This window comes from Rossellomorea sp. NRS-1567 (assembly GCF_050467885.1).
Classification (GTDB): domain Bacteria; phylum Bacillota; class Bacilli; order Bacillales; family Bacillaceae_B; genus Rossellomorea; species Rossellomorea aquimaris_C.
In genome coordinates this window covers 55,850-171,192 of record NZ_JBITPL010000024.1, presented here as the reverse complement: position 1 = coordinate 171,192, position 115,343 = coordinate 55,850, and the positions used below count along the sequence as shown (strand labels likewise).

The 115,343-nt window shown below is 44.0% G+C and carries 107 protein-coding genes, 1 pseudogene, 2 riboswitches and 2 other annotated features (2 of these 112 running past the window's edge); of the genes and pseudogenes, 74 read left to right on the top strand and 34 right to left on the bottom strand.

What is annotated here, in order from left to right:
* The 7 genes from gntK to ACIFOD_RS17230 form a co-directional block, all read left to right on the top strand.
* Positions 1 to 737, top strand: partial view of a gluconokinase gene (gene gntK, locus ACIFOD_RS17260; protein ID WP_430315766.1) — the end only. 775 nt of this gene lie to the left of the window's left edge; the window shows 737 of its 1,512 coding nt (coding positions 776-1,512); its start codon lies beyond the left edge, outside the window; its stop codon occupies positions 735 to 737.
* 142 nt (positions 738 to 879) lie between these two features.
* Positions 880 to 1,599 carry a YebC/PmpR family DNA-binding transcriptional regulator gene (locus ACIFOD_RS17255; protein WP_430315649.1) on the top strand — a complete coding sequence of 240 codons (720 nt, stop codon included), beginning with the start codon at positions 880 to 882 and terminating at the stop codon, positions 1,597 to 1,599.
* A gap of 188 nt (positions 1,600 to 1,787) precedes the next feature.
* Positions 1,788 to 3,059, top strand: a complete 1,272-nt coding sequence (locus ACIFOD_RS17250) for an ATP-grasp domain-containing protein (protein WP_430315648.1) — start codon at positions 1,788 to 1,790, stop codon at positions 3,057 to 3,059.
* A 43-nt stretch (positions 3,060 to 3,102) separates the two neighbouring features.
* Positions 3,103 to 5,067: a hypothetical protein gene (locus ACIFOD_RS17245; protein ID WP_430315647.1), complete on the top strand. Its 1,965-nt coding sequence runs from the start codon at positions 3,103 to 3,105 to the stop codon at positions 5,065 to 5,067.
* A gap of 112 nt (positions 5,068 to 5,179) precedes the next feature.
* Positions 5,180 to 5,374, top strand: coding sequence for a hypothetical protein (locus ACIFOD_RS17240; RefSeq protein ID WP_397553026.1), 195 nt, complete (start codon positions 5,180 to 5,182; stop codon positions 5,372 to 5,374).
* A gap of 15 nt (positions 5,375 to 5,389) precedes the next feature.
* Entirely contained in the window at positions 5,390 to 5,539 is a 150-nt protein-coding gene (locus ACIFOD_RS17235; protein ID WP_397553025.1) for a hypothetical protein, read from the top strand.
* Positions 5,508 to 5,732 carry a hypothetical protein gene (locus tag ACIFOD_RS17230; RefSeq protein ID WP_430315646.1) on the top strand — a complete coding sequence of 75 codons (225 nt, stop codon included), beginning with the start codon at positions 5,508 to 5,510 and terminating at the stop codon, positions 5,730 to 5,732. Before ACIFOD_RS17235 ends, ACIFOD_RS17230 begins: the two co-directional genes overlap by 32 nt.
* Positions 5,733 to 5,813: 81 nt before the next feature.
* Here ACIFOD_RS17230 and ACIFOD_RS17225 read toward each other — a convergent pair.
* Positions 5,814 to 7,345, bottom strand: a pseudogene (locus ACIFOD_RS17225) (BCCT family transporter).
* 210 nt (positions 7,346 to 7,555) lie between these two features.
* A riboswitch (cyclic di-GMP riboswitch) is annotated at positions 7,556 to 7,639 on the top strand.
* A 90-nt stretch (positions 7,640 to 7,729) separates the two neighbouring features.
* On the opposite strand from ACIFOD_RS17225, the gene ACIFOD_RS17220 reads away from it, so the two are divergent.
* The gene (locus tag ACIFOD_RS17220; RefSeq protein WP_430315645.1) at positions 7,730 to 8,383 is read left to right on the top strand and encodes an NAD-dependent epimerase/dehydratase family protein; all 654 of its coding nucleotides are present in this window, start codon (positions 7,730 to 7,732) and stop codon (positions 8,381 to 8,383) included.
* 54 nt (positions 8,384 to 8,437) lie between these two features.
* Here the strand turns inward: ACIFOD_RS17220 and ACIFOD_RS17215 are convergent, their stop codons facing one another.
* Positions 8,438 to 9,292: a TetR/AcrR family transcriptional regulator gene (locus ACIFOD_RS17215; protein ID WP_430315644.1), complete on the bottom strand. Its 855-nt coding sequence runs from the start codon at positions 9,290 to 9,292 to the stop codon at positions 8,438 to 8,440.
* A gap of 164 nt (positions 9,293 to 9,456) precedes the next feature.
* Here ACIFOD_RS17215 and ACIFOD_RS17210 point away from each other — a divergent pair, with 164 nt between their 5' ends.
* From ACIFOD_RS17210 to ACIFOD_RS17170, 9 genes are all read left to right on the top strand, one after another.
* Positions 9,457 to 12,609 (top strand): efflux RND transporter permease subunit, encoded by a 3,153-nt coding sequence (locus ACIFOD_RS17210; protein WP_430315643.1) that lies wholly within the window; start codon positions 9,457 to 9,459, stop codon positions 12,607 to 12,609.
* A 145-nt stretch (positions 12,610 to 12,754) separates the two neighbouring features.
* Positions 12,755 to 13,780: a LacI family DNA-binding transcriptional regulator gene (locus ACIFOD_RS17205; protein ID WP_430315642.1), complete on the top strand. Its 1,026-nt coding sequence runs from the start codon at positions 12,755 to 12,757 to the stop codon at positions 13,778 to 13,780.
* Positions 13,781 to 13,883: 103 nt separating this feature from the next.
* Positions 13,884 to 15,197 (top strand): ABC transporter substrate-binding protein, encoded by a 1,314-nt coding sequence (locus tag ACIFOD_RS17200; RefSeq protein WP_430315641.1) that lies wholly within the window; start codon positions 13,884 to 13,886, stop codon positions 15,195 to 15,197.
* 73 nt (positions 15,198 to 15,270) lie between these two features.
* Positions 15,271 to 16,170 (top strand): carbohydrate ABC transporter permease, encoded by a 900-nt coding sequence (locus tag ACIFOD_RS17195; protein ID WP_430315640.1) that lies wholly within the window; start codon positions 15,271 to 15,273, stop codon positions 16,168 to 16,170.
* A 144-nt stretch (positions 16,171 to 16,314) separates the two neighbouring features.
* Positions 16,315 to 17,091, top strand: coding sequence for a carbohydrate ABC transporter permease (locus ACIFOD_RS17190; RefSeq protein ID WP_258549591.1), 777 nt, complete (start codon positions 16,315 to 16,317; stop codon positions 17,089 to 17,091).
* A gap of 15 nt (positions 17,092 to 17,106) precedes the next feature.
* Positions 17,107 to 18,474, top strand: coding sequence for a GH1 family beta-glucosidase (locus tag ACIFOD_RS17185; RefSeq protein WP_430315639.1), 1,368 nt, complete (start codon positions 17,107 to 17,109; stop codon positions 18,472 to 18,474).
* Positions 18,471 to 19,814, top strand: coding sequence for a glycoside hydrolase family 30 protein (locus tag ACIFOD_RS17180; RefSeq protein ID WP_430315638.1), 1,344 nt, complete (start codon positions 18,471 to 18,473; stop codon positions 19,812 to 19,814). Before ACIFOD_RS17185 ends, ACIFOD_RS17180 begins: the two co-directional genes overlap by 4 nt.
* A 119-nt stretch (positions 19,815 to 19,933) precedes the next feature.
* Positions 19,934 to 21,250 carry an oligosaccharide flippase family protein gene (locus ACIFOD_RS17175; protein WP_430315637.1) on the top strand — a complete coding sequence of 439 codons (1,317 nt, stop codon included), beginning with the start codon at positions 19,934 to 19,936 and terminating at the stop codon, positions 21,248 to 21,250.
* Positions 21,251 to 21,385: 135 nt separating this feature from the next.
* On the top strand, positions 21,386 to 23,272 hold the full coding sequence (locus tag ACIFOD_RS17170; protein WP_430315636.1) for a cation:proton antiporter: 1,887 nt from the start codon (positions 21,386 to 21,388) through the stop codon (positions 23,270 to 23,272).
* 22 nt (positions 23,273 to 23,294) lie between these two features.
* Here the strand turns inward: ACIFOD_RS17170 and ACIFOD_RS17165 are convergent, their stop codons facing one another.
* Both ACIFOD_RS17165 and ACIFOD_RS17160 read right to left on the bottom strand, forming a co-directional pair.
* Entirely contained in the window at positions 23,295 to 23,429 is a 135-nt protein-coding gene (locus tag ACIFOD_RS17165) for a hypothetical protein (protein WP_430315635.1), read from the bottom strand.
* Between the two features lie 87 nt (positions 23,430 to 23,516).
* A complete protein-coding gene (locus ACIFOD_RS17160; RefSeq protein ID WP_430315634.1) occupies positions 23,517 to 24,239 on the bottom strand; it encodes a TspO/MBR family protein in 723 nt (240 codons plus the stop codon).
* Between the two features lie 175 nt (positions 24,240 to 24,414).
* Between ACIFOD_RS17160 and ACIFOD_RS17155 the strand changes: the two genes are divergently transcribed.
* From ACIFOD_RS17155 to ACIFOD_RS17105, 11 genes are all read left to right on the top strand, one after another.
* The gene (locus ACIFOD_RS17155; RefSeq protein WP_430315633.1) at positions 24,415 to 26,202 is read left to right on the top strand and encodes a M3 family oligoendopeptidase; all 1,788 of its coding nucleotides are present in this window, start codon (positions 24,415 to 24,417) and stop codon (positions 26,200 to 26,202) included.
* Positions 26,203 to 26,529: 327 nt separating this feature from the next.
* On the top strand, positions 26,530 to 26,874 hold the full coding sequence (locus tag ACIFOD_RS17150; protein WP_148967341.1) for a flagellar basal body rod protein: 345 nt from the start codon (positions 26,530 to 26,532) through the stop codon (positions 26,872 to 26,874).
* A gap of 15 nt (positions 26,875 to 26,889) precedes the next feature.
* Positions 26,890 to 27,543 carry a PspA/IM30 family protein gene (locus tag ACIFOD_RS17145; protein ID WP_397553009.1) on the top strand — a complete coding sequence of 218 codons (654 nt, stop codon included), beginning with the start codon at positions 26,890 to 26,892 and terminating at the stop codon, positions 27,541 to 27,543.
* Between the two features lie 209 nt (positions 27,544 to 27,752).
* Positions 27,753 to 28,484: a cell wall-active antibiotics response protein LiaF gene (liaF, locus tag ACIFOD_RS17140; protein WP_430315632.1), complete on the top strand. Its 732-nt coding sequence runs from the start codon at positions 27,753 to 27,755 to the stop codon at positions 28,482 to 28,484.
* On the top strand, positions 28,481 to 29,530 hold the full coding sequence (locus ACIFOD_RS17135; RefSeq protein WP_430315631.1) for a sensor histidine kinase: 1,050 nt from the start codon (positions 28,481 to 28,483) through the stop codon (positions 29,528 to 29,530). The genes liaF and ACIFOD_RS17135 overlap by 4 nt, the downstream gene beginning before the upstream one ends.
* Entirely contained in the window at positions 29,523 to 30,155 is a 633-nt protein-coding gene (locus ACIFOD_RS17130; protein WP_044339171.1) for a response regulator transcription factor, read from the top strand. Before ACIFOD_RS17135 ends, ACIFOD_RS17130 begins: the two co-directional genes overlap by 8 nt.
* 644 nt (positions 30,156 to 30,799) lie before the next feature.
* Positions 30,800 to 31,729, top strand: coding sequence for a hypothetical protein (locus ACIFOD_RS17125; protein WP_430315630.1), 930 nt, complete (start codon positions 30,800 to 30,802; stop codon positions 31,727 to 31,729).
* Positions 31,730 to 31,812: 83 nt separating this feature from the next.
* Entirely contained in the window at positions 31,813 to 32,457 is a 645-nt protein-coding gene (locus ACIFOD_RS17120) for a DUF4129 domain-containing protein (RefSeq protein WP_430315629.1), read from the top strand.
* Positions 32,458 to 32,480: 23 nt separating this feature from the next.
* Entirely contained in the window at positions 32,481 to 33,611 is a 1,131-nt protein-coding gene (locus tag ACIFOD_RS17115) for a DUF4350 domain-containing protein (protein WP_430315628.1), read from the top strand.
* Positions 33,608 to 34,537, top strand: coding sequence for an AAA family ATPase (locus tag ACIFOD_RS17110; protein ID WP_430315627.1), 930 nt, complete (start codon positions 33,608 to 33,610; stop codon positions 34,535 to 34,537). The genes ACIFOD_RS17115 and ACIFOD_RS17110 overlap by 4 nt, the downstream gene beginning before the upstream one ends.
* A complete protein-coding gene (locus ACIFOD_RS17105; protein WP_430315626.1) occupies positions 34,488 to 35,846 on the top strand; it encodes a DUF58 domain-containing protein in 1,359 nt (452 codons plus the stop codon). Before ACIFOD_RS17110 ends, ACIFOD_RS17105 begins: the two co-directional genes overlap by 50 nt.
* On the opposite strand, the gene ACIFOD_RS17100 is transcribed toward ACIFOD_RS17105, so the two are convergent.
* Positions 35,838 to 36,797, bottom strand: a complete 960-nt coding sequence (locus ACIFOD_RS17100) for a stage II sporulation protein M (RefSeq protein ID WP_397553001.1) — start codon at positions 36,795 to 36,797, stop codon at positions 35,838 to 35,840. The two genes, ACIFOD_RS17105 and ACIFOD_RS17100, sit on opposite strands and share 9 nt — an antisense overlap.
* Positions 36,798 to 36,901: 104 nt before the next feature.
* On the opposite strand from ACIFOD_RS17100, the gene ACIFOD_RS17095 reads away from it, so the two are divergent.
* Both ACIFOD_RS17095 and ACIFOD_RS17090 read left to right on the top strand, forming a co-directional pair.
* Positions 36,902 to 37,705, top strand: coding sequence for an RDD family protein (locus tag ACIFOD_RS17095; protein ID WP_430315625.1), 804 nt, complete (start codon positions 36,902 to 36,904; stop codon positions 37,703 to 37,705).
* A gap of 304 nt (positions 37,706 to 38,009) precedes the next feature.
* A complete protein-coding gene (locus ACIFOD_RS17090) occupies positions 38,010 to 39,971 on the top strand; it encodes a phospholipase D-like domain-containing protein (RefSeq protein WP_430315624.1) in 1,962 nt (653 codons plus the stop codon).
* An 89-nt stretch (positions 39,972 to 40,060) separates the two neighbouring features.
* Here ACIFOD_RS17090 and ACIFOD_RS17085 read toward each other — a convergent pair whose 3' ends face one another.
* Positions 40,061 to 40,348 (bottom strand): hypothetical protein, encoded by a 288-nt coding sequence (locus tag ACIFOD_RS17085; RefSeq protein ID WP_397552998.1) that lies wholly within the window; start codon positions 40,346 to 40,348, stop codon positions 40,061 to 40,063.
* Between the two features lie 179 nt (positions 40,349 to 40,527).
* Positions 40,528 to 41,328, bottom strand: a complete 801-nt coding sequence (locus ACIFOD_RS17080; RefSeq protein WP_430315623.1) for a VLRF1 family aeRF1-type release factor — start codon at positions 41,326 to 41,328, stop codon at positions 40,528 to 40,530.
* A 132-nt stretch (positions 41,329 to 41,460) separates the two neighbouring features.
* Here ACIFOD_RS17080 and ACIFOD_RS17075 point away from each other — a divergent pair, with 132 nt between their 5' ends.
* From ACIFOD_RS17075 to ACIFOD_RS17065, 3 genes are all read left to right on the top strand, one after another.
* Positions 41,461 to 41,877: a GNAT family N-acetyltransferase gene (locus ACIFOD_RS17075; protein ID WP_430315622.1), complete on the top strand. Its 417-nt coding sequence runs from the start codon at positions 41,461 to 41,463 to the stop codon at positions 41,875 to 41,877.
* Positions 41,878 to 42,041: 164 nt separating this feature from the next.
* Entirely contained in the window at positions 42,042 to 42,275 is a 234-nt protein-coding gene (locus ACIFOD_RS17070; protein ID WP_428975254.1) for a hypothetical protein, read from the top strand.
* Positions 42,269 to 42,391 carry a hypothetical protein gene (locus tag ACIFOD_RS17065; protein WP_262371836.1) on the top strand — a complete coding sequence of 41 codons (123 nt, stop codon included), beginning with the start codon at positions 42,269 to 42,271 and terminating at the stop codon, positions 42,389 to 42,391. Before ACIFOD_RS17070 ends, ACIFOD_RS17065 begins: the two co-directional genes overlap by 7 nt.
* Before the next feature lie 123 nt (positions 42,392 to 42,514).
* Here the strand turns inward: ACIFOD_RS17065 and aldA are convergent, their stop codons facing one another.
* Together aldA and ACIFOD_RS17055 are read right to left on the bottom strand one after the other, a co-directional pair.
* Positions 42,515 to 43,963 carry an aldehyde dehydrogenase gene (gene aldA, locus ACIFOD_RS17060; protein ID WP_430315621.1) on the bottom strand — a complete coding sequence of 483 codons (1,449 nt, stop codon included), beginning with the start codon at positions 43,961 to 43,963 and terminating at the stop codon, positions 42,515 to 42,517.
* Positions 43,964 to 44,234: 271 nt separating this feature from the next.
* The gene (locus ACIFOD_RS17055; protein WP_430315620.1) at positions 44,235 to 45,257 is read right to left on the bottom strand and encodes an NADP-dependent oxidoreductase; all 1,023 of its coding nucleotides are present in this window, start codon (positions 45,255 to 45,257) and stop codon (positions 44,235 to 44,237) included.
* Positions 45,258 to 45,368: 111 nt separating this feature from the next.
* On the opposite strand from ACIFOD_RS17055, the gene ACIFOD_RS17050 reads away from it, so the two are divergent.
* Positions 45,369 to 46,301: a phosphotransferase gene (locus ACIFOD_RS17050; protein ID WP_430315619.1), complete on the top strand. Its 933-nt coding sequence runs from the start codon at positions 45,369 to 45,371 to the stop codon at positions 46,299 to 46,301.
* Positions 46,302 to 46,326: 25 nt separating this feature from the next.
* On the opposite strand, the gene ACIFOD_RS17045 is transcribed toward ACIFOD_RS17050, so the two are convergent.
* Positions 46,327 to 46,830 carry a peroxiredoxin family protein gene (locus tag ACIFOD_RS17045; protein ID WP_430315618.1) on the bottom strand — a complete coding sequence of 168 codons (504 nt, stop codon included), beginning with the start codon at positions 46,828 to 46,830 and terminating at the stop codon, positions 46,327 to 46,329.
* 170 nt (positions 46,831 to 47,000) lie between these two features.
* Between ACIFOD_RS17045 and ACIFOD_RS17040 the strand changes: the two genes are divergently transcribed.
* Together ACIFOD_RS17040 and ACIFOD_RS17035 are read left to right on the top strand one after the other, a co-directional pair.
* A complete protein-coding gene (locus ACIFOD_RS17040) occupies positions 47,001 to 47,303 on the top strand; it encodes a phospholipase (RefSeq protein ID WP_430315617.1) in 303 nt (100 codons plus the stop codon).
* Positions 47,304 to 47,595: 292 nt separating this feature from the next.
* Positions 47,596 to 48,180, top strand: coding sequence for a 5-formyltetrahydrofolate cyclo-ligase (locus ACIFOD_RS17035; protein ID WP_430315616.1), 585 nt, complete (start codon positions 47,596 to 47,598; stop codon positions 48,178 to 48,180).
* Between the two features lie 159 nt (positions 48,181 to 48,339).
* Here the strand turns inward: ACIFOD_RS17035 and ACIFOD_RS17030 are convergent, their stop codons facing one another.
* From ACIFOD_RS17030 to ACIFOD_RS17020, 3 genes are all read right to left on the bottom strand, one after another.
* On the bottom strand, positions 48,340 to 48,897 hold the full coding sequence (locus ACIFOD_RS17030; protein ID WP_397552987.1) for a beta-class carbonic anhydrase: 558 nt from the start codon (positions 48,895 to 48,897) through the stop codon (positions 48,340 to 48,342).
* A 29-nt stretch (positions 48,898 to 48,926) separates the two neighbouring features.
* On the bottom strand, positions 48,927 to 49,424 hold the full coding sequence (locus ACIFOD_RS17025; RefSeq protein ID WP_430315615.1) for a hypothetical protein: 498 nt from the start codon (positions 49,422 to 49,424) through the stop codon (positions 48,927 to 48,929).
* Between the two features lie 122 nt (positions 49,425 to 49,546).
* Positions 49,547 to 50,197 carry a cobalamin B12-binding domain-containing protein gene (locus tag ACIFOD_RS17020; RefSeq protein WP_430315614.1) on the bottom strand — a complete coding sequence of 217 codons (651 nt, stop codon included), beginning with the start codon at positions 50,195 to 50,197 and terminating at the stop codon, positions 49,547 to 49,549.
* Between the two features lie 341 nt (positions 50,198 to 50,538).
* Here ACIFOD_RS17020 and queF point away from each other — a divergent pair, with 341 nt between their 5' ends.
* From queF to ACIFOD_RS16980, 8 genes are all read left to right on the top strand, one after another.
* Positions 50,539 to 51,036, top strand: a complete 498-nt coding sequence (gene queF / locus ACIFOD_RS17015) for a preQ(1) synthase (RefSeq protein WP_397552984.1) — start codon at positions 50,539 to 50,541, stop codon at positions 51,034 to 51,036.
* Between the two features lie 258 nt (positions 51,037 to 51,294).
* Positions 51,295 to 52,143 carry a YitT family protein gene (locus ACIFOD_RS17010; protein ID WP_430315613.1) on the top strand — a complete coding sequence of 283 codons (849 nt, stop codon included), beginning with the start codon at positions 51,295 to 51,297 and terminating at the stop codon, positions 52,141 to 52,143.
* A gap of 865 nt (positions 52,144 to 53,008) precedes the next feature.
* Positions 53,009 to 54,646, top strand: a complete 1,638-nt coding sequence (locus tag ACIFOD_RS17005; RefSeq protein WP_430315612.1) for a DUF2339 domain-containing protein — start codon at positions 53,009 to 53,011, stop codon at positions 54,644 to 54,646.
* Between the two features lie 79 nt (positions 54,647 to 54,725).
* Positions 54,726 to 54,839 carry an RAxF-45 family protein gene (locus ACIFOD_RS17000; RefSeq protein WP_430315611.1) on the top strand — a complete coding sequence of 38 codons (114 nt, stop codon included), beginning with the start codon at positions 54,726 to 54,728 and terminating at the stop codon, positions 54,837 to 54,839.
* Positions 54,840 to 55,066: 227 nt separating this feature from the next.
* The gene (gene abc-f, locus ACIFOD_RS16995; RefSeq protein WP_430315610.1) at positions 55,067 to 56,944 is read left to right on the top strand and encodes a ribosomal protection-like ABC-F family protein; all 1,878 of its coding nucleotides are present in this window, start codon (positions 55,067 to 55,069) and stop codon (positions 56,942 to 56,944) included.
* Positions 56,945 to 57,032: 88 nt separating this feature from the next.
* Positions 57,033 to 58,013: an NAD(P)/FAD-dependent oxidoreductase gene (locus ACIFOD_RS16990; RefSeq protein ID WP_430315609.1), complete on the top strand. Its 981-nt coding sequence runs from the start codon at positions 57,033 to 57,035 to the stop codon at positions 58,011 to 58,013.
* Between the two features lie 87 nt (positions 58,014 to 58,100).
* Positions 58,101 to 58,616, top strand: a complete 516-nt coding sequence (locus tag ACIFOD_RS16985) for an N-acetyltransferase family protein (protein ID WP_430315608.1) — start codon at positions 58,101 to 58,103, stop codon at positions 58,614 to 58,616.
* Positions 58,617 to 58,718: 102 nt separating this feature from the next.
* Positions 58,719 to 59,798, top strand: coding sequence for a nitric oxide synthase oxygenase (locus ACIFOD_RS16980; protein ID WP_430315607.1), 1,080 nt, complete (start codon positions 58,719 to 58,721; stop codon positions 59,796 to 59,798).
* A 39-nt stretch (positions 59,799 to 59,837) separates the two neighbouring features.
* Here the strand turns inward: ACIFOD_RS16980 and ACIFOD_RS16975 are convergent, their stop codons facing one another.
* The 8 genes from ACIFOD_RS16975 to ACIFOD_RS16940 all read right to left on the bottom strand — a co-directional run bounded on the left by ACIFOD_RS16975 (position 59,838) and on the right by ACIFOD_RS16940 (position 68,498).
* Complete coding sequence (locus tag ACIFOD_RS16975; protein ID WP_430315606.1) at positions 59,838 to 60,065, bottom strand: hypothetical protein; 228 nt, start codon at positions 60,063 to 60,065, stop codon at positions 59,838 to 59,840.
* Positions 60,066 to 60,153: 88 nt separating this feature from the next.
* Positions 60,154 to 60,783: a class F sortase gene (locus ACIFOD_RS16970; protein ID WP_430315605.1), complete on the bottom strand. Its 630-nt coding sequence runs from the start codon at positions 60,781 to 60,783 to the stop codon at positions 60,154 to 60,156.
* Between the two features lie 83 nt (positions 60,784 to 60,866).
* The gene (locus ACIFOD_RS16965; RefSeq protein ID WP_430315604.1) at positions 60,867 to 62,219 is read right to left on the bottom strand and encodes a copper amine oxidase; all 1,353 of its coding nucleotides are present in this window, start codon (positions 62,217 to 62,219) and stop codon (positions 60,867 to 60,869) included.
* Between the two features lie 358 nt (positions 62,220 to 62,577).
* Positions 62,578 to 63,294: an anti-sigma factor gene (locus ACIFOD_RS16960; RefSeq protein WP_430315603.1), complete on the bottom strand. Its 717-nt coding sequence runs from the start codon at positions 63,292 to 63,294 to the stop codon at positions 62,578 to 62,580.
* On the bottom strand, positions 63,291 to 63,854 hold the full coding sequence (locus ACIFOD_RS16955; protein WP_430315602.1) for an RNA polymerase sigma factor: 564 nt from the start codon (positions 63,852 to 63,854) through the stop codon (positions 63,291 to 63,293). The genes ACIFOD_RS16960 and ACIFOD_RS16955 overlap by 4 nt, the downstream gene beginning before the upstream one ends.
* Before the next feature lie 188 nt (positions 63,855 to 64,042).
* Entirely contained in the window at positions 64,043 to 65,047 is a 1,005-nt protein-coding gene (mreBH, locus tag ACIFOD_RS16950) for a rod-share determining protein MreBH (protein WP_034761217.1), read from the bottom strand.
* Positions 65,048 to 65,839: 792 nt separating this feature from the next.
* Positions 65,840 to 67,498 carry a methyl-accepting chemotaxis protein gene (locus ACIFOD_RS16945; RefSeq protein WP_430315601.1) on the bottom strand — a complete coding sequence of 553 codons (1,659 nt, stop codon included), beginning with the start codon at positions 67,496 to 67,498 and terminating at the stop codon, positions 65,840 to 65,842.
* 22 nt (positions 67,499 to 67,520) lie between these two features.
* Positions 67,521 to 68,498, bottom strand: a complete 978-nt coding sequence (locus ACIFOD_RS16940) for a BMP family ABC transporter substrate-binding protein (RefSeq protein ID WP_430315600.1) — start codon at positions 68,496 to 68,498, stop codon at positions 67,521 to 67,523.
* A 298-nt stretch (positions 68,499 to 68,796) separates the two neighbouring features.
* Between ACIFOD_RS16940 and ACIFOD_RS16935 the strand changes: the two genes are divergently transcribed.
* Positions 68,797 to 68,925, top strand: a complete 129-nt coding sequence (locus ACIFOD_RS16935) for a hypothetical protein (RefSeq protein WP_430315599.1) — start codon at positions 68,797 to 68,799, stop codon at positions 68,923 to 68,925.
* A 222-nt stretch (positions 68,926 to 69,147) separates the two neighbouring features.
* On the opposite strand, the gene ACIFOD_RS16930 is transcribed toward ACIFOD_RS16935, so the two are convergent.
* The 4 genes from ACIFOD_RS16930 to ACIFOD_RS16915 form a co-directional block, all read right to left on the bottom strand.
* Positions 69,148 to 69,633: an acyl-CoA thioesterase gene (locus ACIFOD_RS16930; RefSeq protein ID WP_430315598.1), complete on the bottom strand. Its 486-nt coding sequence runs from the start codon at positions 69,631 to 69,633 to the stop codon at positions 69,148 to 69,150.
* Between the two features lie 110 nt (positions 69,634 to 69,743).
* A complete protein-coding gene (locus ACIFOD_RS16925; RefSeq protein ID WP_430315597.1) occupies positions 69,744 to 70,937 on the bottom strand; it encodes a NupC/NupG family nucleoside CNT transporter in 1,194 nt (397 codons plus the stop codon).
* 139 nt (positions 70,938 to 71,076) lie between these two features.
* Positions 71,077 to 71,178, bottom strand: a riboswitch (purine riboswitch).
* Between the two features lie 196 nt (positions 71,179 to 71,374).
* A complete protein-coding gene (locus tag ACIFOD_RS16920) occupies positions 71,375 to 71,503 on the bottom strand; it encodes a YflJ family protein (RefSeq protein ID WP_082386245.1) in 129 nt (42 codons plus the stop codon).
* 298 nt (positions 71,504 to 71,801) lie between these two features.
* Entirely contained in the window at positions 71,802 to 73,091 is a 1,290-nt protein-coding gene (locus ACIFOD_RS16915) for an MDR family MFS transporter (RefSeq protein WP_430315596.1), read from the bottom strand.
* Between the two features lie 188 nt (positions 73,092 to 73,279).
* Here ACIFOD_RS16915 and ACIFOD_RS16910 point away from each other — a divergent pair, with 188 nt between their 5' ends.
* Positions 73,280 to 73,861, top strand: a complete 582-nt coding sequence (locus ACIFOD_RS16910) for a DUF6944 family repetitive protein (protein WP_430315595.1) — start codon at positions 73,280 to 73,282, stop codon at positions 73,859 to 73,861.
* Positions 73,862 to 74,184: 323 nt separating this feature from the next.
* Here the strand turns inward: ACIFOD_RS16910 and ACIFOD_RS16905 are convergent, their stop codons facing one another.
* Positions 74,185 to 75,417 carry an aminopeptidase gene (locus ACIFOD_RS16905; RefSeq protein WP_430315594.1) on the bottom strand — a complete coding sequence of 411 codons (1,233 nt, stop codon included), beginning with the start codon at positions 75,415 to 75,417 and terminating at the stop codon, positions 74,185 to 74,187.
* Between the two features lie 237 nt (positions 75,418 to 75,654).
* On the opposite strand from ACIFOD_RS16905, the gene ACIFOD_RS16900 reads away from it, so the two are divergent.
* Positions 75,655 to 76,047 carry a hypothetical protein gene (locus ACIFOD_RS16900; protein WP_397540917.1) on the top strand — a complete coding sequence of 131 codons (393 nt, stop codon included), beginning with the start codon at positions 75,655 to 75,657 and terminating at the stop codon, positions 76,045 to 76,047.
* A gap of 167 nt (positions 76,048 to 76,214) precedes the next feature.
* Here the strand turns inward: ACIFOD_RS16900 and ACIFOD_RS16895 are convergent, their stop codons facing one another.
* On the bottom strand, positions 76,215 to 76,673 hold the full coding sequence (locus ACIFOD_RS16895; RefSeq protein ID WP_428975286.1) for an RrF2 family transcriptional regulator: 459 nt from the start codon (positions 76,671 to 76,673) through the stop codon (positions 76,215 to 76,217).
* A 161-nt stretch (positions 76,674 to 76,834) separates the two neighbouring features.
* Between ACIFOD_RS16895 and hmpA the strand changes: the two genes are divergently transcribed.
* Positions 76,835 to 78,049: an NO-inducible flavohemoprotein gene (gene hmpA / locus ACIFOD_RS16890; RefSeq protein ID WP_430315593.1), complete on the top strand. Its 1,215-nt coding sequence runs from the start codon at positions 76,835 to 76,837 to the stop codon at positions 78,047 to 78,049.
* Between the two features lie 160 nt (positions 78,050 to 78,209).
* Here the strand turns inward: hmpA and ACIFOD_RS16885 are convergent, their stop codons facing one another.
* On the bottom strand, positions 78,210 to 78,380 hold the full coding sequence (locus ACIFOD_RS16885; RefSeq protein WP_397552959.1) for a hypothetical protein: 171 nt from the start codon (positions 78,378 to 78,380) through the stop codon (positions 78,210 to 78,212).
* A gap of 201 nt (positions 78,381 to 78,581) precedes the next feature.
* Here ACIFOD_RS16885 and ACIFOD_RS16880 point away from each other — a divergent pair, with 201 nt between their 5' ends.
* Positions 78,582 to 78,959 (top strand): DnaJ family domain-containing protein, encoded by a 378-nt coding sequence (locus tag ACIFOD_RS16880; RefSeq protein WP_397552958.1) that lies wholly within the window; start codon positions 78,582 to 78,584, stop codon positions 78,957 to 78,959.
* Positions 78,960 to 78,997: 38 nt separating this feature from the next.
* On the opposite strand, the gene ACIFOD_RS16875 is transcribed toward ACIFOD_RS16880, so the two are convergent.
* Both ACIFOD_RS16875 and ACIFOD_RS16870 read right to left on the bottom strand, forming a co-directional pair.
* Positions 78,998 to 79,183: a histidine kinase gene (locus ACIFOD_RS16875; protein WP_113968678.1), complete on the bottom strand. Its 186-nt coding sequence runs from the start codon at positions 79,181 to 79,183 to the stop codon at positions 78,998 to 79,000.
* A 48-nt stretch (positions 79,184 to 79,231) separates the two neighbouring features.
* Complete coding sequence (locus ACIFOD_RS16870) at positions 79,232 to 80,713, bottom strand: methyl-accepting chemotaxis protein (RefSeq protein WP_397552957.1); 1,482 nt, start codon at positions 80,711 to 80,713, stop codon at positions 79,232 to 79,234.
* A gap of 177 nt (positions 80,714 to 80,890) precedes the next feature.
* Here ACIFOD_RS16870 and motA point away from each other — a divergent pair, with 177 nt between their 5' ends.
* The 10 genes from motA (at position 80,891) to ACIFOD_RS16820 (ending at position 93,845) form a co-directional block, all read left to right on the top strand.
* Positions 80,891 to 81,682, top strand: a complete 792-nt coding sequence (gene motA / locus ACIFOD_RS16865; RefSeq protein ID WP_113968680.1) for a flagellar motor stator protein MotA — start codon at positions 80,891 to 80,893, stop codon at positions 81,680 to 81,682.
* On the top strand, positions 81,669 to 82,460 hold the full coding sequence (motB, locus tag ACIFOD_RS16860) for a flagellar motor protein MotB (protein WP_397552956.1): 792 nt from the start codon (positions 81,669 to 81,671) through the stop codon (positions 82,458 to 82,460). Before motA ends, motB begins: the two co-directional genes overlap by 14 nt.
* Positions 82,461 to 82,819: 359 nt before the next feature.
* Positions 82,820 to 84,211 carry an alanine/glycine:cation symporter family protein gene (locus tag ACIFOD_RS16855; RefSeq protein ID WP_113968682.1) on the top strand — a complete coding sequence of 464 codons (1,392 nt, stop codon included), beginning with the start codon at positions 82,820 to 82,822 and terminating at the stop codon, positions 84,209 to 84,211.
* 172 nt (positions 84,212 to 84,383) lie between these two features.
* Positions 84,384 to 85,478: a carbohydrate kinase gene (locus ACIFOD_RS16850; protein ID WP_430315592.1), complete on the top strand. Its 1,095-nt coding sequence runs from the start codon at positions 84,384 to 84,386 to the stop codon at positions 85,476 to 85,478.
* A gap of 18 nt (positions 85,479 to 85,496) precedes the next feature.
* Positions 85,497 to 86,432, top strand: coding sequence for a pseudouridine-5'-phosphate glycosidase (locus ACIFOD_RS16845; protein WP_430315591.1), 936 nt, complete (start codon positions 85,497 to 85,499; stop codon positions 86,430 to 86,432).
* 133 nt (positions 86,433 to 86,565) lie between these two features.
* Positions 86,566 to 89,007, top strand: a complete 2,442-nt coding sequence (locus tag ACIFOD_RS16840; RefSeq protein ID WP_430315590.1) for a PAS domain S-box protein — start codon at positions 86,566 to 86,568, stop codon at positions 89,005 to 89,007.
* A 283-nt stretch (positions 89,008 to 89,290) separates the two neighbouring features.
* Entirely contained in the window at positions 89,291 to 90,607 is a 1,317-nt protein-coding gene (locus ACIFOD_RS16835) for an FAD-dependent oxidoreductase (protein WP_430315589.1), read from the top strand.
* Positions 90,604 to 91,593, top strand: coding sequence for a class I SAM-dependent methyltransferase (locus ACIFOD_RS16830; protein ID WP_430315588.1), 990 nt, complete (start codon positions 90,604 to 90,606; stop codon positions 91,591 to 91,593). Before ACIFOD_RS16835 ends, ACIFOD_RS16830 begins: the two co-directional genes overlap by 4 nt.
* 348 nt (positions 91,594 to 91,941) lie before the next feature.
* Positions 91,942 to 93,246 carry a lysine N(6)-hydroxylase/L-ornithine N(5)-oxygenase family protein gene (locus tag ACIFOD_RS16825; protein WP_430315587.1) on the top strand — a complete coding sequence of 435 codons (1,305 nt, stop codon included), beginning with the start codon at positions 91,942 to 91,944 and terminating at the stop codon, positions 93,244 to 93,246.
* A gap of 83 nt (positions 93,247 to 93,329) precedes the next feature.
* On the top strand, positions 93,330 to 93,845 hold the full coding sequence (locus ACIFOD_RS16820; RefSeq protein ID WP_113968689.1) for a type 1 glutamine amidotransferase domain-containing protein: 516 nt from the start codon (positions 93,330 to 93,332) through the stop codon (positions 93,843 to 93,845).
* Between the two features lie 82 nt (positions 93,846 to 93,927).
* On the opposite strand, the gene ACIFOD_RS16815 is transcribed toward ACIFOD_RS16820, so the two are convergent.
* Positions 93,928 to 94,149: a DUF1128 domain-containing protein gene (locus ACIFOD_RS16815; protein WP_044338940.1), complete on the bottom strand. Its 222-nt coding sequence runs from the start codon at positions 94,147 to 94,149 to the stop codon at positions 93,928 to 93,930.
* Positions 94,150 to 94,397: 248 nt separating this feature from the next.
* Between ACIFOD_RS16815 and ACIFOD_RS16810 the strand changes: the two genes are divergently transcribed.
* From ACIFOD_RS16810 to ACIFOD_RS16750, 13 genes are all read left to right on the top strand, one after another.
* Positions 94,398 to 94,817 carry a hypothetical protein gene (locus ACIFOD_RS16810; protein WP_430315586.1) on the top strand — a complete coding sequence of 140 codons (420 nt, stop codon included), beginning with the start codon at positions 94,398 to 94,400 and terminating at the stop codon, positions 94,815 to 94,817.
* 17 nt (positions 94,818 to 94,834) lie between these two features.
* The gene (locus ACIFOD_RS16805) at positions 94,835 to 95,677 is read left to right on the top strand and encodes a YihY/virulence factor BrkB family protein (protein ID WP_430315585.1); all 843 of its coding nucleotides are present in this window, start codon (positions 94,835 to 94,837) and stop codon (positions 95,675 to 95,677) included.
* 118 nt (positions 95,678 to 95,795) lie between these two features.
* Positions 95,796 to 97,535 (top strand): LytS/YhcK type 5TM receptor domain-containing protein, encoded by a 1,740-nt coding sequence (locus ACIFOD_RS16800; protein ID WP_430315584.1) that lies wholly within the window; start codon positions 95,796 to 95,798, stop codon positions 97,533 to 97,535.
* A complete protein-coding gene (locus ACIFOD_RS16795; RefSeq protein WP_430315583.1) occupies positions 97,532 to 98,254 on the top strand; it encodes a LytR/AlgR family response regulator transcription factor in 723 nt (240 codons plus the stop codon). The genes ACIFOD_RS16800 and ACIFOD_RS16795 overlap by 4 nt, the downstream gene beginning before the upstream one ends.
* A gap of 247 nt (positions 98,255 to 98,501) precedes the next feature.
* Complete coding sequence (locus ACIFOD_RS16790) at positions 98,502 to 99,950, top strand: carbon starvation CstA family protein (protein WP_430315582.1); 1,449 nt, start codon at positions 98,502 to 98,504, stop codon at positions 99,948 to 99,950.
* 349 nt (positions 99,951 to 100,299) lie between these two features.
* Positions 100,300 to 100,500 (top strand): hypothetical protein, encoded by a 201-nt coding sequence (locus tag ACIFOD_RS16785; RefSeq protein WP_113968695.1) that lies wholly within the window; start codon positions 100,300 to 100,302, stop codon positions 100,498 to 100,500.
* 503 nt (positions 100,501 to 101,003) lie between these two features.
* Positions 101,004 to 101,555, top strand: a complete 552-nt coding sequence (locus tag ACIFOD_RS16780) for a sigma-70 family RNA polymerase sigma factor (protein WP_430315581.1) — start codon at positions 101,004 to 101,006, stop codon at positions 101,553 to 101,555.
* A complete protein-coding gene (locus ACIFOD_RS16775) occupies positions 101,548 to 102,186 on the top strand; it encodes a hypothetical protein (RefSeq protein ID WP_430315580.1) in 639 nt (212 codons plus the stop codon). Before ACIFOD_RS16780 ends, ACIFOD_RS16775 begins: the two co-directional genes overlap by 8 nt.
* A 51-nt stretch (positions 102,187 to 102,237) precedes the next feature.
* Positions 102,238 to 102,488: a binding site (T-box leader), on the top strand.
* A 62-nt stretch (positions 102,489 to 102,550) separates the two neighbouring features.
* Positions 102,551 to 103,774, top strand: a complete 1,224-nt coding sequence (locus tag ACIFOD_RS16770; RefSeq protein WP_430315579.1) for an MFS transporter — start codon at positions 102,551 to 102,553, stop codon at positions 103,772 to 103,774.
* A gap of 24 nt (positions 103,775 to 103,798) precedes the next feature.
* Positions 103,799 to 104,824 carry a hypothetical protein gene (locus ACIFOD_RS16765; protein WP_430315578.1) on the top strand — a complete coding sequence of 342 codons (1,026 nt, stop codon included), beginning with the start codon at positions 103,799 to 103,801 and terminating at the stop codon, positions 104,822 to 104,824.
* Positions 104,825 to 104,870: 46 nt separating this feature from the next.
* Positions 104,871 to 105,076 (top strand) — a binding site (T-box leader).
* Positions 105,077 to 105,258: 182 nt separating this feature from the next.
* On the top strand, positions 105,259 to 106,689 hold the full coding sequence (gene proS / locus ACIFOD_RS16760) for a proline--tRNA ligase (RefSeq protein ID WP_430315577.1): 1,431 nt from the start codon (positions 105,259 to 105,261) through the stop codon (positions 106,687 to 106,689).
* A 95-nt stretch (positions 106,690 to 106,784) separates the two neighbouring features.
* Complete coding sequence (locus tag ACIFOD_RS16755) at positions 106,785 to 106,958, top strand: hypothetical protein (protein WP_187443194.1); 174 nt, start codon at positions 106,785 to 106,787, stop codon at positions 106,956 to 106,958.
* 117 nt (positions 106,959 to 107,075) lie between these two features.
* On the top strand, positions 107,076 to 107,636 hold the full coding sequence (locus ACIFOD_RS16750) for a GNAT family N-acetyltransferase (protein WP_430315576.1): 561 nt from the start codon (positions 107,076 to 107,078) through the stop codon (positions 107,634 to 107,636).
* Between the two features lie 39 nt (positions 107,637 to 107,675).
* Here ACIFOD_RS16750 and ACIFOD_RS16745 read toward each other — a convergent pair whose 3' ends face one another.
* Positions 107,676 to 109,355: a hypothetical protein gene (locus tag ACIFOD_RS16745; RefSeq protein ID WP_430315575.1), complete on the bottom strand. Its 1,680-nt coding sequence runs from the start codon at positions 109,353 to 109,355 to the stop codon at positions 107,676 to 107,678.
* Positions 109,356 to 109,536: 181 nt separating this feature from the next.
* Between ACIFOD_RS16745 and ACIFOD_RS16740 the strand changes: the two genes are divergently transcribed.
* Both ACIFOD_RS16740 and ACIFOD_RS16735 read left to right on the top strand, forming a co-directional pair.
* Positions 109,537 to 110,559 (top strand): LacI family DNA-binding transcriptional regulator, encoded by a 1,023-nt coding sequence (locus ACIFOD_RS16740; RefSeq protein ID WP_430315574.1) that lies wholly within the window; start codon positions 109,537 to 109,539, stop codon positions 110,557 to 110,559.
* A gap of 159 nt (positions 110,560 to 110,718) precedes the next feature.
* Positions 110,719 to 113,679 (top strand): carbohydrate binding domain-containing protein, encoded by a 2,961-nt coding sequence (locus ACIFOD_RS16735; protein ID WP_430315573.1) that lies wholly within the window; start codon positions 110,719 to 110,721, stop codon positions 113,677 to 113,679.
* 376 nt (positions 113,680 to 114,055) lie between these two features.
* Here ACIFOD_RS16735 and ACIFOD_RS16730 read toward each other — a convergent pair whose 3' ends face one another.
* On the bottom strand, positions 114,056 to 114,859 hold the full coding sequence (locus ACIFOD_RS16730) for an endonuclease/exonuclease/phosphatase family protein (RefSeq protein WP_430315572.1): 804 nt from the start codon (positions 114,857 to 114,859) through the stop codon (positions 114,056 to 114,058).
* 3 nt (positions 114,860 to 114,862) lie between these two features.
* A protein-coding gene (locus ACIFOD_RS16725; protein WP_430315571.1) for a PTS transporter subunit IIBC crosses the window boundary here: on the bottom strand, positions 114,863 to 115,343 show its end. Its footprint extends 1,154 nt past the window's final position; the window shows 481 of its 1,635 coding nt (coding positions 1,155-1,635); its start codon lies off the right edge, out of view; the stop codon is at positions 114,863 to 114,865.

Sequence of the window (115,343 nt, the reverse complement as noted above, 5' to 3'; positions counted from 1 at the left end):
CGATACGTGCTGTAACGGACCGTCCGGTAACCGATCCGAAAGGCCGCATTTTCTGTTATGCCTTGACGGATAATCATTGGGTGATTGGCGGGCCTGTCAATAACGGTGGCATGATCTTTCGTTGGGTGCGGGACGAACTGGCTTCTGCAGAGGTTGAAGTGGCGAGCCGGTTAGGAAAAGATCCTTACGAAGTACTTACGGATATTGCATCTAAAGTAGAACCGGGCTCGGAAGGATTGCTCTTCCATCCATATATGGCAGGCGAACGGGCCCCTCTTTGGAACGCGAAAGCCCGTGGTTCATTCTTTGGACTCGGCATGCATCACAAAAAAGAGCATATGATCCGTGCGGTGTTAGAAGGAATTGTCATGAATTTATACAGCGTTCTTCTGGCGCTGGAAGAATTAATCGGAACACCGAAAAGGGTCCAGGCAACGGGTGGATTTGCTCGCTCGGAAATTTGGCGTCAAATGCTCGCTGATGTATTTGATCAGGAAGTGGAAGTGCCGGAAAGCTTCGAAAGCTCATGTCTTGGAGCGGTTGTCCTTGGGATGTACGGTAACGGGATGATTGAATCACTGGAAGAAGTGAGTGAAATGGTCGGTTCTGTACATTCCCATCAACCAGATCCGAAAGCAACGGAAGCTTATACGAAGCTGATGCCTATCTTTATTCGCGTTCCACGTTTGTTGGAAGAGGAATATGAAGCGATAAGTGCATACCAGGAAGGAAGCTGACTCATCTGAGTCGGCTTTCTTTAGGTAAGAGTGGCAAGGAATCTACTTAGCCAAAAATAGTTGTTTTCATGTATAATAGAAACGAAAATACCTTTTAAGATTGGAAGTATCTATAGATAAATGTGAAAGAGAGTGAAACAATATGGGACGTAAATGGAATAATATTAAAGAAAAGAAAGCGTCTAAGGATGCGAATACGAGTCGTATTTATGCGAAGTTCGGACGCGAGATCTATGTTGCGGCAAAGCAAGGCGAGCCGGATCCAGAACTGAACCAAACGCTGAAATTTGTTCTTGAGCGTGCGAAAACATACAGTGTTCCGAAACACATCGTCGACCGTGCCATTGAAAAGGCAAAGGGTGGTTCAGAAGAAAACTATGACGAACTTCGCTATGAAGGCTTCGGACCGAATGGGTCCATGGTCATTGTTGATGCCCTGACGAACAATGTAAACCGAACTGCATCCGAAGTGCGTGCTGCTTTCGGCAAAAATGGCGGTAATATGGGTGTGAGTGGATCTGTTGCGTATATGTTCGATGCCACAGCCGTTATCGGTATTGAAGGGAAATCAGAAGAAGAAGTAATGGAGATCCTGATGGAAGCGGATGTGGACGCACGTGATATTATCGAAGAAGATGATTCTGTGATCGTTTACGCTGAACCAGATCAATTCCATGCGGTTCAAGAAGCGTTTAAAGGTGCCGGTATCACTGAGTTTACAGTAGCGGAACTGACAATGCTTGCACAGAATGATGTCGAACTTCCAGAAGACGGTCAAGCTCAATTCGAAAAAATGATTGATGCGATTGAAGATTTGGAAGATGTTCAGCAAGTATATCATAATGTTGATTTAGGTGAATGATAGAATGAAAGACCTCTGATGCTGAGCGCATCAGGGGTTTTTTTATTCGAGCATCTCCGCTGATTATGTCGCTTTACCACTTTATTTGTCGAATAGATTGAAAATTCAGCAAAATACTTCATTCTCCCTATCTGCTTTGTTATGCTAAAGAGGAATCTGAATAAATACGTGACAAGGGAGAGGAAAATATGGGACTAGATCAACTTGAATTACAGCAGGCAGAACAGAATGTGGATCGAAAGGAAAAAACCAAACCCTATCTAACAGCATTGATCGGTTGGAGTCTGCCGGCAATCGAAGCGTGTACGAAGCTAAATAGGCCGTTCGTCGTAGTTGGCCCGCCTGATTTTGAGGGCTATGCAGAAAAACATGATATTGCCTTTATCGGCTGGGACTTCGATCGGTTAAATGAAGGTTCAGATCATCTTTATAAGCAGCTGAAGGCAATGGGTGCAGAAGTGGCTGTTCCTTTGTATGAAGAGTGTGTGGAGTGGTCCGGGGCATTAAACTCCCGTTTCCGTAACGAACCGCGCGTCTTCAACCGTTCTCTTCTATTAAGAGATAAAGGGATGATGAAGCGTAAAGCGCAAATTGCCGGAATCAAAGTAGGTGTATTTGAAGAAGCACGGGATAAGGAAGATGTAAGACGCTTCTTGAAACGTGTGAATGAAGCCCTTCTGAAAGTCGAAGGAGATAAGAACGACCCCATTCACGTAAAACCTCTTGATAAAGCAGGGTCTGTCGGACACCGTGCCATTGAGAATCCGGAAGATATCGATGCTCTCACCGAGTCGGAGTTTCCCCTTCTGATGGAAAGTCATTTAGACGGACAGGAATTCTCGTGTGAAGCGTTTATTCATAATGGAAAGATCCAATTTTTAAATATAACGGAGTATGTGCGATTAGGCTACTCTAATTTCGTACCGGCATCTCCAACCCTTGAAGAAAAGCGTCCGGTCATCCGTGAGGCGATTCAACAGCTCATTGATGCGTTTGAGATTGAATACGGTGTTATTCATCCGGAATATTTCATTACGTCCGATGGTACTCTTCATTTCGGTGAAGTCGCAGCCAGAGTCCCTGGCGGACATATCTTTGATTTGATAGAACGGGCTTATGGATTTAATGCATATCAAGCGCAAATCCTTTGTAGTGATCCCAATACAACAGAAGAAGAGCTTAGAGAGTTTTTCCCTTCTACAGGTGAAAAGGCAAAAGCCCATGCAGGTTGTTTAATGGTCCATCCGCATGTTAATTATGTGGAGAAACTGGAGGTGCCCGATGAACTGGAGAACCATGCCTATTTTGAAAAACATGATATGTTCAGTCCGGCTCAAGGGAAAGTAGCTCAGCGAATCGGCTTCGGTAATCATTACGGAACGATCTTCTTCTATGGGGAAGACAGTGAAATCATGAGGGGTCTATTAAAGGAATACGAACAGTTTAACTTCTATATCTAATTCTCTCATCCACTGGTATTTTGATCGATAAAGGAGTTTTGAAATGGCATTTGAATTAACGTCTAAGCTGGAAGATCGATTTCTGCAAGCGCTTAATGATCTGGAGAGCGCAGCTTCATTTGCGAAATCAATGTATCAAACTGACGTCTATCAGGAAGCGCAAAGATTGTTGGATACGGATGAAGGATTGGAGATTCTATATCGAAGCGCAAGTCGCTTTGAAATGGCCGGGGTCTTCCAGGACGGTCCATGGGAAAAGGCGTCCAAGCTCCAACCACCACTTGTGGCCGGGTCACTTCAAGCGAAGGGGCTTCCTTCGATCATTGAAATTCTCAGTGAGTTAAGAATGCTATCCATTGCAGAAGGTCAATATGAACATCCCGATGTTTCGACTGAAATGGCTGAGGATTTCCTCAATGAAGTAATGGTTCTGAATCTGAACCTGCTTTTCCCTGAAGCGACAGAAGCAGCACGGATTGAAGGTGGAGAGCAGAGTGAAAGAGCAACGGAGTTATTTCGATTTCTATCCGATAAGCTTTCCTATCAAGCACTTACGACTACACTGATTAAAGAAATTGAACGGTTGACCGCACAACGTCCAATCATGGTGAAGCGGACAGTGTCGATGATTGAAACAGCGAAAAAGATGCTTCATTCAGACTTAAGCGTAGCGGAACGACTTGTTTTGGAAAAGTACGTGTCTGCTATCGAAGGTCCGTCCCTCTTAAGCAAGAGCATTTCCCAGCCGGGCGAATACCGTAAGAAGCTTATGGATTTGTCTAAGGAAGAACTGGAGAAGGAGGCTGTTGCCTTTGCGGGGTCCATGCGTGAAACGGGGCTTGTTGCTCCCCAGCATGCGATTTTACTAAGATTCCTAAGCAGAAAGGTTCAAGAGCTTGTTCCGGCTGCCCTTCAGTTAAATGACAAAGGAAAGGCAAACTTGGATGAACATAAGGAACTCGTCTTTCAGCTCATAAAAGTGGCCATCTATCCAGCAACAAAGCAATCGGTTTATGGACTCGCTCTTATGCTTGAACGGGGTGTATTATCATCATCTCCAGTATCACCGGGATTGAAAAGGCTGATTGAGCTTGATATTCGACCGGAAGTACGGAAGACGCTCCTTAATTCGTGTAAAACAGGAGACGGAATTACAGCGAATTCTGTCCTTCTTGCCGGTGTCATCAATGTCCTCGGTCAACCTATCGGAATTGGCCAAGGCTTAAATCCGACCTGTCAAACAGCGCGGGGTATCAGCCTTTGGGCACAGCATGCTCCGGGGTACTTACTCGAACTGATTCCAAGGGCAGCGAGGGACGGAGATATCGATATTATGTTTGAAGGTACACCGGTCCATTCGAAAGAATTAAGTGGAGGGCTGGCGCCTGAGCTTCATCAAGAGCTTGATCCTGTGTCACTTGTTCTCGTTCCTCATCTTGACCGTATTTACAGTGAGATGATGAGGCGTGTATCGCTTAGAGGGGAAGATGGACACCGCTGGGTGAATCCGGAATTTTATGGAGATTGGGTTCAAAAAGGGTTTAGCACTGTCATTGATTCATTAACAGGCCTCATTTCTGACTATCCGGGATTCGTTCGCCTGTTCTATGCCACTCACCACCCGGAATACAATGATGACTACGGGTTGATCTATCCGAATCCGGTCGGGATCTTCATCACAAATGTTCATGGAAAGCTTCTTGGTTTCCATGCCGTTTCGATTCTGAGAATCACCCAAGATCCCAAGGGAGAATATCGGATCTATTTCTATAATCCGAATAACGACGGCTCCCAGAACTGGGGTCAGGGTATCGAACCTTCTGTCATGGAAAATGGGGAACTGGAAGGAGAATGCTCTCTTCCGTTTCACGAGTTTGTTTCCAGGCTTTACGCTTTCCACTACAACCCTTATGAACAGGGGGATGCTTTTGCTGTGGAAAATGAGATTGTCGATGAAATCAAAGATCTTGCCCGGGATAGCTGGGGAAGGGATTATACGTGGGTTTGAAGATGAATCGGGGCGTTAAGCAGCATAAGTTGCTTAACGCTTTTTTTTGTTCCACATGAAATGTGGATGATTTTTTTTATCAGTAGCCATACTAAATATTGGAGGTGGAATAATGAGAGATCATAAGAAACCTGAAGATCTACGTATGGATACACCGCTTAATCCTGAGTTTACACTGAACAATGAGGTTCGCAACCCCAGTCAAGTGTATGTTCCTGGAGAGTCAGTAGAGGAACATCATGCAATAGAAGAAGGGAACGGGTTCATTGCCGAAAAAGAAATCGGACAAGCAAACGAAAATAGTTAAGAGGTGAAGAATAGGATGAATAAAGAGTTTCAGGTGGCCAACCTATCAGAAGATACGTTGAATCAAGTGCAGAATATGGAGAGTGAACTTCGTCAGCAAACGAACGAGGATATTATTCTAATCGCTTATAAGAATGGTGGTGAAACAATTGAAGGAAGAAGATAAAGTGAATAAAGACCTGCCGGATTTCAAACAGTTAAACGACCGAGTCATAGCAGAGGAACCGAAAGGACCGTTTCTCGCCATCAAAACAAATATGGATACGGCAGGAGTCAAGGATAATCCATATGCGTCTGAAAATGCAGACCCTGAACAAGATGAGAAATTACAGCAATTTTTTGAGGATGAAGAGTTGTAGGAAGTAATCCATCGTGTTTGAAGTGTGAATCGTTAGTAAAATAAGAAGCGCCAATCATAAAGTGGATTGGCGCTTTTAATATTATTTTGTTTGACGTGACTGTTCGATCAACAACTCTTTTGATACTTTTGGTGCGAGCCATAGCATTGGTAATAAAAGAAGTGAGACGGGAACAGCGGTTACTACGATAAAGTTCTGGAGTGCTGTAACACTCCCATCACCTATATAAAGAAGGATTGCTGCGATGAAGCCCATCAAAATTGCCCAGAATACACGTAAGGAAACCTTGGGATCTCCTTCTCCGGAAACGGCCATCGCAATTGTATAGGACATTGAATCTCCTGTTGTGATGACAAAAATGATCGTTAGCAATAGAAATAGTGGTGAAATAATCCCTGCGACTGGCAGTTGGTTTGTGATGGCGATCATTGCAGCAGGCATACCTCCACTCATTAATTCCTGTGAGACACTCCCTGGATTTTGCAATTCATAGAATATACCTGAGCCACCTACAACGGTAAACCAGAAGGTGGTGACAATGGGAGCGATGATCGCAATGGCCAGAATAATTTGACGGATTGTTCTGCCGCGTGAAATACGGCTTACAAGAATAGCCATCATAGGTCCATACCCAATGAACCATCCCCAGAAAAACACGGTCCAGCTCCCCAACCAACTTGTATCCGACCGGAATGTACTGATCTGAATAAAGTGATCCACATAGTACCCGAATGAGGAGACGAAGGAATCGATAATGAATCCTCCGGGACCGAATAGTAAGACGAATAGAATCAATCCGAAGGCCAAGCGTACATTAAAATTACTCAGGATTTGTATACCTTTATGAATTCCTGTCGCAGCTGACACGGTGGAGACAATCACTAAACAGATAATGATGGCAAGCTGCGTGGAGAACTGGTCAGTATGCCGAAAAGAGTAGACAGACCGTAACTAGCCTGTAAACCGAGGAATCCAATCGGTCCGATTGTACCAGCCGCTACAGCAATAATGGCAAATGCATCAATGAACGTTCCAAGGATGCTCGTTTTAAGCTTTTCGCCGAATATGGGATATAGCAGAGTTCGCGGTTTCAGTGGCATCCCTCTATGGTAATGGCCGTACATCATAACGACGGCACTCAAAGTTCCTAAGATTGCCCAAGCGAGAAAGCCCCAGTGCATATAACTTTGTGCCAAGGCAGGCATGATTGCTTCCTGGGTTTTAGCAGTGATTCCTTCATGCATTGGAGGAACCGTCATAAAGTGATACATTGGCTCAGCAGCTGCCCAGAACACGCCGCCCCCTGCAAGTAAGGTTGCCATTATGATCGATAACCATTTATACGTTCCAATCTCCGGTTTTTCCATAAACCCTAACCGTACATTCCCATATTTAGAGAATGCAATGTAAAGTGCCACAAGAAAATGCAGTAGCATTAACACCTGCCAGAAAGCACCAAAGTATTTCGAAGACCAGGCGAAGCCTCCATTCACAAATGCGGTTACGCTGTCTAGACTTAGAAAAGCTGCGATAACGAAAGCGATTAATAATCCTCCACTGATGGCAAATACGGGCCAATCAATTTTGGATGTGTAATGATTTTTAGTAGACATATAAGACAAATGCTCCTTTATTTTTTTCCTATGAAAAAACACAAGCTCCTACTATCTCACAGGTAGAAAAGAGTTGTAAAGAAAAAGAATGAAATTGAGCATAGACAATTTATGTTAGGGTTTCACATATAAAGGTAAGTTATCCTTTTTCGGAAATTTCATCTTTTCAATAAAGGAAAAAACTCTATACTTAAAAGGAAGAATAAAACAAACTGAAAAAGGCAAACTTGTTGAAAGACAAGGAAACAAAGTGATGGGCCTGCCACTCTTTGGAATGGTCGCCAAGCTGCCAGCCGCATCCGACAGGTATTTCTGTTCACCACTACAAAGGCTGGAATAGGTTATTGAAATAAACATGTCACTAAAAAGAGAGAGGGAATGCAGATGACAAAGGTTGCCCTAGTTGCAGGATCCACAGGTTTGGTTGGTTCACACCTGATTGAAATACTGATCAAGAGTCCCGAGTATAAAAAAGTGATTTCGTTCGTGAGAAGAAGCAGCGGGGTGAAGCATGAGAAGTTGGATGAACGAATCATCCCATTCGATCAGATGAAGCTCCTGCCACACGAGGAAATCGATGATGTATTTTGTTGTCTTGGAACGACCATCAAGAAAGCGCAGACGAAGGAAGCGTTTAGAGAGGTAGATTACGAGTACCCCGTTCAACTAGGAAGGCTCGGTAAAGACCATGGAGCCAAACAATATATGGTCATATCAGCTATTGGGGCGAGTTCCGCTTCACCGTTCTTTTATAGTAAGGTGAAAGGGGAGCTCGAGGAAGACTTAATAGCCCTGTATTATCCCGCCCTGCACATTTTCAGGCCATCCCTTCTTTTAGGGGAAAGAGATGAATTCCGCCTTGGGGAAAAAGCGGGAGAACTCTTCTCCAGAGCCATCCGCCCGGTAATGGTAGGCAGGCTGAAAAAATACAGAAGCATTTCGGGACGTCAGGTGGCTTATGGAATGTACCGTGCCGCCAATTGCCCTGACGGTGAAAAAGTAACCTTCCATGAATCGGATCAAATTCAGCAGCTGTAGAATAACATCAGCAAAACAAAAGACCCGCACTTGAACTAAGCGGGTCTTTCGCGGTCAGAATGCATAAAAATGTCTCAAGGCATTCACGAGATGCTTCAGTGACAGGTCCTCTTCAAGATTCACAATCATTCCTTTGATGACGACCGGCCGGGTTCCATCCTTTTGAATTTCCTCTTGAATGACTTCCAACGAAATTTTGGTGTTTTCGTCCTCTGCTACTTCACGTGCATCCTCGATCATATGAACAAGTGTAGACTCATTGATCCTGTTAGATAAAGTGAAATCCTTTACCAGATCCTCCACTTTTTCAAAGGAAAGGACAGGCTGATCCCCGCTTTTTAGTAGACCTTCCACCAAATCATCCGTACGTTTCAAAATGAATCGGGATAAATAGGCAAAATCCAATTCGATTTTATCAAGCATCACCAATTCTAAATAAGAATGGAAAAAACCTTGAATCATCATGGTGATATCCCAGAAGTAGGGCTCGATTTTCTTTCCGTATATCCCATATAATCTTCTTTTATAATAGCGATGGGTGTCCATTTTCATCTCACTGAGGAGATCATGGATTTCATCGTTAAACGGCATGGCATTCTCTCTGATCTGCATGATGATGAACTCTTTATGTTTACAGATTTCAATAAACTGACACTCTAATTGCTTTTGGAATTTTTCATAAGGAGGCAAATCCTCGTCTTCAATCTCATTTACTTTAGCCGTGATCATTTTAAAATAGTAATTCATGATGGCTAACAGAAGGGCTTCCTTTGATTTGAAATACAAATAGAATGCACCTTTTGATATCTCACACTCGTTCACGATTTCTTGCACCGAGGTGGCGTTAAATCCTTTTGTGGCAAACAGCTTGATCGATGTTTCAATAATTAATTTCTCTTTTTCCTTCATGCTTTCCTCTCCTTGATAAACTCCTTACCTTCATTATGACCGATTGGTCACAAAAAATAAACCTTTTCTTTTATAAGTATATTGACTTATGACTGTACGGTCAGTTATATTAGATTGTGTTATGACTAGTCGGTCAGAAAAATGATAGAAGGGACGAATAAAGAGTGAATAGTATTATTAATTTCGTACTCAAGAATAAGTTTGCCGTATGGTTAATGACCATCATCGTCATTATTGCAGGCTTATATTCAGGATTTAATATGAAACTCGAAACCTTACCAAACATTAATACCCCGATTGTAAGTGTTACGACGGTGTATCCGGGAGCCACTCCTGAAGATGTAGCCGAAAAGGTTTCTGAACCAATCGAAAAACGTTTGAAGAATTTAAATGGGGTAAATGTTGTCAGCTCCACGTCTTATCAAAATGCTTCAGCCGTTCAGATAGAATACAAGTTTTCGAAAGATATGGACGAAGCAAAGACTGAAGTGGAAGATGCTCTTTCGGATCTCCCTTTTCCAGAAGGGGTGAATGAGCCGGAGGTATCAAGATTAAGCTTTAACGCTTTCCCGATCATCGCACTCAGTGTAGCAAATGAGGACCAATCTCTTGCTCAATTAACTTCGACTGTAGAAGAAACAATCGTACCACAGTTAGAAGGAGTGGATGGGGTAGCATCTGTTCAAGTTTCAGGTCAACAAGTTCAAGAAGCACAAGTCGTTTTTGATCAGGAAAAGCTTGTTCAATACGGCTTAACCGAAGAAACGGTCCAGAATATGATCAAAGGTTCTAATGTGACAGCACCATTAGGACTTTACACGTTTAAAGACAGTCAAAAATCTGTGATGGTTGATGGAAATATTACAACGATCGAAGATTTGAAAGAGATGAAGATTCCTGTGATGCCTTCAGCTGGGTCCATGGAAGCTCCACAAGGGCAAACGCAAACACCCGGGGGACAAACTCCTCAAGCTCAGCCTGAGCCTGCCGGTGAAGCACCTGCCGGGATGAAAATCCCGACCGTACAACTATCAGACATTGCTGATATCCAGCTAAAAGGGAAAGCCGAATCGATTTCAAGAACCAATGGGAAGGAATCCATCGGACTTCAAGTCGTGAAAACAGCAGATGCCAATACGGTAGACGTAGTAAACGCGGTAAAAGAAGAAGTGAAAGCTTTTGAAAAAGACCTGGATGGGGTTGAAATCATCTCTACCTTTGACCAAGGCGAACCGATTGAGGAATCAGTCAGTACCATGCTGAATAAGGCATTATTTGGTGCCATATTTGCGGTCATCATCATCCTGCTATTCTTACGGGATATTAAATCGACGCTAATCTCCGTCGTATCGATTCCCCTATCGCTATTAATCGCGATTTTACTTTTAAAACAGATGGATATCACGTTAAATATCATGACGCTTGGGGCCATGACTGTAGCCATTGGACGGGTCATTGATGACTCCATCGTAGTAGTGGAGAACATCTACCGACGGATGTCCCTTAAAGGTGAGATGTTGAAAGGGAAAGAATTGATCCGGGAAGCAACGAAGGAAATGTTCGTTCCAATCGCGTCTTCCACGATTGTAACGATCGCTGTGTTCCTTCCATTAGGATTGGTTCAAGGAATGATCGGGGAATTATTCCTTCCATTCGCATTGACCATCGTGTTTGCCCTATTGGCTTCACTTCTTGTGGCAGTAACGATTGTTCCGATGCTTGCTCACTCGATGTTTAAAAAAGGTGTCGGGAAGAAGCATGTGGAAAAGCAAAGCCGCTTAGCGCAGTGGTACAAGGGCGTATTAAATTGGACGCTGAACCATAAAATCATCACGTCCATCCTGGCTGTCGCGATGCTGGTTGGAAGCTTGTTCCTGGTTCCGCTGATAGGAGTAAGTTTCCTTCCATCAGATGAAGAAAAGATGATCATGGCAACGTATAAACCGGAACCTGGTCAAACAGAAGAAGATGTAAATACAATCGCTCAAGATGCAGAAGAGTATTTCCAAGAACGTATTGGGGCTGAGACGATTCAGTACTCGGTTGGTGGAGAGAATCCAATGAGTCCGGGAAGCTCAAACAACGCAATATTCTATGTTCAATATAGCGAAGATACAGAGAATTTTTCTGAAGAAAAAGAACAAGTCATTAAAGAACTGCAAGAAACAACAGATAAAGGGGAATGGGCTTCACAAGACTTCTCCGCAAGTGCCGGCAGCAATGAAATTGTCGTGTACGTGTACGGTGAAACCCTGAAGGAAATCGAACCTGTCGTAAGCGATATTCAAGCTATGATGGAAGATAAAAAAGATTTCAAAAAAGTAGGATCAAGTATCTCTGAATCGTACGATGAGTATTCGTTCATCGCAGATCAGGAAAAACTGAGTGAATTTGGCCTGACAGCGGGTCAAATCGCCATGGAACTTGGTCAGACACGTCAGCGTCCAGTCCTCACCACCATCGAAAAGGATGGAGAAGAGGTAAATGTCTATTTAGACGTTGAGAAAGAAGAGTACGAAAGCATCAACGACTTGACGGATAAAACGATTCAATCACCACTTGGGATGGAAGTTCCGATTAAAGACGTCGTTGAAGTTCAAGAAGGTAAGACATCTGATACCGTTTCCAGAAGGGACGGAAAAGTATTTGCTCAAGTGAGCGGAGAATTAAAATCGGATGATGTATCAAAAGCTTCGCAAGACATTCAAAAAGAAATCGAAGAGCTTGATTTGCCAGCGGGTATCAACGTAGACATGGGTGGAGTAACAGAAGACATCCAGGAATCCTTCACACAGTTAGGATTAGCGATGCTCGCAGCCATTGCCATTGTGTACTTGATCCTCGTGGTCACGTTCGGCGGAGGTCTTGCGCCGTTTGCGATTCTGTTCTCGCTGCCATTTACGATCATCGGAGCATTGGTTGGACTATTGATCGCAGGTGAAACGATCAGTATTTCTTCCATGATTGGTGCCCTCATGCTGATTGGTATCGTTGTAACCAACGCGATCGTCCTGATTGACCGGGTAATTCATAAAGAAAACGAAGGTCTATCAACAAGGGAAGCGTTACTCGAAGCCGGTGCCACCCGACTTCGTCCGATCCTTATGACAGCCATTGCGACAATCGGGGCCCTGTTCCCGCTGGCATTAGGTCTTGAAGGAAGCGGATTGATCTCGAAAGGTCTGGGTGTGACCGTAATTGGAGGGCTTACTAGTTCGACGCTATTAACACTTGTCGTTGTGCCGATCGTGTATGAAATCCTGATGAAAATGAAAGGAAAGATTGGTCGACGTAAGCGAAAGGTAGTAAAAGGGTAAATTGATGAAAGCAGTCCTATTGTAGGGCTGCTTTTTTCTTTGAGATGCCCCATATATAAATTTTCTGAAAAATAGTATTGATTCCATTTAAAGTCTGGACTATAATAACATTAACGAAAGCGCTTTCGATGAAGAGGAGACAACAATGGTTACAATCTATGACTTAGCAAAACGCACTGGGTTTTCCAGTACGACAGTTTCTAAAGCTCTTAACAATTACACAGATGTGAGTCAAAAAACGAAGCAAAAAATCCTCGATGCCGCAGCAGAAATGGGTTATTTACCAAATGCCCACGCTCAGTCCTTATCGACAAAAAAATCCTGGACGATCGGTGTAATGTTCGCTGAGGACAATGAGGTCGGGATGAAGCATCCTTTCTTCAGCGCCCTTATTGAAAGTTTTCGAAAGCATGTGGAACGGGAAGGGTATGATTTAATCTTTGCTTCTCGTAATCTGCGAAATCGGGATACTAGTTATTTAGAGCATTTTATGTACCGTGCAGTGGATGGGATCGTCGTGATATGTTCAGACCCTCATGACCCGCAGGTTCAAGACATGATTAACAATCATTTGCCGATTGTCGTGATTGATATGAGCAATCAGAACTGCAGCGTCGTCTATTCCGATAATATTGAGGGGGGAAGGCTTGCAGTAAACTATCTTCATACATTGGGCCATACAAGAATCGCTCATATTTCAGGAGATCCAAAGGTCGATGCAGGAGCACAAAGGATTAAAGGGTTTTCTAAGGCCATGAATGATTTAAACCTTCCGATTTATCAAGAATACCTTGTGAATGGTGGATTGTTTTCCATTGAAGAAGGTAGAGCGGCGATGGAATCTCTTCTCTCACTTGACGTATTGCCGACTGCTGTCTTTGTAGCAGGTGACCATATGGCCATTGGAGCGATGGAAGCCATAAAAGAAAAGGGATTAAAAATACCGGAAGATATCTCAGTCATCGGGTATGATGACATTGAAATGTCGGCGTATGTTACACCGAAACTTACCACAGTCAGACAAGACACGGATAGAATCGGTGCTCGTGCAGGACAATTACTAATTAAACAAATGATCCAAAAAAAGAAGCTCATAACAACGGAAATCATTCCAGTAGAACTAATCATTAGAGAATCATGCACATCTATAAAAAAAGAAAAAAAGAATTAATTTTTATTTTTTAGTAATTCCGAAACCGGTTTCGGGATTTTTAAAAGAAATGAATCGAAACCGCTTTCGAAACTATATTGAAAAAGGACAAAGGGGGATAATGATGAAAAAGTTTTTAGGGATATTTATGACGTTTGTACTGCTGGCAGGGGTGTTGTCAGCTTGCTCCGGAGATTCCAAGTCATCGGGCAGTTCAAAAGATAAAGATGTAGATTTAAAGGTTTGGTCATTCACGGATGAGTTAAAGAAACCGATCACGAAGTTTGAAGAGAAAAATGGTGTGAAAGTGGAATTGACGATTGTCCCGATTGCCGATTACCCGACGAAATTAAAGCCTGTATTAGAAAGTGGAGTAGGGGCACCTGATGTATTCACTGGTGAAATCGCGTTCCTAAAGCAATGGGTGGACGCAGGTTACTGGGAAAACTTATCGGAAAAACCATACAATGTAGATGAAATAAAAGATAAATACGTACCTTACGTATTCGACTTGGGCAAAGATAAAGATGGAAATGTAAGGGCTTTATCATGGCAGACGACTCCTGGCGGGATCTTCTACAGAAGAAGCATCGCGAAAGAAGTGCTTGGTACAGATGATCCAACCGAGGTAGGAAACATGATGAACTCAATGGACAATGTCTTCAAAGTGGCTGAAAAGATGAAGGAAAAAGGCTACAGCATGTTCCCGGATGAGGGCTCTATCCGCTGGTTCTCGCAAGGAGATAATCCACAACCATGGGTGAACGACAAGAATGAGCTTCAGTTGACTGATGAAAAGATCGAATACATGGAATCTGCAAAAAAACTTCGTGAGAACAACTATACAGCTCTTGCAGCTGAGTGGTCTCCATCATGGTTCGAAGCGATGGATAAGCCGATTAAAATGAAAGAAAACGGCAAAGAGAAAGAAACACAAGTATTCTCCTATGTTCTTCCTACTTGGGGACTTCACAGCGTCCTGAAAACGAATGTAAAGGAAACTGGCGGTGACTGGGCCGTGACAAGTGGACCAAGCCCGTACTTCTGGGGTGGAACATGGTTAGGTGTCTACGAAAAGTCAGAGAACAAAGAACTTGCTTATGACTTTGTAAAAATGATGACCCAGGAAGATGAGTTCCTGACGGATTGGGCAAAAGAAACGGGAGATGTTCTATCTTATCTGCCAGTAACAAACAAAATTAAGGATGACTTCAGCGAAGAATTCCTTGGCGGTCAAAACAACTATCAATTCTTCCTTGAGCAGGCGAAAGAAATCGAGCCTGGTATCGTAACGAAATACGATCAACAGATTGATACGTTCTACGGAAATGCCGTTCAACAGTATGTGGACGGAAAGAAATCCAAGGACGATGCTATTAAAGAGTTCTATAAAAAAGTGCAAAACGCATATCCCGACATAAAAGTACCAAAAAATTAACAAGAAAAAAATTCAGGGCAGGTGGCATGGAACCGTGCCACCTGTCAAATCTATCAACTAGGGGGGCTGGGGAATGAAGAAAGTAGATCGATTTGGTTATCTGTTTATCGCCCCGTTTTGGATCATCTTTTTAATATTTAGCATTTATCCTGTTGCGCTTACATTCTACTACAGCTTTACAAACTATTCAGGAAGCGGGACAGCGGAAGTCATCGGTCTTGCCAACTATACCCGTTTACTCACGGACAGTTATTTTGTGGAAGCATTTATTAACACGTGGAAAATATGGGGAATCAATTTTGTCCTGCAAATCGGGCTTGCCCTTGTACTCGCATTAATCTTCTCTGATATGAGAATGAAGTTGAGAGGTTTGGCATTTTTCAGATCGATCTTTTATTTACCTAATTTAATCACGATTAGTTCGGTCGCTCTGCTGTTCGGTATTCTACTGGACTGGCAGCATGGATCATTAAATATGATTCTATTAAATATAGGTCTTATATCAGAACCGATTAATTGGCTGAACGAGCCTGCGACTGCACAGCTGTCTGTATCCCTGATCCTTACCTGGATGTGGTTCGGTCATTCGTTCATTGTCGTCATGGCGGGGGTATCCGGAATATCGAAGGACTACTATGAGGCTGCACTGATCGACGGAGCAAACAGGTGGCAGACCTTCACGAAAATCACCATTCCTTTATTAAAACCGATTTTACTTTATATCATGATCACGTCCCTGATCGGCGGCCTTCAGCTGTTTGATCTACCGATGCTTCTGACAGACGGAATCGGTTCTCCGGATGGATCACTGAATACCATGGTGTTGTATCTGTACAATCAGGCATTCAAGTTTAATAACTATGGTTACGCATCAGCTGTCGCATATGGATTGTTCGTCATTACCTTGATCTTCTCTGCGATTGTCTTCAAAGGGATGTATGGAAATGAACGCAAACAAGCAAGGAAGGTGTAAAGCATGTTGGGAAAAACAGCCGTTGAAAAAAATGTATCGACTCCAAAGGTAGAAAAACAAAAGCCAGAACTTTTGCCGCACGAGTCCAAACTAAAGACCAGAATTACCATTGTGAAAAGCATTATCTATACCCTTCTTGTATTGATGGCAATCGTTTGCTTCATCCCATTCCTTATGATGCTTGTCAATGCCACAAGATCAAATGAAGCGATCCTTTCTGGATTCACGTTGATCCCCGGCAGTTCTATCGTCGAAAACTATACCACGATGATGGAATACGTAAACATTTGGTCAGGGTTCAAGAATAGTCTGATCATCTCTGTTCTTACGACTTTATTATCAGGATATTTCTCAGCATTGACTGCCTATGGATTTGCATTTTATACATTCAGGGGAAAGAATTTCTTATTCGTCTTCATGCTTGTGATGATGATGGTTCCCGGACAATTGGGGCTTATCGGATTTTATGAATTGAGTAAGAACCTGGGGATACTGGATTCCTTCATTCCACTGATCGTTCCGGCCATAGCAAGTCCGTTTGTCGTCTTCTTCTTAAGACAATACATCCAGACGACGCTTCATCCAAGTTTAATTGAAGCAGCCCGCATCGATGGGGCGAGTGAGTTCAAGATTTTCCATACCGTGGCGATTCCGATCATGATGCCGGCTGTTGCAACGATGTCAATTTTCACATTTATTGGATCTTGGAATAATTACATTATGCCTTTGGTCATCTTGTTCTCACCTGAAAAATACACCTTACCAGTGCTAATGGGATTCTTGAAAGGATCTCAAGTGGCACAAAATTTAGGATCAATGTATTTAGGTATCGCGATTTCAGTCGTTCCTATCATGATTGCGTTCCTATTCCTATCTAAATATATCGTCAACAGCATCTCAGCAGGATCAATCAAAGAATAAAGGGGAGAAAGATATATGCATTTTGATAAAACATTTACCTTTGGAACCGCCACATCATCGTATCAAATTGAAGGAGCACATCAGGAAGGGGGAAGAACACCATCCATTTGGGATATGTTCTGTGACATTCCGGGAAAAGTGTATAAGCAACATAACGGGGATATCGCGTGTGACCACTATCACCGATTTGAGGAAGATATTCAACATATCAAACGCCTTGGAGTGGATACGTATCGCTTCTCCATTGCCTGGCCGAGAATTTACCCTGAGAAAGGTAAATATAATCAAGAGGGCATGGACTTTTATAAGAAGCTTGCGAGAAGACTTCAAGAAGAAGGCATCAAGCCGGCGGTTACGCTATATCATTGGGATCTGCCAATGTGGGCACATGAAGAAGGTGGATGGGTCAATCGTGAATCCGTACAATGGTTCCTGGAATATGCCAGAGCATGTTTCACGGAGCTAGATTCGGTAGTCGATTCTTGGATCACTCATAATGAGCCATGGTGTGCGGGCTTCCTTGGCTACCATCAAGGGGTGCATGCTCCGGGTCATACCAATATGGATGAAGCGGTCAAAGCTGTTCATCACATGCTGTTATCTCACGGGAAAGCGGTAGAAATGCTGAAGAAAGAATTCCAATCCCAAACCGACATCGGCATCACGTTGAATCTATCACCGGTTTATCCAAATACGGATTCAGTGAACGATGCGTTAGCTGCCAATAATGCGGACGGTTATTCAAATCGCTGGTTCCTTGACCCTGTATTTAAAGGCGAATATCCGAAAGACATGATGAACTTATTCTCGAAATATGTCCATTCCTATGACTTTATCAAAGAAGGGGATATGGGACTGATTTCAACGGAATGTGATTTCTTCGGGATCAACTACTACAGCCGTGGGATCGTGGAGTTCAGTGCAGCCAATGACTTCATGCACAAAGGAGCCTACTCCGATTATGAGAAAACAGGGATGGGTTGGGATATTGCGCCGAATGAATTCAAAGACCTCATCCGCCGCCTGAGACAAGAATATACGGATCTGCCAATCTATATCACGGAAAATGGAGCGGCCTATGACGATGTATTGGAAAATGGGAGAGTACATGATCAGGAACGTGTGAATTATTTGAACCTTCACCTTCAGGCAGTTTCTGACCTTAATGAGGAAGGCATGAACATCCAGGGGTATTATTTATGGTCTCTGATGGATAACTTCGAGTGGAGCTTCGGATATGATAAGCGATTCGGCATTCTTTATGTGGATTTCGATACACAGGAGCGGATTTGGAAAGACAGCGCCTTCCGTTATGCTGAAATCATCCGGGAGCATAAAGGGAAGCATGGCCTTCACACAAATGCGGAGGAAGTTGCACAATGAAGGCAAAGCAAGTAAAGGTGATTTTGACAGCCAAAGAAACAGGAGATCGGTTCTCTGTAAAAGAACCGGTTTCCTTTTCTTCTGATCTTGCTCCAACTGCTACTCATATCCAGCTTGATCCGGAGCGGAAATATCAAGAACTGATTGGATTTGGAGGCGCGTTTACCGAAGCGGCAGCTCACAGCATGTCCCTCATCAGCCCGGAAAAGCGGGAAGAAATCATTCACCGGTATTTTGATCCGATTGAAGGTTTGGGCTATCGGTTAGGCAGAACCCATATCAATAGCTGTGATTTTTCGTTAGGGAACTACACGTATGTGGAGGACGGCGATGCGTCGTTAGAAAGCTTTTCCATCGAACGCGAGAAAAAGCTCGTGATTCCTCTTATTCAAGAAGCCATGAATGTGGCGGATGAAGAGCTTTCCATCGTAGCTTCACCCTGGAGTCCGCCTTCATGGATGAAGACGAACGGAGAAATGAACAATGGCGGGAAACTTTTATCAGAGTATGAATCTGTCTGGGCTGATTATTACTCAAAGTACATAGAAGCGATGGAAGAAGAGGGGATCCGAATCTGGGGCATCACGATTCAGAATGAACCGGAAGCAAAGCAAGTGTGGGATTCCTGTCTGTATTCAGGAGCGGAAGAACGAGACTTCATTAAAAATCATCTAGGTCCGTCCCTGGAGAAAAATGGGCATGATGATGTGAAAGTCATCATATGGGACCATAATCGTGATGTGATTTATGAGCGTGCCCATGCCGTTTTATCTGATCCTGAAGCAGCTAAGTACGTATGGGGAACAGGTTTGCACTGGTACGTGTCGGAGGAGTTTGAAAATCTCTCTAAAGTACATCATGCTTATCCTGATAAGCATCTGATTTTTACAGAAGGGTGCATGGAAGGCGGAGTCCAAGTAGGTTCATGGGATACAGGTGAGCGTTACGGCAGGAATATCATCGGTGACTTGAACAATTATCTTGAAGCCTGGATCGATTGGAACCTGGTATTGAATGAAGAAGGCGGACCTAATCACGTAGGGAATTATTGCGATGCCCCGGTGATCGTAGATACAGGGAAGGACGAGGTTCACTATAATAGCTCTTATTATTATATTGGCCATTTTAGTAAGTATATCAAGCCTGGAGCAAGACGTATTTGGAGCGATGTTTCAAATACAACCATTATAGCTACCGCCTTTGAAAATAAGGATGGGGAGATTGTGGTGGTTGCCATGAATCAAAATGACCATGATGAAGAGATTTCGTTATGCTGTGGCGATGGAAGTTTCACCACGACTCTTCCTTTGCATTCAATAACGACATTTATGATTAGTTAGTTGAAAAGCAGTCCTGTAGAGGGCTGCTTTTATGCGTTGAAGATAGACACACCCTTCACATATTCCCCGGACAACCATCATAGAATAGACCATCTAAAACAAAGGCAGGGTACAAACATATGAGTTTGTTTTTAAGAGGTACATTGGTGCTGGTGGTGACGGCTTTTTTAGGTGAGTGTTTGGAGTTTGTAATCAATATGATTTTGGCTCGGGAGCTTGGAGAGGCTGGTCTTGGCACGTATATGTCGATTCTGCCGACTGTGTTTCTGATTGTCATTTTATCAAGTATGGAGCTGCCGATCAGTCTTTCCAAGTTCTTTGCCGAACGGGAAGAAAAGTATCATCGGGGCATGCTTCATTATGCTTTTCGATTTGCGGTCATCACGACGTGCATTCTCTTAGTTCTCATGGTCCTTATATATGCATGGACTCCTTTATTTGAAGGTTACCACCCAGGGATTCGCTGGCTCATTTTGATTGTCATTCCCATTGTGGCGTTTACTTCGATCACCAGGGGCTATTTTATGGGGATCCAGCAGATGGGCAAAATTGCCGTCGCAAATTTTCTGCGTAAAGGAATTCAGCTATTTTTACTGGTTTCGATCTATAATTTTCTGTCTTTTGGTATCAATACGTCCATCTTTATAGCACTTGGGACGCTGATTGCCAGTGAAGTGGTCGTCTTTGTATATTTAATTCATGCTTACGTACTCGAGATTAGGGGTAATAGAAAGAATAGCCATTCTACATTATCAACAATTGAAATGAGAAAGTCAGTATTATCTGTATCGGTTCCAACGACCGTGCTGCGGATATTCCACGCTCTCACCCATGCCGTTCAGCCATTTTTGATCAAATGGGCGTTAGTTCTTTCAGGTATGGGAGCGCTGGAAGCGAATGAGCATTTCGGGATGCTGGCTGGAATTGCCCTTACCATCGGCTTTTTCCCATCATTTATTGCCTTTTCGATGTTGATCGTGTTAATTCCGACTGTATCGGAAAAAGTGTCATCAAAGGACTTTAATGGAATCCTGACCCATCTTAAGCAGGTCATGTGGATTACATTAGGATATGGAATTCCTGTTGTATTCGTATACTATTTGCTTGGGGACTATATTACAGAAACGTTCTTTCATTCTGTGGCATCGGCTTATTATTTGAAGCTGCTCTGGCCGTATTTTCTTTTTCATTTCCTGGTGTTTCCACTCCAAGCCTTTTTGATCGGACTGGGATTGGTGAAGGATGCTCTCCTTCATACCATATGGTCGAGTGTATTTTCTTTTACACTGATATACTTGCTCGGATCCCGTTTTGGAATGGAAGGAGTCATTCTTGGCATGAACGCGGGAGCCGTTCTGATCACCATGCTTCATTATTTTACGATCTGCAGAGAATTGGAAACGACTCTTTGGTTAAAATCAGCAATTAAACTGTAAACTAAACAAAAACACAATGTGCCCTTTTAAACCCTTTTGTTTTGCACAAAGAGGGTCCAATCTTTTATTCTGATAACACGTACATACTATCTACTGTTATGATGGCTGATTTCATAACCTTCAAAGGAGAAAGCTATGATCGATTCTATTTTATTTAACATCATGTTAGTCGGAGTGCTCGGGATCGCTTCCCAATGGATTGCCTGGAGATTCAGGCTTCCTGCCATCGTCGTCATGTCAATTGTTGGATTGCTGGTGGGGCCAATATTTGGACTCATTAATCCAAAGGACGATTTTGGGGAGGTCTTCAAACCCATTATATCAATGGCCGTTGCCATCATCCTTTTTGAAGGAAGCTTAAATCTTAATTTTCGAGAGGTAAAGGGATTAGGCAAGCCATTATTTAGAATAGTCACCATCGGAGCCATTCTCGCCTGGATATTAGGTTCTCTCGGGGCTCATTATGTGGCCGGGTTATCCTGGGCTGTTTCCTTTGTGATAGGTGGATTATTTATCGTAACCGGCCCAACCGTCATTCTACCGCTGCTCAGACAGGCGAAGTTGAAACCAAGACCTGCAGCGATCCTGAAATGGGAAGGGATAGTCGTTGATCCATTCGGTGCCCTGCTTGCCGTTTTTGCTTTTGAAATCATTAATTTCTTTATAAGCGATGAAGTCACGGGATTAGCTTTATTACTCTTCTTTGCAGCTTCCTTATTTGCCGTGGTATTTGGATGGGCACTGGGGAAATTCACAGGCTTCATTTTTGAAAATGGACATGTACCGGAGTTCTTGAAATCACCTGTTGTTTTTGCGCTGGTTCTTGCCTGCTTCACAGTTTCAGATCAGATCACACATGAAACAGGACTGTTAGCCGTCACGGCAATGGGGATGACGCTTGCGAATATGCATATTTCATCCATTGACGATATGCGTCACTTCAAAGAAAACATTTCGGTACTGCTCATTTCAACCATTTTCGTGATGCTGACGGCTTCGTTAACCGTAGATACGCTATTACGAATCTTTAACTGGAACATCGTCGCGTTTGTGCTTCTTATGTTATTCATTGTCCGACCATTATCGATTTGGTTGTCTACGATAGGGACGGACCTCTCTAATAAGGAGAAATTGCTTGTCGGGTGGATTGCCCCAAGGGGAATTGTCGCGCTGACCGTCTCAAGTTATTTTGCTTCAGTACTATTAGAGAAAGGCTTTGAGGATGCAGCTATACTGACGTCCCTGACTTTTGCACTCGTTTTCTCTACAGTATGTGCACATGGCTTCTCCATTAAATGGCTGGCGAAAAAATTGGACCTTGCCATTGATGAAAGACCGGGAGTTATGATTGTGGGAGGAAGTAAATTCAGTACTGAATTTGCCAAAACCCTTCAAGACCTGAAGATTCCGGTCTTAATTTCGGATTCATCATGGCAGCGATTGTTTTCAGTCAGAAAAGCAGGGATTCCATTCTACCGTGGTGAAATCTTATCCGAACAAACGGAATACTATCTGGATATGACGCCGTATGAATACATGATTGCGGCTACGGAGCTTGATTCTTACAACGCTCTTGTCTGTACGACATTTGTTCCGGAGATCGGCCGTAATAACCTATTCCAACTGAGTTTGCGCAGCCAGCGGGACGATGATCTGGAAGATATGGTTCATACGATTGGCGGAAGGATCCTCTTCCAAAACCACGTGACGTGGGAAGAGCTGAATAAACGTGTCGAACGGGGAGACGTATTCAGAAAAACGAATATTACTGAAAAGTACACCTTTGAATCTTATCTGCAGGAGCGGGATGAAAACACATTATTGATGTTTGCCCTTAAACCTGCAGGCAGAATCGAGTTCTTTACGGAAGGTGCTTCACCTAAAATTGAGCAGGGAGATGTCATTGTCAGTCTCACTCAGCCCTGTAAGGAAAAGAATAAGATTCAGGAGAAGCTTACGGTTCAACGTGAAAAAGAAATCATAAAAGCTCAAAATGAAACGAATCAAGAAAGCGCCGACTAAGTCGACGCTTTCTTTTTTGAGGTTACTTCTTTCCGCTATATTGTTCTCCCAGTAACTGTTTCACTTGATTATACGTCAGCCCTGAATGCTGATTGAGTCGTTTGACTTCATCAATATCCGTTCCGGAACGAGTGACGTTTCTCTTCTGCTGGTTCATACAACACACCCCCTATCCCTTAATGTAAGTCATCGGAAGGATTCCTATACAAAAAAAGAAGGCCCGAGGGACGGACCTTCGTGTACATTATGATTGGCGTGTGCGCTTGTAGACCAGGTCAAAGATGAGGATGATAACGGCGAGGGCGAAGGCAGTATAGGCATAGGTTGAGTGTTCTGCCATGTTCTTTATTCCGATACCAACAAAAGCCCAAACAAACACAAGTGGATAGAGCATGTCATGCTGCCCGATGCGGAACCAGAAAGCAAGGGTCGTTGCGATAATCAGTCCGAGATAAGCCCAAACCAATTCAGAAATGCCAAACCCGCCCCAGCCAATATCCGTTAAGTAATACGTGATATTCACAATCGTGGCAACCGAAATCCAACCTAAGTATATCGAAAAAGGGGCTGTATCCAGGAGGGACGGACCTGTACTCTTCACCCGTCTATAAAGGGCAATAAGAGTTAAAAGAAGTCCAATCATGATAAATACCGAAACGAGAAAGTAATTGTAGTGCCAAACGAATATCCATGCTGAATTCAATAAGCAGCTCAGGATGAATAGTCCGCTTGTTTCCTGATAAAGGGGAAGGTCTCTTCTGTCTTTAGGGAACTGGCGGATGATCCAAATCGCGAGCAGCAGATAAATCAGGCTCCAGATGGAAAAGACATAACCCGCCGGAGTAATCATGATATCGAGCCTGTCACTGATTTCCCCCGTGGATTGATTATTCAAAGGCAAAGTAACAGCCAGCGTATTCATCACAATCACTAAAGCGAAGGCTAACATATTCAAGATCAGTTTCATAGAGTGTACCCCCTGTAAGTAGTGGTGTTATATACTATTCCACTCTTATCAGAATAAAAACCAAATGAAGAGAGTTAGGCAAAAAGGATTAGTGAAAGTTCAGGAAGGATTTAAGGGATTTATCGAGAATTAGAAATAGGATAGGGACAATGAGAAAATCTATTAGGGGGACATTATGGACCGTACAAATCATACATATTCGGATGTTTGGGATTTAGATGTTTTTTTCCAAGGAGGAAGTGAATCACCGGAATTCAGAAAGCACCTCGATACGTTAGAAAAAAAGAAAAACGACTTCGCAGAAAATGCACTCGCTTTTCATCCGCCTCAATCGGCTAGTGATGCTGACCTGGTGTGGAACCTGATTGAAGAAGCCAAAGAAGTGATGCTGTATTTGCGTCAGGCAGGTGCCTTTGTGAGCTGTCTCGAAGCTCAAAATATGCATGACCGAAAAGCAGATTCTCTCCGCGCGGAAGTCACAAGCTTGAGTGCGGACTTTTCTTCTACTTTTACAAAGTTTCAGCAGCAGCTTTCAGATTGTAGAGAAGAGGTCTGGAATGAGCTGCTTCAACATGATCAACTGAGTGAAATCACCTTCGTCCTCAATGAGTGGAGACAAAAAGCGAAAGATAAGCTATCCAGCACTGAAGAGTCACTGATCCAGGCGTTAGCCGTCGATGGCTATCACGGCTGGGGACAGATGTATGACACGATCGTGGGGGCCATGGAGATTGAACATGATGGAAAAAAACTATCGGTTGGTCAGGCAAATAACCTGCTCTCCAGTCCAGACGCCAATACGCGCAAAGAGGTTTTTGAAAAATTAGAGAATGCCTGGGAACAAAATGAGGAACTCTTTGCAAGGACCCTTAATCACCTGGGCGGATTTCGCTTAAATGTCTATAAGAAGCGTGGCTGGGACGAATTGATGAAGGAACCCCTCGAATATAATCGTATGAAGCAAGAAACGCTGGATGCCATGTGGGGAGCTATTTCAAAGCACAAGCAGCCATTCGTTCAGTACCTGGAAAGAAAAGCGAAACTAATCGGGAAAGACCGACTCGATTGGTATGACCTTGACGCACCCGTGGCAGAGTCGACGAGTACCATGTCATATGACGATGGGGCAAAATTCATTCTGAAACAGTTCTCCCGATTTGGGGAAGAGATGGCCCAGTTTGCTGAAAAAGCTTTCGAGAACCAATGGATCGAAGCAGAGGACCGGTCAGGAAAACGTCCGGGTGGATTCTGCACATCCTTCCCGTTAAGTGATCAATCCCGTATCTTTATGACGTATTCCGGCTCTATGTCGAATGTCTCCACCCTTGCACACGAGTTAGGGCATGCGTTTCATTCCTATGCGTTAAAACCGATGCATACATTGAATCGGAACTATGCCATGAACGTTGCCGAGACCGCATCGACTTTTGCCGAAATGATCGTCGCCGATGCTGCCGTAAAAGAAGCGGAAACGAAGGCAGAAAAGATTGCCTTAGTGGAAGATAAACTGCAGAGAAGTGTCGCGTTCTTCATGAACATCCATGCCCGTTTCTTATTCGAGACACGCTTCTATGAAGAACGTAAGAAGGGGATTGTATCTGCTGATAAACTCAACGAACTGATGGTGGACGCCCAGAAGGAAGCATTCTCAGACTCCATTGGAGAGGTTCACCCGCGCTTCTGGGCATCAAAGCTTCATTTCTATATTACAGGAGTGCCGTTCTATAACTTCCCGTACACCTTTGGATACTTGTTCTCACTTAGTATTTACGCCAAAGCCCTGGAGTCGGATGAAAGCTATGAGGATAAATACATGGCATTACTGCGTGACACAGCGGTCATGAATGTCGAGGAGCTTGCGATGAAGCACCTCGGTGAAGACATCACCAAAGAAGCCTTCTGGGAAAAAGGTATCAAGCTATGCATGGCGGATGTGGAAGAATTTCTTGAGTTAACAGAATAATGTTTTGTAGGGTCCGTTCCATTTTGGGGACGGACCTTATTTTTGTAGTGGAACGACTGTTATGGGTTTATCAACGGTTATTCAGATTTATCGACCTTTTAAAAAATTTATCAACCGTTCTTTCATTTTATCAACCGTATTTTCACTATATCGACCGTTCTACAAAAAAGGACAAATTTCGCAACTCCTCCCCAAAAACACCAAATAACGACAGGTCCTACCACCCCTAAGCCTCAAGTCTGATACGAAAATAAAGCTCTGGCTCGTTATGGGAAACCCGGAAAATAGATAGGATAGAGACATGAAGAAGAAAGGAGGCAACAACAAATGAAGAAATTCGGATTGCTTTTAGCCGGAGGGATTGCAGCCATTGTCCTGCTTGCCAATTTAGGACCGATTGTCGGGCTCGCCATCTCTTTAGTGATCATGTATTACAGCTTTAAAGGGTTTGTGAAAACAGATTCCACAATGAAGAAGATCTTATGGGCACTGATCGGTCTTGCGGCATTCAGTGCATCGATATCCAACTTCCCGGCGATCATCGGATTGGTTGCTCTATACGTTCTGTATGTGATCTACAAGAACTGGAAAAAAGAAGAAGTCATTATAGAAGAAAAATCATCGGATCCATTCACTAATTTTGAAAGAGAATGGTCTCAATTAAAAAACTAAAGGAGAGATTACACTATGACAAACATATTTCAACGAATTAAAAATACAGTCATGTCCGACCTGCACGAAGCATTAGATAAAAAGGAAAAGAAAAATCCAATAGCCGTGTTGAATCATTATTTAAGACAGTGTGAGCAGGAAGTAGAAAAAGTAAGTAAGCTGGTAGAAAGACAATATCTATTAAAAGAAGAGTTCCAAAAAGAGTATCAGCAGGCTTCTGCATTAGCTGACAAACGAAAATACCAGGCTGAGGTTGCATCGAAGGCAAATGAAGAAGGCCTGTATGAATTTGCCCTGCAGGAACAAAAATACTACGAAGAGCGCGCTGTGCGCATCCAGGAATCCAAGCTGAAAGCAACGAAAGAGCTTGAAGAGCTTGAAAGAAAATATGAAGAGATGAAGCACAAGCTGAAGGATATGTACATCAAGCGGATGGAGCTGATGGGAAGGGAGAATATCGCCCGTGCCCATAACAAGGTGAATTCTGTGCTTGAATCTTCTTCCGGTTATAACAGCCAGGCGTTCTCTAAATTCGATGAAATTGAAACATACTTAGATCATTTAGAGCATGGTGTGAACTCCTCTTATTATCGAAATACGATCGACGCAAAGATCGCCAAATTAGAAAAAGAAGTGAAAAAAGAGGAAACGGAAGCCATTCCTTCATAAAACATGGTATTCTAATCTATGAAAACGAATAGTAACGATAAAAAAGGGGGAGCCCAACCGGGTTCACCCCATTTTATCATCATATATATGTCAGGGTGAGGGGATTTACAATCCGGATTTGGGGTTTATGACCCGGAATGAGGATATATGAACCTCTTGTCGAAAAATCTTCATTCCAAAAAATACATAACCAGAAAGGAGGAACCCCCTTGTTCAATCGTTTACGTTCAGACGGGATCAGCTGGATCATTTTAATCGGAACCCTTTTAATACTGTTGGAAGTATCATTCTACGATGGGGGGGTTCTCGTCTTTCTCTCGATTGCGGCCTTCTGTATCTATATTGGAAGAAAGAAGCTTCCGAGTACTCTTGGAAAGCTCCTGCTGTGGTTCGGGATCATCAGCTTAGCCATCAATATCTTTAATACCGTAGCGTTTAAATTTTTATTGTTTGCCATTCTTCTATTTATCATCGTCCGTTTTGCTGATTCCAAGAAACATCCTAAATACATCACTCCGACGATTAAAGAAACGTTCACCCAAACCAATGAGCCACTCGTAATGAAAAGGTCCGCTCTTCAAAACGAATGGTTCGGGCCGAAACGGACTCCCGAAGACGTATATGAATGGAATGATATCAACATTCAGGGTGTGATCGGAGACTCGGTCATCGATATTGGAAATACGGTGCTTCCTAAAGGGGCGTCCGTCGTTTCGATTCGAAACATTTTAGGCAATATTGAAATCTTGATTCCGTACGATGTGGAAGTGAGTGTCCATCACTCGGTACTTGCCGGTTCGATTGAAATTTTTGAAGAAGTGGAGCCGAAAGCGATCAATCAGTCCCTTTATTATCAAACACCTGGATATGATACGTCTGTCCAGCGGGTGAAGATTGTCACCTCTATGTGGATTGGGGATTTAGAGGTGAAGAGAATATGAGCACAGTCAGTAAGCAGATTGTTGCAGGCATTCTCTTTTCCCTTGGGATGGTGGTCTTTTTATCCCTGTCCTATTTTTATTTGTATCCCTTGGAGGATTGGTCCCTATTATGGGAAGTAGAGATTATGGATATACCGGGAGCAGGGTTTATCCTCGTTGTAAGTATCCTTATCGGGATTGTGTTTGGCATCCGGACAGGGTTGAAGGATAAACGGCAGCTGAGGGAGATAGAAGATGCCCTTATGAATGTGCAACAGGGCCGATCGATCACACTCCCTGAAACGGCAACCTCGGAAGTGCAGCAGGTTTGGAAAAAGGTCGATGCGTTAGGAAAACATTTAACGGATCAAGCGCGATATTCCCAGAAGCTTGCCAATGAAAAGGCGGAAGAGCAGGAAAAGAGAATCCAGGAAATCGTTTCGCAGGAGCGGAACCGTTTGGCGAGAGAATTACATGACTCCGTCAGTCAGCAGCTATTTGCAGCATCGATGCTGATGTCAGCCATTACGGAAACACCATCACCTGGTCGAACGCCTCATGAAGGAAAGCAGCTGGGCATGGTGGAGCAGATGATTCATCAGTCTCAGCTTGAAATGAGGGCCCTCCTCCTTCATCTTCGCCCCGTTGCGTTAAAAGGAAAGAATCTTCAAGAAGGAATGAAGGAGCTGTTGGTCGAATTAGCTCAGAAGGTCCCCCTTGATATCGAGTGGAAAATAGAAGACATGAGCCTTGATAAAGGAATCGAAGATCATCTCTTCAGAATACTGCAGGAGTCGGTTTCAAACACCCTGCGACATGCGAAGGCGAATTCCTTGGATATTCGATTGATCAAAAGGGAATCGATCATTATTTTACGGGTAGTGGATGATGGTCAGGGCTTTGATGTGAACGAATCGAAGGTGACAAGCTCCTATGGGCTTCAGAATATGAGGGAGCGGGCCATTGAAATCGGTGGTACGTTTAAAATCATCAGTGTACCGAATAAGGGAACACGCTTGGAAGTGAAGGTTCCCGTTGTGGAGAATGAAGGTGAAAAAAATGATTAAAGTGGTATTTGTAGATGATCATGAAATGGTAAGGATCGGGGTTTCTTCTTATCTATCGGCTCAGGCGGATATTGATGTCGTCGGGGAAGCGTCGGATGGGAAAGAAGGCGTCCAGCTTGCCCTGGAGCTCCGGCCTGATATCATTCTCATGGATCTTGTGATGAAAGAAATGGATGGTATTCAGGCAACAAAGGAGATCATTCAAGAGTGGCCGGAAGCAAAGATCATCATCGTCACCAGCTTCCTGGATGATGATAAGGTGTATCCAGCCCTGGAAGCCGGCGCGGTCAGTTATATGCTGAAAACGTCGAAAGCGAGTGAGATTGCCGAAGCGGTACGTAAGACGTATAACGGCCAATCGATTCTCGAACCGGAAGTCACAGGGAAAATGATGACACGCATGAGACAGAAGACCGTTTCTCATCCCCATGAAGAGCTCACCAACCGCGAACTGGAAATCCTTCTCCTGATGACACAAGGGAAAACGAACCAGGAAATTGCCGATGAATTATTCATCGCCCTGAAAACAGTGAAAACCCACGTGAGCAATATCCTCTCCAAGCTCGGAGTCCAGGACCGGACCCAGGCTGTGATCTATGCTTTTAAACATGACTTAGCTAAATAAAAAAGGCTCTTTTCGCAAAGAATGTTGTTTTCAAACATAGAATCTGCCAGGACTCTGTCAACCTTTTTGTGCAGGATCTTATTTATGCCAATAAACAATTGAAAGAAACAGTATTTCTATATACAAGCTAAAATCGACTGTACACTTTGAAAAATGTTGTATTCTAAACGTGTATGATATTTATATTAGTCTATAGTAAGAAACTCACACTTAGAAAGTTGATTGGAGCGGAAGGTGCTCGACTCCTGCGGGAATAGCGGGAAAGTTGAGACCCCGCAGGGCAAAGCCCGAGGAGGCTCAACTCACGCCCCGCGGAAAGCGAGCACCTGGAGCGGAAATCAACCACTACTCGCTTTTTTAAAAGCAACAAAGTTTACGAAAAGAGCCATAAAAATGAGAAAGTGACCCAAAAAGAAAACTTTTTGGGTCACTTTTTCGTATAGAAAGAAGAAAGCAAACGGATCTCCTTCCCCAAAATGGCAAGCATGAGAATCCAAGCATGAAATATACATCTAATAAGGATTGGTGCATTTTGGTAACAAGAAAGAAAAAAATACAAATCTATCATCATCGGGAGGAGGAATAATGGTAGAATAAGCGATATATTGTCAAATATTGAAAAATAACCGGTAGGGGGATACGACGTGAACACAAAATTTAGTAAGCCTAAAGGGTTCGGTGAAATACTGGACCACACATTTCGATTAAGCAAGAACCGCTTTAAAGACTTTTTTCTTATTTTCCTTATTTTATTAGGGCCAGTTTATTTACTGCAGGCACTCATTGAACTGGCAGCAGGGGTTAGCTTCTTTAGGACTGTCGGTACAGGGGAAACCTGGTTCGATGGGATTGTCAACAGCTTTTCAGGTGAATTTACGGACGAAGGGGGTCCAGAAGTAAATCTGGCGGCTGAGCTTGGTACAGGTCTTATTGGACTTATCAGTATAATCCTCGCTCCCATCGCACAAGCGGCGATTTTATTTGCCCTTAATCATATGAGAAAGAATGAAGAATTTACGGTGAAGCTTGTGATAAAGGAAGCATTCTCCCGTTTTTGGCCGATTATCGGAAGTAGTCTCCTATTTGGAGTGATTGTATTCGGTATCGTATTTGTTCCGATTTTTACAATTGGTTTTGCCGGAGTATTCGGTGCTGTACTTCTTGAGCCGGGCGTCGGGATTGTGGTCGCCGGAGTTGTCCTGTTGCTTGCATTCGCGGTTGCTGTAGCTTACTTCTTAACACGTTGGAGCTTCTATTTTGGAGCGGCAGCCATAGAAAATGACGCACCTGGTCTCGGCAGGAGCTGGAGGCTGACGAAGAAGCGTGGATGGATCCTTCTTTTATTATTCATTGTATTTGGCTTGATCGTTGGAATCGTAAGCTCAGCCTTCGAATTGACGTTCGGGTTGGTATTAGGGAATAGTGTCCTGTACGGCATGATTATTAACGTTGTGTCTTTATTCACGTCGATGCTGTTCGCCGTTGGTTTCGGGGTTATGTTCCTTGATCTTAAAACGAGACATGACGCAGATGATTTAAATGAAATGATCGATGATTATAACGCAATCCAATAGTTTCCTTGAACAATTGAAGTATCCAGTCAGGCTCCGGAAGTCTCATGCTTCCGGGCTTTTGATCTGAAAGCTAGGTGAAGAAAATGTTGAATGAAAACAGAGCAAGAGATCACATTGAAGAAATCTTGGATGGGGAGGAATACAAGGCCTATCGTGAGGAGTCCCAGGGACTGCTGGCCAGTTGGTGGGGGAAGGCAAAGGAATGGCTTTCAGAACAGCTGGGAAAACTGTTCCCTTCCCTTGAACCGACAGGCGGGGCGGCATCGGGCATCCTCATCACGTTGATTGTCATTGTAGTGGCCATTCTCCTCGTTGTTGCATTCTTCGCCATTCGGAACGGAGTCCGAAAACGGAAATTCCGTTCGAATAAACCACTTCAATCCATGAATGAGATGGAGTGGTCCTATGATAAACATTTAGAAGAAGCTTATAAACAAGAGGGGCTCGAAGATTATTCGAAAGCTACCCGTCATATGTTCCTGGCCCTCCTTTTATACTTCCACGAAAGAGACTATCTCGAAGCAAAGGTCTGGAAAACAAATTGGGAGTATTATGATGAACTGCGTAAAGTGAATCGGGATTGGGCAGAGCGATTCTATAGGCTGGCCCTTCTGTTTGATGAGGTGGCCTATGGTGAGCGGGAAGTGGAGGGAGAAGAGTATCTTCCCTATAAGCAGGAAGCTCTTAGCTGGTTGGGAAATGAAACGGATTCAAAGCCTTACGCATAAGAGAAAGGAGGTAGGAACGAGCATTGAAAACAAATATAAAGGCGTGGGTCTGGCTCACTACACTACTAAGTTTATTTATCATCATCGGTGTATTTCTTTCTCCTGAAAAGCCTAAGGAGTATCCAGCCTATGTTTCCGAGTCTCCCTCTCCTTCTGGAATAAAAGCCCTTTATACTTATTTGGAAAACGAAGGTGCGTCTATACAACGGTGGTCTTTTTCACCTGACAGGCTGCCTGCAGCTAAATCTGATCAATTACTGATTATGGTAGAACCTTTTTCAATCCCTGAACGAGAAGAAATGGAAGCTTACGAGAATTTCATGAGGGCAGGCAATACCATTCTTTTATTAAAAGATAATCCAAAAGGAATGTTTGACACGAAGACGGTCCTATTAGGGGAAGGGCTCGATAATCCTCTTATACGTGATGGAAAAGGGAATACATATCAAACGGATATTTTATCGGACGTAAGACTGGAAACGAGGGATGATGATACCATTTTATTAGATGATCTGGATGGAACGATTGCTTACAGCTCTCCTATGGGGAAGGGTCAATTGATTGTTTCTACTTCACCGGGATGGGTGATGAACGGGAATATTCTTGATAGTGATCATCTCCCGCTGGTTCTCACTCTATTAGAAAGCGGTGGAGCCGACCGGAAAACGATTCTCGTCGATGAATACCTTCATGGGGGAGAAAGTGAGGCAAGCCTTACTACCCTTTATCCCCAGTGGCTGTTACTTTTAATCCTTCAATTGCTGATCCTCACCGTCCTTTGGCTCTGGATGCGGGGGAAACGATTCGGAGGTATTCTCATACCAAGGGAAGAGACGGTCCGATTCAGTGATGAGCGAATCAAGGCGCTTTCAGCTTGGTACTTAAAAGGGCGCCAATACAAAGAATCTTTACTGATTCAAGCCGAGTATGTCAGAGTCCTGTTCCAGGAACGTTGGGGGATTCCGACGAGTAAGGAATGGTCGGAATTGGACGAACCGTTAGAACGGAGATTAACCACCGTTTCTAAAAAAGAAATCGATTCGTTTTTAACAGGGATAAGGGCTGTATTAGAGAAAGAGCGCATCAGTAAACAGGAATACGTACTATGGTCGAAAAAAATAGAACTATTCAGGAAAGAGGTGGAGGATCGTTGAAACCAGAAATCACATCCTTAATGGAGAAATATGAAGAGCGCATTGTAGGTCAGAGCACGAATCTTAAACTCTTGTTGTCTTCCATCCTGGCAGGAGGGCATGTACTGATCGAGGGAGTCCCGGGGACAGGGAAGACACAGATGGTCAAGACCCTTTCACGATTGCTCGGGGGAAGCTTTAACCGGATTCAATTCACACCGGATCTGTTACCGAGTGATATCACGGGTAGTACGATTTACAATATGAAGGATAGCAGCTTCCAAACGATCAAAGGGCCGATTTTCACCAATGTACTATTGGCTGATGAAATCAATCGGACACCGGCCAAAACCCAGGCGGCCTTGCTTGAAGCCATGGAAGAAAAGCAGGTAACGATTCAAGGGTCAACGTATCCACTTGAAGAGGTGTTTTTTGTGGTGGCCACCCAGAATCCGATTGAATTTGAAGGGACCTACCCACTGCCTGAAGCACAGCAGGATCGATTTCTCTTTAAGCTCGACATCGACTTTCCTTCCTTTGAGGAAGAGAAAAACGTTTTAAAACAAGTGATTGAGAATCATTTTGATGCAAGTGAAGTGGGGGCGGTTCTCGACATGGAAACCTTCCTCTCTATCAGAAGGGAAATCGGGGAGGTCACACTTAGTGACGCGGTGTTGGATTATATTATGCAGATTGTGAGAAAAACCCGTGAAACGGAATCGATCCGCTTCGGGGCAAGTACAAGGGCGGCGATTTCGATTGGAAAAGCGGGACGCGCGTGGGCCTATCTGTCAGGACGTGACTATGTCACACCGGATGATATCAAGAGCGTGGCAAGACCTGCCCTAAGACATCGTATACAGCTATCCCCGCACGTAGAATTGGAGGGAGTGACCATTGACCAAGTCATCCAAGAGCTTGTTGGGTCGATTCCTGTTCCAAGATAAGGGGATATTGCCGACGGGGAGGTTGTTGATCTCATATCTCCTATTTTCCGTCATCCTTATTGCAGGAACATTTATTGGACTGTCATGGACGCTCATTTTTGTATTGAACGGCTTATTTATCGTCGTGAGTCTCATGGACCTGACCCTGTCGCCATCCCAAAAGGATGTGGACATCAAGCGCCATATCCCGGATCAAATGGAAAGGGGTCTTGATTATATCGTCGATCTGGACATCATAAACAGATCTTCCCGTGGCATGGAGTTTCGGATCCTGGATGGTACACCGCAAAGCTTTCAAACATCCTTTCCCTTAGAAGGGAAGCTTGAACAGGAATCAGCAGGGACCCTTACCTATGATGTGGTGACACAGGTGCGGGGAGACTATAACCTGTCGAAGCTGTACCTTCGCTATCGAAGCTCCCTCGGTTTATGGGAAAAACAAAAAACAGTGGAGCTCCAGGATGGGGTGAAAGTCATTCCTGATCTCACTGAAACGAAAAAAGTATTGGAAAGTGCTCAGCAGTTCCTACTGTATGAAGGGGTAAAGATCCGTAAGCAGCAAAGCGGTGCCGGGGAATTCTCCAAGATTAGAAATTATGTACTCGGGGACGATCCCAGAAAGATCAACTGGCGTCAAACCGCAAAGCTCAGGGAAGTGATGACCAATGAATATGAACCTGAGCATGGGAAGTACATCACGATCCTCATTGATTGCGGAAGGATGATGGGAGCGGAATTGAAAAAAGGAAACCGGTTGGAGAAATCCCTGGAGGCTGCCCTCACCGTGACGGCAGCGGCCCTTCAAAACGGGGACTATGTGTCGGTCCTTGCTTTCAGTAAAGATGTAAAGGTATATATCCCTCCGGCAAAAGGGATGGCGCATCTGCAAACGATTCTTCATCGTATATATCATTTGGAAGTGGACGCAGCCGAATCTAATTATGCTGGCGTCCTCCACTATGTTCAAACGGTTCAGAAAAAGCGGAGTCTGCTCTTATTATTCAGTGACGTACACACCTTTCTTCATGAAGAAAGCGCCCTGTTTTATTTACAGCGCCTGCGGAAACAGCATCTCTTTTTAACGATTGGGATAGAAGACGAAATGTTGGCCAAGCGGATCAAGACAGAGCCTGTCGATTCTCAGCAGGCGATGATGAAGAGCATGGCTCAGAAACAGATGATCGTGAAGAAGAGGGAGAAAGCCAAGTGGGAAAAGCAGGGCCTCCTGATGGTGGAGGCCCGTGAAGAGAAACTGGCGGCAACGGCTGTTTCTTACTATATTGATATGATGAACCGGGGGTTACTGTAAGCTTGCCTTTAGTCGTAGCTTTCCGATCGTCATATAGAGAATCAAACCGATAACCGTTAAAAAGGCAACCATATATTTTGCGAGCAGCGGTATGGCAGCAGGCGTAATGAAGCCTTCGATGATCCCGGCAATCACAAACAGGGGTACCGTCCCGAGAAGCAGCTGGACGGATCGGTTCGCTTGCTGCTTTAATTGGTAGCCTCGTGTGAAACGTCCAGGTACAAAGAGTTTATAGCCCATCAAGAGACCTGCACCGCCTGCAATAAAGATGGCTGTAAGCTCGATCATTCCGTGGGGGACGATGTAAGCCCAGAATTCATAGCTCATTCCCTGGTGCCAGAAGACAGCGGCCAGGGCACCTACAATGATTCCATTGTACACAAGCATATAGACCGTCAACAGGCCAAATGTCACACCGCCGGCAAAGGCAAGGAAGGCGACTTTGATGTTATTGGTCATAATGGCAGCCGACATAAGTGAAGAATCCACTCTTCCTTCACTTTTCCCGAGATTAGAAGGGTCCACCCCTTGAGACATTTCAGCTGGTAAAATGGAATAAAGGTGAAGAGGATCATTCACGACAGAAATGAAGGCACCGAGTGCACCGATCGTAAATAAAAGCATCGCCGCGACAACGAACTTCCACTGTTCAAGCAGTAATCCGATAAATGTCGTGGAGAAAAAATGTCTAATCTGTTTTCCACTTGAGATTTGGTCTTTATATAATAGATTGTGAGACTTTGATACGAGGCCGTTCAAATAATCGGTTACTTCTTCGCCGGGAAAATAGGTCTGGCTGTAGGAAAGATTCTGGGCAGCCTTTTGATAAAGACGGTTGAATTGATCAATGGCCGGACCCGTTGTGTTCTTCCTCTTGCGAAGAGTTCCGAGGAGATCTTCTAATTGCTTCCAGTCGTCTCGGTGCTGTTTGACAAATTGCTTCACGTTCATTGTGACACCTACTTGTTCTTTTAATTTCTTATCTCTTATTATAGTAAGTTAAGAAAAAAATAGAAACCATTAAAGGTAAATTCATCCATAAGGAGGGGATTGTATTGCATGAAGAACAAGTCGATATTAAAACCCCCGAATATGTTTCCCTGCAATTTCAACCTGCAGGCTTAGGCAGCCGGGCTGCAGCTCTGATGATAGATCAGCTGCTGTTAACAATCGTAAACATCCTGATCCTTGTACTCCTATTCTTTATAACGTCAGGGAATAATGGCATATTTAGCATGTTGGAAATCAACTCGACACTATGGGGGATCGCCATCATCGCCATCTTCTTTCTCAACTGGGGGTATTTCTTTGCGTTAGAATTCTTCTGGGGTGGAAAGACGGTAGGAAAGCGATTGCTGGGAATCCGGGTGATGCAGGAAAACGGACACAGCGTCACGCTCTTATCCTGTTTCATTCGCAATCTATTAAGAATCATCGACATGCTTCCCGTCTCCTATTTCATTGGTATGGTCATGATTTTCCTTCATTCCAAGCATAAGAGGGTAGGGGATCTCGTTGCCGGAACCATTGTTGTTCATGAGCGACGCGTCAAAGGAAAGCGAAAAGAAAAAGCCATCGAGAAGGAAATCCGTCGCCGGGGCTTGAAGAAAGAGGATTTAACGGTGGAAGCGTGGGAATTAAAGCAGCTCGGTGCGAAGGAATGGAATCTGGTCAAAACGTACAGCAACCGATTCGTTCAGCTCCCCCTTTCAGAACGAAACCAATTAACCAAAAAGCTTGCTCTTATCCTCTATCCGAAACTGGGATTAGACGTGCAGGATAAAACATATGAGGAGCTTGAGGATACCCTTCTCCTTTTATACCTGGCATTAAGGGAAGAATGGGAAATTGAGTTGTAGAAAGCAGCAAAGTCTGGAGAGGGCTTTGCTGTTTTTTTATTTGTCAGGATGAAAAGGACTTTATACCTAATGAAGATTTCTCGTGGCTATTAAAGCAATCTTTCAAGAAATTAGATGATTAGATAGAAAATTAAGTAAATATAGTAGGATGATTGTGATAGAGGTTTACAATTACTATACGTAATTTACAAAATAATAAGAAAAATAGTGCCCATTATCCCATTACATTACAAAATGCGACAAAATATACTTGTACTGTAATCATTTAAATATATTTGTTTTTTTAACTGAAGGGGGAAAGGGTATGAGGACGAAAAAGATTTCATTATCGATTATCAGTATTCTGTTTTTACTGACTGGAGGTTTGATTCAGCCTCAAGAAAGTATGGACAAGGGAGTGGCAGCCGCACCTCAGTCTGCAGTAATAAATGAAGTGGCCTGGATGGGGACAATGGGCTCTTACAACAATGAATGGATGGAACTATCCAATATCACTTCATCTGAACTTTCCTTGGAGGGATGGACCATTGAAGCCCTGGACGGATCACCGAGTATAGCTTTAAGTGGATCCGTGCCGGCACAGGGGTATTTTTTACTGGAAAGGACAAGCGATGACACGATTTCAACTGTCGCAGCGGATCAAGTCTATACAGGGAGTCTTGGGAATTCCGATGAAGTTCTTTATTTAAAGGATGCGTCGGGTTCGATTATCGATGAAGTGAACAGCTGGTACGCTGGTGACAATACCACAAAAGCCACGATGGAGCGAAACGATCGTTCTATCAGCGGTACGGATCCGGCCAATTGGAGCACATCGACGGCTTCCTATGAAGGTGGATTTGGAACACCTAAAGCGGCTAATTCAGCTGTTCCTTCGGGAAGTGGAAGTGAATCACTTACCAATGTAAGCGAGGCGCCAGGTGCTATCAACGTCTACTTTAACAAAAGTGCATCGACTCAATATGCCATGCCGGGGAACGAAGCAAACTACAACGTGAATCTTGAAGATCGTCTCATTGAACGCTTGAATGAAGCGACAACGTCCATTGACTTCGCCACGTATGAAATCAATTTGCCTCGAGTGGTCGATACATTGATGGCCAAAGCGGCACAAGGGGTGGACGTCCGGATTCTCGCTGATGCCAAGGATGGATCGGACCCTCATTACGCAGAACGATATGAAACTATGCGATTATATCTGGAGAAGCTTGTCCGCGGTCAGGATGGAATAGTAGGATCAGCGGATGATGCTCATATTTTATCGGATTCCCCTATGTTTGTAGTGGAAGATGCCGTAAAGCGGGCAGCTTACGATTTACCTGCAAGCTTCAGCGATTTCCCGCAGCGAAACGTGACGGTTGGCAGCACGGCGACAACAGGCTATATGTTTGTAGAAGGGGAATGGAAAGAAACGGACAGCTACTATTCTCCAGGGAATCAAATGCATAATAAATTTGCTGTTGTGGATGGGAAATGGGTTTTCACAGGAAGCTGGAATTTTACCGTAACAGGTTTATATGGTTCTGAGGAAAACATGAACCAGGGAATCCTTGGCGGCAATCAGCAGCATGTCGTGGAAGTTCACTCTCCTGAACTTGCCTCCATTTATAAAACGGAATTTGAAGAAATGTGGGGGAGTGGATCCACGACTCCAAATCATACAGTATCGAACTTCAGCACAAGGAAAGTAGATAACACACCTCATACGTTGACCATCGGAGGAGATACGGTGGAAGTGTACTTCTCTTCAGGAGACGATGCGGTGGGACGTATGACAGAGCTAGTGAAAACAGAAGCAGACGAAAATGCCTATTTCACCATTTTCGCATGGAGCGACCAGGCCCTTGTGGACGAATTGAAGAATAAGTGGGAAGGAAGCTATGTGGATAACCAGGGAACGTTGACCGGCTTTGATGTGAAAGGTCTATACGATGCCAGCTTCTGGAACCAGTGGTGGTCAGCGAGCATTGAAATGACAGGAAGAACGGCTACGCAAACGAGTACGAACAATCCAAATACGCGCTGGGCTAACCCTGCACCCGTGTACAAGGCAAATGAAAGCCGCAAGCTTCATGCCAAAACGATGCTCATCGATGCCGACACCAACAGTGATCCAACCGTCATCGTAGGGTCGACCAACTGGAGTGAAAACGGCAATAATGTGAATGACGAAAACATGCTCATCATCCATGACGATGCCATCACGAATCAATTTCTTCAGGAGTTCAATGCAAGGTATGTGAATGCTGGAGGGGTTGTACAGTAGGCTGGATGAAAAGTTCCTGAATATATTACGAAACGAAAAAGGATGATTCTCATTGGAGAACCATCCTTTTTGTTGGTGCCAATTCCTGCTTACTCCATCCCGGGAGCCTTCTGGATTTCAAATATAAGTACAATTGCAGTGATTGCGTGTGCAATCAATCGGATGACCGGGAAGAAGTTTAAGAAGGAAGCAAGGATACCGAGGGCACTTCCAAGGATCGGCTGATCTTCTGACCTTGAAATATACCATACGCTCGCATGCCAAAGGGCCACTAAACACAGGAGAAAAGGAATCGCATCACCTGCAATATTGCCAAAGATCGGAACAGCCAAAAACAATTCGATAGAAAAGGATAACCATTTTATTCGTGAAAGCACGGACACACACCTCCTTATTTCAGTGTATGAATATGGGAGGGGCGTGTGCCTGTTTGAGGGAATTGTTTTTTTAGGGATGAGTGGTGGCTGTCATGTGCGAATTTTTTCTCTAGACAATAAATGACGGATAACCACTAAAAAGACCACCGTCTCATCCCAAGACAGTGGTCTTTTGAAGTTTAAGCGAGTAACTTCTCCACAACCTTATGCTCATTTTCATTCAGCAGGTTTTTGCCGATCGTTTCATGAACCTCTTTATTCATGCTGTCTTCCAGCACAGCAGCCTCTTCTTTATCGCCAACGAGTAAGATCCGTTCCCACTCCTCATCAGCGGCTTTTTTGTCCAGGATGCTGCCGAGGCTTTTCCACCAGCGTTGTTGATTCGCTTTGAGGCGATTTTCGAATTCTTCCTGCTGATTGGCCTTTCCGCCTCCGCTTCCCATGCTGGCGTCTGAGTGGTGGGGACCTTCATGCTTTCGCCAATCATCTGTTTCCAAATCGAATTCCATAAATTCGCTGGACTGAATCTCTCCAAAGGCGGAGGTGAGGATTTTGATTTGATTTTGCTGAAGAAGCACCAATCCCGTGTAAGGATATTCTTTATGCAAGGATTTCAATTGATCCAGGTGAGGATTCTCCTCCCAATAAAAATTCGTTTCAACGGGTACTTGAAGCCGGAAGGTCTCCCAAATGCCACTATCGGCTGAGGCGAAGATGATAAAGCTTCTTGGAAGTTCACGTTCTAAACTATATACATAGTTTTCTACTTTCGGACGGATCGATTGCAGCCTTTCTTTTTCCTCGGGAGCACTTTCCAGGTATTCTTCCAGGCGGTTGAATCCGTTTTTAAGGGCTATCTTCCATTCACCGCCTTGCTGATCGTGGTCGCTGCGGTCCGTATTCAAATAAACAGTCAACAACTTATCAGGTTTCTGTAAGTACAAGTTTTCCAGTACGCTCAGTGTTTTTTTGAAAGACATGGAACTCCTCCTTATAGAATGCTTACTTTTCATATAAACGGTAGAGACGTCTCCTAAACATTATTTTGTAAAAAAAGGGAATTGACGAAAGGACTTTAATAGGAAAAAATAGGAGGGAAGGGAGGGAAACCAATGAATATAGAGAAGCAGTGGGTCCAAGAAGATAGTGATTACATACGTAAGAAATTAATCGAATACAATATGTCACAAGTAGACGAGGAGACAAAGACGCCCCTGGAGCAAATCAGTTTTGTTATGAGGAACGATGAGGATGAAATCGTTGGCGGAGTGGTCGGAGAAATGTTCTGGCATCATCTCCATATTGATTTTCTATGGGTGGCAGATGACTATCGGCATGGAGGGTACGGCTCCAAACTGATTCACCGGATAGAAGAGTACGCCAGGGAGAATGGATGCCACCTCGTTATATTAGATACATTCAGCTTTCAAGCCCCTCATTTTTATAAAAAATTAGGGTATAAGGAATTCGGGGTCCTTAAAGATTTTCCTAAGGGCCATAGTCAGTATTTTATGGAGAAACGATTGTAGCAACCAGCAGGCGCTGGTTGTTTTTTTATTGGAGTTTTTTCTTCTATAAAATCCACAATATGCTTTTGAACCCCATTTTCTTAAAGAAATCAGATAAATGATGTTTTATGTTCGTTCCATCGGGTAAATATGTACTAAATAACACACGACGGGAGAGAGAAAAAGTGAGCTATATTAACCAAGGTAGAGAGCGCATTCAATTTGATCGCAAGGGTAAGAAAAAGGATTTACATATTCTGGAGTGCACACACTGTGAGAATGAATTCCGTTCAACGATGAATGTCAACCAAATCGAGTGCTCTCATTGTTCAACGTCCACAGACCCTAAATTGGACCTTTCGATTTTTAAAGTCATTGGATTTATTGAAAATTTTCAAGGGAGTGAAGTTCGTTGCTAAACAAGGATAAATTAGCCGATTTGAAAATGGATTTTAACGATATTCTTTGGATGAGTTCCGGAGTTGCTATTATTCTATTATTACTCGCATTAGCAAATTTCTTTATCCTGGCCTAATCATATTGTTGTGATTTGAAAAGTCCTGACTGTTTAGTAGGACTTTTTTTGTTGGGCAAAACTCTCCATTGAAAAAGCCTGCCCGCTTTTGGGATTAAAGCGGGCAGGCTTTTCTTTTGGTACTTATCCTTTATAGTTTTCATCGTACTCAAGATAAACAACATGAGTTTCCAGGTATTCGTTAAGGCCGTGTTTTCCATCTGCTCCGCCGATTCCGGATTGACCGCGGCCGGCGTGGAAACCATTGATGGCTTCAAAATTCTCACGATTGACGAAGGTTTCTCCGTATCGAAGTTCATTCGCCGCCCTCATGATTTCATGGAGGTTTTCACTGAAGATCGAGGAAGAAAGACCATATTCCGTATCGTTGGCAAGCTCGATGACTTCATCAAAATCCTTGTATGTCATAATTGGAAGGACCGGTCCAAAGATCTCTTCCTGGATGATCTCCATATCCTGTTTTACATCTATAAGAATGGTAGGCTCGTAGTAGAACCCTTTATCCATATTGAGCGGTTTCCCGCCGGTGAGGATTTTTGCTCCGTTTTCAACGGCAGTATTGACCATTTCAGTTACGGTCTCGAGGCGATCTTTATTCACAAGAGGCCCGATGTCGTTATCCCGGTTTGTCGGATCTCCGACTGTCGTGTTTTTCATCGCTTCGGTCATTTTGCTGATGAATTCCTCTGCTACATCCTCGTGGACATACACTCGTTCCGCGTTCGTGCATGCCTGCCCGGAGTTGGTGATTCTGGAAGTTTTGATCTTTTCGACGGCAAGATCAATATTTGCGTGCTTGGTGACGATGGCAGGGGCTTTACCGCCAAGCTCCAGGTTTACTTTTGTAATGGACTTCGATGCTGCTTCCATCACTTTTGAACCAGCCGGGTAGCTTCCCGTCATGGACACCATGCGTACTTTAGGGTGACTGGACATCGGGTTTCCGATATCGGAGCCTTTCCCGGTTACAAGGTTAAAGACTCCTTTTGGGAGCCCGATTTCGTCTATGATCTTAGCGAACTCACATGCGGTATTTGGTGTGTATTGACTCGGTTTCATCACGATCGTACAACCTGTCACAATCGCAGGGGCAACTTTCCTGGCGAGGATGAACATCGGGAAGTTCCATGGGACGATCCCTGCTACGACACCAATCGGCTTTTTGTAAACAAGAATATTTTCATTCGAGCGCTCACTCTCAAGGATTTCGCCTTCATATCTTAACGCCCAGCCTGCCATGTAGCGGAAATACTCGATGGCAGTATCCAGCTCACCTTCTGAGGCATCCAATGTCTTCCCGTTTTCTTCTGTCAGCATCTGAACAAATTGATCTTTACGTTCTTCCAGCTTATCGGCTATTTTATATAAATAGGAAGCACGCTCCTTGGAAGGGACCTTCTCCCATGAAAGAAAAGCAGAATGAGCAACCTCAATAGCGTGATTGACATCCTCTTCCGTTCCCATCTGAATGGAAGAAATCGTCTCCTCATTCGCAGGATTGATCACGTCCAACGTATCCTTCGACGTACTATCCACAAACTCACCATTAACATACAACTGATACTTCTTCACGATTACTCCTCCTTGTAAAACTGTTTCTCATCATATCTCCTTCTTTTCCCGTTCAATGGGGAGGGGTAAACATGGGGATGTGCGAGGGACGGACCTCGTTCCATACATATATTCAGCTAAGACCTAGATATAAAAGGGGTTAAGTGAGTGTGTTGGTTCGCTTCTGGAAATAAAATGAATAGAGGGACGGACCTCGTTTCACTCAATCCTTCAACCAAAACGCTGATTTAATAGGATTTGAGTAAAAATGGAGGTCCGTCCCTTATAAGGGTTATTTACTTGGTTCTGCGATTTTGACGAGTTGTTTGCCGATGTTTTTGCCTTGGAAGAGTCCGAGGAAGGCGTCGGTTACGTTTTCTAAGCCTTCTGTGATGGTTTCTTCGTATTGGAGTTTTCCTTGGGAAAGCCATTGGCCAAGCTCTGTTGCTCCTTCTTTGAAGCGTTCATTGTAGTCGTTGACGACAAAGCCTTTCATGAGTGCGCTTGATTTGATCAATCTGGTTTGTACGCGAGGTCCCAGATCACGATCCGTTTTATTATAAGAAGAAATCGCTCCGCACACTGGTACACGTGCATGTTTATTTAGTAAACTAAGGGCAGCGTCACCAATTTCGCCACCAACGTTTTCGAAATATACATCGATGCCGTTTGGACACGCTTCTTTTAACGCAGAGTAGATGTTGTCCGTTGTTTTGTAGTTGATTCCTTCGTCGAATCCAAGCGTATCTGTCAGGTAGCTTACTTTTTCATCCGAACCTGCTATACCGACAACACGAGCTCCTTTGATTTTGGCTATTTGTCCGACAACAGAGCCGACTGCACCTGCAGCACCGGACACAACCACGGTTTCGCCTTCTTTCGGTTGACCGATGTCAAGGAGTCCGAAGTATGCGGTCAATCCAGTCATTCCCAGTATACTAAGGTGAGTAGAGATAGGGGCGACATTCGGATCGATGGAGCGGACCTGTTTCTCATTGGCAAGGGAATATTCCTGCCAAGGCAGCATTCCTACTACGAAATCCCCTTTTTGGAAATGTTCAGATTCTGATTCAACGACTTCTCCAACGCCTCCGCCAGCCAACGCTTCGTTCAATTGGAATGGTTCTACATACGACTTGGCATCAGACATTCTGCCCCGCATATAGGGATCCACGGAAAGATAAAGTGTTTTGACTAATACTTGTCCTTTGGATGGTTTAGGAACTTCAATCTCTTTGAAGTTGAAATCCTCTTTTACAGGCATTCCTTCAGGACGGGCGACTAATTGGATTTGCTGCTGCTTTTCGGGTAACATCATGATTCCTCCTCGTAATTTTAAGCTGAAAATTTTTTTCCGATTACTTGAAACTTATCACATGGAGTCTAGGTTCTACAAAGAATAACACTTGAGAAAGGTGGGGTGAATGTGGCGAATAGCTGGGATGCGGAGGTCGCTGTCACCATTGAACAGGCAAGATTATTAATCGGGAATCAGTTCCCGGAACTTCATCCATCAAGAATGGAGATCATTGACTATGGATTCGATAATACGGTTATGAAAGTGAACAGCGATTGGGTCTTTCGGTTTCCAAGAAGGGATATAGCCGTGAAGCTTTTGGAAACAGAAGGAAAGCTCTTGCCACTGCTCGATGAAAAGAGTCTCGGACTCCGAATTCCGGTTCCGACCTTTTTTGGAAAGCCTTCCCCTCCATACAAATGGCCTTTTCTAGGCTACCGTTTTGTTGAAGGAACGATTCCATCCCGAGCACATGAGGTGGTTAGAGAAGGGGAGTCAGCCATCAAATTGGCATGGTTTCTAAAGAAGCTTCATTTGACGGATGCTTCAGAGGCTGTGAAACGGGGAGTCCCTCATGATGAATTAAATCGCTTAGATGTTAAAAAACGGATCCCGATCTTGGAAGAAAACATTCATGAAATCGAAGAACTAAACCTTTTTCACCAGATTGAAAGGTTAAAAGACTACCTTCAGCACGTACCAAAAAAGCCATTACCATCAGAAACCACGTTGGTTCATGGCGACCTTCATTTTAAAAATATTGTTGTGAATGGGGATGGAATCTTATCAGGGATTCTGGATTGGGGTGACGTTCATATTGGCCATCGAGCCATTGATTTAAACCTCGTGTACAGTTATCTCAATCCTCCGGGGCGGAATATGTTTTTTGAAGAATATGGAGAGGTAGAGGAAGTAGAGTTGGAATATGCACGGTTCAAAGCCATCTACACCAACATCGTCCTGCTTCTTTATGGCTATCATGAAAAGCAGCCTCATACAGTAGTGGAAGCCCAGAAAAGTTTAGAGCTTGCATTAATAAGAGGGACGGACCTTGGTGAGTAACACAAGGTCCGTCCCTCTTATGATATTATTTAACGTTTTTTTGGATATATTTCACGATTTTTCTCAGTTCATTCGCATGTGGACGGCCAAAGGGGCTCGTTTGTCTTTGCTGGTACATGGTTTGTCCTTTTTCATTGACGAGGAAGTAAGCCGGTTCACCATGTTGTCCGTGATCCTCATAAGGGGCATCTTCACCGTGATGGAACACATCATATGCTTTGATGGCCTCCAACTTTTCGTCTGCTAAGACAGGGAAAGTTAAATCCTCTTTGTTTGCAAACTCCTGCAAGTTCTCCAATTTATCACTGGAAATCGCCAGTATGTGAACATTATGTTTTTCAAAATCCTCTTTGTTTGCTTGTAGCTCTCTAAGTTCTTCCTGACATACCGGGCACCATGAGCCCCTGAAGAAAACGATGAGATGCCAGCTTTGATGTTCTTTTTGATGGTCCTCAAATGAGAACGTTTCACCTGAAACTGCCGGGAGCGTGAAATTTGGTACCGTATCATTTAATTGAAAAGTTGCCATTATTCATTCCTCCTATTGATTTCTTTCCACTCAGATAGGCATTAGGACAATCCTAACCAGATTGAAATACATACAGTATAGTAATTTATTTTGCTTACATGGAGTGTATTTCCCTTTATGTGAGAAACAAAACGTACTATTGTGCAGAGTGAGTAGAAAGGACGATGGATATGAGAAGAAATAAGACAGGTCCAAACCTGTGTATCTTCCCGGAATACAAATGGTGCGGACCAGGATGCAGCGGACCCGGTGCCCCCATCAATTCAGTAGACGCAGCATGCAAGGCCCATGACCTTTGCTATGAGCGATACGGTCCAAGCTGCCAGTGTGATCGGATGTTCATGAGGAAGCTGAAAACTGAAATCAATCCCGATTCTCGAAAAGGTAGACATGCTTTTCTTATGTATCAATATATGAAACTGCAGACGAGGGTTACGTGTCAGGGGCATCGTTGCCGTGGATCATGGATCTAGGCCGACGAGACCCGGCAACCTCTTTATTTGAAGGGGAGAGTATAGTAATATACCGTTTAACATAAAATGGGGAGTTCAATGGAGAACCGGTTCCCGGCACACACCCATAAAAAAACCAGCCCAAATCAAGCAGGCTGGCGACGCAGATTAAAATGGTTTGATAGACATTAAGATAATAAGAATAATGGCAGAACTATGTATAATGATATTGAATGGTTTTAATTCTGAGTTGATTTTTTCGTAAGATTCAGGGACGTCAGGAGCTCAAACAGCTGCTTCTTTTGTTCGGGATATGGATATTTACAAGGACGCTGAGGTCGTAAAGGTGAATCCGGATGCACCTCAGCTTCCACTTCGCGCAACTGTGTTGAAGGACGGAAAAACCTTGCTCATTCCAACGCCGCGCTTAAAGGACGGGTTTGTCATGATTAAGCCTGAATGGGTGCCCCGGGGAGAAGAGAGAAAGGCGGCGAGCATCAAGCATATGAATACATATGGAAAAGTCGTACCGCTCACAGATATACCTCCCATTCACCTGATAGTGTTCGGTTCCGTTGCCATTCATCATGATGGGAGAAGACTTGGAAAAGGAGAGGGCTATGCCGATCGTGAATACTCCATCCTGCGTGAAATCGGAAACAAGCCGGTGCAGGTCATCACGACCATAAACAGTGAGCTGCTTGTAGGAGACGACATCACTAGGGATTCCTATGACCTGGCCGTCGACTGGATCATCACCGAAGAAGGCAACACGGAAACCCACACCCCATACCCAAAACCACAGGGCATCGAATTGGACCACGTATCAGTAGACGAAATGGAAAAGATGCCGATCCTGAAGGAATTGAAGAATTTTTCTAGAGGGACGGACCTTTAATTTATAATCAATTGGCAAGAATGCTATAGGGACGGGTTTTTGTGGAAATTGGAGGTCCGTCCCTCAAAGTGACGGTCAAAGTGACGTAAAAAAACCCCCTGAAGGAGTAACACCTTCAGGGGGAGGTTGGGCTGGTTGTCAGAATAGGACAAGGCTTTATTAGTAACCCTCGACAACCAAATCCAGCTTCCCTGTTTCAGGACTGATGACGAGTCCGTGAACAGGGATTTTTTTATCCATCAACGGATGGTTCTTGATCATGTCGACGCTGTGGGCGACGCTTTCCTGTACTGAGCTGAAGCCTTTCAGCCAGTCGTGGAGGTCGATTCCCGAGTAGTTGACGGTGTCGAGTGTTTCTTCTGGAATCCCACGATCCTTCATTTTGTCCAGGATCTGGTGGCTGTCGATGGCGCTCATTCCGCAGTCGTGGTGACCGATCACGAGTACTTCATCTGCCTGGAGTTCATAGACCGCAACGAGGAGGCTGCGCATGATACTACCAAATGGATGACTCACGACAGCACCGGCGTTTTTAACGATTTTCACGTCGCCATTTTTCATGTTCATGGATTTAGGCAGAAGCTCTACTAAACGGGTATCCATACAAGTAAGAATAACTAATCGTTTGTCTGGAAACTTGGTTGTTCTGTACTCTTCGTATGAGTGTTCTTGTACAAACTGTTGGTTGTAATCAAGTATGTTCGTTAATAAAGTCATATCGTCTCTCCCATAAAGTAAATTTTTTATCACTTCACATTTAGCTGAAGGTGATTTTCTATCTCTTTTATTTTATCCATAATTTCTTGTCGATTCCAATCAGACGTATTGGAAAGTTTCAAATAAAGAGAAGATACTTTAGCCAGTACTTCTGTCAAATTCGGTTCTTTTCGTGGATACGTGGACTTACCCATGAGATCAAATAAGCCATTCATTTGATCTGACACTTTCTTGTATTGAGCGTCCTTAGAAATGAGGGCAACATGATAATATTGCTGTATATCTGAAAACTGATAGAAGATATCAAACAGCTCAAACGAATCATTTTTCTTCAAATTCAATTCCATTTCACCGGATAAATTCTTATGAATAATCCGTGCGAACTTTGGCGAGCTATCGTCTTCTACTATAGACATGAAGTTTTCTCCAGGCTTTAAAAAGTCATAACCCGAATTAGAAGCATCAATTAAATTAAATTGCCTATCCAATAGTAGATAAGGAATCGGGCATAAATGCAGATTTTCCACATGATCACTCCTTTGGGAAAGTAAATGGACGTCATTGCCCCGTTCCTCTCTACTGAGAAAAGTTTCATGTGGGATAACATTCAGTTGAACCTTATTAAGTTTGGCTGGATAAAATTAAGGAGCTAGCCTTTCTGGGAAACGAGCTGTCCGGACATATCCGTCAGGTACGCATTGAGTTCTAACAAGTCATTAAAGCTTTCTACCTGTGATTTTTCCAGGAAATCCAGGGTATAGTTTGAAATCAACCGGCCCCCGACCAGAATTTCAATCTCTTGATTATGCTCTCTGATCTCTTCGACGCACTCTTTCAATCGAGTCAGTTCGGTTGTCATCCCGATCGATATTCCAATGGCATGAGGTCTCCAGGCACTAATAAAGGTTAATACATCTTTGACAGGGACGTTGGCTCCCAAGTAACGTGTATTCCATTGCTTTTCTTTGAATACTTCGTTCGCGAGTTCCAACCCTAAACTGTGATGTTCACCTTCTATACAAAATAAAAGAGCTTTAGGGTGGTTTTCCAAAGCTTCTTGATGGGTAAATACGGTAGCAAGTAAATATTTAAGGGTTGCAGTAGCTAAATGCTCATCTGCAACGGTAATTTGATTTTTCTCCCAAAGATCACCGATCCTATACATAGATGGTTTAATAATTTTCTCATAAAAAGTAAAATTATCTATTTTTGAGTGAATAGAAGACGAATGTAATTCCATTAATGAATGCACGTCTCCCGCGAGAATAGACTTGGTGAAAGCCTGGACCAGCTGATTCATTTATGATCACTCCTAGCAAAAATACCAATAACTATATTCAATAGATAGAATTGAAATTCCTGCTACAAATTTCAATCTATAATTGGATTGACTTTCCCAATGTTCTTATTTAATATAACCTCTGTAACACTAAACTCAAGTACCTGAGAGAGGTTCATAGCATTAACCCTCTATAAAAAACTATGGTTCTATGAATCTAACATGAGGTTTTCTAAAACATGTTATCATTAAAGCGTAACAGGATAGGACAATTTTTGCAATTTTACTGCCTGTTACTCCGATTCTTAGGCTAATGCTATGTCCTCCTTCATTCGAGGCACTCTGAAGGGGAGGATTTTTACATGTCAGGAAGAAAAGACGAAGATTTAACAGATCTATCATTATTAGGAAATCAAGGGACAAATTACTTATTCGAGTATGCCCCACACATTTTGGAAGCATTCGACAATAAGCATCCGAACCGGGACTATTTTGTGAAGTTCAACTGTCCTGAATTCACAAGTCTCTGTCCGAAAACAGGTCAACCGGACTTCGCTGCCATCTACATCAGCTATATACCAGGTGAAAAGATGGTGGAAAGTAAATCACTCAAGCTTTACTTATTCAGCTTCAGAAATCATGGTGATTTCCATGAAGACTGCATGAACATCATCATGAATGACCTCATCGAATTGATGGATCCACGCTACATCGAAGTGTGGGGGAAGTTCACCCCACGCGGAGGAATCAGCATTGATCCATACTGTAACTACGGAAAGCCAGGTACGAAATACGAAAAGATGGCAGACCACCGCTTGATGAACCATGATTTGTATCCTGAGAAGATTGATAATCGATAAGATGGGAAGGACGATTCTTTAATGGGATCGTTCTTTTTTTGCGGTGGAAGCTAAAATTCACACTATACCCTAATGGTTAACCCCTAAACCCAAACCCCATCCTCATCACATCTGAAAACCCTTCCAATTTTCACAATTATTAAACCTTATTTTTTTGACCGGATTCCCTTTACAAAGGGTCTTGATGGGCTTTATAATCCCGTTGTTCAACTATTTACGGAAACCAAAAAAATTTTAAAGAAAAAGGAGGTTGCGGTGATGCGACAAAGAATATTTTCCTTCTTAATGATGAATCTTGGAGCATTTCTTGTTTCAGTGAATGTCCATTTTTTCTTATCGCCTAATAATTTAGCGACAGGGGGAGTAAGTGGATTGTCAATCATCATGAACGATCTGTTTCCGGGTCTTTCCCTTGGACTGTTCATGATCATAATCAATATCGTGTTATTTATCGTCGGTGTGATCTTTCTCGGCTTTAATTTCGGAGCGAAAACCATTTACGCAAGTTTCGCCCTTTCATTCTATGTTTGGTTATTAGAGAGATTTGCTCCCATGAGTGCGCCATTGAGTGATGATATTTTGATTCAATTGATTATCGGTCAATGCATTGCCGCAACCGGTATGGCCATTGTGTTCAACCAGCAGGCATCAACGGGTGGAACGGATATCGTGGCTCTGATCTTTAATAAATATTTCAATATAGATGTAGGCAGAGGTGTCTTACTGGCAGATTTATCAATCGCCACGTCCTCAGCCGTACTATTCGGACCGCAAGTCGGAATGTATGCCTTCTTCGGTGTCATCCTGAACGGACTGGTCATCGATTATGCACTGCAGCAATTCAATTCAAATAAAGAGATTGTGATCATCAGCCGATACAGCGATGAAATCAAGTCTTATATCGTTCATGAACTGGGAAAAGGAGCGACGATTCATACGGCAACGGGAGCGTTCACGTCCGATGAGAAGGAAGTCATCACGACCATCCTTGGTCGCAAGGACTTTACCAAGCTGAAAGGATTCATCACCCAGGTTGATAATCGCGCCTTCATCACGGTCCATACGATGAATGAAATACTCGGCCAAAACTTCAAACGATTGGCATAGAATCAAAGCTTCACCTTTCAATAAGGTGGAGCTTTGTCTTTGTCAAAAGCTCTCTTTGCAAAGATTGTTTTTTAGTTACATAGGAACTGCTTTGGCTCTGTCAATCAGTGTATGCTTAGATGGTGAGGGGAACTGCTTCGCTTTCCGCGGACGTTCGGCCGAGCCTCCTCAGCTTCGCTTCCGGGGTCTCGGCACGCCCGTACTTCCGCAGGAGTCTACGCAGTTCCCCACACCATCTATATGGAAATTTCGTGACAGAGCTTAAAAGTGACAAAAACTCTCTATAGTAAACGGACTACTGCTCTCTTTAAGAGGGGTCCTTTTCCACGGTAGCATTGTTTGTTTCATTTGATAGATAGTTAGATGATCCACCGATCTATGAGTTAACAATATTTTTTTTTTACGCCTTTGTAGATAGTCCATTTTGGGAATAAAAGCTCAACTTATCTACACTAGGAGTGTTTTTTCGTTTGTATATCCATATAAATAGCAGTCAGAATTTAGTAGCACAGAGTGGATTGTAGCGGAAGGCACTTGACTCCTGCGGGAGATAGAGGAAAGGTCGAGACCCCGCAGACGGAACGTCGAGGAGGCTCGACTTCCTCCCCGCGGAAAGCAAGTGCCTGGAGCGAAAAGGAACGGTCCAGGTTTTCACACTACCATTCATTCAAAAGATGAATTTCCTTTTTTAGAATCTACGAATAATAACTGGGGGAAACGAGGATGCGCACCGCCGTACTTTCTCTGTTTAAATAGCAACAATGTTTACGAAAAGAGCCTTGTCATAAAATATTGTTCTACTTTCCAAAAAATAAAGGAAAATATTACCCTTTTCCTGTATAAATAGAAGGTAGGGGGTGGAAGTATGGAAAAAGAAGAGTTTGAACGCCTGGAACGGAAAATCAGCACTCTGGAAAAAGAGTTATACCTGGTGAAAAGGCAGTTGATACAAGCAAAGAGCGAAAGTGAAGCGCCTATTATTCAAAAAGCAGAAGTGTATGCGGAACCTGAAAAGCCGTTCCCTGCTGAAAAAGATGAGCCATTCATCGAAAAAGAACCATTCGATTTTTCAGTGGAACGCTGGCTTCCGAAAGTGTTTCTATTTGTTCTTCTGATAGGAAGTATCTGGGGCTTTATGGCTGCTTCTCAAAATGGCTGGGTTACCCCCGGTTTAAGGGTGTTAACGGGGGCTGTCATCAGTATCGTGATGTATTTCTTAGGAGAACGGTATAGCCGGGATCAGAGGAAATTATCCATCACGCTGCTATCGGGAAGCATCGTCCTTGCGATCATTACGTTATTCTCAGCAAACATTTTGTATGGATATATAGGTGGACTCATCACGAATCTACTATTAATGGTCATTATTTCTGTCGGACTGTGGACTTCTCATAAGCACCGTTCTGAAGTTGTCCTGTGCTTGATTGGGGCAGGGGCGTATCTGTTTCCGTTTATTTTCGCAGGGGACGAACGGAATGAGTGGTTGTTTTACGGATATGAGTTAGTAATGTTCTTTGTGTTAATGACGTTCAGTACGGTGAAACGATACCGGATTGCCTGGAATATTCATTATTATTTACTTTATTTCTCATTGTTTTTCTTTGCAGTCTTTGGAGTAGGGGCGTTGACACTGACCGTTCTGATTCCATTTGCGATTCAGCATGCCTATGTTTTACTGTTGATCGTGCTGGGCCGCGATGAGCGGGTGAGTGCCGAAATGATTCCTGCTCTAGTGTCAGGCTCCTTCATCCTTCTCGGATTATTGAATGATATTTACGCAGCGATCCCACTCTTTTATTATGTGACTTTCGCAGCGGTGTATATCGGCGTATCGTTCATTGAACAGAAGGAAAAGAAACAAACAAAGGATGTCCTGCTGGTCTTAGGTTTCCTGCATGTGCTCCTCTTCTTATTTGAACTATTAGAATACGATTGGCGCTTTGTCTTAGTTGGCATTCAGGCTACGGCCCTATTATGGCTTGCGGGAAGAAGGGAAAGCTATCTTGGTTTGGCTGCTTCCATTCTTTTGATGATGTGTCCAATCCTCGCAGTGCTGGTCGGTGCATCAGATGATTTCTTCACGATTGAACTGCCGATTTTTGTGATCGCTTTTGGGTATGTGTATCTGTTTTCCCATTACAATACAAATAAGGCCTCTTTCTTAAACGTGTCGAAAACGGCGATTAAAGTCGTGTTGACAGGGCTTGTGATGTTATTTGTGTTACGTTTGACGGATTTCATTGTAATCGGTTGGGATTATACCCCACGAACCACCGCCTTCACCGTAGCGATTGCAGCTCTGTCCATTGCTTATCTCATTTTCGGTGAAAGCAGGAAGGACGCCTTTTACCGCTGGGTGGGGATCAGCTTTTTAGCCCTGGCATTGGTGAAATTCTTCCTGGCAGATCTGGTGTTCCTGGATTTCACGATCCGCGCCATGATTCTGATTCCAATCGGAGTGATCGGTCTTGTGTTATCAAGAATTTTGTATAAAAAGAAATAAACACATTGCAAAAGCTTTCAGAATAATTATATAATGATGATATTAACTAACGTGTAATGGAGAAGGAGGTGGAATTGAGATGAATCGTTCTGTAGGATTGCGTGGGAAGTATTTAGACTATATTTACATTTGCTGTGCAATTTTTCATGCATTTGCGCTCAAAGGGACACGTATGCCCTTTTTCAGCAAATGAATATGAATACTGAACGGTAAGAGGTCTCAATTCCAATCACTTTTCTATAAAGAATCGGAAAAGGGGGCGTTTTCGCTCTCTTTTTTATGCCTTCTTTTTTAAAAGGGGGAAGTGCGGTACAATCGCACTTCGATTAGCCATGGGCGAGCCTTCTGCTTCCTCATGGCTTTTTTGTGATCATAACGGAACCTCTTACCTTAAAATAGATGACCGAAAGGAAGAGGAAAATGATACTATGCAGTGCACAGGAATTAAGCAAGATGTTTGGAGGACATTTAATATTTGAGGACTTATCCTTTGAAATACCGGAAAGGGCAAGAATCGGTCTCGTTGGCAGAAATGGGACGGGCAAGACGACGATTTTTAAATTATTATCAGGAGTCGAATCCCCTGATAAAGGACTCGTTCATTTAAAAAAGGGAGCCAAGGTAGGCTATCTTGCGCAAATCCCTGACTATCCGGAAGGGACGAAAGGACTCGACGTATTACGCTCTGCGTTTTCCAATTTGATCAAGACCGGTGAGCGCTTAAAAGAGTTGGAATTTCAAATGGGGACGGAGCAGGATGCTGACAATCTCAACCGTTTATTAGAGGAATACGGCAAAATTCAGGACGGATTCACCCTTGCCGGGGGATATGAAATTGAATCCAATATTGCAAAAATCGTTAATGGATTGGAGATCAGTGAACTGGTGGATAAGGACTTCAATGACTGCAGCGGTGGGGAACAAACCAAGCTTTGTTTAGGCTTGATACTTTTGCAAAAGCCTGACCTTCTGCTCCTTGATGAACCAACGAACCACTTGGATATCGGAGCCGTTGAATGGCTGGAGGATTTTTTGAAAGAGTATGAGGGCACTGTCGTGTGTATTTCCCATGATCGCTATTTTCTAGATCACGTGATTACCAAGGTGTATGACTTAGAGGACGGGGAATTGACGATTTATCATACGAATTACTCCGGATTTGTGAAGGAAAAGGAAGAACGTCTGATGATTGAATTTCAAGCCTATCAAGAGCAACAGAAGAAAATCAAGAAAATGAAGGAAGCCATCAAACGATTGAAGGAATGGGCGAATCAGGCCAATCCTCCTAATGAAGCTTTGCATAAACGGGCACGTAACATGGAGAGGGCGTTAGAACGGATGGAGAAGGTCAAGCGCCCGATTCTGGACCGTAAGAAGATGGGATTGGAGTTTGAAGAAACAGATCGAAGCGGGAAAATCGTGTTTTCCATGGAGGGTGCTTCAAAGGCTTATGGAGACAAAAGCTTGTTCAGTGACTCCGATCTCCTCGTCCATTTCAGGGATCGTACGGCGATTGTCGGACAGAATGGAACCGGTAAATCAACGATTATCAGAATGTTGCTGGGAGAAGAGACCGCCGATGCAGGTGTGGTGAAAATCGGAAGCAATGTGAAGTTAGGCTACCTTTCTCAGCAGTTTACGGTGGCGGATCCAAGTGTTCGTTTGATTGATGCGTTCCGGGAAGGGGTTCCCGTGACAGAGGGGGATGCCCGGCATATTCTCGCCAGGTTTTTATTTTACGGACCGAATGTGTTCAGGAAAGTGGGTCAGCTGAGCGGTGGGGAAAAGATGAGACTCCGCCTTGCCCAATTGATGCATCAGGATATTAACTTCCTTGTCCTGGATGAGCCGACGAACCATCTGGATATCGATTCACGAGAGGTGTTGGAGGACGCACTGGAGGACTTTAAAGGTACGATTCTGGCTGTATCTCATGATCGGTACTTTTTAAATAAGCTATTTAAGAAAACGTACTGGATTCATAAGGGCGAGCTTTATTTCTTTGATGGCCCTTATAGCTGGGCAAAAGAAAAGCTCCCTGAACTTATTCCGCAGGAGGTTCCTGCAGCACCCGTGAAAAAAGAAGCACCCCCTAAAGCAGCTCCGGTAAAACCGTCGCGGTCGATGGAAGAAGTTGAAGCTGAGCTGGAACGGGTTGAAGAAGAGATTTTTAACCTTGAAAAGATGCTTCTGACCCAAGGGGACTTGGACATCCTTCAGGAACTGTATAAGGAAAAAGAACAGAAAGAGCAGGATCGAAACAAAATGTATCAGGAGTTGGAAGAATTAATGGGCTAATGTAGAAGGGGGGATGACGATAGAGCCATCTCCCTTCCATTATTTCCAATGACCTTTGTATAATGAAAGGAAGAGAGGATGAGAATGAATGTCGAAAAAAGAAGTGATCATTATTGGTGGCGGCCTGTCAGGGATCATGGCAGCCAAAACGTTAATGGATAAAGGAATAACTGATATCATCATCATTGAAAAGAGTAGAAGTGTCGGAGGGAGACTCGCCACGAGACGGATTCAAGACGGAAAAGCGGATCACGGCGCTCAATTCTTCACGGTGCGTTCCAAAGAACTTCAAACAGACGTTGAGAAATGGCTACAGGCTGGCTGGATCAAAAAATGGTTCGGTAACCCCTACCCGCGATACACCTCCGTCAATGGAATGAACGCCCTGGCCAAAAAACTGTCCGAAACACTTCCTATAAAGCTCAACACAAAAGTCTTCTCCATCCGTGATGGGAGGGACGGACCTCTGGAAGTGGAGCTGGACAATGGTGAAAAAATCCTGGGAAAACATATCATCGTAACGGCCCCTGTACCTCAAGCCCTTACACTGCTACCTGAAATCGAGGGCACGGAGCTAAAGCATATCACCTTCGCTCCATGCTTCGTAGGTATGTTCACCTTTGATCAGGAGAGCATCGTACCTGCACCGGGACATAAGGACGAACAGTTGCCCCCGGGAGTAGAACGGGTGGTGGATCATCATAAGAAAGGAATTTCTTCAACAGTAACGGTGAGTGTGTATATGACGGGAGCCTGGTCGAAGAAACGCTTTGACCTTGAGGACGACACCATTTTGGCTGAAATACAGAAGGTTGCAGAACTTTATCTTGGAGAAGGTAATCAAATTGTCGATGCTCAATTGAAACGCTGGAAATACGCTGAGGCAGAAGAAGTCGTTCGCTCTCCTTATGTGGAACTTGGAAGGAATCAGCGGGTTATGGTTTGTGGAGATGTTTTTTTGAGAGAAAAGGATGAAGCAGGACGAACACGGTTTGAAAGTGCTTATTTATCCGGGATTTCAGCTGGGGAAAGAATGGCAGATAAGCTGAAGGGAGCATCATCCGTGTAAGGTTGATCGCGGGGTTCAGTATAAGCACCCTATCATCAAGAAACACTAGAAAGGTACATAAATTCAATGATAAGAAGAGGAAATGAAATGAATATACAACTAAAGCAAGCGAACCCTGACCATCTCGACACCATTATGGACGTTTACCTGAGATGTAATAAAGATCTGGATGAAAAGGGATTGCTTCAATGGAATGATCACTACCCAAGCCGTGAGTATTTTGAAGAAGAAATGATACATGGAAATCTGTATGTATTCATGATAGATGAAACAATAGCAGGATCCGCGACCCTGAATGAATGGCAGTCCCCTGAATGGTCCGAGATTCCTTGGAGATTTGCGAAGGAGTGGGTGATTCACGCATTGTTTCTTGATCCCCTTCAGCAGGGGAATGGATTGGGGAAAGTATTCATGGAGAAGTGTGAAGAGCTCGCTCGTGATAGAGGATTCGGGAGCATCCGATTAGATGCGTATTCAAGAAACACAGGGGCCAATTACCTTTATGAAAAAATGGGCTATGAGTACCGGGGTTCGGTCTATTTCACCTCTAAACCAGAGGGGCATCAGGAATATCGCTGCTATGAGAAAGCGCTGACGCATTAAGATTCAATGGTTGTTCAAATGTACCAAGGAAAAGAGTATAGGATAAATGGTATACTTGGAGGTACAGTATGCGCTGAATAAGATAGCAGGGAAGCGATTATATTGACACCGATTTTGGATGAGGCGAGGGCCTTCATTGAGCAATGTTATCAGGAATTAAATAAAAGCGAGCGAGACATGATGCTGCGCTTACAACAAATAGAAGATGAACTAAGAACAGAAGGAACCTATACTCATACAAGAGAAGAGCTTGTACACGGAGCCAAGATGGCGTGGAGAAATAGCAATCGCTGCATCGGCCGCTTGTTCTGGAATTCGTTGAACGTGTTTGACGAACGGGATGCCTCCACTGAAGATGAGGTGTTCGGAGCGTTAGAGCGGCACCTTGACTATGCTTCTAATAACGGTAGAATCCGTCCGACGATTACCATCTTCAGACCGTCACAGCGACATCAGCCTGACATCCGATTATGGAATCATCAATTGATCAGATATGCCGGCTATGTGGAGGATGGGCAATATATAGGTGATCCTCATTCCATTGAGTTTACCAAGAAATGCGAAGGACTCGGATGGAAAGGGCAGGGGACTCACTTTGATGTCCTGCCTTTCGTCGTGCAGATCGGGGACGGACCTCCACAGTGGAAAGAGATTGAAGCTCCACTCAGGTTGGAGGTCCCTCTCCGTCATCCGGAATTTGATTGGTTTCAGGATCTCGGGTTGAAGTGGTATGGAGTCCCGATCATTTCGGATATGGAATTGAAGGTCGGGGGCATCTCATATAAAGCAGCTCCGTTTAACGGCTGGTATATGGAAACGGAAATCGGTGCACGGAACCTTGCAGACGAGAATCGCTATCATCTTTTGCCGAAAGTAGCGAGCTGCATGGGGTTGGATATGTCGAGAGCGGCAACGTTGTGGAAAGATAAAGCGCTGATCGAGTTGAATATCGCCGTACTCCATTCCTTTAAAGAAGATGGAGTCAGCATCGTCGATCATCATACGGCTGCCCAGCAGTTCCGCTTGTTTGAAGAGAACGAGAAGAGCGCTGACCGTGATGTGACCGGGGATTGGACATGGCTGATTCCGCCTGTATCGCCGGCAACGACTCATATATTTCATAAAGAATACGACAATACGTGGAATACCACTAATTATTTCTATCAGGATAGACCTTATTAAGGGGAGCTGTTTTCTGTTTCTAACAGAAAGCAGCTTTTTTTAAAACGTAAAGGGCGGACGTTTGGACACCTCATAATATTGAAACCAAAACCTGAACTCATCGAATAAAACAGGACCATCGAATGTGAAATTCTCAAAGAAATCTTCAACTAATTCTGCATCTGCATCATCCATGATGCCAGTCACATAAAGAGGCGTCTTGAATCGTTTGTATAGATCCTCATATCCATAAAAGCTGAACAGATCTTCCAATTGTTGTTCGTTCATCATCTTCACCTTCCTTATCAGTAGGTTTTCTCTATCTTGTAAAAATATCCATAAAAAAACAGCAGCGGAAGGAGTCCGTGCTGTTTATCTATTGCTTCAATTCGGTATAAACGACCAGGCGCTTGCTGTAGTTTCTTGAGGAACGGTCAAAGTCCCCTGTGCAAGTGATCAGGTTAAGGGTGCTTGCGTGAGAGTACCCGAAGATCGATTGAAGAGGGGCGTCATCCCATGGATATTCTTTCATATCCGTCACGATGAAGATGCGTTTTTCGCCTGCTTTACTTTCGATGATGATTTCGTCGCCTTTTGTTAGCTTATTCAAGTTATAAAAGATAGCCGGGCCATTCCGGCTGTCCACATGGCCGCCGATGACGGCATTTCCCGGTTCACCCGGCTTGTATCCACCTTCGTACCAACCGGTCTTCTCAAAGCTTTCCGTTACTGCCATTTCCCCGTTTTCTTTTAATCCAACAGCCTCTACAGGTGCCGATAAATCGATTGCCGGGATTTCAATGGTCGTTGGCACGATTCCGCTTCGCTCATCTTTAATGATCGTATCAGCAAATGGGGAAGGGGAGGTGGTGGTACTCGCCATTTGAGCTTTCGGCTTTTCCTCGGCTGTTTGCGTGGCCGCTTTTTCCTCTTGAGAACTTGAACTAAATCCCGCAGAACAGGCAGAAATGGGCAATAGTACAAGCACAAGTAGTACAACCCTCATAGTATACATTATGTGAAGCCACTCCTTTCATCTTCACACTGGGGGACGGACCTTAATAGGTCCGTCCCTCTCATCTTTTCCTATTATTTTTTGTGTGTAGCGTATTTTTTCATTCCCAGTGTGGTTCCACCAGCGATGATTAAGAGCGCTGCAAGAAGGAATTCGAATGGAAATTCGTTTCCGGCTGTTCCACCCATACCAGTGTTGGGCATTTCTGAAGGCATATTGGCTTTGAATTTGTCAGGGAACTGATCAGCAAATGCTCCTGATAATCCTTTTGCAGGATTCAGCATATGCTCATACGCCATACGGATTTGATCCCAAGATTTTTCGTAATCCCCGGCAGCATAGCTGTCGAATGCTCCAATCAGTTGATCCACGTGCATTTGAAGTCCTTCTGCCAGTGCATCAGATTTTAAACGACCGTCCGTTGCCGTTTCAAGGAATTTGGAGAATTCTGCACGATATCCATCAAGGTTCTTAAGAGCTTCTTCTTTTGCTGCTTCATCTTCTGCACCTGTTGCTTTCACATAATCAACGAAGAACCCGATATGCTTGGACCACATGTCTTTGAACTGGTTACCTGCTTCTTCACCGTATACCGAAGCGATTGCTGCAGACAGGTCTTCAGTATTTGCATTTAATGCACCAACAGAAGCATCGAAATCTTCTGATCCGTCAATCCCGTTTTGCATGGCCATCGTGGCAAGGGCAGCATGCTCTGTTAATAAGTGGTTAAGAGTTGAACGTAAGTCCGTTGCCGGTGTAACAGCCATCGTATTTTCGAATTTGTCAGGATATTGATCTGTGATGGCACTTGATAATCCTTTTGATACCATACCCATATGTCCGATTGCCTCACGCTCGTATTCGTAAGCCTTTTCATAGTCTCCGGCTACATAACTATCAAATGCACCAATCAGTTGGTTGATATGCATTTGAAGTCCTTCTGCCAAACTATCAGATTTTAAACGTTCACCCGTTGCCGTTTCAAGGAAGTTAGAGAATTCTTCTTTGTAGCCTGCAAGATTAGCAAGTGCTTCGTCTTTTGCCGCTTGATCATCAGCACCTGTTGCTTTTACATAGTCAACGAAGAACCCGATATGGTTCGTCCAGATTGTATTAAACTGGTTGCCGGCTTCTTCACCATATACTGAAGCGATGGCTCCTTTCAAATCAGTTGCGTTATCGTTCAGGGCCCCGGCTGCTGCATCAAAATCTTCAGCACCTTCAGCTCCGCGCCTCATGGCTTCCACCGCTAAGTAAGCATGTTCAGTAAGTAAGTGATCTAACGTCGTTCTTAATTCTCCGGCAGGAGTATCCACTTTCGCCTCGTGTGAATGATCTTCACCATTGTGGGCTGAAACTGTACCTACAGTTGGTACTAGTAATGTCATACTTAATGGGACCGCTAAATAACTTTTTTTCATTTTCATAATTGAATCTCTCCTTTTGGGTTTTTTATATTTTCATAGAGCTAACGACAGAAGTTCCAACATGGATCACATTTTTTAAAATTTTTTTCTAGTTTTTTTAATAGGGGTGAAAAGTAGGGTGTAAAAGATAACAAGGATAGGGGGTCTTATACTATGTAGCCCAATTGAAAAAAATAGAAAGGAATAGTGAATAGTGGTTGTTTAATATTTGTATAACTCCTGTTACATAGGACTAAATTCCCTAGTACGAATTTCTCGAACATTTCGATAGGCGATAAAAAAGAAATAATCTTCAATAGAAATATAAAAAGCCCGGCAGTACTGTACTGCCGGGCAAAAAAACGTTTATTGAACTTTTTTATATTTCCGAAACTAACACAATGTCTCCTTGAGGTAACTGGCTGTTCGCATCGGGCTCGAGGGTGATGGCCACCGTATCCCAATCTTTCTTCGTGAACTCTTCGTTAAACTTGAATACGACCGATCCTTTGCCATCCTTACTCGTGACAAATGTTCCGGCTCGCTCTGGTTTATCATCTTTAATGAGCCAAACCTGATACACTTCTTCGTTAGAAAGATCCTGAAGCTCAGAAGCCTGGACCACCATGCTTGTTTGTTCACCCTGTTTGATGATACTTGCTGTACCCTTGGCATTTCCACTGACGGCAGCGAGGTCGACATATTGTACTATCTGATCGATGGTTGCTTGTTCAACCACTTCATTCTGGTCCTCGATCTGTGTAAACAGATACGCATTCCCGATTAAGGAAAGGGCCAGGGCGGCTGCGACAGAAGGGAGGAACCATGATCTCTTTTTCTTATTGGAGAAAGGTTCGACGTTAGCCTTTGGCTTCTTTTCACCCAGAATGTTAGTCAAAACACGGTCTTCCAGGTCTCTAGGAGGCTCGACAACATCAGATGCGAAAGGCATATATTCTGCTAACTGCTCCAGTTCATGAAGTTCTTCCTGACACTGGGGGCAGCTTGCCAGATGTTTTTCAAATTGGGCTCTCTCAAGTTCAGATAAATGACCGTTGTAGTAATCCAGTAAGTAATCGCATTGGTGTGTAGTCATTCGAATTGACCTCCTTTCCCTTTAAGACACGTGTGTAAATGCTTTAGCGCCAAACGGATTCTTCCCTTGACAGTCCCTAGCGGAATGTCAGTTGAATCGGCAATGGATTGTTGTGTCAATCCTTTGAAGTAAAATAATTGCACAATGTTTTGCTGATCATCTTTCAACGACTGGATACACTCCCGAATCGCTGTTCCTTTTTCTTTCCATTCCAACTGATCGGCAGGAGTTTCATGGGTCACTTGCAGGGAGTCTTTCTCTATATATTCAACAGACTCATGTTTCTTTCGCCTGCGGATCGCATCAAGGCACGTATTTCTCGTCATTGTTAACAGCCATGATGAAAATTTTCCTTTACTGTGGTCATAGGGAGAGTGATTTTTCCAGAGTTTCATAAATACCTCTTGAATCACTTCCTCTGCAATTTCCCGATCACCTGTCATTTTATAAGAGAATGAATAAATCAGTTTTTCGTATTGTTGATAAAGTTGTCGTAATGCTGTTGAATCTTTGGCTAAAACTTGCTGATACAGTTCTATATCGTGACGATCATTGGGCATAATACGCTCCTTATCTTTGACATATAAAATAAGGATACTAAACAACGGAGAGGAACTCAATTTTAATAAGCTAACGAATGGAATTAGATTTTGGATCATAAATATTTGAAAAAATGTTAGTGGGGTAAATAGGGGGATTTGGGATTGATAATAAAATATCCCCCAAATAAATGGGGGATATTTTGTGTTTATTTTACTTTTTGCAATTTGTGAATCACGGATAGGGAACGTCCTGTTCCGATTGCCACTGATTCCAGCGGATTTGGAGCTAAGTGAACCGGTACAACGATCTCCTGGCTCAGCCAATCTTGAAGTCCGTTTAATAGTGCTCCGCCACCAGTCAGAATCACACCGCGGTCAACGATGTCCCCACTTAGTTCAGGAGGACAATTTTCCAATGTCGCACGGATCGTTTCCAAGATGTGAAGAAGAGATTCTTTCAACGCATCCTGAATTTCGTTTGATGACAGTTCAATGGTTTTTGGAAGTCCAGTAACCAAGTCACGTCCACGAATATCCATCGTTCTTTCTTCATGGTCAATCAGTGCTTGACCTACTTCGATTTTTACTAATTCAGCCGTTCTTTCACCAATCAACAGATTGTAACGTTTGCGAACGTACTGAACGATATCCTCATCCATTTGGTCTCCGCCGATACGGATCGTGTTACAGGAAACAACACCACCGTAAGAGATGATTGCTACTTCCGTCGTTCCTCCACCGATATCAACGATTACGTTGGCAACAGGCTCGCCTACAGGCAAGTCAGCACCGATCGCAGCAGCTACAGGCTCTTCAATAAGGGTCACGGATTTCGCGCCGCTTCCTCTCACGGCATCCTGAATCGCTCTTCGCTCGACACTTGTAGCACCAGAAGGAGTACAAACAACAACCGTTGGCTTGCGGATAGAGAATCCAAGTTTTTTACTCGCTTTTTTCATCACTTGTTTTAACATTTCAGTTGTCACGTCAAAGTCGGCAATCACACCATCTTTAAGCGGGCGCACAGCCACAATCTTTCCTGGCGTTTTCCCGATCATGCTCTTGGCTTCGGTTCCAACTGCCAATACCGTTTTATTCTCTGTGTCAATCGCGACAACAGATGGTTCATTAAGTATAATTCCTTTATTTTTACTATAAACAAGTATATTTGCAGTTCCTAAATCGATACCAATTTCAGAGTTTGATAACATCAATATTCCTCCAACTATAAGAATTCTAGACAGTATAACCTTCTATACAGTATAGGAGATTTTTGAGGGTTATGTAGGTGGAGATATTTACCACCGACAAATTATTACAAAGTATGACAGAAGTGAAAGCGTTTTGAAAAAAATAAAAGTGTATGATGGAGGGCTTTTATATACCTATGTGGGTACACAGAGACGGTCCTTGATTTTTTGTTCGTTAAAAAAATTTAAACGTTCTGTAATATAGATAGGGATGTTTGGAGTAGTCGGATGGTGGTGAAAGGGTAGTTCGGGACATGGGAGTGGTCATATGGGATGGTGCTTGGGTGAAAATGGAGGGGAAGGGGACTCCTGTAGTAGACAGTGTATTTCTTTTGATTTCGATAATATTTATATTATCTTCCGGGTAGAATCGCCATTACTATGATAGGTTGAAAGAAGGAGATTTTAGGCATTGAAAGCAAGATATCAGCGAAATTTTCATTTTATCAGCGGAATATTCGATATATCAGCGAAATCGAATCGTTTATCAGCGGAATTCCACAGATATCAGCGAACAGCCGAATCGCTGTCTTCATCAATCCTATGAATTCTCGTTCGATTAATAAGCAGCAGGAGAACGGAATCCAAAATAACGGCGAAAATCCCGTTTTAACGGCGATACTTTCAATATATCGGCGAAATCTCACTTTTAACGGCGAAATTCCAAATATAACGGCGAACGGCCGAAACCCCGTCAATTTCAATCAATCTATCAAACAAAAAAATGCCCCACCAGGAGGCATTTTCCCATTATCAAAGCGTAAACCGCTCCAATTCTCTTTTCATTTCTGCTGTCATTCCGTTCAATTTTCCTACTTGTTCATTCATTTGTTCGAAGTACCTCAGCTGCTCTTCGGTAGAAGAAGAAATTTCTTCCGTTCCTGCAGCGGTTTCCTCTGTGATCGCCGAGATGTTTTCAATGGCTGCAATCACCTGGTGGGTACGCTCATTCGAAGCTTGCATGCCATTTTCAAGTTGTACTAAATTTTCATAAATGGTTGAAACGTTTCCGGATATGTCTTTAAACGCATGCTCTGTCACACTCATGGAGTCCACTTGCTGAGTAGAAAGGGATTTCCCCTTTTGAGAAGCTTCCATAATAGAGTGAATGCCATTTTTGATATTTCCGACCATGTTACCGATTCTCTCGGTTGCAACGGATGAATCTTCTGCCAGTTTTCGGACTTCCTGGGCAACGACGGCGAATCCTTTTCCTGCGTCCCCGGCTCTGGCTGCTTCGATTGCTGCGTTTAGTGCTAAGAGATTTGTTTGATCGGCAATTTCCCTTACTGCATGGGAGGCATGTTCAATTTCACCGGTATATTGGGCAAAATGTTCGATGGAATCCATGATGGATGAAGAAGATTCAGCGATCATTTCAGCAAATTCCTGCTGCTTATTTAAGGATGCCCGTCCATGCTCAACCGAATCCAATGCCACTTTACTGCTAGCGGATGATTCTCCGCTTTGTCTCACATTCTGGGCAAAATCATCACCCATCAGAGACATTAAAGCAGCCGTTGATTGAATGTCTTCAGAGATGGATTGACTTCCTTTTGCCAGTTCTTCAGTCGAAATCGCCACCTGGTTGCTGCTTTCTGCCAAACTCGTCATTTGTGAGCGTACATCCTGGGTGAACTTCTCTACATTTGATCCGATATCATGGACGGACTGAACCGTACTCCGCAGGTTCTGGACCATATGGTGAAAAGCTGTTTGGAGCTTGTCCACTTCAAATTTACTGTTTTTCTCTTTAACCGAATCAATGGAAATCGTTAAATCACCATTGGCCATTTTTTCAGCGTTATCCACCATAATGTTTAAAGGCTTAACTATTCGCTGTGTCAATAAGGTAGATGCTGCCATGGACAGGATGATGGTTATGATAAACCCGATCACTGACACCCATACAATAAATTCAATTTGCCTCTTGTTTTCTTTTAATAGATTTTGATACCAATCATTTGTTTGTTTCGTTAATAGATACATATCGTTCAGGACGCCGGAGATACGGATCGACTGTCGTTTGATCTCCGCTTTGTTCATTTCAGTGAGAGCTGCATCTGATGCAGTCTTCAAATCTGTGAATTTCGCCTCGATGGAGGAAAGGGTTTCTTGCTGATCTTTAACTGTCAAAAGCTTTTTTAAATCTGAGATCTGCGTAGATGTTTCTTCCAGAATGCCCTCTACGATTTGTTTGTTTTCTGCTGTTGAATTGACGGAGTAATTGGATAGTGCCTGCTTTGCCACATTCAAATCTCCCCGCAATGTCTCTGTTTCAAGAAGTACTTGTACATCTTCATTTGCAGAATTTTGAAGAGAAATCAGTTGTGAGACGATGTACCCAATGATAATCGTCGAAAGGATAAGGGGGATAAGTCCCAAAATCAGTAAACGTCTTTTTAATGCCATGAGAATACTCCTTAGTTGAGATTTATTGCAATTTAATGTTAATGTCCCCAGAGATGATTTTGTTTTTAGCGTCTTCTAGTTGTTTTGTTTCTTCAGGAGACAAGCTGGTCACACGAATGGGGGCTAATCCCACGCCATCTTCCTTGAGCCCCAGCTCATAGGCTTGTTGAGTTATTTTTTGATTTGAAATAAGTTCTTTTGTTATGTTGAATACCGCGTTATCAACTTTTTTGACCATGGACGTGACAACCGACTTTTCGGCAATGAAGTATTGATCCGAGTCCACCCCTCCAGATAAAATGCCTGCTTTTTGCGCAGCCTGAATCGCTCCCACTCCTGTAAAACCAGCGGCAGGATAAATAAAGTCGGCGCCTTGTTTCATTTGGTTCTCAGCTATTTTCCCACCAAGCTCAGCGTCACCAAAATTGTCGGCGTTGTCTTTCAATACCTTTATGGAAGGATTGATATACTGAGCACCTTGTTCAAACCCTTTTTCAAATCGTTGAATAACAGGGACATCGGCTCCACTAATGAATCCAATCGTGTTGCTTTTTGATTTCATAGCCGCCACCATACCGAGAAGGAAGCTGCCTTCATGTTCTTTAAACGTAATCGATGTGATGTTATCCACATCTGAGTATCCGTCTATCAATAGAAATTTCTGATCAGGATTTTCTTTTGCAGTCTTTTCAATCGCATCTTGAATCGAAAATCCAAGGCCGATCACAAGCTCATGGTTCTGATCGACAAGCTCCTGGAGTGCTTCTTCAAAGTTTCCGTCCGGTGCTTCTCTATAATCAAATAAAATACCTAATTCATCCCTGGCCCGTTCTAATCCTCTAAATGCCGAATCGTTAAACGATCCATCCCCAAGCCCTGTGTCAGAGAGAAGGATTCCGATACTCTGCTGCTTTTCTACACTCGCTTCTTCCGTCATAGGTGTGGAACATCCCGCCACAACAAGCATGACAAGAAGAAACACGCTGATTAACTTCTTCAAACCGTTACCTCCAAAAATAAATATTGAGACATTCACATGTCCGTACCTCTGTATTATCGGAGGGACGGACCTATTTTGAAGGGGAGGAGGGAAAAAAGTGTTGTGGGGGTGATTGGAGTTTGCGTGGTTAGGGGGTGGTTTGGATGGTGGTTGTGTGCATTGGTTTGGCAATGAAAATTGGATATTCACCAATATTTGGTGGGGAATCGGCAATTAAAATGGAAAATTACAATTATCTGATGGAGAATCGCAATTGATATGATCGGAGTAGGGGGAGGGGCTGAATTTAGGACGGGAAATGAGAAGCGTTTTAGGCATCGAACGCAAGATATCAGCGGAATTTTCATTTTATCAGCGAAATTTGGGATATATCAGCGAAATCGTACCGTTTATCAGCGGAATTCCACATATATCAGCGAACGGCTGATTCGCCGTATTAATTAAGGCTAGGATTTTCCTACGATTAATAAGAGACAGGAGAACGGATTCCAAGATAACGGCGAAATTCCCATTATAACGGCGATATTTTCAACATAACGGCGAAATCTCACTTTTAACGGCGAAATTCCAAATATAACGGCGAACAGGCAACTTTCAAGTTCTTGCCCAACAAAAAAAGAGATGCTCTTATCAAGCATCTCCCCATTCATCAATACGCTTTACGGAAAAACTCCGCAAGTTCCTGACTATGTTTTTTGCGTGCTTTACGGTGCTCGGCACGGTTCTTGGCGGTTTCGTTCAGCCATTTTTCTTCTTCTGTTTCAGGTACGACTTCCGCAATGACGGCTGGTTTATTGCCTTCTAAAGCAACAAAGGTCAAGAAGGAGATGGCTGCCACATTGGTTTCTCCTGTTAGAAGCACCTCTGAAGTGACCTTCACACAAACCTCCATGGAACTGCGTCCGGTATACGTGACCATTGCTTCCAAAGTCACGGCATCCCCGACTTTGATGGGCTGCAGGAAGTCGACGGAATCTGTTGAAGCCGTTACGACGGGCTTGCGGGCGTGACGGGTAGCGGCAATGGAGGCCACGTCGTCTATATAGGCCATCAGTTTTCCACCAAACAATGTACCGTGATGGTTGGTGTCGGGTGGAAGAACGTGGGTCGTTTTACTTGTTTTCGTTTCTTTCATAAACTTTTTTTCTCTCAATGAATTCACCTTCCGTTGTCAATGTGAAAAAAGATTACTACCTTATACTATTCACTAAAGGGGGTCGGAAGAAACATAATCGCGAGAAAAAATTATAGGAATATACTAATGATAATGGCCGTTATGAAGCTGGCCAGTGTACCTGCTATGATGGCCTTCAAGCTTAATTTAGAAACCATTGGACGTTGTGTCGGCTCCAAAGAACCCAATCCGACGATCAATTGACCGATCGAAGACAGGTTCGCAAAGTTACAAAGGGCAACGGAAAGAATGGCAACAGTCTTCGGTGAAAGATCGTTCATCATTCCTGAAAGTTCTTTGTATGCAACGAATTCATTCACAGAGAGCTTCGTCCCGATGATGGAGGCCGCACGGAACGCTTCATCCATCGGAATACCGACGAGTAGTGCCAGTGGATAGAACAGGTAGCCGAAGACCGTGGAAAGACTCATATCGACGGCACCCAGCAATCCGTTGACGAGAGCAAGGATACCGATAAAAGCGATGAGCAGTCCCCCAATATTGATGGCCAGCTGTGTACCACTAAGGGCACCTTCGGAAATCGCTTCGAATACGTTCGTATGAGTGGTTTTTCCTAACGAAATATCTCCATTCGTCTCGGATTCTTCCGTTTCAGGCTCGATGATTTTGGCAATCACAAGAGAGACGATAGGCACACTAAAGACGGATAGAAGAAGGAATTTCATGTCGATTCCCATCAATGAGTATCCGATTAATATCGCTCCGCTTGCTGAAGCTGTTCCCCCAACCATCACGGCAAAAAGTTCAGAACGCGTCAGCTTAGCTAAATAAGGCTTAATCAACAGGGGCGCCTCAGCCAAACCAAGAAAGGAATTTCCGATCGCATTAAACGACTCAACCTTCGTCGTCCCAAGGATTTTACCCAACCCGATTCCGATATATTTTACAAAGAACGGGATGATGCGTAAGTAATAAAGTGCTGAAATGAGTGCAGAAATAAAGATGATCGCACCCAGGACATTAATCGCGAAGACGAATGAAATATTCGTACCTTTTTCGAAGAATCCTCCGAACACGAACATGATTCCCTCATTGCTGTAGTCGATGACTTTCTGTACGCCCAAGGCTGCTTTTTTCAAAATGGTTTGTCCGAATGGGACTTTTAATACAAATAAGACAAGCAGGAATTCCAGACAAATCCCGATGATAATCGTGCGCCATTGAATGCTTGAGCGGTTGCTGCTCAACAGCCAGGCCAAAAATAGAACTCCAAATAATGATAAGACGCCATATACTAAACTCACAATACCAATCCCCCAACATGTAATCTTCAACGAATTCTCAAGTTTACGTCGTATGATGTCAGACCTCTCGAAAAACAAATAAAAAAAGTGCATGAAGACATTCTCTAAAAATAGGGAAAGTCTCCATACACATACAGCATATAGAAAAGACTTTCCTTATAGTCCGGCACTTTACGGCTGCCAGGTAGAGACTTATGGTCCATATCACCATAGATATATAAGGAATTCGTATGAAGTTGATTTGAAATATGCTTTCTACTCTATCATACGACTGAAGACTATCACAATGGTTTTTTCAAAAAGAAAAGCATGGAAAAACGTGGTGATTCTTTTTCACTATTTTTAACAAAATTCCAAAAATAATAAAAAAAGAGGGACGGACCTTCATTCCTATGACAGGTCATAGGAATCGAGGTCCGTCCCTCTCTTGTGTCTTCTTATTTTGTACGTTCTAATAGGTTTGCAAGAACGTGTTTTTTGTAGGATTCTACATAGCGTTCCTCGTAGTGGCGTACGCCTGCTTTTTTTAGTTCTTGTACGTACCAGCCTTTGCTTCCGATATGCATTGAAATCAACATCCTTTCTTTGCTTGTTATTGAGTGGAATCTCCGACTAACTCTTCGCATGAGCTACGTTAAGATTGCTTACGGTTGTACATTGTAACATCTCATTTTTAATGAAAAAAGGGGGAAAAGGGAATTTTTCGGATTCATCCTTTTCTGAAAATTTTTTTTGTGGAAAATGAAGAGTTTTCAGCCAGTGAGTTCAACCTTGGTCTTTCGACATATCTTGGTTCAATTCAATGCTGCAGTCTGGGGTTGCAATATAAAAGAAAAGGAATGATCCGCATCGGATCATTCCTTTTTATTGAACAGCTTTCTTCAATTCCAGTTCTTCTTTTTCAAAGCGCTCGAACATAATGAAGAAGAGTCCCGCACTCACCAGCGCAAGGATAGACAGGATGATAAACGTCCAATCGTATCCTACATAAAGTGATAGAGTGATGGATAGAGGTGCGATCGTTCTCGCAACCGTGAAGCGCAGGCTGGCTGCGGCAAAGTACTGCCCTCGCATATGATCCGGAGCAAGCTTTGAAACGAAGCTTTGCTGGATACCCGCTGTCATGAGCTCTGCGAATGTGAACACCGCCATGGCAATCACAAACATCCAGACCGAGCTCGTTTGTCCAAACATAAAGATCGAAACGGCGTAGATGACGGAGGATAGGATGAACACATTACGCTCACGGAATTTCGTGATCCATCGCGTGATGACTACCGTAAGAAGGGCCACCAGGAATCCATTTTCAGATAAAATTAATCCGAATACCTGCTCACTCACAAGGGTCAATGACCAGTCCCCGAAGCTGAACAATGTGGCCTGATCGACGACATCTTTAATATATACAGGAATCAGGAGGTCCAATTGCATGAACGTTTGACCTACCAGGACTCCAGCCAAAATAAATAATAAAAACGTTTTGTCTTTAAAAATAACACTATAATCCTTCATCTGATCTGCTATCACGCTATGCCAGACTTTCTTTTTTCCTTCTGTCACTAATAGCTTACTAGTGTCTGTAGGTGCTGTTTCTCTCGTCATTTTATATAAAAGAAGAGCTAATAACATGCAAATAAGCGCAGCGGCAATTAAAAGCTCGAAGCGGTAGTGAACATAGAAAATCCCACCAAGTATCGGGCCGACCACCACGGCAATATTAATGGATGTGTAAAAGACGGCAAACACATGACTGCGGTCCTTTTCATCCACCACATCGGCCACCATTGCTTGACTTGCCGGCCAATAAAATGATCCAAATACCCCTACTAAACTAAAACAGATAAAGCCGATCATAGCTGAATCGAGCCAAGGTGAACTGGCCAGTCCAAAGATTAAAAAGGCAAACCCTTGCCCGAAGGCCGAAATGACCATCATTCGCTTACGGCCAAAGCGGTCCGCACAATAGCCTCCCATCAGGTTTGCGAGTACGGCAAACACCTGCGAGAGAACCAATAGTAATCCTGCCGTCTGCTTTCCGAATGATTCTGTGAAATAAATCGTTAAAAACGGAAAGAACATCCAGAAAGTAATGTTAATCGCTGCTTCCCCAAACAACCGGACCTTTAAATTACGGTCCCAATCTCTAATTCTCATCTATATTCCTCCCCTCGATGAAACGCTAGATGAACTAGAATATCATAGCTCGATAGGACAAAATAAACAAGACTGATTTACTGGTATTTACAAAATATTTACTCATGTTGAAATGGCGTCTAAAGATACCATTTTCTCCTTTCTGAATACATTAAAAGTATTGAAAGGGAAAGGAACGGTGGGTGGAGGTGATCGATAGGCTTATCCTTATTACCGGTGCATGGACGCAGGTGATCGGAACGGTGATTGCAGCAATTGGTGAAACCATGGTCATACAAGAAGAACGATACAGTCAAGAGCCTCTCGGATTTCGGTTGGTCTCCATCGGAAACGGATTTGAAGCGGCAGGAAATGCACTTCAGGGTGTAGGAGCGGAAAAGCTGTCAGACGGTTCGTTTGGTGAAACGTTAAGAGTGATTGGTGATTGGATTCAAGCTTCAGGAAACGTAACCAATGTCGCAGCAGCTGAACTCCAATTCGCCGGAAGAGAAGAGGAAGGATTGAATCTTGATATATTTGGAGACACCGTCCAATCCTTGGGGGCGGGACTGGAAGCCTATGGGGCCACGTTGGGTACGCGGGAGTTTTCAGATCTTCTGGCAGCCGGAAACTCACTTCAATCCCTTGGTGCAGCAATTGAAGCGATAGGAGAAGTATATATTTTAAAGGAAATGAAGGAGATCGGGTTGCAGATCACCGCATTCGGAAGCTATGCCCAGGCAGCCGGAGCGACGATTGCAGCCATTGCGTTGACGAAGCAGTATGGGTGAGCTTTTTGACCGAAAGAGGGGGATTTGTTTCAAAAATGGACTAATAACATGATGAAGGGAAGGTTGATGGGATCATGGGAGAAGGATACACCGATTGAAGGGAAGGGATTGCGTCTTTTCACGGGTTTTTTGCGTCAAAATATAATTTTATGCGTCTTTATTTTGATTTATGCGTCAAAATTTCGATTTATGCGTATTTTTCCATTTGCATCCAATAGATTGAGCGCTCAGTCAAGCGATTTTCTTCCAATCCCCACCTCATCCCCATAAAAAAATCCCAAAAGGCAGCCAAGCCACCTTCCGGGATCCTCCACAGTCAAATCTTAAAACGCCCAACCGCCATCGCGGAATACTGCTTCAGTCGAGCCGTCTTCTTTCACTCCATCGATGTTCATTTTGTCAGAGCCAATCATGAAATCAACGTGAGTGATACTATTGTTCAAGCCGTTTTTCTCAAGCTCTTCTTCACTCATTTTCTTTCCGCCTTCGATACAGAATGCATAGGCATTTCCGATCGCAAGGTGGTTTGATGCGTTCTCATCGAATAATGTGTTGTAGAATAACACGTTCGATTGAGAGATTGGGGATTGATGAGGGACAAGGGCGATTTCCCCAAGGTAATGAGATCCTTCATCTGTATCCACAAGGCGCTTCAAGATTTCTTCGCCTTCCTCAGCCTTAACGTCCACAATGCGGCCGTTTTCGAATGTAATCGTAAAGTTATCGATCACGTTACCACCGTAGCTAAGTGGTTTCGTGCTTGATACTGTTCCGTTCACACCTGTCTTTAATGGAACCGTGAATACTTCTTCCGTTGGCATGTTCGCCATGAAAGTGGTTCCTTGTTCGTTCACACTTCCAGCTCCTACCCACAGATGACCTTGAGGAAGCTCGATCGTAAGGTCCGTCCCTGGTGCCGTGTAGTGTAGTTTTTTGTAGTTCTTTTCGTTCAGGTATTCCACTTTTTCGTGAAGGTTTGCGTCGTGATCCTTCCATGCCTGGACAGGGTCCGCCTGGTCGGCACGGACGGCTTTGAAGATCGCATCCCAAAGTAAATCCACTTGCTCTTTTTCAGAAGCATCCGGGAATACTTTTGCAGCCCAATCTTTAGATGGAGCGGCCAGTACGCACCAGCTTACTTTGTCCGATTGAATGAATTGACGGTATTTGGACATTGCTTTCCCTGCTACTTTTTGGAAGTTTGAGATACGATCTGGATTTACTCCTTTAAGCAAATCAGGGCTTGAAGATACGATGCTCATGAAGGCAGCTCCGCCTTCAGCAAGCTCTTCGACTTCTCTTGCTTTCCACTGAGGGAACTCCTGGAATGCTTCGTCTGGAGCAAGATCATATTTCGTACGGTTTACCACATCATCATTCCAGTTGACGTAGACATGCTTAGCCCCAACTTCATAGGCTTTCTTTACCACTAAGCGGACAAATTCTGCCGAATCGATGGAAGTGTTGATGACCAGGGTTTGACCCTTTTGAACATTGACGCCGACTTCAACAGCCAGGCTAGCGTATTTCTCAAGATTTTGTTGGAAATTAGACATATGTATTCTCCTTTTTTTCAGAATGTTCTATTACATTCTTATTGTATCAGTGCGGACACCGTTTGCAAGTGTTTACACCCATCTTTCTATCGTATGCGAAAGTATGGAAAAGTATTTGTTTCGTGCACGATGAAAATGAACGTTCTGTGGCATCCAAACAAGAAACATAGCGAACCAAGGGGCAACTATACTATAATGATTGAAGCAATACTCCAGATCAAAAAGGGGGAAGAAACAGTGCCGTGGAATGTCCTTTTATTACGAATGTCCGCCATCTATGGGTTTATTGGAGCATTTCTTGGGTCTCATATGGCAGGAGCCGGATCGTATGCATTTAAGCCCATTCACGCTCATATTTTAGTAGTCGGCTGGCTAAGCTTATTTGCATTTTCATCCTATTATCGTTCCTATCAAGTACCGAAATCTTCTAAACTGGCATTTGCCCATGTATGGACGGCAATTATCGGTTCGCTTGGATTAACCGTCGGAATGTGGATGTACAACTTAAATCCATTCAACCTGCCGGGGAGCTTCACGATGGTCTTCTATATAGTAGGAGGAAGCACGTTATTACTCAGCTTTTTCCTATTCGTGTTCATGACATTTAAATATAGTGAGAGCAAGAAGTAGGAGAGGGGCCTGTTTTCAGTTGGAAAACAGGCTTTTTGGTATGGAGTGATTTGTGGATAAGTTGTACCTGGTACATATCGTGTGAAATGTACCAGGTACAATCTGGACGAAAACTGCTCCACTACAAAAAAACACCTCCCCATCGAAATGGAGAGGAGTTTTCGCACCTAGGTTGACGCTTCATCCTGCTGTTGTTCTTGAAATAAGAACCGGTAGTCCATCGGGTTTTGGATCAAATCGGCCAGGGTGTATTCGTCGAGGACAGAGAGATAGGCATTCAACGCTTTGCCGAGGACATGCTTTAATCCGCAGACGGGAGTGATGACGCAGTTATTATTATTGGCGTCAAAGCATTCGACAAGATGGAAGTCTTCTTCTGTGGTCCGGACGAGTTTACCGATATTTATATCCTCTGGGGATTGTGCAAGTTTGATACCGCCGTTTCTGCCGCGGATCGTTTCAATCAGACCGTTTTTCCCCAGTTCATACGTCACTTTCATCAGGTGATTCTTTGAGATGCTGTAGGCATCAGCGATTTCTTTTATATTAGAGAGTTCCTCTTTTGGTTTTGAAGCCAGAAAGATCAGGACTCTCAGTGAGTAGTCAGTGTATAAAGTTAGTCTCATTTATCTCACCTTTCCGATCCGTTATTATTATTATACAGAAGGAAGCAAGTCTGTGTCTAAATGTGGCTGTTTTGTTAAAGATGTATTTTATATATTGCTTTATTGGGAAGGGAGGAGTACGCTAAAGATGTATTCAAAATATATCTTTAGAGGTGACCAAAATGCTATCTCAAAAAACCATTGAAATCGTGAAGTCAACTGCACCTGTGTTAGAAGTTAAAGGAACGGAAATTACGTCCACTTTCTATAAAAATTTATTTACCAATCATCCGGAACTACTAAATATTTTCAATCATGCCAATCAGAAAAAGGGAAGACAACAAACCGCATTAGCCAATACGGTGTATGCAGCTGCACAGAATATTGATAAGCTCGAGATGATCCTGCCGGTAGTAAAGCAAATCGCGCACAAGCATAGAAGTTTAGGAGTTAAGCCTGAGCATTATCCGATTGTTGGGGAGCATTTACTTCAAGCCATCAAACAAGTTCTTGGAGACGCAGCGACAGATGAGATCATTGAAGCGTGGGGAGAAGCATACGGTGTCATCGCCGGAGTATTTATTGATGTAGAAGAAGAAATGTACAAAGAAACGGAGAACAAAGACGCCGGATACAGAGACTTTAAACCGTTTGTAGTCGCAAAAAAGGTAGTGGAGAGCGATGTTATCACTTCTTTCTATCTTCAACCAAAAGAAGGGGGCAATGTCCCAACCTATATGCCGGGTCAATATATATCTGTACGGGTGACCATTCCTGGTGAAGAGTTCACCCATATTCGTCAGTACAGTTTATCCAGCGCGCCTATGGAGAATCTCTTCAGAATTTCTGTTAAAAGAGAAGCAGAATTTGATCCTAAAGGAAAAGTTAGTAATTTCCTGCATGATGAGGCAGAAGTGGGAAGTGAGATTGAAGTCAGTGCACCAGCCGGCGATTTCTATTTAGCGGATGGCGAATCACCAGTTGCTTTTATAAGCGGAGGAGTCGGAATCACGCCTATGATGAGTATGCTTGCAACGGTCGCTCGAACGAAGCCTGAACGTCCTACTGCCTTTATTCATGCGAGCAAACATGAAGGGGTCCATGCCTTTAGAAAAGATGTCGGCAGTTTAATGGAAGAGTTAATGAATGGGGAAGCTTGCTATGTTTACGAAAATCCCCGTGACGAATCTCAAGGTCATTTTAAAGGATATGTGAATAAAGCAATCCTTTCTCAATATGTGGATGGAGAAACGGAATGCTATGTATGCGGGCCGGTACCATTTATGAAAGCTGTCATCACAACGTTGAAAGAGATGGGAGTTCCTGAATCTAACATTCATTTCGAATTCTTTGGACCAGCGATGGATTTATCGAAGAAAGAAAGTGTAAATGTTTAATAAACGGGTCGGGGATTGGATTTGAAAATAAAATCGAAAAGTTGAAAATAAAAGTGATGAAATTGAAAATAACTAAGTTTTCGTACCTTTTACATCTTGATTTGCCCCATTTCAGCCAATCAAACAGAAAAACGCCAGGAAACCCTGGCGTTTTTCGTTTTTATAAGCGATGTTCATCCTCATCCACTCGATTTTTAAATGCTTCCTGGGTCACGATCAGTTCTTCATCCCCGGCTGCGTCTTCTGAGTGTTTTCCCTCTGGTGTACTATTCTGAGGGAAGTTACCGGGATGTCCCTTTTTCTTTGAGTCGAACGATTTTCCACGTGCCATGTAAGCCACTCCTTTTCATCCGTGATACAGGTAGTTTTTCCAGCTCATACGAAAATATGTGAAGAGGAATTGTCAGAAAATAGACGTATCTTGCACATACAGACATGGAGTCTTTTGGATATACTAATGGTAACAAGTGGGTAGTAATCGATACGTCAAAGACCAGCCGCGTCCACTGAGTATGGAGTAGGAGGGGTAGGATTGGATTTTTCGATGATCATGTCCGAGCAACGGATTAAGAAGGCTTACGAGGATGGCGAGTTTAAAGAGCTGCCGGGCTTCGGTAAACCTCTTAATTTAGACGATGATTTAGGAGTTCCCCAGGAGTTGAAGATGGCCCATCGAATGATGAAGAATGCCGGCTTTACTACGGATGAAATGAATGTGAAAAAAGAAATGATGCGCATAGAAGACTTGATCAAAGCATGCGATGATGACTTGGAAAAGCAGGAGCTGCAAAAAAGCCTGAGTGAAAATATGCTGAAATATAACGCGATGCTTTCTAAGAAAAGAATCAAAACGAATGGTTCTTTATTCAAAAATTATGAGCATAAAATAGAAAACAAGCTCCTGAAATAATGAAAACACCACTTTCAAAAAAGGAAAGTGGTGTTTCTTTATTTCTTCCGGGGTTCCTCTTTAAATAAGAAGAATGAGATCACTCCGGATAATAGTGCCGCTCCAATGATGATCATCGTTTTGGCTTCGGAAGGAATTTCAGAGTATCCTTTCCCGAGCATCCAATTTGCTACCACGGCTACGATAAACATGATGGGAATCATCATGATGATTCTTCGTTTCAAGGTGCCACATCCTTTAGTACTCTAATGATGCTTTTAGTTTATCATATTTTACACCTCGACACTGCGTTGAATTCGTTCCGCACTTGTGGCGGTGTCTTGAACATATTGAGCAATCATGCGGTTATCACCATGAAGGGTTTCAATGGTAGCGCTGATTTCCTCAAGTCCTGCAGAGGTTTGTTGAATGACAGCTGCAAGCTCTTTCGTCGATAGCTCAGCTTCTTCTGTTTGGCCACTTACTTCAGATGCCGTAGAAGTTAAGGTCTCGAACTCGTTTGACAGGGAAGCAAGCTTTTCACGCAGTGTAGTGAAATAATCTGTTACCTCACCGGTTGCTCCGACATTTTCATCCAGCTTCTCTGAGCTGAGATTCATGATTTCGACAGCAGAAGAGTTCACTGAATTAACGGATGCCAGATTGTCATTAATGCGGGTGGCTGTGTTACGAGTAATCTCTGCCAGTTTCCGAATTTCATCGGCTACAATACTGAATCCCCGCCCGGCTTCTCCTGCCCTCGCCGCTTCAATGGACGCATTCAGAGCGAGCAAATTGGTTTGATCCGTAATGTCTTGAATGCTTCCAATGAACGTATTCGTTTCTTCTATTTTGCTTGTTAATTCGCTGAACGTTTGACGAAGGCCTTCAATGATATTTTTCAACTCAATCATGTTTTCCTGCAAGTAAGTGACACGCTCACTGCCTGAAACAGCAATGGAATTCGCTTGAGTGGAGTGGACAGTGAGATTGTTAGAAAGCTTGGAAACCTCCTCCATTTTACTCATCGTCGTCTCGGAAACGGCAGCAATGTTGTTAATCTGATCACTTTGTGTGACGCTTCCCGCTGATATTTCATTCACGGCCGTTCTCATTTCATCATGTGAAACGAGGTGGGTTTGAATCTGCTCGTTGATTTGATGAATGCTTGTAGAGATGGTCGATAATTCTTTTTGTAGAAAGTTTCGTTGTTCTTCTTTTTTCATGCTCTCGTTTTCTGTCATCTTGATGAATTCCTGAAGCTGCTTGAATTGATTGCGGTTCAAGTGAATCACCACTCCAAGGACCGTCCCCAAAAGTACATAAACAAGCAGAGCCGGAACAAATAATTCTGTGAAAATCGGGTCGTTTGCAGGCGCAAGAGCTCCGTTTAAGATGAATAAGGCAAGTCCGGACCCGTAACCGATTCCAAAGATCACTGGATTGAAATGAATCGCACTGATGACAGCCAAAAATAATAGTATGACTAATTCATTCGGATTGGACCCTTCTAAAAACAGCCAGATTCCGATAATGGCATAAACAGTAGGAATGCTGAAATAAACAAAGGAATGTGGCTTTTTCAACATTAATTGCAGCACAATGAAGTATGCGGACAGAAAGAGGATCTGTGAAGCAAAAACGATTACGGTAATGATTCCTGACTCATTTATGATGGAATACGTCAGGGCTGCGGCCAGGCTGATGGAATAGGTGATCAGGAGTAGCAGATTTTTCCTTTTACTATCGATTTCTTTCAATTGCTTTGGGGTCATGACGGTTCTCTCCTTTAATATAAATACCTATATATTACATATATCGACAAAAACAGGTTGTGCTTTATAACGGTTTGCAGTAATTTATGAGAAAATTTCGAACGATTTTGCCTCTCAATAATTAGAAGTTCCATCCGATATTAGTAGTAGACTACGAAGAGTAAGGTGGAGCGATCGATGGATAAGACGTCTTTAATAGGAGTCATTTTAGGATTGATAGCGGTTGGAGTGGGGATGGTTTTCAAAGGAGTAAGCCCTGTTGCCTTGCTTAACCCTGCAGCCATTTTGATTATTTTACTTGGAACAGTGGCAGCGGTGACCATTGCCTTTCCAACCCATGAAATTAAAAAAGTACCGAAGCTATTCGGCATACTGTTTAAAGAACAAAAACTGCAGGACCCGAAACAAACGATTCAATTTTTCTCCCAATTAGCAGATCTTGCCCGAAAAGAAGGGCTACTTGCACTCGAAGCAAAAACCCAGGAAGTCGATGACCTTTTTTTGAGGGACGGACTTTCATTAGCGGTGGATGGACAAAGCGCTGATTATATACGGGATGTGCTGCATGAAGAAATTGATGCCATGGAAGAGAGACATAGTGCCGGGGCGCTCATCTTCACACAAGCGGGGACCTATGCACCGACCCTCGGCGTACTTGGAGCGGTGATTGGACTTATTGCGGCCCTCAGTCACATGGACAATACGGATGAACTTGGTTATGCCATTTCAGCGGCCTTCGTTGCGACGCTCCTCGGTATTTTCACGGGATATGTTCTTTGGCACCCGTTTGCCAACAAGCTGAAGCGTAAGTCAAAGCGTGAAGTACAGATGAAAATGATGATGGTGGAAGGAATTCTGTCGATCATCGAGGGAGAATCGCCACGGGTGATCGAACAGAAGCTGGCGTCCTATTTACCGGCAAGTGAACGATTATTGTTGCTTAAGGGGGATGAGGATGAGGCGGCGTAAGAAGAAACATGACGACGAGCATATGGACGAGTCCTGGCTGATACCTTACGCGGATTTGCTAACACTGCTACTGGCCCTGTTTATCGTGCTTTATGCGTCAAGCTCGGTGGACGCTCAAAAATTCAGGGAACTTTCTCAGGTGTTTAGTGAAATCTTCACGGGAGGAACCGGAATGATGGAGTATCCCAGTCCCGTAGCTCCTCAGCAGTCGAGCGATCAGGAAAGCAAACAGGCAGCTTCTGCAGGGAATGAAGAGGAAAAAGAGAAGGAACTAACGAAAGAAGATCTGGAAAAGCAGGCTTTCCTGAAAGATCAGGAAGAGCTAAGGGGAATTCAGGAAAAAATCAATCAGTATATCAAAACGAATAATTTAGAAGCTCAATTCGTCACGAAGCTTACTGATGAAGGATTGCTTCTCACGATCCGGGACAATGTATTATTCGCCTCGGGATCAGCCACAGTTCAAGGAAGTGACCTGAGCGTGGCCGGTGAACTATCGGCACTGCTTGAAATGAATCCTCCACGGAACATTATCATTAGCGGTCACACGGACAACGTCCCGATCAGCAACGCGGAATACGATTCAAACTGGGAGCTAAGCGTCATGCGGGCGGTTAATTTCATGAAAATCATCTTGGACAATCCTAAGCTTGATCCCCAGTGGTTCAGCGCTAAAGGATTCGGAGAATTTGAACCGATTGCCGACAATGCTACATCAGATGGCCGGGGACAAAACCGCCGGGTGGAAGTGTTGATTCTGCCAAGGGTATCAGAATAAGAAACAGGATCTGCAGTCAGAATTCGGCTGCAGATTTTTTTATTGGGCAGAAGTTGCCGTATTTCCGGGGAAATGAACGGTTCTTGTCGAATGGAAACCACCTCCTGAAACCCAATCAAATAGGTTTTCACCAACTAAATGATCCCTTATCCTTCTTCATTTTCAAACAAAATGTTTCACACCACCAAATTTAGGGAAAAGTTTGAAAAAGCATTTAGAAGTAGTGGCTAATTTTTCAGGAAAAGGGTCTCAAATATGAGAACGAAGGCATTATACATATTTTTGCAATATCATTTACGCCTTTCCCATCCCACCATTCCAAACCTTAGCCACTGCCTCTACTAAAAGGAGGAGCACGATTGGATACGTTTTTTGACATCATAGGTAAAGTTTCGGCATGGTTATGGGGGCCCCCATTAATCATTGTCCTTGGTGCAACGGGTTTGTACCTGACATTTTTATTGAAGTTTATACAATTTCGCTATCCTCTCTACATATTTAAGCAAACGATAGGGAGCGTTTTTAAGAAGCCGAAAGGCGAAGGAACGGTGACACCGTTGCAGGCCTTGACGTCTGCTCTTTCATCCACCATCGGAGCGGCGAATATTGTCGGTGTACCGGCAGCGATCATGTTTGGTGGACCGGGGGCCATCTTCTGGATGTGGGTGATTGCCTTGATTGGAATGGCCCTTAAGTTTTCTGAGAGTGTACTTGCGGTTCGCTATCGTGAGAAGAACGAAAAGGGAGAATATGTTGGCGGTCCCATGTACTACATGACAAAGGGATTAAACATGAGATGGCTCGGTGTATGGTTTGCCTTTGCCCTTATGATCGAGCTGATTCCAAGTGTGATGGTGCAGGGGAATGCTGTGGCATCAACGGTAGAGGAAACCTTTAATGTAGATGGACTTATCACGGGCATTGTCATTGCCCTCATTGTTGTATTAATCGTATTTGGCGGCATAAAGCGTATCGGTAAAGTGACGGAAATCTTTGTACCGTTCATGGCTCTGATCTATGTAGGAAGCGCATTGGTGATTCTATTTATGAATATCGATGCAGTACCGGAATTCTTCAGTCTGATTCTGTCGAACGCCTTTCAACCCATGTCTGCAATGGGCGGGTTCGCCGGGGTAGCGGTGGCTGAGACGATCCGTTGGGGATTTGCCCGTGGGTTATATTCCAATGAGGCCGGACTTGGAACGGCGCCGATTGCCCATGCGGCGGCACAGACCGATCACCCCGTTCGTCAGGGACTTTGGGCGATTGTTGGAATCGTGATCGATACCATCATCGTTTGTACAGCAACGGCCTTCGTCGTGTTATCTTCAGGGGTCTGGACAGCTGAGAATGCATTGGATGATCCTTCTGCACTGACAACAGAAGCTTTCTCAAGTTATTTCGGGGAATTTGGTGGTATTCTTGTGACGATTTCATTGATTTTCTTCGTACTTTCGACGATCATCGTCATCGTCTTTTATGGAGCAAAGCAGGCAGAATTTCTATTTGGCTACAAAGCAGCACAAGGAATCAAGATTGTTTATACGGTTGCGATTGTCCTTGGTTCAGTTGGAGCAGCAAAAGTCATTTGGCAATTCCTTGACTTGGCCCTTGCGGCGATCTTAATTCCGAATATCATTGCGGTTCTTCTCTTAAGTAAAGAAGTGAAGAGACTTACACATGAATTCTTTACGTCAGATGAGTATTACTTGAAAGACACTGGCAAGGTAAAAGAAAAGAAAATATCATAGTCTAAAAGACTTGTTTTTCCGTGAGGGAGAGCAAGTCTTTTTTTGTTTTTCTATCCTGTATCGTGTTAGATAATAAATATTAATGATTTCCTTAAGTTTCCAGCTTGTCTAAATTTAAACAAAAGTTTAGAATATTAACAAAAGTCATTTTTCTTAATAGGGGTGGGAGCTTGTGAACGAAAAAGAAAAGCTTTTGTTGACGTATATTGAGGAAAATCCGTTTATGACTCAACAGGAATTGTCCGAGCGAAGTGGATTGTCACGCTCAGCCGTTGCAGGATATATCTCGAATCTGGTGAAACAGGGAAAAATCATGGGGCGTGCGTATGTTCTTCCAAAGAAAAACGGGATCACGTGCATCGGGGGAGCGAATATCGACCGTAAACTTCAGTTGGACGGGAGATTGATTCCTGAAACCTCAAACCCTGCGAAAACAGAGCAATCCAGTGGTGGTGTGGCACGCAATATTGCCGAGAACTTAGGACGTTTAGGAAAACAGGCCAATTTGATCACGGTGGTAGGGGAAGATACGGAAGGAAGCTTTCTTTTATCTCATACGAAATCGTTTGCCGATGTATCGGCATCTCAGCGACTTCTAAATGAAAGCACCGGGGCTTACTCCGCCATACTGGACGAAGAAGGGGAAATGCTGTTTGCCCTGGCTGATATGAACATTTATGAAAGCGTTGACATTGGTTTTGTTGATAAGAGATGGGGGTTGATTTCTTCATCGGAAATGGTGCTGCTCGACACCAATTTTCCAGAGGATGTACTTAAATACATCATCCGCAGGTGCCAAACCGAGGGAGTGCCCCTTACGATCATCCCGGTTTCTGAACCGAAAGTGTTGAAGCTTCCAACATCATTGGAAGGGGTTTCCTGGTTCATATGCAACAAAGGGGAAGCGGAAACGTATTTAGGAATGACGATTGAGACAGAGGGTGACTATTTTAAAGCGGCCAAAGCCATTACCCAAAGAGGGGCGGAAAGGGTCGTGATTACCCGGGGAGATCAGGGATTAATCTATTACACTACTTATAAAGAGGCGAGAGCCGTTCTGCCTCCCAAGGTTGAAGTCGCTGACGTGACCGGTGCAGGAGATGCCCTTGTCGCTGGAATATTATTTGGTTATTTAAAAGGATCCGATACAGACGGTGCCTGCCGGATCGGGGTGATCTGCTCGTCGATCACTCTGCAATCCAAATTCACGGTGGCACCTACACTGAACAAAACGAAGCTTCAACAAGAGTTTAGTCTTTTCTATTAGTAAGAGGGGGAAATGTACATGAATATCAACTCATATATTGAATACTCGCAGGAAGTGAGAGAAGCCAGAAAGGCAGGGAAGGCGATTGTGGCATTGGAATCAACGATTATTTCTCACGGAATGCCCTATCCACAAAATGTGAAGACCGCCCGTGAAGTAGAGGATATCATTCGTTCAAAGGGGGCCGTTCCGGCAACGATTGCCATTTTGAACGGGAAAATCAAGATTGGGTTGTCCCATGAAGAGCTCGAATATTTAGGGCAGGCGACAGACGTGATCAAGGCAAGTCGCCGCGACATCCCTTATATCCTTGCTTCTAAAAAGGACGGTGCGACTACGGTTGCTGCTACCATGATTTGCGCGGAGCTAGCTGATATTTCCGTTTTCGTGACAGGGGGCATCGGCGGTGTTCACAGAAATGCAGAGGTGACGATGGATGTTTCGGCGGATCTCGAAGAACTTGCCGTGACGAATGTGGCCGTTGTCTGTGCAGGGGCAAAATCGATTCTGGATATAGGCTTGACGATGGAATACCTGGAAACAAAAGGAGTGCCTGTCTTAGGGTACGGAACAGAATCCTTACCGTCCTTTTACACACGAAGCAGTCCTTTTTCAGTGAACTATAAAGTAGAGACACCAGAAGAGACGGCTGATATTTTAAAAGCGAAATGGGATCTTGGATTGAAGGGAGGCGTGGTGGTCGCTAACCCGATCCCTGCCGAGGATGCCCTGGATGAAAACGATATGAATAGGATCATAGAAAGAGCGTTAAACGAAGCGGAAGAACAAGGGATTGCCGGAAAGGAAGCAACACCATTCCTCTTAGGTAAAGTAAAGGAATTAACAGACGGTAAGAGCCTTACAGCGAATATCGCCCTCGTAAAGAACAATGCTCACGTAGGAGCCGATATTGCGGTTCATTACGCCAAGCTAGCTAAGGTAGAAAGCTTCTAATCTATGTGAAAATAGTGAACCCGGGGCAGATTGTAAAAGCCCTGGTTTTTTTATTTAAATATATTGGTCATTTATATGTAACTAGAGGTAGGGTAAAATGGTGGTAAATAACGTTACGAAAAAGGAAGGTAATATGGCTGATATGCAACCCTATCATGCATTGAGTGTTGATTCGATTCCAGTCCCGGCTGCAATAATAGATGTGAAAGGTCAATCCTTCATAGAAGAGAATGAAGAATGGAAAGGATTGACCCTGCAAGAAGACAATTTTCTTCAGAGAATGTTAGAAGAAAAGAATTGTTCCATTCGCTTAAATCATTATACCTACACAGTTAAACGAAAACAGATGGATGAGCAAAAAGAATTAGTGATGATTGTTCCAGAGGCTTGTGGAGAGAAGCACGTTTCTCATGACTATTCGAATAACTCCCGCTCGGCCATATATGAGTCTCTTATTTATAACACCCCGACTTGTGTCTGTATCCTTGATAAAAAAGGGAGAGTCGTGGAAATGAATCAGTCCTTTCAGGAGCTGTTTCATATCCCGGATACCGTTCTTGGTGAGTCCCTTTGCAATCAAACACCCCTTCAGAATCAATCCTTTATCACCTTAGTGATGAACGGAATAAGGGGAGTGAATACAACCGGGGAAGAAGTAACCTTCATAATGAATAAGGAACGGAAGATTACATGCAATATTACAATCTCCCCGGCCAATTACAAAAGTGATGGGACCGTAGACAGTGTCGGAATCATCCTTCACGACATCACCGAGAAGAAAAACTATGAAAACGAACTGGTCTCATTGAAAGCGGAACTCGAGAACACGCTCCGGCTCCAAAAGACGATCACCTATAAGATTAATAAGAGAGACAATGAATTTGTGATCGAGATGGCGGCAGGGGAGCTATTGAAAAAATTAAATCTGACTCCTTCAAAGGTGATTGGTAAAACCATTGAAGAAGTATTTGATTCCCATCACTTAGGGAAAATCCAGCCTAAACTAAAGCGTATATGGGAAACAGGGGAAGAGTTGACGTATGAGGATGAATACAAGGAATTAGAATATATCGCCTCCATCGTTCCAGTGGTGCAGGATGGAAACGTCGTGGAAATCATCTGTTCCATTTCGGACATTTCCCTGATCAAAGATATTCAGAGAAAACTGATCGAAAGCGAACAAAAGTATAAGTCGATTGTGAAATACAGTCCTGACAATATTTATATGGTCGATACAAAAGGGATCATCCAGGAGGTAAACCCCGCTGTGAAAACGCAGTGGAATCATATCTCTCCTCATATGATCGGCAGTCACTTCAGTGAATTCATCGCGGAAGGCAGTAAGCATTCAGCCATCAATCACTTTGAAGTCGCCCTTAAAGGAGAAGCGTCAAGATTTGTCACCACCTTCGAAAATGGAGAAGGTGGCAAAAGCCATGTAGCGGTCACCAACATCCCGATCCGGGTCAAAAACAAGGTCATCGGAATTTATGGATTCGGTCAGGACATCACAGAAAAACTGAAGATGGAAGAAGAACTAAAGGAAGCGAAAGAATTACTGGAAGCGTACTTCGAGCATGCTGGAGACGGAATTGTCCTTTTAGATCCAGAGGGAAGCGTATTAAAGGTCAATCAGCAGTTTGAATCGATGTTCGGCTGGAATAAGGATGAAATTACAGGACGGAAAATCACCTTTATTCACCAGGAAGACCAAGTAGGACAGTTCAGACAGAATTTAATGACCATCAAGGCCGGGAAGCGAATAAAGGACTATGAAACGGTGCGGTACCGAAAAGACGGCACGCCGATCGAAATTGCCTTTAACATGAACCCGATCATAAATGACGATGGAAACCTGATCGGTATTTCGGCCATCATCCGGGACTTATCCGAGAAGAAACGAAATGAAGACTTACTGAAGAAATCGGAACAGTTAGCGATGATCGGACAGCTTGCAGCAGGAGTGGCCCATGAAATCAGAAATCCCCTGACGACCCTGAAAGGCTTCCTTCAACTGATGAAAGAAAACGCGAAGGATGACTTTTACTTGGGGGTCATCCAGGGAGAGCTCGATCGAATCGAAATCATCACCAATGAATTTCTCGCATTGGCGAAACCAAGAGCCGTTCAATTTTCCCTGACGTCCTTAACGACCCTGCTCACAAGCTCTGTTGAATTCATTAAGATGGAGTGCCTGAAGCAAGGGGTCGATGTAAGATTCTCTGTGGAAGAAGCGGAAATTGATTGTGACTCCCATCAAATGAAACAGGTCATTTTAAACGTCATGAAAAATGCCTTGGAAGCCATGCCGAGTGGCGGTCTCCTGAGTGTTCAACTTGAAAAAGAGGACGGTTATGCGAAAATCTCCATCCAGGACAACGGAAATGGAATCCCGCCGGAGCGCATGAAGCATTTAGGTGAACCGTTCTACAGCACGAAAGAAAAAGGGACCGGTCTCGGATTGATGATTTGCCAAAAAATCATCAAAGAGCATCACGGCTCACTATCGATCCAAAGCAATGTAACGGAAGGAACGACCGTTACGATTTTGCTGCCGATCGCAAAAGAAAGATAGAAAGAACTCCACGTGTGAGAGGAAACTCTTGCTGTGGAGTTTTTTTATTTCCTCGTATGTTGTCGAATGGCTGATAGGGATTATTCCGACAAAAAATGTAAATGCCAGAGAGAATGGACTCATGAAAAGCTGATATTTTCCGGGAAATAGTACGTTCTACAAATTTCGTATTTCTCTTTTCATTCTTAAGAACTTGTCTACTCATGGCGATTTGGATGGGAGCACATCGCCACGTTTCAACATCCTGGGAAAAGGTTAAAGAGAGAGAAAGAGGTGAGGAGAAATGAAGACAAACGTCTTGATTAGTGGTGGAGGAATTGGCGGTCTGACACTCGGCCTGAAATTAGCACAGTGCAATATAGACGTAACGATTGTGGAACGGTTACCAGGACCAAGCTCCGTATACAAGGGAGAGCTCCTCCAGCCAAAAAGTCTGGAAATATTTGATTCATTGGGGGTCATTGACTCCGTCTTTAAAAATGGTCATATCATTTCCGATTTGGAACTCATTGAATTGAAAAGTGCGAAATCAGAAGCGGAGAACTCCACGATGAGCTACTCGATTCTTCCAAGTCGATACCCCTATTCATTAATGATCCATCATGAAACGTTAAAGGAAATTCTACGGAAAAAAGGAGAGGAGTACCCTCCCTTCCATTATCAATCGAATACCGTTTGTAAGAAAATAGACGGTCATACCGTGATCATCGAGGACCGCGAGACGAAAGAGGCTCAAGAGATTCATAGTGATTTCATTATCGGGGCAGAAGGAAGAACCTCTGTCACCCGTGACTATATGGAAGTGGATGTGAAGGAAAAAAAGTACAACCATCATTTCTTAACGGTGACATTTCCACGGCCCAAGGAAATGGTGAAGGGACGTATCATTTCTACATATCAATCATTCCTGGGTCTATTCCCCTTACCAAACAATGAAGTACGATCCGTATATCTCATTCCAGCCGGGGAATACAAGACCCTTCGGAAAAAACCGATTTCAGAATTCCATAAGCTTTATATTCAAATGTGTCCCGATCTCGATGGCTACGTGAACCAAATTGAGGACTGGAAAAAAATCCAGCTGATGGTTCCCCTGAAATATCATGCGGAAACCTATGTGAAGGACCATCTTGCCCTGATTGGAGATGCGGTGCACACGGTTCACCCCATGGCAGGAGAAGGAATGAATATGGCCATACAGGATGGGAGCATTCTTGGAGAACTGTTGTGTGATATGTATTCGGCCGGTAGATTAGATCCGGCTAATCTGGAATGGTACCCAAAGGTTCGGAAAAGAAGGGTGGCCCATCAAATGCATCTCAGTCATTTATCGGCCCTCGTCTACTCGTATCCGTATCGCCCGGTCGGCTGGCTGCGAAATAAAAGCCTTCAGCGGATGGAGAGGGATTCGATCTCCCATTACAAGCAGATGCTCAACATATCCGGTCTCGGCATGTGGAGAGAAACCCTGTACGACCGGATGGTCCAGGGGGGAGTGCTCCCGATCAGAAAGGATTCGTTGACAGAAGAAGAGAAATCAAACACTAAATTTACAGAAATCCAGGATTATCCCTGGAAAGGAAAGGAGGGCCTACTATGATCGGGGAAATGGTGAAAGTATGGAGGGCAAGAACATGGATGAAAAAGAATGTTCCATTCCTGTACAGCTGGCATGCCTACGTAGGGTATGAAATGGATCTGTTTGATCGTTTTACAAAGCCTGCCTCCATTCAGGAAGTCGCACTTGCTAAAAATATCGAAATGGACCTCCTTGAACAGTGGGTAGAGGTCGGGATCACCATTAAGCATATGAAGCGGGTGGAGGATGGGAAAGTCACCACGAGGAACCGCTGGAAGCTGCCGACTTCAAAGAAGGACCCGCATTCATCAGGCATTTTGTTAAAAGAAATGATGGAGCTGCACATACCGGCCCTGCTGTCGTATCCACAATTATTACGTAATCAAACGAAGCAGCATTTCAACTCGGATGTCCATGGTTCTACTGTAGCGAAAACGTCGATTCTGTTAGAGCGCTTTGCCTTTCCAAAGGTACAGAAGGCGATTAAAAAGTATAATGTCAATTCGATATTGGATCTTGGCTGTGGCGAAGGCGGATATGTGAAGAGAATAGGAGACCGCTATCCTGATAAGAGAATGGTAGGGATCGAGATTCATGAAGCCGTCGCAAAGGCTGCTGAAGAGTCTCTTCAAGACTATGAAAATATTGAAATCCTTTGTAAGGACCTACATGAATATGAGCCTGAACAGCTCTTTGACATGATCATGGCCAATAATCTCTTTCACTATATCGATCCGTCCGAGCGCCTGCAATTCTTTGAAAAAGCATCGACGTGGCTGGAATCAGAAGGCTTATTCTTTGTTCTGACCCCGATGCAGAAATCAAAGCATGGGCAGCAGTTTTCCAGTGCCTTCAACAGCTTCTTCATGACATTCCAGAACCTGTATCCCATTCCGTCCCAGAAGGAGATGGAGACATTGGCCGGTAAAACAAACTTCAAAGTGGAGTCCGTCGAACCGATCGTGAAAGAAGGCGGATGGTATGTGATGATATTCAGGAAGAACTGATCCTTGCGGTGGGGATCGGTTTTTTTGTTTGGATGTGTGGTGTTGGCGTGTGGCGGAGGTGGCTTGTGTCGATTTTTCTTAGTCGATAATAATGGCCGAAGTCGATAATATATTTGAAAAGTCGATAATATATGCGGCAAAGTCGATAATATAATCCGAAAGTCGATAATATATAGGGTAAACTCGATAATAAAGAGACACGCACCTCCTTTGAGGGACGAACCAATACGTATTTGTCCCATTAATACTCCGCACACATCCGTCACAATTTTTTTCACTAAAAAGGGTAATCACCCATCGTTTTAGGGTAAAAATAGAAAGATGATTACAAATGTGGAGGAGAGCCAATTGAGTAAAGAAGTGTATGATTGTATCGGCATTGGGATAGGTCCGTATAATTTAAGTTTGGCAGCGTTGATGGAGGAGAAAACGGATCTGAAGGTGAAGTTTTTTGATCAGACTCCGGAGTTTCAGTGGCATCCGGGGATGTTGATCAATCTGACGGATCTGCAGGTTCCATTTATCGCGGATTTGGTGACGTTTGCGAATCCACAGAGCCGGTACAATTATTTGAATTATTTACATACCCATAATCGTTTATATAAATTTTTCTTTTTTCAAAAGTTTGAAATGCCGAGGCAGGAGTATAATGATTATGCCCGCTGGGTGGTCAGTCAGCTTAGCAGCTGTCAATTTCACAGTGAAGTGATCGGGGTCACGGATGAAGGCGACTGCTATAAGGTTGTGATCGATAACCGGTTGACCGACGAGCGTGAGATCTATTATGCGAAGCATGTGGTGATGGGGACGGGAAGCAAGCCGTTGATTTTAGACGAAATGAGTGGTCTACCGGATGTGGATGTCCATCATACGAGTAAGTATCTGTTCCATAAAAACACGACGATGGAAGGGTCTTCGATTACGATTGTCGGGTCCGGGCAAAGTGCTGCCGAGGTGTTTTTTGATCTTCTAAAAGAACAGAAGGATCACTCCTATCAGCTGACATGGCTGACCCGTTCCGAAGGGATCTTGCAGCTCGAGTCGTCGAAGCTCGGGCAGGAATTTTTTGCCCCTGACTATGTGGATTATTTTCATGGATTGACGTATGAGAAGCGTGTGGAGACATTAGCAACGTTAGATCAGCTGCGGAATGGGATCGATCCGGATACCCTCAATAATATTTATAATATCCTTTATAACCATTCTGTCAGTGATCACTCGCCGGACATCACGATCCAGCCTTTAACGGAAGTGAATAAGATCCGGAAAGAGGCGGACCGGTACGTCCTGAATTGCCGTCAATGGCAGGAAGAGCGTGATTTTTCCTATCAGACGGATAAGGTGATTTTGGCGACGGGTTATAAGCCGAATATTCCCGAATGGTTTTTTGAGGAGTTCGAGGACAAAATCGTCTGGGAAGATGAGAAGAAGTATAAAGTCTCCCGAAATTATAAGCTGGAATTTAAAGAGAACAGAGACCGGGGGCATCACTTCTATACGGTGACGAGCCTGGAGCATTCTCACGGTGCAGGGGCAACGAACTTGGGGCTGGCTGTCGACCGGAATATTCAAATCATCAATGACATCGTTGGTGAAGAGGTATATGAAGTGCAGAGGAACACGATTTTCTCCCAATTCACGATGGATAAATAAGGTAGTAGGGTTTGAATTCATGCACAAAGGGTAAAGTACATGTGTGATAAAAACCAAACGATAACTAGGAGTGTTTCAATTTTATGGCTAAAATAGCAACGTTAATGACAGACATGTTTGAAGACGTAGAATTTACAGATCCTGAAAAAGCGTTTAAAGAAGCGGGTCACGAAGTGGTGACGATTGAAAAAGAAAAAGGGAAATCAGTTAAAGGGAAGCAGGGCGATGCAACGGTGAAGATCGATGAAAGCATCGATGACGTCAACCCTGCAGACTTTGATGCCTTATTATTACCAGGCGGATTTTCTCCTGATCAGCTGCGTGCAGATGACCGTTTCGTGAAATTCACGAAGCATTTCATGGATGAGAAAAAACCGGTATTCGCGATTTGCCATGGCCCTCAATTACTCATCACGGCAAAAGCACTGGAAGGACGAAAAGCGACAGGCTTCAAGTCCATTAAAGTAGATATGGAATATGCAGGTGTGACGTACGAGGATAAAGAAGTCGTCGTATGCGGCAACCAGCTTGTGACAAGCAGAACACCTGATGATCTTCCGGCATTCAACCGTGAATCACTGGCACTGCTTTCTAAATAGGACAAGTAAATGAAAGGGGACATTCCCCAAGGTATTTTGTACCTTTGAGGGAATGTCCCCTTTTTCCTATCACCACTGACTACTATTTACGCAGGTTACCCATTTCTTCAATGATCGCAGTCATTTCACTCGGGCTGAATCTGTCCTTGCGATCGACCATTACATAAAGGTCGTGAAGATCTTCATACATTTCTTCATTGAAATCTTCTGGCTTTACGGCACCGGCATTGACTATTTTTAATTTTTCTTTGATGGCAGTGACCATGAATTCAATATTTTCGGTTGTGTTTTGTGATAAATCCATTTGGATCGTCCTTTCTAACGTGCATTTATTACATTTATCTTTCCATGATTCCTTCAACCTGTCAACATAACTTCCACCCGATAAGGATTTTTTTCGGAGAATGTTTTACACTATTAAGGAATGGGAAATGAGTAGGTAAGCTAAAACGTTAAAAGAAGAGCGTTCATGGTATCAATTTTGTGCCCATGAAGGAACTTTGGCCATTCTTATAGAAAATAATCTAAAGAATTTAAAGGAGGGTAATACATATGGGAAGCAATAAATTTTTCAAAGGGGTTTTGTTAGGTGCTGTAGCAGGAGGTCTTCTTTCCCTGCTGGATAAAACGACTCGTCAGGAAATGGGGACATCTTTAAAGAACAGCGGGAATTATCTTTCAACGTATTCAAAAAATCCACAAAGACTGGTCGAGTCATCGAAGGAAGTATATGAGAAATTACGCACGACAGCCGATCAAGTCAGCAGGGATATTCATTTCATCAGTGAAAAAGTAGATGAAATCAAAGGGATGACCCCACAGGTGAAAGAGATCATCGAGGAGACAAAGGAAACCTTTGAAGACTCTTCAGAAGCTTATAAGGATACGTTTTCAGATAAGGAAACATCCAATGAACTAACAACTCAGGATGAAGAAAGTCAACCTATTGCGTCTTCATTTAAGGGGTATTAACGAAACGAGGTGAAAACATGTCGGATGAGACGGTCAAAGGAGGATGGAAAGGATTTTCTAAAAGTCTTTTCTCACATATTAGTGCGAATGATGTAACGGGGCTGGCCGCGCAAATTGCCTATTACTTTCTTTTATCGCTCTTTCCACTGCTGATTTTTATCGTGACACTTTTACCATACCTTCCCGTCGAGCAGGGTGACATATTGGGTCTGGTCCGGGATTTTGCACCCGGGGAAACGATGTCCATGATCGAGGAAACCCTTCAGGACGTCATGTCGAACCGGAATTCAGGTTTACTGTCTGTCAGTATCATCGCCACGATCTGGTCGGCTTCCAATGGGATGAATGCCATCGTGAAAAGTTTAAATCGTGCCTATGATGTAGAGGAAACAAGATCATTCATTGCGACCCGTCTCATGTCTATATTATTGACACTAGCCATGATTCTTGTATTTGTCTTAGCTCTTTTACTTCCGGTGTTCGGTAAACAGATCGGTCTTTTATTATTTTCTCAATTCGGATTTTCAGAGCAATTTTTAACGGTATGGAACGGGATTCGCTGGGCGATCAGTCCCATCATTCTCTTTATCATTTTCGTTGGGTTGTATTATTTTGCTCCGAGTAAACGGATCAAATGCTTAAGTGCCTTCCCAGGGGCGATCTTTGCGACGCTTGGCTGGGTACTAGCTTCCTTGGCCTTTTCGTATTACGTAGGAAGCTTTGGGAACTATTCGGCCACATACGGCAGCATCGGAGGGATCATCGTCCTCATGATCTGGTTCTACTTAACGGGAATCATCATCATGATCGGCGGAGAAATCAATGCACTCGTAACGATTAAAGATAAAGATTCGTGTTAAAATAGGGGAAATCATTCCCCGGACATAGTACAGGAACAAGAAGGGGAAGATTCTATTAAACATTCGTGTTTAAGGGGGTCTTCTTTTTTGATGTGAAATAGAAAGAGAGGTGGAGCCTATGTTGATAGCTGCGATGGTGGAGAGGCTTGGTATCATTGTGACTATAGCCTTTGTGATGACGAGGATCAGTTTCTTCCGTCATTTAATCGAACAAAGAACACATGTGAAGAAATCCCAGACTCTGCTCCTCATCCTGCTGTTTGGTTTCTTCGGGATCGTCGGTACATATACAGGATTGATCGTGAATCCGTTTCAAGAAGAATATACAAAATGGCAGTGGCATCTTCAGCAGAATGAAGCGATCGCCAATTCCAGGGTGATTGGTGTTGTGGTCGCCGGGTTACTGGGGGGTCCAGGGATTGGACTTGGAGCTGGATTGGTCGCTGGAGTCCACCGGTATTTTCTCGGTGGATTCACGGCATTCTCGTGCGGGATCTCGACGGTTTTAGCGGGATTGCTGGCGGGGTGGATCGGGAAGCGGGAAAAGAAAAACAGGCTTGTTTCCCCTCAAAAAGCGTTTTTGGTTGGTTTTGTGGCTGAAGGGATGCAGATGCTTCTCATTCTTCTATTGTCAAAGCCATTTGATGATGCTTATTTACTCGTTTCCGACATCGGATGGCCGATGATCCTTGCAAATGGAGTCGGAACCGGGATTTTCCTGCTGATCATAAAAAGTGTTTTTTATGAAGAAGAGCGGATGGGAGCGGTTCAATCCCAGAAAGCATTACGCTTGGCTGATAGCACGGTGAAGTATATGCGAAAGGGATTGAATGCAGCCTCTGCACAGGCTACGTGTGAGATTCTGATGAGAGATGTGAACGCGTTGGCGGTTTCCATCACGAACACTTCCCACATCCTGGCTCATGTCGGCCTTGCCTCGGATCATCACCAGCAAGGGCGCCCGATTCAAACCGAAGCGACGAAACGGGTCATCGAAACGGGAGAGCTCATGAAGGTGGGAAGAGAGGATATACAGTGTGACCGGAATGGATGCCCATTGGGAGCCGCGATCATGGCCCCTCTATTAAATGGGGATGAAATTGTCGGAACGCTTAAATTCTATTTTCATTCGGAAAAAGAAATCTCGCCGATCCTGATGGAATTAACGAAGGGGATCGCGACCCTGCTTAGTCACCAGCTGGAACTGGCTGAAATCGATACCCATAAAGAGCTTGCGAAAGAGTCAGAAGTAAAGGCGCTGCAGGCACAGATCAATCCGCATTTCTTGTTCAATACCATCAATGTCATCGTGTCGTTGACGAGGATCAATCCCGATAAGGCGAGGATCCTGCTGATTTCACTATCTCAATTTGTGCGTCAGAATCTGACAGGAAGCACGAAATTCACCTCGACCCTTAAAGAAGAAGGACAGCATGTAAAGGCCTATCTCGCCATTGAAGAAGCACGATTCTTTGACCGGCTGGAAGTGGTGTATGAGATTGATGAAGATGCCCTGAAGGCGAAAGTCCCTTCGATTACCCTTCAGCCTCTTGTTGAAAATGCGATCAAGCACGGGATGAAGAATATAGAAGAAGGGTTTGTGTTGAAGATTTCGATTGAGCTGGACGGTAATGAGGTGACTGTTCGTGTTGAGGATAACGGTGCGGGGATCGATGAAGAGAGAGTGGAGAAGCTTTTGCTTGAACCCGTAGAATCACAGTCCGGTACAGGAATCGGGCTCTATAACGTGAACAAACGATTGGAAATGATGATGGGGAAAGAAGCAGGTCTATCGATCACATCATCAACAGGAAACGGAACCACCGTTGAATTTACGGTAAGGAGTGAGAAAGAATGAAAGTCGCCATTATCGATGACGAACCCTATAGCCGGGAGGAAATGAAGCATTTATTAAGCGGTTATTCATGGGTGGAAGTAGTCGGAGAAGCAAGCTCTGCTGAAAAGGGATTGGAAATCATTTTAACAAAAGAACCCGATGTCTTATTTCTTGATATTGAAATGCCTGGCATGAGCGGAGTCGACTTAGCCGAAGCCCTGCAAAAAATGAAGCACAAACCGGAAATCGTCTTTGCCACTGCCTATCCGGATTATGCCCTTAAAGCGTTCCGGGTGGAAGCCGTTGACTACTTATTGAAACCATTTGAAGAAGATCAGCTCGCACAAACGATGGAGCGCTTGAAGAATCTTTTGAAAGTGGGAGTGAAAGAGCAAAGCGAGAGCCCGTCGATGGGAAAACTTGCGGTTCAAGATGAAGACAAAATTGTATTCATCAGCCCGAAAGACATTCTATATATATTCCGTGAAGAACGGGAGACCTTTATTTGTACGGTAAAAAAGAAGTATACGTGCCGCTTGCCTATCAAGGAATTGGAATCGAAGCTCAGTACATATCCATTTTTCCGGGTTCATAAAAGCTATCTCGTTCAGCTGCCCTTCGTGGAGGAGCTCATCCCGTGGGGGAGCAGTGTGTATCAGTTGAAGGTTCATGGAGCGGATGAGGCAATTCCGGTGAGCCGGAATTATGTGAAGGAATTGAGGGAGCGATTGGAGTTGTAGGTGGTTTTTTTCTGAGTGTACCAGGTACAGATTAGGGGATTTGTACCAGGTACAATTATGGCTTTTGTTGCCAGGCACCAAACCGTCTAATAATGCCAGGCACCCATCTTTTCCACCATGCATGTTAATCCTTGTTTAGAACACCTCAACCCCAATTTCCGACATCTTAAACAGAATGTGACGAAACTGTGAATATGATTGCTATAATGAAAGCGTATTCATAAATGAACGAAAGGGGATCATAAGCATGGTCACATTTCTGATCTCGATTGTTGTATTAATTATAGGTTATTTCACATATGGAAAGTTAATTGAAAAGATTTTTGGAATCAATGAAAGTCGTTCGACTCCTGCTTATGCGAAGGCGGATGGAGTGGATTATGTACCAATGAAGACGGGGAAGAACTCCATGATCCAGCTGTTGAATATTGCTGGTGTAGGACCCATTTTCGGTCCGATCATGGGAGCACTTTATGGGCCGGTTGCCTTCCTTTGGATCGTACTCGGTGCGATTTTTGCCGGAGCGGTTCATGATTACTTAACGGGGATGATTTCGATCCGTAACGGAGGAGCTCATTTGCCGGAGCTTGCGGGACGATTCCTTGGTAAGACGATGAAGCATGTGGTAAACGCATTCTCGATTCTTTTACTCGTGCTGGTGGGTACGGTTTTCGTTACAGCACCTGCAGCACTGATCGCTAATTTGACGCCAGCGTGGATTTCATTAGGCGTCATTATTGCCGCAATTTTTATTTATTACATTGTCGCAACCCTATTACCGATTGATAAAATCATCGGTAAGGTTTACCCGCTTTTCGGAGCACTGCTTGTAGTGAGTGCAGTGGGTATCGGTGCAGGATTAGTGATTACAGGGGCGGATATTCCTGAAATCAGCTTAACGAATATGCATCCTGAATCTGTAGCGATTTTCCCATTATTATTCTTGACGATTTCTTGTGGGGCACTTTCAGGGTTCCATGCCACACAATCACCAATCATTTCAAGAACGACTCAAAATGAAAAGAACGGACGCAAGATTTTCTACGGTATGATGATTTTAGAAGCGATCATTGCGATGATCTGGGCAGCAGCTGCCATGAGCTTATTCCAGCCGGGTGAACTGAATGCCATCTTGAAAGAAGGCGGACCTGCAGCGGTTGTAAGTGAAGTATCTGTTCTTATGCTTGGGTCAATCGGTGGAACACTGGCAATCCTTGGGGTTATCATTCTTCCGATCACGTCTGGTGATACTTCATTCCGAAGTGCGCGTATGATCATTGCCGATTATATCAAAGTAGGACAGGTGAAAATCTCCAGCAGGCTTTGGATTGCGATTCCATTGTTCGTGATCTCAGTCGTGTTGACACGAATCGACTTTAACCTATTATGGAGATACTTCTCTTGGGCGAACCAATCGACAGCGATGATTGCCCTTTGGGTAGGTGCCATGTATCTGGCGCTGCAAAAGAAACCTCACTGGGTCGCAACGATTCCAGCGATCTTCATGACGATGGTGACATTTACGTATATCCTGAGTGCTCCGATCGGTTTCGGTTTATCAATGAGCACAGCGTATATGGGAGCAACAGTTGTAACCATCGCCGCGATCTTAGCATTTATTTACACATTACGAAAGCGCTTAAACGATGGATCCGTCATTCAAGTCGACGAAGACGTACCTCAAACAGCGGCTTAATGAGAAAGGGAGTTTTCCGGTAATTACCGGGAGACTCTTTTCTTTTTTGGCACAAAATAAGAATGGTTCATAGAACCACAAGTTTTCTTGATGACGACTAATTATTAGGAGTGATTCAGAATGACAAAGAAAACGAAAAAAGACGGCGGTACAAAGCAAAACGGCAAGCACAAACCGAAACAGAAAACATCCGGTTCTGCTAACGGGCAGAATGGATATCACTAGAAAATGACGGCCAATCCTTTACGGGTTGGCTTTTTTATTTGGAACTTGAGATGTTTTCTGGTGGTGGATGTATTATAATAGAGGTAGTTTCAAAAATTTAGTAGTCTCAAAAGGAGATTCCCTTATGTCGAATAATAATGATCAGCAAATACAGCCAGAAAAGAAAAAAATCAGCCTGCAGGAAGCAATGAAGCAGCAGCTGGCAAAGAAGAAAGAAGCCCAAGCAGGCGGCAAGCAAGCAACTGGGGGCCTTGCTTCCAATCAACGCATGCAAAGTCAACAAACGAAGAAGCCCAGCAATACTCGTCGTAAGATGGGGAGCTAATGGGGAAGAGCGCTCGGGAATTGGGGAGTGCTCTTTTTTTGTTTGAGATGGTGTTTCTGGTGAGGCTATACGGATGGGCTCGGGGCAGCGGTCGGTACAGCGCGAAACTTGACGAAGTGTGTAAAATGGCAGATATATCAGGAATTCGGCAGATAAAATAAAAAATGGCACATAAATCGTGAGAACGGCAGATATATCACAGAAGTGGCAGATAACTTTTTCAGTGTAGAGATCTGGTCTCGATTGGGCGTGCGAAATTTGTCGCTATATGAAGAACGGTCGATATCGTGAAAATAAGGTTGATATAATGAAAAAACGGTCGGAAAATCGAAATAACGGTTGATAAAATGCTATAACGGTCGGTAAATCGAAATAACGGTCGATAAATCCAAGTTACACCTCTTCATCCCGCCACACTCCCTTCAAAAATCAAATCTCACTAAAAAAATCAAACTTTTTCCTCTCCATAGTCGTCAAAGTAGTAGAAAAGAGGTGATCTCTCCTTGAATGAAGAACAGGTACACGATTTCACTCTGTCGAAGGAGGAAATTCTGGAAGAAGTGATGAATGAATACGGCAAAGAGGTGCTATATATCGCTTATTCTTATGTGAAGGATCACAGTCTTGCTGAAGATATCGCTCAAGAGGTGTTTGTCCGGTTTTATCAGCGGTACGATTCGTTTCGGGGAGATTCCTCGTTGAAGACGTGGATCATCCGGATAGCCATCAATCAGAGTAAGGATCATCTCAAGAAGTGGGAAACGAGGAAGCTGCTTTTTACAAATAAGTTGAGTGAATGGATTCAGGAGAGCAGGAGTCGATGGCCGGAATCTCAAACGATACATAGGGAAATGGGCAGGGAGCTGCATTCCAGGTTATTATCTTTGCCAATCAAATACAGGGAGGTTCTATTTCTGTATTATTATGATGAACTGAAAATCACGGAAATTGCCGAGTGCTTGGAGATCAACATCAATACGGCTAAAACCCGTTTGAAAACAGGGAAAGAGAAACTGCAAAAAATGTATCCAAAAGGGGTGCATCACGATGGATAGAGAGCTTCAGCGACAGGTTAGAAAAATGACGGATGAAGGATTACAGGGATTCGATTTTAATAATCAAATGAAGGATCATGTAAGGAAAAGAGTAGCTGAGGGGAAGCCGGAAAAAGAATATCGGCGCAGGTGGTATGCGCCATTGATCAGTTTTGCCATTGTTCTCATCGTTGTATTTGCGTTTGCCGTAGTGAAGGGGGAGCAATGGGGAATCCTTGGTAGCGAGAAGCTGAGTGGTTTCTTCACGAATAAATCGAACTTTGATGTGGAAATCCGCTTTGATGGAGGGATGACCATAAGTACGTTTACGGACACGATTACAAATCAAGATGGTGAGGAAAAAGCTCTAACCTTTTCTAAAGCCGAAATGAGTGAAGTTTACACAAAGATAGAGAGCCTGAATCTGAAAGGGAACAAACAGTTGTCTTACCGGGAAGGTTGCACCATTCTATCTCTTGAGAATTACATGATGAAGATAAGAGTGAATGACGATGTATATGATTATTATCATTCAGAGTGTGCGACGACGGCTGACAGAAGGGAATTCGACGAGTTACGCCAACTCATCATCACCATCATCAAACAAAAACCTGAGTACGAAGAAATGTTAAAGCAAAGATTAAAGATATGAATATTCCATTTACTTCCTCTCCCGATCATGCTATCATAATGAAAATTTCAATTAAATGCCAAGAAGAGAAGAGTAGATATCTGAAATCTTTACAGAGAGCTCCGGAAGCTGAAAAGGAGCAAGAGGGACGGTATTGAATCAAGACTCTGAGCAGCGCATCGGAACCGGGTGTCGGGGATGGTGTGACGGAAGCTCCCGTTATCGGGCTAGGGTATAAGCCGGTTGGCCGTACCCGAAAAGGTTAGTATGGCGACATATTAACGAACTGGGGTGGCACCGCGATAGATAATCTCGCCCCCAAGATCAACGTCTTGGGGGTGGGATTTTTTTGTTTCACAAAACATATCGCGGGGAGGAATAACCAATGAGGAAGTGGAAGTATCCTTTATTGCTGCTAGCAGGCATCGGGATTTCGAATGTAGGAGGGTGGATTTATTTAATCGCCCTAAATTTGATTGTTTTAGACGAGTGGGGATCACCTCTGGCAGTGGTGATTTTATATGTATTGAAGCCTGTGGCGGCCCTTTTGACAAATGGCTGGGCTGGAAGCTTGATTGACCGGGTCAACAAGCGGAATCTGATGGCAGGGCTTGATTTTTTCAGAGGAGTGTTGATTGCGGTACTGCCTTTTCTTTCGTCGAGTTGGTGGGTGTATGCGGTTGTGTTGATCATCAATATGGGAAGTGCCATGTTTTATCCGGCGTCCATGGCGTACATCACGACCTTCATCCCACGGGGGAACAGACAGCGCTTCAATGCTCTCCGGGGGCTGATCGGATCGGGTGCGTTTCTCATTGGACCGGGAATTGCCGGACTTATGTTCATGATGGGGACACCGACGTTTGCCCTTTATATGAATGCACTGGCCCTCTTTTTATCAGGAGTGATCACCCTCTTGCTACCGAAGCTAGAGGATGGGATTCCCGTTGATACAGGTGATACCAAATGGGAAGTCATCAAAGAGGATTGGCGGTTGGTGTGGAGATTCAGCCGGCGCGCTACTTATGTGATGGTCCTTTACGTCTTGTTCAGCATCCTGATTGTAATGACTGCAGCGCTCGATTCCCTTGAGGCCGCATTTTCTAAAGAGGTATTGCACCTTTCGAACAGTACGTATGGATATCTTGTAAGCATTGCAGGGGGAGGATTTGTACTGGGGTCGATCCTGAACGCGTCCCTTTCCCATAAGCTCCATCACATGCATCTTATGGGATTTGGTTCTCTGCTCGTTTCCGGAGGATATCTGATTTATTCTTTCTCGGAAGGTTTCTTATTAGCGGCGATCGGGTTCGCTGTTTTATCCTTCGCGTTGGCTTTTGCGACTACAGGGTTTGAAACCTTTTACCAAGAACATATTCCCGTCGAGATAATGGGACGGGTAGCCAGTATTTATGGATTGCTGGAAGGGGTATTGGTCATCCTTTCTACGGTGCTTATTGGAGTGGGAGCCGAGTTGGTGTCGATCCGTTTTGTTGTGATTGCGGGTTCGATGATCATGCTTGGGGTCACAGTGATTTTATATATAGGCTCTACCAGGAATTTTTGGGAAAAACAGTTAAGACGTAATTCTGAATGTTATAATAAATAGAAAAGACACAAAGGGGGTCAGTGGATGAAGATGACGGCTGATCAATACTGGGACCGGTGGGAAGAGTTGATGGGCCGGGAAGAAGCAAGTTATGAGAAGTGGAACGGTTTAGAGGATCTGTTGTCCATTGCGCAGAAAGAAAAGGACCTCTATAAGGAGTTTTGCTGCCGGTTCGGGATCATGAGGACCGTCAACTATCTTGGGGAGTATGAGGAATTATTCGATCATTTCGAGTGGTGCAACGGCTTCTTTTTAGATAATGAAGAGAACCTGCAGGATTGGGTGGAAAGCTTCTTCTGGATCTATAAATGGATGGCGGAGCATCTGGTGAAGATGCCCGGCATTGACACGGAGCTGTTAGATGCCTTTTTCAGTGACTTTCAAGAAGCGTATGACCGTTATGGCTATAGTCTGCGTCCTTTTTATCAGCATCAGCATAAACGGGCGTTGAAAACAGGGAATGCAGAGGAAGCGGAAGAGTATTATCAAAAATGGATAGCAGCGGAAAGGGACTCGCTTTCAGACTGTGAAGCCTGTGAATATCAGACACAGCTGGAGTATTTTTATTTTACCGGGGAAAAGGAAAAAGCCCGTCCCATTGAAATGCTTTTATTATCCAAAGAAGTGACCTGTGGTGAAATTCCCCACTTGACCTATAGTAAGTTGCTCTTGCCCTATCTTGAAGATGGTCGGGTGGAGGAAGCCTCACACTATCAGTCAGAAGGATATTTTTTCATTTATGATAAGCCACACTTTTTAGTCGAAGCTTCCGAACATATCAGGTTTCTTGCTTTAACGGAACCAGTCAGGGGAATTAAAGTATTGGAGCGTCACATCGAGTATGCGGATAGTGGGAAGGATCCTTACGGGATGTTTTACTTTTATATGAGTGGGATTGTTCTTCACCGTAAGCTTGTCGAAGCCGGTCATCGTCCGGGATTTGCCATTGATGTGATGAGTGAGATTGCAGAAGAGATCGCCGGGGATTTTGATGAGAGGAACGGGAATGATTTCTTCAGTCGGGAGATGGAGAGGATTTATTCTCTGTAACAAATATTGACAGCCCCTGCATATCTATATATAATCATCTAAAATAACTGAAACATTGCCGAGGATCAGTAAAGGGATCTTGTCTTTTCAGAGAGGGAGCTAAATTGGTGAAAAGCTCCCATTGATGAACCTTTGAACCTGCCTCTAAGTTCTGTATCGAATGAAGATATCAGCGGTCCGATACCGTTATCATGGAATGAGTGTAAAGCTTTGCTTTGAATCAGGGTGGTACCGCCAGAAATGGTCCCTGATGAGAAGCAGGGCTTTTTTTGTTTTATGGGTGTAGGCGATTCGCTGATAAAATGAAAATTTCGCTGATAAATCCGGGATTTCGCTCGATAAAATCAGGATTTCGCCGTTAAATCTAAAATATCGCCGATAAAATCAAAATATCGCCGTTAAAATTAATCCAACGAAAAATGAGGTGCTCACAAATGGTAAAAGAATTTGTAAAAGATGTAACGGGCATGGAAGAAGACTTTGCTCAGTGGTATACGGATGTCGTGACGAAGGCGGAGCTGATCGATTACTCGAGCGTCCGCGGGTCGATGATCATCAGGCCTTACGGATACGCACTTTGGGAAAATATCAAGGATGCCCTCGATGCAAAAATAAAAGAAACAGGGCATGAAAATGTGTATATGCCACTCTTTATACCGGAAAGCCTTCTTCAGAGAGAGAAGGATCATATCGAAGGCTTCGCACCTGAAGTGGCATGGGTGACTCATGGAGGGGAAGAGGAGTTAGCGGAACGACTATGCGTGCGTCCGACTTCTGAGGTATTGTTCGGGGAGCACTACAAAAACATCATCCACTCTTACCGTGACCTGCCTAAGCTCTACAATCAGTGGGCCAATGTGGTCCGCTGGGAAAAGACGACCCGTCCATTCCTGAGAACTTTGGAATTTCTGTGGCAGGAGGGGCATACGTGCCACGAGACCGATCAAGATGCTCATGATGAAACGGTGAAAATGCTGGAGGTGTACGCGGAGCTTTGTGAAGAACTGCTGGCGATACCGGTCATCAAGGGTCAAAAAACAGAAAAAGAAAAGTTTGCCGGTGCTAAATATACGTATACGATCGAAAGCCTGATGCATGACGGGAAGGCATTGCAATCCGGAACGTCCCATCATTTAGGTGACGGATTTGCGAAAGCGTTCGGGATTCAATTCACAGACCGTGATGGGAAGCTCCAGCATGTGCAGCAAACGTCCTGGGGATTCACGACCCGGATCATCGGTGCCATGATCATGGTCCACGGTGATGACCGTGGCCTGGTCGTTCCACCACGGATTGCGCCAACTCAGCTGATGATTGTACCGATTGCCCAGCACAAAGAAGGCGTCCTTGATTTTGCCTATAACCTGAAAAGTCAGCTTGCTTCCATCGCTCGTGTTGATATCGACGCGAGTGATAAGAAGCCGGGCTGGAAATTTAATGAATATGAAATGAAGGGCATTCCACTTCGTCTTGAGGTCGGTCCACGGGACATCGAGAACGGTCAGGTAGTGTTAGCGAGACGTGATACAGGAGAGAAAATCACGGTTGCCATGGAAGAGCTGGAGGGGAAAGTAGCAGAACTTCTGGAAGACATTCAACACAATCTTTTAGAAAAAGCGAGAGCTCACCGCGATGAAAAAACCACCGTAGCCAAAACCTTTGAAGAATTCAAAACGACGGTTAGGGAAAAAGGCGGATTCGTCAAAGCGATGTGGTGTGGTGACAGGGCTTGTGAAGACAAGATCAAGGAAGAAACGAGTGCCACATCACGGTGCATGCCGTTTGTGCAGGAGCAGGTGTCGGTTACATGTGTGTGCTGTAATAAGGATGCGAAACATTTGGTGTATTGGGCGAAAGCGTATTAAGAGACAAAAGAATGGTTCTTCCGTCCTTTTTCTTCCTAAAGCCTTCTTTTTCCCGTGTTTGATTAATAAACATAGGTAAAGGAGGCATCGATTATATGGAATTTGAACTCATCCTCGTTTTATTCATGGCAGTCGTGGTGATCAGCCTTTGGGTCGTGCATTCCAAGCTTAACCGGATCACCGAGCATGTGCAGCAGCTGGATGAAGAATACTTGTCCGATGAGCAGATTGAGAAGGAATTAGAGGAAGAATGGTATAAAGACAAGTAATGATGAAGGCGTTTCTCAGCAGAGGGACGCCTTCCGTTTTTTTGCAAAAGGACTACCATTCTAAATGGCTGGTTGATACTATTAAAAATAGAAACAAACGAAAAGGGAGGGGCAAGGATGAAGCAAAAGGAATTGATCATCGAAACACCCAGGTTGGTCATCAGACCCTTTGTAAACCGGGATTACGAAAACTGGTTAAGGGAACATCTGAACAGGCTCCCATCCCAGCATAAATATGACGTTGGCTATCAGGACATGAGCGAGTGCACGGAGTTTTGGTACAGGGAGATGCTTCTGAAGCATGATGAGATGATCGATCGGGACCAGGTCTATATTCTAGGGATCTTTCTGAAAGAAGGTGGCGCGAATATTGGGACCATCGACTTCTCCACTCTGATGCGGTACAACTTTAACTGGGGCAGGGTCGGTTATATGATACATAATCGCTACTGGAACCGTGGCTACGGGAAGGAAGCGGTGAAGGCAGCCCTTCAGCTGGCTTTTGTGAAATTGAATTATCACAGGATCGAGGCCCATATCAATCTCGATAACGCTCCATCGATCAGCCTTGCAGAAGGTGTCGGCATGCAGTATGAGTGCACGCGGAAAGGATTCATTTATGAGTTTGGGAAGTGGACGGATAATCTGGTGTATTATGTGAATGCCGGTGAATCATAAAAAAACGATGAGAGCTCATGTGCCCTCATCGTTTTTTTATTATAAGCCTTCGATGGTCAGTTCTTTCACTGGCAGGAATTCTTCCCCTGTATCCATGTACTTCACGTTCACCTTGTCATTTTCCTTCAGGTAGATCGCAAGTAAGCTGCTTTCGGAAGAGACGATATAGTTTTGGCCATTGTCGAGTAAGAATGATACGACCGTGTAGTCACCTGTCTTTTCTTTATAGACACGGACGACTGTACCATTTGTCTGTTTTTCCTCAGCTTTCGAACTGCCGTCCACACTGCCGCCTCCCCGTTGAAGCGCGGTTTTGTATTGCTTCAATGCCTGGTTTGGGGTATTCGCATAGGCTGAGATTTCCGGGTTGGCTGCCGAGACGATGAAGTAGTTTTGTAAGAAACCATTCGCATCGAGCACCGGAGTCAGCCAGCTTGCCTCTCCATAGAAATTATAGAGCACCGGCATTTCGCCATCCCATTTTTTCTCGATGAATTTCTTTTGGATAATCTGCAGGGCACCCTGTGAATCCATGTAGGAATCTTCAAGATTTCCTGTATAGAACGTCGCTTCTCCCGTTCTTGAGTTCGTTAAGGAGTAACCGAGCATGGAATCGACGCCTTCTTTTGGCGAGGTGAAATCGGTGAAGTAGTACATGTCACCATTTTCGTCAAAAATAGGGCTCACATTGGCTTCGGTCCCTTCATCAGAAGGAAGCTTGACGTCTGATTTACCGAAGCGGCTGTTCCAGAATCCTTGAACGTAGTTACCGAAATAACTGTTTTGGAGACTGACGGTTTCTGGTGAAATCGCGCCGTCAATGAAAGCCGGTACTTCATCGATTTTGTATGACTTGGTATCACCGGATTTCGGATCGACCATGACGATACCTTTCGCTTCAAATCCGTTACGTGCGGAAATGAATTCACCGTATGTTTGAATATAGAATGGCTTTCCTTCGTCATCGATCTCAAGCTGAACATCCCCATTGAAGATCTGCTTCGGATAGTTCAAGCGGATGTGTCGCTCGATTTTTTTATTAAAGAAAGCAGAAGGTGTGTAGACCATTTCTTCTTTGATGAATTTAGGGTTTGATGATGAGTCGGTGGCACTTAGGGTGAAGTAACCAGGTGTTTCATCTCCCTTGAACCATTTGAAGAATCCGGAGAATTCAACAGGTGCAATGTAGACGTACTCCCCATTGACCTTCTGAATCTGCAGGCGTCCAAGCTCATAGTAACTCGTATTCGGAACCTGACCGAATGCTTTCTTCATCTTGTTGCGGGCGAATTGTGGAGGGACGCTTGCAGGCGTTTCCTTCTCATCAAACGCTTCGATTTCCGTTTTTACGTCCATTTGCGCAGATTCAAATTTCTGATCGGCGTTGAACACAAAGGCGGTCAGGAAGTAAGCCCCGACGAGGAGACTTCCAAGGAACAGTGCACCCTTCACCATTCGTTCGGTCCCGGTTGCAAGTGTAGCACCGAATCCTGCGGCTACGATGAGTAAGATCCACATGCTTGTAAAGTTCTGATCGAGATTCGTCATGTAATAGAAGACGAATACAATGATCGTTGTGATAAGGAGGGTGGCCCCGAACAGTGCGGCAAATGACGGATACCCCTCTTTTTTATTCTGCTTTTTCATGATTGTCACCGGTACGACGAGTAAGGCCATGACCAATCCGACAATAACTGAAAATAGTAATATATTTCCCATAGTGTTCCCCTTTCAAGTGCTTCTGTTTATAGTGTATATACGGATGAGGGGGTGGGGAGGTTTCATTTGTTTTTTTTTTGGGGAGCGTTCGGTTGGTAGGGGCGATCTGCAATCAAGGTCATATATCCAATCCAAGCATCATTCGCTATAATAAATAGAAAGAACTATTCAGGAGGATTTTATGGACATATTTGATATTGCGAGGATTGCGGGGGTGTCCAGGAAGACGGTGCAGCGGGTGCTTAACCATTCGGACCAGGTACGACCCGAGACACGTGATCGCATTCTGCAGATCATGGAGGAGCATCACTATCAGCCTAATGTTTCAGCGAGAAGGCTGGTAAAGAAAAAGACTCACACAATCGGGCTTTTTATCATTCAAGATCCTCAGAAGCATCGTATTTATTCGGATGACCTTTTTTACAGTGTGGTGATTGGTGCCATGATCAATGCCTGCTCAGAGCGGGGATATAATATGCTTGTGACCATGACGGATCTGAATGATTCCTCCCCCGTTTTAAAACTTTACCGTGAAAAGAGCATCGATGCGGGGATCATCATCAGTTGGAGCAACGTCCAATCAATCGTGGATCAAATTACATCAGCGGGCTTTTTGGTGGGAGTCTTTGATCAAAACAATGTGTCAAGGCAGGCACCTGAGATCCCGATGCCCTTATTACAAAACGAAGTGAGTGCGATGGTGGCGACCAATCACTTCATAGAGCTTGGTCATGAGGAGATTGGGATCATTACGGGTGATGAAGATAATTCTGCAGCAATGGAGCGTTTAAGAGGTTATCAAAAAGCGATGGAAGCAGCAGGGATCCCGATTCAATCGTCTTACATATATAAAGGGAAATTCAGCGAAGAATCGGGGAGGGATGCCATCAATCATTGGATCGGGCAGGGAACTCTTCCTTCTGCCATCGTGTGTTCCAATGATCATATTGCGTTCGGTGCCCTCGAGGCGTTAAAGCCAGCCAACCGGAAAGTTCCTGACGACGTGTCTCTCATTGGCTTTGATAATCTATTGCTTACGGAGTATACTTCTCCTGCATTAACGACCATGAATGTTCCCAGAGTTGAGATGGCGGTGTCCCTGGTGGAGCAGTTGATTCACAGAATCGAGGAGCTCCCCTATGAAAATATGAGTTCATTTCAAGCGACACTCGTCAAACGAGATTCCTGTCGTCAAAAAAAATAATAAGAGAAAAGAAAATGCTGTATTCCCAAGGAAGTCAGCATTTTTTTGATAGAGAAAGAGATTGTTATTGTAAAAAAATGTTGTCAAAGAGTGGGGTTGGTTTTATAGTTATATACAAATGTCCCACGTGAGACATAATTGAATACAGGAGGCGTTCCAATGATAAAAAAAGCAGTCACTTCTTTTACCGCCGCATGTCTCATCATGAGTCTTACACCAGGAAACATAGGAAAAGCAGCTCAGAAAGAAAAGCCTTTTCACCTCAAGGATTCGACATTAATAGATAAAACGATTGAAGGCGACCTGGTGATCACACCTGATGCCGGAAAGGACATTATCCTTGAAAACGTGACGGTTCACGGGAAGACCCTTATCAAGGGGAAAGCGCCTGATACCCTTCAGCTGTCCGATTCGGAGTTATATAATCTATCGGTTCAAGGACCTGGTCACCCTACAAAAATCACCGTCTCTGGAGAATCGATCGTCGAAGAAACCGTGTTGGATGGAAATGTATTGCTGGAAGAAAGAGAGATTACCTCCGCTGGATTCCAGGATGTAACCGTATCGGCATCCACGGTCAAAACGAAGAAGGCTAATTTAAAAGGCGAGTTCGAAACGATTACAACCACTGGTAAAAAAGGAGAGGCAGAAGTAGAACTTGACGGCGTTGCAGATCGGTTGGAAATGAACACGCTTTCAACTGTTAACCTTACTATGGATGCGTTAGTAAAGGAACTTACTGTATCGGCACCCGGTCAAGGATCGGTCATCGATGGAGAGGGTAACGTGGAGAAAGCAACCTTGAACGGCACCATTACATATAAGGGAGAAGAAACAAGTGATGCATCTTCTTTTGCTTCACCATGGTCCCTCGTATGGAATGACGAATTCAATCAGGCTGAGATTGACCGTGGAAAGTGGACGTTTGATATCGGCAACGGGTTTACCGATGCAAGCGGTGCGTATGTTCCGGGATGGGGGAATAATGAAAAACAATATTACACAGACCGTCCGGAAAACGCGAGGACAGAAGATGGGAAGCTGTTGATCACGGCCAAGAAAGAAGAATATGAAGGTTTTGCTTATACGTCATCCCGCTTAAAAACGAAGGGTCTTTTTTCAAAGGCATTTGGGAAATTCGAAATGAAGGCCTCTCTTCCAGTCGGGAAAGGCTACTGGCCTGCATTTTGGATGCTCCCGGAAGATGATAAGTATGGTGGATGGGCAGCCTCTGGGGAAATCGATATTTTAGAAGCCCAGGGAAGCAATCCACATGAAGCGATCGGGACTATTCATTACGGTGAAACGTGGCCGAATAACAAGTATACCGGCGCTCACTATGCCTTTGAAGATGGCTCGACGATTGCCGACGAGCATGTATATTCTGTTGAATGGGAGCCGGGGGAAATCCGCTGGTATGTAGACGGGAAACTCCGCCAAACCCAGAACAATTGGTATAGCAAAGGGACAGGCAATGCGGCCAACTTCACGTATCCTGCACCATTCGATCAGCCTTTCCACATGTTGTTGAATGTGGCGATCGGCGGGAATTTTGATGGGGACCCGACAGAGGATACGATGTTCCCTCAGTCCATGGACGTTGACTATGTGAGGGTTTATGATCTGACGGGAAGACCGTATCAAACGCCGGAGCTGCCTGTATTCGAACAGCAGCCATTACCGGAAGAGGCGAAACAGCCCCTTGAAGACGGAAACCTCATTTACAACAATGGGTTTGATCAGGAATGGGAAGACGTTGAAGGGATTACAGGAGTACCGAATACAGATCATTGGTATTTCTTGACCGTCCCTGATTTTGGAGGAAAAGCGAATGTGTCCCTTGATCAGGTTGAGGGAAGGAATTTTGCCAAAGTGGATATCCAAGAACCGGGAAGCCAGCCTTATGCCGTGCAGCTCATTCAAGATGTTTCTCTCGGGAAAGGCCGGTATTACCGTGTATCCTTCGATGCAAAATCGACGGGATCACGTCCGATCAACGTAAAAGTCGGCGGAGGTGAAAGCAGAGGATATGCAGCCTATTCAAACAGCGAATCATTTTCACTGCAAGACGGGGTGGAATCCTATGAAATGGTGTTCCAGATGACCGAGGAAAATGATCTTGCAGCACGTGTGGAGCTGAATCTCGGATTGTCCAAGCTGCCTGTGTGGATCGGGAATGTCCGGGTGGAGGAAATCCCACCGGTTCAAGTGGATCCGGATGCTTCCAAACCTGCCCTTCCAAGCGGGAACCTGATCTATAACGGAACGTTTGACCAGGGATTCCCTGACCGTTTGCTTTATTGGAAATTGGTAGATTCCGAGAATGCCGCATCGATGGGTGTTGATCCCGAAGAGCGGGTGTTTTCGACCAAGCTTTTAAATGAAACGGACGAAGTACAATTAGTGCAAAAAGGTGTTCAGCTTCAGGCTGGAAGTGAATATGAACTGAAGTTGGACGGGGTGGCTGAAAGTGCCCGCGATATTCAGATTGAGATGAGAAGCAAGGATGGAGAAGTTTCTTATGTAACGGAAACGATTCCTTTGAATTCTGATTGGGAAAGTCATGCTATGGCGTTCACGATGCCGGATGTGACGGACTTGGAAGCGCAACTGATCATCCACCTTGGAGGAAGCACTCAAGAGGTGAAGGTGGATAATATTAAACTATTGAAAAAAGTGGAACCCGTTGATCCGTTCCCTATTAAAAATGGGTCCTTTGATAATGGCTTAGCCCCTTGGGAGTCCTACATCCATTTTGATGCAGGAGCAAGTATTCAGCATGTTGATGGGGAAGCGCATATCTCCATCGGGAATGAAGGGAAGGAACCATGGAGCGTTCAACTCTTTCAGGGGAATCTGGTGCTTGAGCCCGGGAAAGAATACACGCTTTCCTTCGATGCAAGCTCTTCAGTAGCCCGGACGATGGAAGTGACGCTGGAAAACAGTCAATATACGAGGTCTTTATCGGAAATTGCTGAGCTTAATGAAAATAAGGGTCGCTTTGAATATACGTTTACCCCCCCTGTGAGGGAGGAAACGAGTCTTAAGTTTCTACTGGGTGCTACTGGAGAGGTGCTTGGCGCTCATGATGTAGTAATTGATAATGTGGAGTTGAAGTAGGAAGTGGAGTACAGCGTCTTTGGGCGTTGTACTTTTTTTGGTTAGGGTTTGTGGGAAGCTGGTGGATGAGTGAAAGCTTTGGATAAAATGTTAGGTCGGAAGGGGGCTTGCATTTTTTGTCGAGAACAGTAGAAAGGTCGATATACGGGTGGTTTTGGTTGATAAAAAGAATTAACGGTCGATAAAATGAAAATAAGGTTGATATATTGAAAATACGGTCGATAAATCTCTGTAACGGTCGATATTTCTCAAAGCTCCCAAAGTCACACCAGCAATAACTATTCCAAAACCCAAAACACATCCGATTCCCACCCACATCCTGGCAAAAACGACTCAAAACTTTTTCCAAACACACAAAAAAACAGCCAATCCAAGATCAGCTGCTTTCTCCGTCACCCAACACCACTTCAACCCCGAAGTGATCCGAAACAACAGGTTTATTCACATTATTAAAGATGACACGTGAAGACTTAACATCCACTTTCTCACTGGACAGTACAAGATCAATCCTTAAATCGACCTTATTCTCATCCCAACCTGCAATCTTCCCTTCAACGGTGACGCCGCGGTCCCGTTCAACAGCCTCATCAAATGTGTCGACAAGCCCTTTTGAAAGGAGATAATCATATCCTTCCTCACGAACCAGGGCATTATTGTTGAAGTCGCCCATTAAAAAGTAGGGGGATTCAGGAGTGACTTGTTCCATCAAGGAATCAACTTGAAACTTGAACGGTTCTTCTTCGTCCGTCCACCAGCCGAGGTGGCAGGAGTAGAACGTGAGGGGCTTTCCTTCATATGAAATCGTGGCCCCTACGATCTTCCGGGTTTTCCAGTAGGATTGGTCATGGCTTTTTGAGATGAAGAAGCGGTGTTCTTCTATGACCAGGTGCTTCGTCAATATCGCCACGCCTTCTTCATAGACGTCGTACCCGATATGAGCGAAGTCCCAGACGAGTGTGTAATCCGTCTCGCCGCATTTCTCCAATTCCCCAAGAAGGACGAGGGCAAAATTGTCTTTTTTAACTAAGCCCTCCACCGGTTCACTTTCGATCAGCTGACTGACTTCCTGCAAGGCGATGACATCGTAGCATTTCTCCGCGATGTCAGTTGCCAGGATCGAGATTTTTTCGAGTTGGTTGTCTTCTTGCCATGAGTGACAATTCAACGTGAGTAATTTCATGTATTACGCTCCCAGCAGATCTTGAATGTCAGACTTGATGACGTCTGCTTTCGGACCATAGATGGCTTGGACGCCTTTGTCTTTCAGGATGAGTCCCAATGCTCCGTTTTTCTTCCATTCCTGTTCAGTCCCGACAAGGCTTGTGTCTTTTACTGTTACACGAAGGCGGGTCATACATGCATCCACGTCTACGATGTTATCTTTACCGCCAAGCATGGCAACGACTTTCGGAGCGATGGAATCGGCACTTACGGTACCGCCGCCGGTTGCCGCTTCATCTTCAATGTAGTTACCGTTACGACCCGGCGTAGGGAAGTTGAACTTTTTGATCAAGAAGTTGGCAACCGTAAAGTTAAGGCCAAAGAATACGATACAAGCAACCACAAAGTTCACTAGGTCGACCCATAGGCCTGCTTTGAGAATCATCGGGACACGAGTCAACAGCTCGATGGATCCGAAAGAGTGAACGCGGATGTTGACGATA

Bases quoted from the DNA above. Each gene is read 5' to 3' on its own strand.
- ACIFOD_RS17255 (WP_430315649.1), top strand. From the start codon at position 880: ATGGGACGTAAATGGAATAATATTAAAGAAAAGAAAGCGTCTAAGGAT.
- ACIFOD_RS17250 (WP_430315648.1), top strand. From the start codon at position 1,788: ATGGGACTAGATCAACTTGAATTACAGCAGGCAGAACAGAATGTGGAT.
- ACIFOD_RS17245 (WP_430315647.1), top strand. From the start codon at position 3,103: ATGGCATTTGAATTAACGTCTAAGCTGGAAGATCGATTTCTGCAAGCG.
- ACIFOD_RS17240 (WP_397553026.1), top strand. From the start codon at position 5,180: ATGAGAGATCATAAGAAACCTGAAGATCTACGTATGGATACACCGCTT.
- ACIFOD_RS17235 (WP_397553025.1), top strand. From the start codon at position 5,390: ATGAATAAAGAGTTTCAGGTGGCCAACCTATCAGAAGATACGTTGAAT.
- ACIFOD_RS17230 (WP_430315646.1), top strand. From the start codon at position 5,508: ATGGTGGTGAAACAATTGAAGGAAGAAGATAAAGTGAATAAAGACCTG.
- ACIFOD_RS17220 (WP_430315645.1), top strand. From the start codon at position 7,730: ATGACAAAGGTTGCCCTAGTTGCAGGATCCACAGGTTTGGTTGGTTCA.
- ACIFOD_RS17215 (WP_430315644.1), bottom strand. From the start codon at position 9,292: ATGAAGGAAAAAGAGAAATTAATTATTGAAACATCGATCAAGCTGTTT.
- ACIFOD_RS17205 (WP_430315642.1), top strand. From the start codon at position 12,755: ATGGTTACAATCTATGACTTAGCAAAACGCACTGGGTTTTCCAGTACG.
- ACIFOD_RS17200 (WP_430315641.1), top strand. From the start codon at position 13,884: ATGAAAAAGTTTTTAGGGATATTTATGACGTTTGTACTGCTGGCAGGG.
- ACIFOD_RS17195 (WP_430315640.1), top strand. From the start codon at position 15,271: ATGAAGAAAGTAGATCGATTTGGTTATCTGTTTATCGCCCCGTTTTGG.
- ACIFOD_RS17190 (WP_258549591.1), top strand. From the start codon at position 16,315: ATGGCAATCGTTTGCTTCATCCCATTCCTTATGATGCTTGTCAATGCC.
- ACIFOD_RS17185 (WP_430315639.1), top strand. From the start codon at position 17,107: ATGCATTTTGATAAAACATTTACCTTTGGAACCGCCACATCATCGTAT.
- ACIFOD_RS17180 (WP_430315638.1), top strand. From the start codon at position 18,471: ATGAAGGCAAAGCAAGTAAAGGTGATTTTGACAGCCAAAGAAACAGGA.
- ACIFOD_RS17175 (WP_430315637.1), top strand. From the start codon at position 19,934: ATGAGTTTGTTTTTAAGAGGTACATTGGTGCTGGTGGTGACGGCTTTT.
- ACIFOD_RS17170 (WP_430315636.1), top strand. From the start codon at position 21,386: ATGATCGATTCTATTTTATTTAACATCATGTTAGTCGGAGTGCTCGGG.
- ACIFOD_RS17165 (WP_430315635.1), bottom strand. From the start codon at position 23,429: ATGAACCAGCAGAAGAGAAACGTCACTCGTTCCGGAACGGATATTGAT.
- ACIFOD_RS17160 (WP_430315634.1), bottom strand. From the start codon at position 24,239: ATGAAACTGATCTTGAATATGTTAGCCTTCGCTTTAGTGATTGTGATG.
- ACIFOD_RS17155 (WP_430315633.1), top strand. From the start codon at position 24,415: ATGGACCGTACAAATCATACATATTCGGATGTTTGGGATTTAGATGTT.
- ACIFOD_RS17150 (WP_148967341.1), top strand. From the start codon at position 26,530: ATGAAGAAATTCGGATTGCTTTTAGCCGGAGGGATTGCAGCCATTGTC.
- ACIFOD_RS17145 (WP_397553009.1), top strand. From the start codon at position 26,890: ATGACAAACATATTTCAACGAATTAAAAATACAGTCATGTCCGACCTG.
- ACIFOD_RS17135 (WP_430315631.1), top strand. From the start codon at position 28,481: ATGAGCACAGTCAGTAAGCAGATTGTTGCAGGCATTCTCTTTTCCCTT.
- ACIFOD_RS17130 (WP_044339171.1), top strand. From the start codon at position 29,523: ATGATTAAAGTGGTATTTGTAGATGATCATGAAATGGTAAGGATCGGG.
- ACIFOD_RS17120 (WP_430315629.1), top strand. From the start codon at position 31,813: ATGTTGAATGAAAACAGAGCAAGAGATCACATTGAAGAAATCTTGGAT.
- ACIFOD_RS17100 (WP_397553001.1), bottom strand. From the start codon at position 36,797: ATGAACGTGAAGCAATTTGTCAAACAGCACCGAGACGACTGGAAGCAA.
- ACIFOD_RS17090 (WP_430315624.1), top strand. From the start codon at position 38,010: ATGAGGACGAAAAAGATTTCATTATCGATTATCAGTATTCTGTTTTTA.
- ACIFOD_RS17080 (WP_430315623.1), bottom strand. From the start codon at position 41,328: ATGTCTTTCAAAAAAACACTGAGCGTACTGGAAAACTTGTACTTACAG.
- ACIFOD_RS17075 (WP_430315622.1), top strand. From the start codon at position 41,461: ATGAATATAGAGAAGCAGTGGGTCCAAGAAGATAGTGATTACATACGT.
- ACIFOD_RS17055 (WP_430315620.1), bottom strand. From the start codon at position 45,257: ATGTTACCCGAAAAGCAGCAGCAAATCCAATTAGTCGCCCGTCCTGAA.
- ACIFOD_RS17045 (WP_430315618.1), bottom strand. From the start codon at position 46,830: ATGGCAACTTTTCAATTAAATGATACGGTACCAAATTTCACGCTCCCG.
- ACIFOD_RS17040 (WP_430315617.1), top strand. From the start codon at position 47,001: ATGAGAAGAAATAAGACAGGTCCAAACCTGTGTATCTTCCCGGAATAC.
- ACIFOD_RS17035 (WP_430315616.1), top strand. From the start codon at position 47,596: ATGGATATTTACAAGGACGCTGAGGTCGTAAAGGTGAATCCGGATGCA.
- ACIFOD_RS17030 (WP_397552987.1), bottom strand. From the start codon at position 48,897: ATGACTTTATTAACGAACATACTTGATTACAACCAACAGTTTGTACAA.
- ACIFOD_RS17020 (WP_430315614.1), bottom strand. From the start codon at position 50,197: ATGAATCAGCTGGTCCAGGCTTTCACCAAGTCTATTCTCGCGGGAGAC.
- queF (WP_397552984.1), top strand. From the start codon at position 50,539: ATGTCAGGAAGAAAAGACGAAGATTTAACAGATCTATCATTATTAGGA.
- ACIFOD_RS17010 (WP_430315613.1), top strand. From the start codon at position 51,295: ATGCGACAAAGAATATTTTCCTTCTTAATGATGAATCTTGGAGCATTT.
- ACIFOD_RS17005 (WP_430315612.1), top strand. From the start codon at position 53,009: ATGGAAAAAGAAGAGTTTGAACGCCTGGAACGGAAAATCAGCACTCTG.
- ACIFOD_RS17000 (WP_430315611.1), top strand. From the start codon at position 54,726: ATGAATCGTTCTGTAGGATTGCGTGGGAAGTATTTAGACTATATTTAC.
- abc-f (WP_430315610.1), top strand. From the start codon at position 55,067: ATGATACTATGCAGTGCACAGGAATTAAGCAAGATGTTTGGAGGACAT.
- ACIFOD_RS16990 (WP_430315609.1), top strand. From the start codon at position 57,033: ATGTCGAAAAAAGAAGTGATCATTATTGGTGGCGGCCTGTCAGGGATC.
- ACIFOD_RS16985 (WP_430315608.1), top strand. From the start codon at position 58,101: ATGAATATACAACTAAAGCAAGCGAACCCTGACCATCTCGACACCATT.
- ACIFOD_RS16975 (WP_430315606.1), bottom strand. From the start codon at position 60,065: ATGAACGAACAACAATTGGAAGATCTGTTCAGCTTTTATGGATATGAG.
- ACIFOD_RS16970 (WP_430315605.1), bottom strand. From the start codon at position 60,783: ATGAGGGTTGTACTACTTGTGCTTGTACTATTGCCCATTTCTGCCTGT.
- ACIFOD_RS16965 (WP_430315604.1), bottom strand. From the start codon at position 62,219: ATGAAAATGAAAAAAAGTTATTTAGCGGTCCCATTAAGTATGACATTA.
- ACIFOD_RS16960 (WP_430315603.1), bottom strand. From the start codon at position 63,294: ATGACTACACACCAATGCGATTACTTACTGGATTACTACAACGGTCAT.
- ACIFOD_RS16955 (WP_430315602.1), bottom strand. From the start codon at position 63,854: ATGCCCAATGATCGTCACGATATAGAACTGTATCAGCAAGTTTTAGCC.
- mreBH (WP_034761217.1), bottom strand. From the start codon at position 65,047: ATGTTATCAAACTCTGAAATTGGTATCGATTTAGGAACTGCAAATATA.
- ACIFOD_RS16945 (WP_430315601.1), bottom strand. From the start codon at position 67,498: ATGGCATTAAAAAGACGTTTACTGATTTTGGGACTTATCCCCCTTATC.
- ACIFOD_RS16935 (WP_430315599.1), top strand. From the start codon at position 68,797: ATGAGAAGCGTTTTAGGCATCGAACGCAAGATATCAGCGGAATTTTCA.
- ACIFOD_RS16930 (WP_430315598.1), bottom strand. From the start codon at position 69,633: ATGAAAGAAACGAAAACAAGTAAAACGACCCACGTTCTTCCACCCGAC.
- ACIFOD_RS16920 (WP_082386245.1), bottom strand. From the start codon at position 71,503: ATGCATATCGGAAGCAAAGGCTGGTACGTACAAGAACTAAAAAAAGCA.
- ACIFOD_RS16915 (WP_430315596.1), bottom strand. From the start codon at position 73,091: ATGAGAATTAGAGATTGGGACCGTAATTTAAAGGTCCGGTTGTTTGGG.
- ACIFOD_RS16905 (WP_430315594.1), bottom strand. From the start codon at position 75,417: ATGTCTAATTTCCAACAAAATCTTGAGAAATACGCTAGCCTGGCTGTT.
- ACIFOD_RS16895 (WP_428975286.1), bottom strand. From the start codon at position 76,673: ATGAGACTAACTTTATACACTGACTACTCACTGAGAGTCCTGATCTTT.
- hmpA (WP_430315593.1), top strand. From the start codon at position 76,835: ATGCTATCTCAAAAAACCATTGAAATCGTGAAGTCAACTGCACCTGTG.
- ACIFOD_RS16885 (WP_397552959.1), bottom strand. From the start codon at position 78,380: ATGGCACGTGGAAAATCGTTCGACTCAAAGAAAAAGGGACATCCCGGT.
- ACIFOD_RS16870 (WP_397552957.1), bottom strand. From the start codon at position 80,713: ATGACCCCAAAGCAATTGAAAGAAATCGATAGTAAAAGGAAAAATCTG.
- motA (WP_113968680.1), top strand. From the start codon at position 80,891: ATGGATAAGACGTCTTTAATAGGAGTCATTTTAGGATTGATAGCGGTT.
- motB (WP_397552956.1), top strand. From the start codon at position 81,669: ATGAGGCGGCGTAAGAAGAAACATGACGACGAGCATATGGACGAGTCC.
- ACIFOD_RS16845 (WP_430315591.1), top strand. From the start codon at position 85,497: ATGAATATCAACTCATATATTGAATACTCGCAGGAAGTGAGAGAAGCC.
- ACIFOD_RS16840 (WP_430315590.1), top strand. From the start codon at position 86,566: ATGGCTGATATGCAACCCTATCATGCATTGAGTGTTGATTCGATTCCA.
- ACIFOD_RS16835 (WP_430315589.1), top strand. From the start codon at position 89,291: ATGAAGACAAACGTCTTGATTAGTGGTGGAGGAATTGGCGGTCTGACA.
- ACIFOD_RS16830 (WP_430315588.1), top strand. From the start codon at position 90,604: ATGATCGGGGAAATGGTGAAAGTATGGAGGGCAAGAACATGGATGAAA.
- ACIFOD_RS16820 (WP_113968689.1), top strand. From the start codon at position 93,330: ATGGCTAAAATAGCAACGTTAATGACAGACATGTTTGAAGACGTAGAA.
- ACIFOD_RS16815 (WP_044338940.1), bottom strand. From the start codon at position 94,149: ATGGATTTATCACAAAACACAACCGAAAATATTGAATTCATGGTCACT.
- ACIFOD_RS16810 (WP_430315586.1), top strand. From the start codon at position 94,398: ATGGGAAGCAATAAATTTTTCAAAGGGGTTTTGTTAGGTGCTGTAGCA.
- ACIFOD_RS16805 (WP_430315585.1), top strand. From the start codon at position 94,835: ATGTCGGATGAGACGGTCAAAGGAGGATGGAAAGGATTTTCTAAAAGT.
- ACIFOD_RS16800 (WP_430315584.1), top strand. From the start codon at position 95,796: ATGTTGATAGCTGCGATGGTGGAGAGGCTTGGTATCATTGTGACTATA.
- ACIFOD_RS16795 (WP_430315583.1), top strand. From the start codon at position 97,532: ATGAAAGTCGCCATTATCGATGACGAACCCTATAGCCGGGAGGAAATG.
- ACIFOD_RS16790 (WP_430315582.1), top strand. From the start codon at position 98,502: ATGGTCACATTTCTGATCTCGATTGTTGTATTAATTATAGGTTATTTC.
- ACIFOD_RS16785 (WP_113968695.1), top strand. From the start codon at position 100,300: ATGTCGAATAATAATGATCAGCAAATACAGCCAGAAAAGAAAAAAATC.
- ACIFOD_RS16775 (WP_430315580.1), top strand. From the start codon at position 101,548: ATGGATAGAGAGCTTCAGCGACAGGTTAGAAAAATGACGGATGAAGGA.
- ACIFOD_RS16770 (WP_430315579.1), top strand. From the start codon at position 102,551: ATGAGGAAGTGGAAGTATCCTTTATTGCTGCTAGCAGGCATCGGGATT.
- ACIFOD_RS16765 (WP_430315578.1), top strand. From the start codon at position 103,799: ATGAAGATGACGGCTGATCAATACTGGGACCGGTGGGAAGAGTTGATG.
- proS (WP_430315577.1), top strand. From the start codon at position 105,259: ATGGTAAAAGAATTTGTAAAAGATGTAACGGGCATGGAAGAAGACTTT.
- ACIFOD_RS16755 (WP_187443194.1), top strand. From the start codon at position 106,785: ATGGAATTTGAACTCATCCTCGTTTTATTCATGGCAGTCGTGGTGATC.
- ACIFOD_RS16750 (WP_430315576.1), top strand. From the start codon at position 107,076: ATGAAGCAAAAGGAATTGATCATCGAAACACCCAGGTTGGTCATCAGA.
- ACIFOD_RS16745 (WP_430315575.1), bottom strand. From the start codon at position 109,355: ATGGGAAATATATTACTATTTTCAGTTATTGTCGGATTGGTCATGGCC.
- ACIFOD_RS16740 (WP_430315574.1), top strand. From the start codon at position 109,537: ATGGACATATTTGATATTGCGAGGATTGCGGGGGTGTCCAGGAAGACG.
- ACIFOD_RS16735 (WP_430315573.1), top strand. From the start codon at position 110,719: ATGATAAAAAAAGCAGTCACTTCTTTTACCGCCGCATGTCTCATCATG.
- ACIFOD_RS16730 (WP_430315572.1), bottom strand. From the start codon at position 114,859: ATGAAATTACTCACGTTGAATTGTCACTCATGGCAAGAAGACAACCAA.